We start from the raw sequence: 112,965 nt of genomic DNA on the forward strand, positions 1-112,965 counted from the left end.
CGCCACCTCATCCGGCCTTGCGCGTAGAGGCTCAAGACGGCCGTTTATGGCAAGTCGATCTGGGGAATCCGAACCAGACGCAACGTTCCGGTTTCACCGACGATACCGCCAAGGTAGGAGATGAAATCACCGTACTCGGCAACCGCACCAAAGAGCCGAACGAAGCGCATATGAAAGCTGTGCGCATTACGGTCGGCGGCAAGCAATACGATATGTATCCGGAACGCATCAAGGAATGACGACACGGCGATGACGGGCTTTCTGCAATCAATTGCCGGCTGGCCCGGTGCCGTCTTCCTGCAGGAATACTGGATCGCCTATCTGGTCGTCAATGCAACTCACATCCTTGGGATAGGGCTACTCCTAGGCGCGATCCTGCCGCTCGATTTGCTCCTTTTGCGTTCAATGCACGGACGGGATCTGCTGGTCCTTGGCCCCTTTCTAGTACGCGCAGCGGCAACGGGCACCACGCTCGCGGTGATAACGGGGCTATGGTTGTTCTCAGTGAGGCCAGCGGAGTACGCAGAGAACCCAGCCTTTCTCTGCAAGGCCGCGCTGCTAGTGCTGGCGATCTGCAACATTGCACTCCAGCATCGCAGCGAGCGCTTTGATGCCGCCCTGTGCGGCTGCCAGCCAACTGTCCGAGTTCGCGCCCTGGCCGCCGCATCCGCCATTCTTTGGCTTTCGATCCTCATAGCTGGCCGCTGGATCGGCTTTGTCTGAGGCGAGGATATCGCGGGCAGTTAGCGGCGCCACCAATTAGCGACTCTGCCAGCGCTATCAATATTCCAGCAGAAGGTTTTTCATCTACTGTCCGCATGGGCCCACTCAAGAGCAGCAGTTCGCTCGCTGCCACGCGGCTTATATCTGTCTGCAAAATCTATGCGGTTAACAAAACAGTGCATCGATACGTGAATTGGCCCGTTTGACGGCTTCGTCGAACTGATCGCCGCCGATAGCGGTGTATTCCAGGCTGACCGTCGTCACGTCGTGGATGCCCAGCATGCCCAATACTGCGGTTAAGTAGGGCTCTTGGAAGTTCATGTGTGCGTATGCTTCGCCTTTCTCATAACCATGGCCGCCCCTCACGAGCAGCAGGTACGCTTTCTTGTCGTGCAGTAGACCGGCGTAAGGGCTGCCAGGGGTGCCAGGTACCAGGCGGGTCGTGATTCCCATGCGGATAATCTGGTCGATGTAGGCTTTCAGCGTACTGGGCACCGACAGGTTGTGCATGGGGCAACCGATCACGATCTGTGTGGCTTGCTTCAACTCGCTCACCAGCTCGTCGCTGAGCGTCAGGGTGTCCTTCTGTTGGTGGTCTCGGGTCTCGGGCGGGGTGAAAGCGGCCTGGATCCAGCGTTCATCGACGTGTGGAATCGGCTGGTTACCCAGCTCTCGGTGGATGATTTCGCCGCTCGGGTATCGAAGGCGCCAGAGGTGTACGAAGCGTTCTGTCATTTTCCGACTGTACGACCCGCTGCGCTGCGGGCTGGTGTTGATGACGAGCAATTGTTCCATGAACGACCCCTTCGTATTTCGATGGTCAGAATTACCGTTGCACCAGTTCGAGTAGTGAGCCCGGTCCGAGGATCTGGGGCAGCAGCCGTGGTTCGGCTTCACCCGCTCCGTACCACAGGTACAAAGGAACACCTGAGCGACCGTGGCGTTCGAGGAATGCGGTGATGACAGGATCGCCATTGGTCCAGTCGCCCCGCATCACTACAACCCCGGCCACGGCGAAAGCCTGTGCGGTCGCGTCACGGTTGATGGCGACTTGCTCGTTCACCTTGCAGGTAATGCACCAGTCAGCGGTGAAGTAAACAAACACCGGCACCTTGTCAGCGCGTAGTTGAGCTAACTGCTGCTCGTCGAACACGTGCCGCTGCACGTCCGAAGCCGGCGCGGTTTGCCCTGATACCTGGCTCCAGCCCAGGCCGAGCGCCAGAATCAATGCAAGAGAAGTGGGCAACCAGGCGTTGCGTTTGTGTTTCTGCTGCCGCAGGCCGGTCAGCCAGAGCCCGAGTGCAAGCAGCATGGCGCAGCCCAGGGATGCGACCAGCGCATTGGCCGGGACCTGATGGCTGAGTACCCACAGCAGAGAGAGCGCGGTAAGGAACATCGGCACCGCGAGAACGCGGCGCAAGGTTCCCATCCAGGGGCCGGGTCTGGGCAAGCGTCGTTGCAGCGAGGGGATGAACCCCAGCATCAAGAACGGTAAAGCGATCCCTAGACCAAGCCCGGTGAATACCAGCATGGCTGCGGCCGTCGGTAAAACCAGCGCAGCGCCCAGGGCTGCGGCCATGAAAGGCCCGGAGCAAGGCGTAGCGATGAAAGCCGCGAGCGCGCCGGTCCAGAACGCGCCACCGGCGCCGCTTTGGTTGGTTAGCTTGGTACCAGCATCGATCGCTGCCAGCTCGAACAGCCCGGCCAGATTGAATGCGATGGCCGTGGTCAGCAACATCAGGGTCAGAATCACGGCAGCGTTCTGCAACTGGAAGGCCCAGCCCACCTGAGTGCCAGCGGCACGCCAAGCGAGCAGAACGGCGCCCAGCAAGACGCAGACCAGTAGCACACCGCTGGTGTAGGCCACGGCGTCGCGACGAGCTATAGCCGGGCTGATGCCGGAGCGCGCGAGACTCATGGCTTTAAGACTGAGGATGGGAAAGACGCACGGCATCAAATTCAGCAACAGCCCGCCGGCAATCGCCCCGGCCAGCGCAAGCAGGATGATGCTCAAGCTGCTGTTGGACGTGCTATCGGGCGCGCTTGTCGGGCCGCCGCGTTTCGCGTCTATATCCAGGCCAAGGCTGTCGCTCAGCTTCAGCGTGGCGACGAAAGTATCGGGTACTTGATCACCCACACGTGTTTCCAGAATCAGCTCATCGCCCCGTCGCTCGACGCGTTGAGGGGCGGCATTTTCAATAGCCCCCTTGATCGCGGAAAACAGATGGGGATCCTGGATCGGTACGCTGGCCGGAAGGGGCACGCGCAGGCGTAGGAGATCGCCCTCTACGTCAAAACTGGCCGACGCGGCCAGCGGCCTGGGCAGCGCTTGACGCCAACTGGCGAAGCGGGCTGCAACGTCCGGCGACTGGTGACCGTCGCCTACGTGTAAGGTTGTGTTTAATGAGGCGCGCTCGGGGACGCAGGCGTCATACCGACAGGCCAGATATTGCATATCCACACGGATCGGCAATGCGGTCCCGTCTGGCAAGTCGTCGTCGAGGGTCAGGTCTACGAGCAGCGCGTAGGGCTGCTCGTAGACATGGTTCATCAAACCTTCGATCAGCAGCGTCCGCGGCAACGGATAGGCTGGGTCGCTCACCATTACACCGTCCGGTAGGTGCCAGGTGAACGTGGCCGGGAGGCCAACATCGCCTGGTTGTTTCCAGTAGCCGTGCCACTCGCCCTGAGGCTCCATGAGGATCGCCAATGTCGTGGTCGATCCAGATGAAGGCGCTTCGGTTGAAGCGATCAGCGATGACGCGATCAATACATCATCAGGACCGGGCATCTTTGCTGCCAAGCCGGGCAGATTGATAACGCACAGGCAAAAGCAGAGCAGGAGCCTTTTTAGCGATAGCAGTGGCATGCGGTTCCTGATGAACGTATCGAGTGGATAAAAGGGAGGAGGCGTCATGGCGCCTCCTCCCGTAACCGCAGGGCGAAACGGATCAATGCAGCGCCTTGACTGCCTCTACGAGATTGCTGTCCTGCGGTTTGAGGATATTGGCGACACGACCATGCGCGTCTAGAAGGACCACTGTCGGAATGTCACGAATGGCGAAGGCGCGAAAGAGTTCGTCCTGCTCGTCGAGCGCTAGCGGCAGGGCGGTAGGCGTGGTGTTTTTGTAATCTTGCAAGTCGCTGGCCGAGACCCAAAGCCCTGAAGAAACACCCAGCCACTCCATGTCGCCCTGGCCCATCAGGCTGTCCACATCCTTGCGTACCCGTAGGCAAGCCTGGGACGTCTTGGGCCGGCTTTCCTCGAGATAGGACTCGCACCAAGGGGCGAAGAACACCAGTGCGCGCGGCTTGTCGTCCTTGCCCAGCTTCACTTGATTGCCCTCTAGAGTTTCGATGTTCAGGCCGGTCACGGTGTCGCCCACGGCAAACTGCGGTGTCTCGGGCGTTGCATTGCTCTCCGAGCGGCTGGCGGAGGTCGTTTGTTCTAATACGGCACTTTCCAGCGCGGCGTGCAAAGCCTGGTCATCAAGGTGACCGATATGGGATATCCGGCCATCTCGGCCAATCACAACATGCTGGGGTGTCACCCGTAGGTTGAGGTCCGCCGCCAGGCTGCCGTCATCGATCACGACCGGCATGGTCAGCTGGTGCTCCTTGCGGTATGCGCGGATCGAGTCAATGTCGTCACTGAAGCCCGTGTTTACCGCGATGACCTGCACCTTGTCGCCCATCGTCTGTTGCAACTGCTCGAAGCCGGGCATCTGCTGGCGGCAGGGCACGCACCATGTGGCCCAGAATTTTAGATAAACCGGCTTTTCCCCGTACAGCTCAGCTAGGTCAATCTTTGTTCCATCGATGGTGTCGAGCACGGCAACCGGCCCAGGCTGTCCGATCAGCGAAGCGCCGGCGGTGCGTGCCCGCCGCTCACCCTCATCGTTCAGACTGCCGTCGGCGTGAGCCAAGTGGAGCGCGCTACCGAGCAGGAGCAGGGCCGCGAACTGCTTGATGAATGAGAGGAGAGACGGTGATTGCAAGGGGAGCTCCTTGACCATGATGGGCTTGAGGTTCTAGCGCTTCATCATATTGGTTAAAGGTCCAATAAAAAGGCCCATGAATAGCAAATCTGACTGTACCATCGGTGCGCCTGAGGTTGATGTCGTCTCCTTCGTCAACACAAGCGAGTGAGTGAGGGCTGCATGGAAGATTTGCGCATTGAACTCAACCGGAAAGCAGGGCGTTCTCTGGTTGAGCAAATCGTTGGAGCCATCGGCAGATCGATCCGTGAGGGGCATCTGTATGCCGGTGCCCGATTGCCGTCCTGGCGAGACCTCAGCGTTCAGCTTGGCGTTGCTCGTGGTACCGTTCGGGCGGCTTATGAGCGACTGATCGACGAACAGCTGATCGTTTCCCGCGGCGCGGCGGGTACCTTTGTCGCGCAACCGTTGCCTGCGGTCCGACCGACTGAAACCAGCAGTCTGCGCTCGCCATTGCCGGACTTCTACCAACATCCATTCAGCAATTCGCCCATGGTGTTTCAGGTCGGAATTCCCGCGCAGGACGTTTTTCCCTACAAGATGTGGTCACGCATTGCCGCGGGCGCGGCCCGCCAGGCCGCAATGGCACCGGTCAGCTACCCGGACCCTCGCGGAGAGCCCGGTTTGCGAACCGAAATTGCCGCCTATCTTGCAGTGGCGCGAGGCATCATCTGTGCGCCAGAGCAGGTCGTTATCACCTCCGGGTACTCCGGTGGCCTTGGGCTGATCCTGCATGCGCTCGGTTTGCGAGGGCAAACGGCGTGGATGGAAGATCCCGGCTATCCAATGTCGCGAACGGCGCTTTCCATCGCGGGCATCGAATCAATACCGGTCAGTGTTGATGCACATGGGCTGGACGTCGAAGAAGGTATCCGGCGTGCGCCGAATGCGGCCCTGGCGGTCGTCACCGCAGGGCAGCAGGCTCCTCTGGGAATGACGTTGTCACTGCCACGGCGTCTTCGCCTGTTGGAATGGGCGGATAAGAACGGTAGCTGGATCATCGAAGATGACTACCTGAGCGAACTTCAACTTGTCGGTCGGGCGGCCCCAGCGCTTGCCTCACAGGATCGTTCAGGCCGGGTCATTCACATCGGCACTTTCAGCAAGACCATCAACCCTGGCCTGCGTCTGGGGTTCGTTGTGGCGCCAACATCCTTGGCAAACCGGGTCGCAGATACAGCGGCTGCGCTGGCACCCGCTGCGTCGATCACCAGCCAATGGGCGCTCGCAGAGTTCATGCGCAAGGGTCATTACTTGCGCCATCTGCGCAGAATGAAGCGCACCTATACCGCCCGGTTGGCTGCTCTCCAGCGTGCCTTGAGCATTCCAGCCACGGCCGAGGCGATGGCGGGGTTAGCTTTGCTGGTGCACTTGCCTCAAGGTGCGGACGACGTTGCTATCAGCCAACAGGCACTGGCAGTCGGGCTTGCGCCCTTACCGTTATCTATCTGGTATGCCGACGCCGCACAGGCCCGAAGCGGCTTGCTGCTGGGCGTCACCAACGTTCCAGACGAAGGCATCGAGGACTGCTGCAGCCGCCTGGTTCGGTTCACTGAAGCGCTTATATAGAAACGGGGGGAAACCATACCGTTGAAGGGTGCTCGGCCTGTGCGAGGCGGTTCCAATGACTGGCCGTGCTGGCTCATCGACAGCGAGGGGGAAAACGGAATGACCAGTGTGTCGGGCGGCACCTGGAGTGCCGAGCTGGGTATGTACACTCAACTTGTTTAACGTTGTTCAATACAGACGCGCAAAAGAGGCAGCTCCTGGCCGAAATAGCCCGTCATGCGGTGATGCGCCCGGAACAGCAGCTGGTGGGCTCCCGGTCGGTGTTCTAGGCGTCGCACTACAGCCCAGCACTGCAGCACATCAGTCTCGGACGACTGACCCTTCGCCCACCGGAACCCACTGCGCCACTTGGCGTCCATGAAACATGGATAGACTCGACGAAACCACTTATCCCGAAGCCCCCTGGCATCTGACCGGTACCGCCTGCGTGTCGGCCTGGCGGGTGCCGGCGCGGGAACTGCCGCCGGCGCCGAAGGGGTTGGCTTATGCCGCTTTGGGTGACAACGTCCTGGTGCTGACCATCTGGGCGGCTTATCTGCCGGGCGGCACGTTGGCCTACAACGAGCTGGCGGTGGCTGCAGTGGTGCGGGGGCACGGCATGCTGGCGCCTGCCGGTACAGTGACGCATATCTGGGTCGACGAGGAGCGCTCGGTTGCTGGCGGCCACCAGCTGTGGTCGATTCCCAAGCAAATGGGCGATTTCGTCATCGAGCCGGGTACCGGTGAGCGTGGCTTCGCTGGGCAGTTGAGCGTCGACGATCAGGCGGTGGCCTCGGTGCGCTTCGCGCCGAACATGAGCTTGCCAGGGCAGCCGAGCGCCAGTGGTTTCGTGATTCAGCAGAACGATTGCGGGCTGTTGCGTACCCGCTGTCGTGGCCGGGGACGGATAGTCACCGGGCGCGCCGAGTGGGATTTTTCAGCTACCGGCCCGCTGGCCTTTCTGCAGGGCCGCGCGCCGTTTTTCAGCCTGTATCTGCGCGATCTGCAGGCCTCGTTCGGCATCTGAACGATCAGAAATCTTCTCCGGGTTCGCCTGTTCTCAACCAGCGACCAAGGCCGCTCGGCTTGGGCGGCGGTAACGCGAGTGACCGACCTAGGCCGCGCTCGGCAAGCACTGCTTCAGCCGCCAATGCGCCGGCTCGGGTGGCGCTCTCCATGCAATACGGCAAGCCCGTATCGACCCAATCACCTGAAAGCCACAAACCCGGCTCCACCGCCGTGCTCGGCCTTGCCGTTTCGGTGCCGGGGAAGGCAGCCGGAATCGCCATGGGAATGCGGTGTACCGAGGCCGACAGCAGCGCCGCGCGTTGCACCTCGGGCGCGAACTCGGCGATCTCGCGTCGCGTAGCCTCGATGATCGCCGCGTCGGACAGGTGCTCTACCCGCTGACTCCAGATGATATTGCTGGCGATCAGCGCGCCGCCGCGGGTCGCCGGGCGGATATTGGTCAGGTTGTAGAAATCGGTGTTGAAGCGCTCCGGGTTCCACGGCAGGGCCCAGAAGCGCGAGGCGGTGATCGGCCGGTCGAACCAGAGGTAGCAACTGATATAGGGGCTCGGCTGGAACCGGCGCGCGATCTGCGTCAGCGCATGAGTTTCGGGCAGCAGCGGGGCGATGGCGGTCGGTTGCACGGCTAGCACCACTGCCGGTGCCTCGACCTTTGCGCCGTCGCTCAAGTGCACGCCGGTGACTCGACCTTGCTCGCGCAAAAATCCATCCACCCCGCAGCCGAGCCGCACCTCGCCGCCATGGCGACGGATGAATTCGATCGCCGGCCAGGCATAGAGGTCGCTTAGCCCGACCTTGGGCATGCCGAAGGCGATGTCTTTGTGGCCGAGCGCCTGAGCAGGGAGGCGCATCAGCGATGCCGCCGAGCAACGTTCCACCGGGACTGCGAGGACGGCGATGGCCGCCGAGGCCCAAAACCAGTCGATGAAGAAGTCGCTGACACCGCACCATTCCAGGTGCTCACGCCCGCTGCGATCGTCCAGTTGCATCAGTTCCGGCCCGCTGCTGCGCTGGGTGCGCCAGGCCAGTCGTGTGTTGCTCAGCAGATGACGCAAGGGCACGCTTGGCAAAATGCGCGGTAGGTTGCGGATGTAGTGCAGCGGTGCCGGCAGTCCGCCGACCTTGAAGTGCATCGAGCGGCCGCGATCGAACACGGTCAGCAGCTCTTCGGTCTGCCACAGCACTTGATCCGCCGTGCCCAGCCGCTGGAGCAGGGTGCGCATGTTGGCGTATTTGTTGAGCAGGATATGCGGGCCGATATCGACGCTGTCGCCCATTACCGGATCGGCCCAGCTCCGAGCCCGCCCGCCGGGCACGTCGGACGCCTCCAGGACGCTGACCTTCAGGCCTGCGTCGGACAGCCAGACCGCCGCGGACAACCCGGCGATACCGGCGCCGATGATGACGACGTCGGGCTTCATCCGGCGGTTGCGCCGCAGCGGGAGGGTTGATGGGGCATCGGCGGCGCTCTTCGGGAGTCGGGTCTGCTTGTGACCCCCCGCGCCGTGGAAGATGCCGAAGCGGAAGCGCTTTCGACGCTCGACGGAACCAGCTGAGCCGCCTTTCGACGGCTCGCGGACCGGTTGGCTCAGAGCGTCCAGTTCACGCTGAACATCAGGTTGCGTGGTTCGCCGTAGACGACGCTGGCGTTGTTGGTGATGCTCGAGTAGTAGGTCTTGTCGAACAGGTTGTTGAGGTTCAGGCGCGTATCGATGTGCTCGTTGACGCGATAACCCAGCATCAGGTTGACCAGGGTGTAGGCGTCCTGATCGATGCGATAGCTCGAAGCCTCGCTGTAGGTACTGTTCTGGCTGTTCAGGCTGCCGCCGATGCGCCATTTTTCGAGCGTGCCCGGCAGGTGGTAGACGGTGGAGGCTTTGAACAGGTGGCGCGGTTGTTTCGGATCGAAGAACTCGCCTTCGTTGGTCGGGTCGGCGTCCTTGCGGTACTTGGCTTCGACGTAGGTGTAACCGACGCTCGCTTGCCAGCGCTCAGTGAGCGAGCCGGCGAGTTCCAGATCGATGCCCTTGCTTTCCACTTCCCCGGCAGCCTCGTAGCAGCTGACGGCCGGAAAGCTGGGGCACGTGCTGGCCTGGTCATCGAGGAGCCTGGCGCGATTTTCCTGCAGGATGCGGAAGACCGCCGCCGAGGCGTTGAGCCTGCCGTCGAAGTACTCGCCCTTGAGGCCGATCTCGTAGTTGATGCCGGTCATGGGTTCGATGACGCTGCCGCTGACGTCGCGACTGTCTTGCGGCTTGAAGATGTCGGTGTAGCTGGCGTAGATGGAGTACGTCTCGTTGAGGTCGTAGACGATGCCGGCGTAGCGTGTGACGTTGCGTGTGACTGTGTAGCTGCCGGTGTCGGTGCCGTCATCGTAGTCGTACCAGTCCAGGCGCCCACCGAGGATGACTGTCAGCGGGTCGGTGATGCTAAGGCGGGTGGCGCTGTACAGGCCTTTCTGCTGCGCCTCGAACTTCAGGTTCCAGAGGTCCATGTCGTAACTCGGCTTGGGAACCGCGCCGCTGTCCCAGTTGCCGGGGTCGATGTCCGTGCCCGTATCGCCCCAGCCGCCGTGGCCGTCGAAGATTTCGGTTCGGGTGCTGGCACCCACCACTAATTCGTGGCGCCGGCCGAACAGCGTGAACGGGCCCGAAAGGTTGCCGTCGTAGCTGTCGTAGTCGTTGACATAGGTATAGGCGCCCGTGCCCTGGTTGAGCTCGTCGGCGTTGTACCAGAAGTATGAGCCGAGCATGTTGATGCGTCCCCACATCTTGTTGCCGGCCAGGCGCAGCTTCCAGTCGTTGTCGAAGCGGTGCTCGAGCTCGGCGAACAGATGCCGGGTATTGGTATCCCAATAGGCCCAGTCATTGCCCAGGTAGGTCGAGCGGGAAAGGTGCAGGTCGCTGCCATCCGGTGCGGTCGGCAGGCCGCCCCAGTCCGAGTCCTTGTTGTCGTTCTGGTACGACGCGCCGAGCGTGAACAGCGTTCTGTCGGTAATGTCCGCTTCGACGATGCCGTAGGCGAAGGCATGTTCGCTGCCGCCGTAATCGAGATAGGTGCCGTTGTCTTCGTAGGCCGTGACGAAGCGTCCGCGCAGGGTGCCGGTCTCGTTGAGCGCATTGGACGCGTCCACTTCGGTGCGGTAGCGATCCCAGCTGCCAGCGCTGGCGCCGATGCTCACGTAGGGATCGGAAGTTGGGCGCTTTCGGATCATGTTGATGGCCGCCGCCGGGTTGCCGGCACCCTGCATCAGCCCGGTAGCCCCGCGAACCACTTCAATGTGGTCGAACATGGCGCTGTCTGGGGCGGTGATGACGTCCTGCGAGAATCGTGACAGGCTCATCGGTAACCCGTCGTACATGATGTTGTCGACCTGAAAGCCGCGCGCGTGATAACGCTGACGTTCCGGACCGGACTGCTGGATGGTCAGCCCGGGCGTGCTCAGCACCACGTCATGCAGGTTGTTCAGCCCCTGGTCTTCGATCTGCTGACGAGTGATCACACTGACCGATTGCGGTGTCTCCCGCAGCGACATGGGCAGCTTCGTCGAGGAATTCACCACGCCGGTGGTGTAGGAGCCGGTGCCCTCGGTGGTGCCATCGACCGGCGCGCGTTCGGCGACGATATTCATCTGCCCGAGATTCAATTCGTCCTCTTCACTGGCGGCGCTGGATACCGTTGCGGTGCCGTCTCGTAGCTCGGCCTCGTATCCCGTCCCCGCCAGCAAACGCCGCAGTGCTTCGGCTGGCTCCAGCGCGCCTTGAACGGCTGAAGAGGTTCGACCCGCGAGCGCGTCGGCACCGAACACCACCTGCACGCCGCTCTGGGCCTGGAATTGCTGCAGGGCATCGGTAAGCGGCTGTGCCGGCACGTCCAGCTCGATGGGAGCCGCATATGCCCCAGCACAGGCACCAAGCCAGGCTGAAAGCGTCAGGGATTGGATAAGTCTAGGTTTCACCGTGGTCTGTCCTTGGCATGCGTGAGTGCGAGCGCGGCCGTATCGCCTGCTGCAGACGATGATGAGCGGCGCTTGAAGGCGGCATCGGTGCGGCATGGAAGCAGCGGGAACGACGCCGACAGCAAGCCTAGGCAAGGATCGAACGGTTGTAAATGAGAAATATTCGCGGATGTGTGTTGTTGCTAAATGCGTGCTTATCGCGTTTGCTGTGGTTTCACAATCACCGAGCTTGGTAGCGCACGCGCTGCGGATCGGCTCGGCACGGCGACGGTAAGCCCGCTACAGCGCCTGGGCTTCATCGGTGATTGTCCTGTTGTCGAAGCCCAACACCCCGTCTCTCCCCAGTCTTAACCTCAGAAAGTCTTTTGCCAAAAACAGCGCTCCCTGATAGCACCCAGCAGCCTCCGCTCGTATATCGTCCATCGATAACCCTCGCCCCGGAGCGTTCTGGTAGCGCGCGCTGAAGTGCGTCAGCACCAGGTTGGGTAACCCGACGGCCTGCGCAAAGGCTGCAACCTGTGCCGCAGTGCTGTGGCCGAAATCGTTTTTACCCGCGTCGGCGATGGGCTGGGTGTAGGTGGCTTCGTGAACGAGCACGTGCGCGTCCTGGCAGGCGTCATGCAGCAGCTCGGGGCGGTCATTGTCGCCGGCGATCACGACGCGGCGGGGCGGGCGTGTGGACAGGAGATAATCCTCGCTGCGCAAAAAACGGCCTTGGAATTCGATGTCATGGCCGCGCACCAGTTGCCCCCAGAGCGCGCTGCGAGGGATGCCGTCGCGGTCCAGCTTCTCGATATCGAGGCGCGGGTCGGGCCGCGCTTCGGTGAAACGGTAGCCCCAGCTCGGCACGCGATGGGAGAGGGCGATGGCTTCGACGCGCACCTGCGGGTTGCGCCAGCCTTCGAAGGTCTCGATGGCGTGAAAGCGGAGTTCATAGGGCAGGCGGCTCTGGCTCATTTCGAGCGTAGCGCGTATCCACCCTTCAATTGCCGCGGGTGCGATGATTTCCAACGGCTCCTGCCGGTGCGCCATGCCGGCGCTGGCGAGCAGACCGGGCAGGCCAAAGCAGTGATCGCCGTGCACATGCGTGATGAAAACCGCGCGCAGGCCATGCAAGGTCAAAGGTGTGCGCAGCAGCTGGTGCTGAGTGGCCTCGCCGCAGTCGATCAGGTACCAACCTTTTCCGCTGTCTTCCACCAACGCCAGCCCGCTGACATTGCGGGCCTTGGTCGGTGTGCCGGACGAGGTACCAAGAAATAGCAGATCCACACCTGTGCTCCTGTTCTGCAATGTTTGTGATTCGTGACTCAGCGTCCTGATCAATGCAAGCAGATCCACGGGCGACCGCCATTCTCGAGGCCCGACATATTTCCTCACAGTGCCCAGCGTTTCGTTTGGTGGGTTAAAGGTTGCTGAAAGCTTTGCTCCGTAGCCTACCCGGCTCACCTGTTTCAGCTGGATAAGAATAAAGAGGAGATTAGGCTTGTTGACTCTGATTGGTCTGTTGACCATTGGCAGCTTGGTAGTACTGCTGCTCGTCGGGCGCATGGCGCCGATTCTGCCGTTGATCGTAGTACCGCTGGTAGGCGCATTGCTGGCCGGCTTCGGACCGGAGGCGATCTCCGGTTTTTTCACTGACGGTCTGGAGCGTGTGATATCCATCGCCGCCATGTTCGTCTTCGCCATCACCTTTTTCGGCGTGCTTCAGGATACCGGGCTGTTCCGTCCGATCATCGGCGCCATGGTGAAGATCACTCGCGGCAACGTGATCGCCGTGGCGATGGCCACTGCTGTGATCGGCATGCTGGCGCACCTCGACGGCGCCGGCGCGACCACCTTTCTGCTGACCATTCCTGCGCTGCTGCCGCTGTATCGTCAGCTGCGGATGAGCCCGTACCTGATGCTCATGCTGCTGGCCCTCGGCGCTGGCATTTTCAACATGCTGCCCTGGGCTGGCCCGTTGGGCCGCGCGGCGGCGGTGACCGGCATTGAAGTGACTGAGCTGTGGCGGCCGCTTGTTGCCGTGCAGGGCATCGGCGTGGTGTTGCTGGTGGCACTGGCCGCCTTGCTGGGTTGGCGTGAACAGCGGCGCATCGCGTCGGGCAACGTACCGGCAGATGTTGGCGTGCTGGTCGATACCCATGCGGGTCTTCACGAACCTACCCCTGAAGAGCGTGCGTTGGAGCGTCCCGGGCGTCTCTGGGTCAATGGAGGCCTGTTCCTGCTGGTGTTGATTGCGCTGTTCGCGGGTGTGTTACCGGCTGGCTACATCTTCATGATCGGCCTGTCGCTTGCGCTGTTCATCAACTACCCAGGCGGCAAGACACAGATGCAGCGCATCGCGGCGCATGCGCCGGCGGCGTTGAGCATGGGCATGATTATTCTCGCGGCGGGCTCGATGCTTGGGATGCTGACCGGCACCGGTATGCTGACGTCCATCGCCCAGGATCTGGTGCAGGTGCTGCCTGCCTCGATGGTGTCGCAGCTGCACATCGTTCTCGGTGTATTTGGTCTGCCGATGGAGCTGATGCTGAGCACCGACGCCTATTACTTCGGTCTGCTGCCGGTCACGTTGGAAGTGGTGACCAATCACGGCGTCGAGCCAGCCAGCGTCGTTTACGCGATGACCATTGGCAACATCATCGGTACGTTCATCAGCCCATTCTCGCCAGCACTCTGGCTAGCTCTGGGGTTGGCCGGGCTGGATCTGGGCCGGCATATCCGCTACTCGCTATGGTGGATGTGGGGCTTTTCCTTGTTGTTGTTCATCGCCGCTTGGATGCTTGGTCTCTTCTGATGATCCGAGACGTAGCAATCTTCTTATATCGTTTAGCTACTAAAAAAGAACAAACTTATATTAAGGATTGCTAGTACTCGCCGTTATGCTGCTTCCCTTTGACACGGCCCAGGCGGGCCTCAACGGGAAGCGAACGATGGAATTAGGTGTTATCGGCTTTGTGGTGGCCGGCCTGCTGGTGGGGTTCATCGTTGGCATGACAGGCGTTGGCGGTGGCTCGTTGATGACGCCTATTCTCCTGTGGTTTGGCGTCAACCCGGCTGCCGCCGTGGGTACCGACCTGCTTTACGCGGCGATCACCAAGGCCGGTGGCGTCTGGGTGCATCAGAAGAATCGCAACATCGATTGGAGCATCACCGGCTGGCTGGCGCTTGGCAGCGTGCCGGCAGCAGGCCTGACGCTCTGGGTGCTGAGCGGGTTGCACTCCGATCCGGAAGTACTCAACGCGATAATCAAACAGTCGTTGGGCGTCGTTCTGGTGCTCACTGCGCTAGCGGTGCTATTCAAAATGCCGCTGCTCGCGTTCGCCGCTCGTCTGTCTGGGCCGACGCCGCGGCTTTCGCCACGTGGGCTTAACGTGCTGACCGTGGTGGTTGGCGGGGTGCTCGGTGCGATTGTGACGCTGACCTCCATCGGTGCCGGCGCGCTGGGTACCGTGGCGCTGTTCTTTCTCTACCCGTTATTGAGCACGCGCCGCCTGGTCGGAACGGAGATCGCCCATGCCGTGCCACTTACGCTGGTGGCAGGGCTGGGCCATGCCGGCATGGGGAATATGGATTGGACCATCCTGGCCTATCTGCTGGTGGGCTCGTTGCCGGGGATTTACCTGGGCAGCAACCTGGCCGGCAAGGTGCCGGATACCGTCCTGCGTCCCTGCATGGCGGTTATGCTGGCAGCCATCGGCTATAAGCTGATCTGACCCCTTTCGGCCGGATGGTCTGTTATCCGGCCTGTTCGCAATTGACCATCCAGGAGACGCCGAAGCGGTCGGTCAGCATGCCGAAGCGCTCGGCCCAGAAGGTTTTCTCCAGCGACATCACGACCTGTCCGCCTTCGGCCAGCCCGTTGAACAGGCGTTCGCACTCGGCAACGCTTTTGGGATGCAGGGATATCGAGCAACCCTTGATGCCTTCGTATGGGCCGCCGCCACAGGCTGCATCGCCGGGCATGGTGTCGGATGCCATGAGCTGGTAATCGCCCAGGTTCAAACAGACGTGCATGATTCGCTCGCGGTGCTCGGCAGGAAAGTGCTCGGCTTCGGGCGCCTGAGCGAAGGTCATCATTTCCAGCGTGCCGCCCAGTACTTGTTGATAAAGCGTAAAGGCGTCGCGTGCCTGGCCGTCGAAGGTTAGATAAGGGGTTATCTTCATGGTCATTCTCCTGTTCCGATCAGTGGGAAATCCGGGCGCGCAGGCGTTCTTCCTGCTCGCGCAATTCGGGCGTGAATTCAGCGCCGAAGTCCTCGGCTTCGAATACTTGACGGATCTCGATTTCCGAGTCGCCAATGGCTGACACGGGACAACGCTTTACCCATTCGATGGTTTCTTGCAGCGATCCGGTCTGGAACATCCAATAGCCGGCGATCAGCTCGTGGGTTTCGGCGAACGGGCCGTCTACGACCGAGCATTGCCCCTCGCTGAAGCGCACGCGTGCGCCCCGGCTGCTCGGATGCAAACCTTCGCCACCCAGCAGTACACCGGCACTGGCCAATTCTTCGTTGTACTGGCCCATGGCCGCGAGCACTTCCTCGCTGGGCATCACACCCGCTTCGGTGTCGTGGTTGGCCTTGATCATCACCATGAATCGCATCGTCTGACTCCTTTATCGGATGGGAGAAAACAGCCTAGACGGATCTGCACGAATTTCCGCTGGCTCTGATCATTGGTCGAGTGGGAGAGGTGAGAATCGACACGATGACGAAATTTTCTTTGCTACTGCAATAAACGGGCGCCTAACCCTTCAGGTGATTAGGGCGCTGGTTGGAGACTCCGAAAATATTTCTGCAAGGTCTGCATCCGATTCGGTTTCTCGCGGGTAGTACAGGTAGCGGCCAGATTTGCCGCCCACTTGATCACTATCGGAGATTCAAAATGGACGCGAAAAAGATCCTTTGCCTGACCGGACTTTCCCTGGCGCTCGGCTGTTCGGCCAATGCCTTCGCCAAAATGGACGTACCCGACGCCGTCAAGGTCCCGGATGGCCACACCGTCAGCATGGAAACCCGCGGCGTCGGCAAGATCACCTACGAATGCCAAGCCAAAGCCGATATGCCCGAAAAAATGGAGTGGGTGTTCATCGGCCCCAAAGCCGCGCTCAATGATCGCAGCGGCAAGCAGGTCGGCAGCTACTACGGCCCGCCTGCCACCTGGGAAGCGGCGGACGGTTCCGCGATAACCGGCACCCAGGTTGCGGTAGCTCCGGCAGGCGAAGGCAACATCCCGTATCAGTTGGTCAAGGCCAACCCCGCCGAAGGCGACGGTGCGATGAAGGGCGTCAGCTACATTCAGCGAGTGGCGACCAAGGGCGGCGTAGCGCCTGCGGCAACCTGCGATGCAGCCAGCAAGGGCGAGCGCCAGATCGTGGATTATCAGGCCGACTACCTGTTTTGGACCAGCAAGTGAGTCCAGCACAGCGGGCAAGTCGCTCGATATGAGCGTTAAACGCCTCTATGCTCCACAGAAGCCCCGGCCTGCGCGCCGGGGCAATCACAATCAGCCAGTGGCGGGTCAATTGTCAGCAGCGTCCTCATCACCGTTCGACTACGAAGCAGCCCTGCGCGCTTGCGCTCGCGGCGAGCGCTCGGCATTACAGAAACTGTATGAACAGGAAAGCCCGCGCCTGCTCGGCGTGGTTCAGCGCATCGTGCGAGACGCCGCGCTGGCGGAGGACATCGTGCATGACGCCTTCATCCGCATCTGGAACAAAGCGGCAACGTATGACCAGACGCGCGGCTCTGCCCGTGGTTGGATCTTCAGCGTGACCCGCCACCTCGCCCTCAACGCCGTGCGCAACGATGCCCGGCAGATGCAGATGGACCCAGACGAGGAGCGCGAAACCAGCCACGCAGCCATCGACGGTTGGCAGGAACAGACCGACGCCTTCGATTGGCGAGTCAATCCCGGCCGGATCGAAGCCTGCCTCGAACAATTGGAACCGGTGCGCCGCAACTGCGTATTTCACGCCTACGTCGACGGCTATTCCCATCAGGAAATCGCCCAGCGCCTGGGTGCTCCGCTGGGCACGGTAAAGGCCTGGATCCGCCGCAGCCTGACCGCCCTTCGCGAGTGCATCGGATGAATACCGAATTCAACGACAGCGGCGAAAGCCTGCACGAACTGGCCGGCGAATACGTACTCGGCACCTTGCCTGCGTCGCAGCGGGAGGACGTCGAGCGGCGCTTGCCCGTCGAGCCCGAGCTGCAAGCCGCCGTGGATTATTGGGAAGCCCGCCTGTTGCACCTGACCGATCTGGTCGAGTCGCAAACGCCATCGCCGCGCCTGTGGACTCGCATAGAACGTACCTTGGATGCTCACCAGGCCGCACCGGTGCCGCGTAACCGTCAAATGAAGTGGTGGGACAACCTATCGCTCTGGCGAGGCTTCGCCGCCGCTGGCATGGCCGCGACGTTGGTGTTGGGCACGTTGCTGCTTACCCGCACCACGCCGGAATCATCGCCGACCTGGCTGGTGGTGCTCGCGACTCCGCAGGGTCTTGCCCCCGGTTGGGTGATGCAGGCCAGTAACCAATCGCGGGAAATCGAACTGATCCCCCTCGGCGTGACCGAGCTGCCGCCGGACAAGGCGCTGCAGCTCTGGACCAAGGCCGAAGGCTGGCAGGCGCCGGTCTCGCTCGGATTGGTCAAACCCGGTGAGCCGGTGAAGATTCGCCTCGACGAGCTGCCGCCGTTGCAGCCCAATCAGCTGTTCGAACTCACGCTCGAACAACCAACTGGCTCGCCAACCGGCAAACCGACCGGGCCGATCCAGTTCATCGGGCGCGCGGCGAAGGTGATCTAGGGCTGGCGCGTTTCGCGCAGAACCGCGGCTTTGCTTGCAGCGACCCATTTGGAACCACTCGCAGCAACATCCGACAAATACCTGCCCCCTCTCCCTCCGGGAGAGGGTTGCTGTAATAAGCACAGAGCGCTCGGCGGAAAGTCCGTTTCACCCGCGGGGTGGAATGTTCAGACCCTTGGCCACTGCAGGCCTCGCGACAAAGGCGTCCAGCACGCGCTGCACATTGCTGAAACGCTCGAATTCCACCAACTCACGCGCTTCGTAGAAGCCCACCAGATTGCGCACCCAGGGGAAGGTGGCGATATCGGCGATGCTGTAGCGGCCGCCCATGAGCCACTCGCGGCCTTCCAGGCGCTTGTCGAGCACGCCTAGCAGGCGCTGGGTTTCCGCGAGGTAACGGTCGCGCGGGCGCTTGTCCTCGTAGTCCTTGCCAGCGAATTTGTGGAAGAAGCCGAGCTGCCCAAACATTGGCCCGATGCCGCCCATTTGGAACATCAGCCATTGAATCGTCTCGTAGCGGGCCGCCGTGTCCTCCGGCATGAGCTGACCCGTCTTGTCTGCCAGATACAACAGAATCGCCCCGGATTCGAACAGTGTCAGAGGTTTACCGTCCGGCCCGTTCGGGTCGAGAATCGCCGGGATCTTGTTGTTTGGGTTCAGTGAAAGGAATTCCTCCGATAGCTGATCGTTGCTCTCGAAGCTGACCAGGTGCGCCTCGTAGGGCAGACCGGTCTCCTCCAGCATGATCGATGCCTTTACCCCATTGGGCGTGGGCAGCGAGTAGAGCTGCAGGCGTTCCGGGTAGCTGGCTGGCCATTTCTGGGTGATCGGGAAGGCGGATAGATCGGACATACGACGAGGCTCTCCATACGATGAGGAGGTGAGGATAGCCCAGCCTTTGGCGCAGTTGGTCGACCGCCTCGACGGCTCCGAGCGCCACGGACAAGCTGCACTATGCTCAACGCAGCGCAGGTGTCGGCGCCTGTCGCATTCTGGAACCATTACACGAGGCGTTCGATCATGGTGCTGATCCTCATCTTGTTGTTGCTGATTGCCTTCATCGTGTATTCCACGGTGAGCTGGAAGCTGCATCCCTTTCTGGCACTGTTGGCAGCGGCAATTCTTGCCGGCTTCGCCTATCAAGTCCCGACTGCGGAAATCCTCAAAACGGTCGCGACTGGCTTCGGCGGCATCCTCGGTTATATCGGTATTGTCATTGCGTTAGGCACCATCATCGGCGTCATCCTCGAACGCTCCGGCGCGGCGATCACCATGGCCGAAAGCGTGATCCGGCTGCTGGGCGAACGCTTCCCGACCCTGACGCTGTCGATCATCGGCTATCTGGTGTCGATCCCGGTGTTCTGTGATTCCGGCTACGTCATCCTCAACTCGCTGAAAAATGCACTGGCGGCGCGAATGAAGGTCTCGGTGGTGGCGATGAGCGTGGCGCTGGCCACCGGCCTGTACGCCACCCACACCTTCGTGCCGCCGACACCGGGTCCAATCGCAGCCGCAGGCAACCTGGGATTGGAAGATTCGCTGGGGCTGGTGATAGCCGTCGGTCTTCTGGTCTCGGCAGTAGCTGCGCTGGCCGGGATGCTCTGGGCCAACCGCTTTCTCAAGCAGGATGATCGCGAGCTGCTGGACGAAGCCCCCAGCGAGCTGCTCGCCGAGGACGTGGATTTCGATACCTTGCGAGCCCGCTATGGCACCTTGCCCAGCGCCTGGCAAGCCTTCGCGCCTATCTTCATTCCCATCGCGCTGATCTGTATCGGCTCGGTCGTCGCGCTGCCCGGCAGGCCGCTGGGCGAGGGCGTTGTGTTCTCGGTGTTGGGTTTTCTCGGCCAGCCGGTCGCCGCCCTGCTGATCGGCCTGGGCTTCGCATGCACGTTGCTCAAGGGCGAGAACAAGCGCCAGCAGTTCCATGATCAGGTTGCGGCTGGCATCGTCTCCGCGGCGCCGATTCTGCTGATCACCGGCGCTGGTGGTGCCTTTGGCGCAATGCTGAAGATCACGCCGCTAGGCGATTACCTGGGCCAAAGTTTGTCGGCTCTGGGGATCGGCCTGTTCATGCCCTTCATCGTCTCTGCCGCGCTGAAGACCGCGCAGGGCTCCACTACCGTTGCACTGGTCACCACCTCGGCAATGGTCGCGCCGCTGCTCGGCAGTCTCGGTCTGGATAGCGAAATGGGCCGGGTGCTCACGGTCATGGCCATCGGCGCGGGCGGTATGACCGTGTCCCATGCCAACGACAGCTTCTTCTGGGTCGTCTCGCAGTTCAGCCGGATGAAAGTGTCCACAGCCTACCGCGCGCAAACCATGGCGACGCTGGTTCAAGGTGTGGTGGGTATGGCGGTGGTCTGGCTGTTGGGGCTGGTGCTGCTCTGAGGCTTCGCGTTATTCCATAGCAACAAGCCACACCGGAGGCAGGCAGCAGCTTCGGTGTGGCTCGAGCTGCCGACTAGCGGGACTCGTTCTCGCCGGACAGTGTTTTGATCATCGCCACCGTCAGATACAGGCGCGGCGCGATGCTGGCAAGTTCCAGGTATTCCTCGTCCGAATGCAGACCAGCGCCCACCACGCCCATGGTTTCCAGTACGGCTGGTTTGTCGCTGTCCGGCACGTAGGCGTAGCCGGCATCGGTGCCGAAACGCATGGCGATGGGTTCGATGGTCTTGCCGATTTCACCGTAGAGCTTCTGTGCCGTCTCGGCTAATTGATCCGAGCCGGCGTTCTTCGCCAGCGGTGGTCGGCCTTTATCGATGCGAAGTTCGACCGTCGTGTCCTCGATCAATTTGTCTTTGATGATTCGCTGGGCATCGGCCAGGACGCGGTCGTACTCACTCAGATCGGAATAGCGCATGTCGGCTTCGGCGGCGGCGCTGTCAGGAATGATGTTGCGCTTCTCGCCGCCCTTGATCATCGTCCAATTGACCGTGGTGCCCTTGCCCGGATCGCCCAGATCCTTGAGCTGCACCAGTTGATGCGCGAGCTCCATGACGGCGTTGCGGCCCTCTTCGGGTGCCGATCCAGCGTGCGAGGATTTGCCTTTTACCTCCAGCATCACCGCGTTGATACCGTTGGTTGCGGTGGTCACGGCGTCCTTGTCTGGCGGCTCGTAGGAAAAGACGTAATCGTGCTTGCGGGCGAGCTCGGCGATGATCTTCTTCGAACCGGCCGAACCCATTTCCTCATCCGGGTTGAACAGTACGGTGAGGGTGCCGAAGCCATCGAATTGCTCGTCCTGCAGCAGCTTGAGCGCATGAAGGATTATCGCCACCCCGCCCTTGGCATCGGCCACGCCGGGGCCATAGGCGCGTTTCTCATCCATGCGGAACGGCCGCTCGGCGGCGGTGCCTTCGGCAAATACCGTGTCGTAGTGGACCATCAGCAGGAAGTTCGTCGTACCCGAGCCTTTCAGCGTGCCGACGATGTTGTCCCCGGTTGATGGCGTTGCCGGCGTGGTAGTGACCTCGGCACCCAGCGCTTCGAGCCGTTCGACCAGCATCTGGCTGACCTTGGCGAGCCCCTGCTGCTGGCCGGTGCCGGTGTCCACCGCGACCAGCGCTTTCAGAGTGTCGAGATAGGCCTCCTGCTCCGTTTCGGCCTGTTTGAGCAGCGCGCTGGGCTGGAGCTCGACAGCGAGGGCGGGAAAAGCGAACAAGCCGAGCGCGAAGGCGGCGGCGATGGACGAGCGGCGAGCATGCATGGAGGGCCTCGTTCATTTTTGTGGTTATCGAGGATGAGAGGCCCGGCAAGCGCGCATGTTCCGCCAACCAGACGCCGGCAAAGCCGGTTTTGTCAGGTTTCGCTATTCGAGCCGTACAGCCGCTTGCTCCAGTCCTCCACGGTGTGCTGTTGCAGGCGGCGCTCCACTAGCTTGCGCCAGGACGGCACTAATGGCAGTTCGTTCAGTTCATGCAGGGCAGTTTGGTCCAGGGTGCGCTGATAAAGCACTTCCAGTACCCGTGTTAGCGACCAGCGCGGGAAAGGACGGTGTTCGAGGATGAGCAGCTGCCCGGCTTCGAGCGCGCCGGGTTCGAGCACTTTGTAGTACCAGCCGGTCATGCCGCTCTGTTGCACACGCAGCGCCATGTCCGGGATGCCGAAGCGATCATTTAGCTTCCAGCAGGGCTGGCGCGTCTGCACCACTTCCAGCCGTGCTTCGCCGCAGCGCAGGACATCTCCGAGGCATAGGTCCGCCTCGCTGAGCCCCCGGGTGCTGATGTTCTCGCCGAAGGCGCCTGGTTGCTCCAGCAGCGGTAGGGCACCGAGCTGCTCGCGCCAGCGGGAATAGTGTTCGTAGGCATAGTGGTGCACGGCTTTGTTCACGCCGCCATGCACCTTGCGGTCGCCCTGCTCGTCGCCTTCCAGCCCTTCGAAACCCACAGGAACCGGGCCGGCGACCGTGTGCTTGGAGATGGCGCTGCGGGTGCCGGGGCGGGTGTAGGGGACGGCCTTGCCGACCAGTAATTGCTCGATCCTTGCCAGCTGCATTGGCGCTCCGGACGTTCATCGTGAATGGCGCGATTGTGCCTCAAACGCGGCCCGGAGCGCGTCTGTCAGGCCTTCCAGACGTAGGGCGGCTCCGGCTCTTCGGCAGGGCGCATCACCCGTTCGCAGACCAGCCCCGTTTCGGCCGTCAATTGTCGGGCGGCTTCGGGATCGTCGGCGAAGGGCAGCAGGGCAGTCTGCTCCGCGTCGTGGCTGGACAGATTCGTCAGGCTCAGCGCCGCGCCAAGCAGCGCTATCACGGTGAAGAGGATCAGCATTGCCATGGTTTACCCCGCCGTGACCAGATTGGGAATCGGCGCCTGAACGGCATTGTCGCCAGCACGCACGGTGCGCCAGGTGTTGTAGGCCATCAGCAGCATGCCGAAGGCGAACAGCCCGCCGCCGATCATGCGTACCACGTAGCCGGGATGGCTGGCTTCCAAGGCTTCGACGAAGGAATAGGTGAGGGTGCCGTCTTCGTTGATCGCACGCCACATCAGACCCTGGGTGATGCCATTGACCCACATTGAGGCGATGTAAAGCACCGTGCCGATGGTACTTAGCCAGAAATGCGCGTTGATCAGACCGACGCTGTGCATCTGCTCCCGCCCCCAGAGCTTGGGAATCATGTGGTAGAGCGTGCCGATGCTGATCATCGCTACCCAGCCGAGGGCGCCGGCATGCACATGGCCGATGGTCCAGTCGGTGTAATGAGAAAGCGCGTTGACGGTCTTGATGGCCATCATCGGGCCTTCGAAGGTCGACATGCCATAGAACGCCAGCGATACCACCAGGAAGCGCAGGATCGGGTCGGTGCGCAGCTTATGCCAGGCGCCAGAGAGGGTCATCATGCCGTTGATCATGCCGCCCCAACTCGGCGCCAGCAGGATGATCGACATCACCATGCCCAGGCTTTGCGCCCAGTCCGGCAGTGCGGTGTAGTGCAGATGATGCGGGCCGGCCCAGATGTACAGGCTGATGATCGCCCAGAAGTGCACGATGGACAGCCGGTAGGAATAGATTGGCCGCTCCGCCTGTTTGGGTACGAAGTAATACATCATCCCAAGGAAACCCACCGAGAGAATGAAGCCCACCACGCTGTGCCCATACCACCACTGCACCATGGCATCGGTGGCGCCAGAATAGATCGGATAGGACTTGAGCAGCGTCACCGGCACCAGCATGTGATTGACGATGTGCACCATCGCGGTGACGACGATGAACGCACCGTAGAACCAGTTGCCGACGTAGATATGGCTGACCGTGCGCTTGGCGATAGTGCCGAAGAACAGCCATGTGTAGGCGATCCACACGAAGGTGACCAGCAAGGCGATGGGCCATTCCATCTCCGCGTATTCCTTGGAGGTGGTGTAGCCCAGCGGGTAGCTGATCAGCATCGCCACGATCGCCGTCTGCCAGCCCCAGAACACGAAGCTCGCCACGCCGTCGGAAATCACGCGTACCCGGCTGGTACGCTGCACGACGTACAGGGAAGTGGCAAACAGCGCGTTGCCACCGAAAGCGAAAATCACCAGATTGGTATGCAGCGGTCGGATGCGGCCGAAGCTGGTCCAGGGAAGGTCGAAATTCAGTTGCGGCCACACCAGTTGGGCCGCGATGAACACACCCATGCCCATGCCGAGAATGCCCCAGACCAGGGTCATCAGGGTGAACTGGCGAACGACGCTGTAGTTGTAGGTTTCGCCGGACGAGCCGGCAGGAATCACTCGGGACATGAAATTTCCAGATGCACGCAAGGAGGATTTGCAAGGTTTCGTTCAGCCTTTACGCCTCGTGGGCTTCCTCTGCGGGGCCTCGTTGCGAGTCGTGCTTGGCGCCATGCGAGCGCTGAAGGTGAACGCCCGGCAGTGTGATCCTCCTGTTTGGTCTAGGCAAAGGAATAATAATGAACGTTAAATGCATTTATTTTTATTTATCATGTAACCGGCTCCGGATGCTCTAAAGACAAGCCAGCGGCGGCGAAGCAAAAAGACTGCACCGTCACGGCAGGATTTTTCATTGTTGGTCGCTATTGACGTGCGGCTAGCATGGTTGCGGCCAGCTGCAGGCTGATCACCGAAACAAGGAAAAGAAGAAGATGACTGTGGAATCGTTAGGAATCGAGCGGGAGCGCCTGATCGAGGCGCTCGATGAGCTGTTGAGCGCTGAGCGGGCCGGGGCACAGGTTGCCCACGCCAGCCTCGCGGAAGCCAAGGGAGACCTGCAGCGCAGCGTGCTGGCGCAGGTGCATCGTGGCGAAGCCGATAGTTGCCGGCGATTACGAGATTGCCTGCTGATGCTGGATGCCGAGCCGGGGCACGAACGCGGCGCCTTCTACGAAAAATGCATGGCGATCGCCGATCTGGGTGAGCGCCTGGCGCTGGTCGACCGTGGGCAGAAATGGGTGATTCGCAAACTCGAGGCGCTGCTTCAGGACGTCACGCATCCGCAGATTCGTCAGGAGCTGGATGCCGTGCTCCGCACCCATGAAATCAACAGCGATGACTATGCCGCCAAGGCGGAAGAGTTGCGTTAGGCGTATCGCATTTTTTTGTCGAGGCGCATGAGCATGGCGGTACTGCTCCGGCGGCGCACCAGCCATTTCGAGCACACGGTGCGCGGAGCGCACCCTACAGACTTGGCGGGTGCAGATGCTTTTGTAGGGTGCGTTTTGCGCACCAAGTTGCTCAGAGTCTGGATGTTCTGCGCACGAGGTAGACGTGGCTTTGCTATCGGACATCGGTCACGATTCGGTTTACTACTTTCTGACCGATTTGGTCTGCCTTTCCATTCGTCCTGGAGAAAAATCGGTGTCCCTGATCACGCCCTACGACCCACAGAACATCTTCGCTCAGATCATTCGGGGCGATGCGCCTTGCTACAAGCTCTACGAGGATGACGACGTACTCGCCTTTCTCGATCTGTTTCCGCAATCCTTTGGCCATACGTTGGTGATTCCGAAGCGCTCCGCTGCCTGCAATATCCTCGATGTGGATACCGAGGCGTTGGGCAAGGTGATGGCGGTGGTGCAGAAGCTCACCCGCGTGATCGTCGACGAGTTGCAGCCCGATGGCGTGCAGGTGGCGCAGTTCAATGGCGCGCCGGCGGGGCAGACGGTGTTTCATATTCACGTGCACATCGTCCCGCGCTACGCGGGCGAGGGCTTGGGTATTCATGCGGCGGGCAAGGCCGAACCGGAAGCGCTGGAAAAATTGCAGACACGGCTTGTGCAGCGGTTGGCGCAGCGAGCGTAGGGTGGGCTAGGCGGCCCTTCGCTTAACACCGCTATGACCGAGGCGCTTCTGTGGTGGGCTAAAGCCCACCCTACGGCCCACCGAGAGATAGCAAGCCATCAGTGTCTCAATGCGTGACCAATGTCGTAGGGTGGGCTTCAGCCCACCATAGGTAGCCGCGTTGGTGGGCTAAAGCGGAACGCCGCCTGCCACCTAGCCGGCCACCAGCTGCGTCAGTGCATGCAGCACCAGTCCGACCAATCCACCAACCAGCGTGCCGTTGATGCGGATGTACTGCAGGTCCTTGCCCACACTCTGCTCCATCTGCTCGACCAACTCGCGGCTTTCCCAGTTCTCTACACGCTGGGCAATGTAATGGCCGATCTTGCCGCGATAGCGCTCGAGCATTGCCGGTGCGGCCGCCATCAACTGCTCGTTGATCCAGCTGCGCATGGTGGCATCTGCTGCCAGCGAGTCGCCGAGGCCCTGGGTCAGCTTGACGATACGCGTGCCGATGCGTGAGTCCGGATTGTCCAGATCGGTCTCCAGCCAATCGGTCAGCTCTTGCCAGAGCGTCCGGATGTAATCGGTGGTGGCTGGATGCTCCAGCAGTTGAGCGACGATGCGTTCGATCTCTAACCGATAGTCAGGGTCGTGCTTGAGCCGCTCGATGTATTCCCCGACATGCTCGTCGAAACGCTCACGCAAAGGATGCTCGGGATCGTTCGCCACCTCGGCGATCACTGCCGAAACCCCATCGACGAACTTATTCGCCGACCAGCCACCGACGGCCTTGCCCAGACCAAGGTAACGCAGGGTTCGAACCTCGGCGGTGATGGCGTCAGCGACCAGCGCGCGGGTGTCGTCGTCCTGCAATAGCGCGTCGAGCTTGATCAGTGCCTCGTCGAGCATCGCTTGGTGTTTGCCTTGGCGGGTGAGCATTTCCAGCACCTGTCCGCATACCGGTGCGAGGTCGATCTTGCGCACACGGTTGATCAGCTTGGCCTGGACGAAGGCCTGCACACGCTCGTCATGTAGGGACTCGACGCCGAAACGTGCCATGCCGGTGAGCTGCCGGCCGACCGCAGCGGCGTTGTCTGGATGGCGCAGCCAATTGGCCAGGCGCCCGCCAAGATCCAGCGCTTCCAGCTTGGCCAGTACCAGTGGTGTGGACAGGAAATGGGTGGTGATGAAGGTCGACAGGTTCTGCCCGATGCGCGCCTTGCTGCGCGGGATGATCGCCGTGTGCGGGATCGGCAGACCGAGCGGGTGACGGAACAGGGCGGTGACGGCGAACCAGTCGGCAATGGCACCGACCATCGCGGCTTCGGCGAACGAGGCGAGGTAGCCCCAGGCCGGATGACGTGGCTCCATGGCGGTGGCGAAGATGTAGAGCAGGGCGGCGAGCAGCAGGAGCAGGCCAGCGACCAGCTTCATGCGTGCAACCGGTGATTGCCAGCGGCTGTGCAGAGGGCTCATGCGATTCCTCTTGATGGCGGCGGATGATGAAACGAGGCGGTGTCGGCCGGCGGGCCGACGGGTCTGCCCATACAGCACAGACCCGTTTGGGCGGGAGCGGGTTCGATGAGCCCGCTTGTTGCGCGTGGTGAAAGGAGCGGCTTATTCCTCGTCGTCTTCTTCGCGTAGCAGTACGTAGGTGCCGTCAGCCAGGCGCTCGCAGATATAGAACATGGAAATCGTACCGTCCTGCTCGGTCACGGCGGCGTAATCATCCGCCTCGACGGTGAAGTAGCCCTTGGAGTCGGCGCCTGCTTCGCAGGCGAATACAGCGGTGAAGAACGCGTCTTCAGGCATGCCGTCGAAGTAGTCGGCGCGTTCCTTGGCATCCCACTCGGCCGGCGGCTCGAAGTTGCCGGTGATGATGACGCGGGCGTCGCCCATGTCCTGCTCTTCGCCGTCCGGGTCCGATTCGTGGGCGCGGTAGATGGTGCAGCTCAGGGCATTCGCGTCGGCCAGAATGCTGTCGCGCGTGTATTGATGGGTGGCAGGCATGGAGCGGCTCCGGTGCAGGTGGGATTGCGAGGCAGTGTGGTGGAGTCCTTGGGCGGCTGCAATCGCAAGTTGAGCGGGGCGGCGGATTCTTTTTGTCACGGCGTGATGAGCGACCGCCGGCAAGCGCACGGATGAACGCCCTCCAGCTGGGACGGTTCCAATTGATAGAACCCATCGGGCCATATAACGAGGTCGCCATGAACCAGAACCATCAGGATCACTCCGAGCACGAGATGCTCACCGAGGAGTCGCCGGACGTCACCATGACCGATAGCGGCGAGAAGGAGCCGGGCGAGGATCCGGACTTCGACGACAGTGAAATCGACGGCGACGAAGATCGCGGCTGACCCGATCCTTCGGGCGCAGCTGAGTCTGCGCTCGCTACTAGGAGCGTTCCATGGACAAATATCACGTAAACCCCACCCCGATGGGCTGGGAGCTGACCAACCCGCAATCCCAGGAGACGTTGCTACGTACCCTGACCAAGGATGAAATGCTGAGCGAACTGGACCAGTTCATGGCAGGCAAGACGGCTTCGGTCGAGGTTTACAGGCGCGACGGAGGGCTCGAGGAAGAGCGGCCTTATCCCGGTAGCAGCCATCCGATATCGACCCGCTAGCAGACTGTTGAAGAATTACTCCAGCGGCCTGCTAGATAGCGATCGCAGCATCTTTTACGCACGGCGAGCGAGCAAACCTGTCATACCATCACCGCTTCGCTTATCTGGAGAAACCCGTATGCGCTTGCTCCTTGTCCTCGTTCCTCTTCTGGCTCTGGCCGGCTGTTCGTCTTGGCAAGCTGACCCAGAAGACATTAAACCCGTGCCGCAAGAGCGCTTGCGCGGCTATCAGACACCCGTCGCCAATGGCGGTGAGCTGGTGGTGACGCGTGATTTCGGCCTGCGTGGGGGCGGGTGCTACGTGGCGCTGATGGTGGACCGCAAGCTCGCCGCGCGCGTGCATGTCGGCGAGCAGGTGCGGTTGCAGGTGCCGGCGGGGATGCGCATTGTCAGCATCGAGTCCGATCCGGAGGACGATACCCTGTGTGGCAAAGGCAATCTGCTGCGCGAAAAGGCGGCGCGGGTCGAGACGGGCGAGACGCTGCACTTTCGCATCAGTGCCGACAATCGTATTGGCTTCGACATCCAGCAGGTCGAGGTCAAATAGCGACTCCTCGCCAACGCGGTAAACGTCCAGGTTGCCGCGTTTCACATGGTGAAATAATCGCCCTGTACCCTCGACGAACCCTTACGCGGCTTCTGGACTCCCATCTAGTCAGACCCGTTGTGCTTGAGCCTTGCTGGCCAGCTTTTGCTGTCGCCACGGCTCCCAGCGAATCCCAATGACCTCGCGGCGCGCTGCCGCTACAAGGAGTCGATGCGTGAAGAAAGTCATGCCCTCGTTGATGTTTGCCGCCGGCCTCGCGCTGGTCCCCTCGCTGCATGCCGAGCAACGGCCGGTCTATGGACCGCAGCTGGAAGGCTTCAGCTATCCGCATCCCATCGAGCGCTACGAGTTCTCATCGCAGGAGAAGGCGCTGTCCATGGCTTATATGGATGTCGAGCCCGAGGGAAAGGCCAATGGCCGCACCGTTGTGCTGCTACACGGCAAGAATTTTTGCGCCGCGACTTGGCAAGAAACCATCGCGGTGCTTTCCCAAAATGGCTACCGGGTGATTGCGCCGGACCAGATCGGCTTTTGCAGCTCCAGCAAACCGCAGGGCTATCAGTTCAGCTTCTCTCAGCTGGCGCATAACACCCAGGCGCTGCTGCAATCACTGGACGTGGATCGGGCCACCGTTATCGGCCACTCAATGGGCGGCATGCTGGCGGCGCGGTTTGCGCTGAACTATCCGAACATGGTCGAGCAGTTGGTGCTGGTCAATCCGATCGGCCTGGAAGACTGGCAGGCCGAAGGCGTGCCTTACGCGCCGATCGATCAGCTGTACCAGGGCGAACTGAAAACCGACTTCGACAAGATCAAGGCCTATCAAAAGAAGTTCTACTACAACGGCAACTGGAAGCCCGAGTACGACCGTTGGGTGAACATGCTGGCGGGCATGTATGCCGGGGAGGGCAAGGAGATCGTTGCCTGGAACCAGGCGCAGACGTCAGAAATGCTCTTCACGCAGCCGGTTATCCATGAGTTCGAGAAGATCAGCATGCCGACGCTGTTGCTCATTGGTGGCAAGGATCGCACCGCACCCGGCGCCAACCGCGCGCCCGAGGAAGTGGCGCAACGCCTTGGCAACTACCCGGAGCTGGGCCGGCAGGCCGCCGCACTGATTCCCGATGCCACGCTGGTCCCATTCCCCGAGCTTGGCCATTCTCCGCAGGTCGAGGCGCCGCAGGTGTTTCACAAGGCGTTGCTGAATGGGCTCCGGGCGCGCTGATTGATTGTTGCGCTGGCAGCGCGTCGTGCTGCCAGCACTGGCGAACGTTGCGGCCATCGCAACTGTGCCTGGGTCAACTGCCTTAATGAGTAACCGCTACGCTGTCGTCCCGCGTCCGGCGCTCAGTAGGGAAAGCTGATGGTGACCTGCGCGCCGTTCTGGTTGCGCCGGGTGACGGTCGCCTTGAAGCTTCGCGCCAGCGCCCCGATCAGCTCCATGCCCTTGGCTCCGCCGCGTGGGACGTCGTCGGCGAGGGCTTCTTCGCTGAAACCACGGCCTTGATCGGCGACGCAGATTTCAGCCATTCCCGGCCCGGTCTGCTTGACGGTGAGAAACACGCGATCCACTCCGCCGTGCTTGATGGCATTGATCATCAGCTCATTGACGATCAGACCGAGGTTGGAAGCGGTCTGGAACGGGACCTTAACGCTCTGCGCCTCGGTCACCAGTGTGGCGCTTTCGCCGCTCTCGATGCTCAAAACATTGCGTGCCAGATTGGGCAGGTATTCGGCGAGGTCCACCGTACCGCTGCTGTATTTGTGCAACTCGTTCTGCACCGCGCCGACACCGTGAATGCGGCTGATCGCACCCTGTAGCAGGGTCTTCGCTTCATCCCCGCGGGCGCGGTTCTTGGATAACTGCAGGAAGGAAATGATCAGCTGCAGGTTGTTTTTGACCCGATGGTTGAGCTCTGCCAGCAATACCCGCTGGTGCTCCTCAAGGTCGCGCTGCTCGGTGATATCGATGCAGCTGCCGAAATAACCAGCGAATTCGCCATTGCGAAAGAAGGGCGCGCCGTTGTCCAGAAACCAGCGGTAAACGCCATCGCTACGGCGCAGCCGGTAGGGCATGGTGAAGGACTCACGGGCATCGAAGGCATTCGTATAGGTTGCCACGCAGCGGTCGAAATCCTCTGGATGGACGTCGTCCGTCCAGCCATAGCCGAACAGTTGTTCTTGAGTCTTGCCGGAAAAATCCTGCCAGGGTTTGTTGAACCAGTCGCAGAGCTTGTCTGTGCGTGATCGCCAGATCATCACAGGGGCGTTGTCCGCCAGTTCGCGAAACTCGCGCTCACCCATGCCATCGATCTGCCCGATCGCAATGCTGTCCGTTTGGTTCATGTTCCGGGTCCTTAACAATCGCTGGCGCGGCCAGGGGAAAAGATTTCCAGTGAAGCCGGCACGCGTATCGGCAACACCGGGCCGCCATTGAGCATCGCCTGCGCGATGCTTACGCTGAGCGCCAGGTCGCCTGGCTCGTACGGCTTACGCAACAAGCCTAGCGCGGCATCGGCGTTACTGCGCGCCGCCTCGAGCTGACCACTGACGAACACCGAGGCGATACCGTGCAGCTTCAGCAGGCTACGGGCGAGCGATATGCCTTCATCATGTCCTGCAAGGTTGATATCGACGAGTGCAATGTCGGCGCTCTGGGTTTCGGCGAGGGCCATGGCTTGCTCGTCGTCATAGGCAGGACCGACGATCTGGTGACCCTCGTCCTCCAACGCTGAGGCGGCTATCAGCGCGAGAATGGGATCGTCTTCAACCAACAGGATACGCATGGCTTCCTTTTCGATATCGAAGGAGAGTGGCAACCGTCCTGTGGCCTCATGTACTGGCAGACGGCAGGGCGCGAAGTGTAGCAACGACAGCGCGCCGGACGTGACCGCTGGCTGCTGCGATGATGGCCACTTAGAGGGCGGATGATGGCACCAGTTCCGTGAAGGTTCGCTAGCTGGTGATGTTTGCCGTGTGCGCGGATTTGGAAGTCCGTCGGCGTCCTTCGGCAGCCTTTATAGCCGCGTTCTGTGCCTGAGGCCCAGGCCATGCTTTGCTTGCTATGGTGGGCTGAAGCGGAGCGCCGCCCGGCCCACCCAACTGGCATCTTCACAAAGAGTAGGGTGGGCCGGACAGCGCCTTGCTTAGCCCACCAGAATCTCTATCTCGCCATCTTGTAGCGGCCGGTGCGGTGAGAGGCGGCTGTCGTCCCAACAGGTTCTACGGCTGTGCTGGCCAAAATCTGCCCGAGCGGGCAAGGTTGCATGAGGCTCACGGAGCGACGATCAGCTATGCCCAAGCACATCTTTCTGCCGTGCCGCGATGGTTATCAGCTCGCCGCGCAACTCTGGCTACCGCCGGGCGAGGCGCACGGCTCGGTGATCGTCAGTAGCGCGACCGGCGTGCTGGCGCGCTACTACGCCCGATACGCCGGCTTCCTGCGCGAGCAGGGCTACGCAGTGCTGACCTATGACTACCGCGGCATCGGTGGTTCTCGGCCGGCGAATTTGCGCGGCGCAGGCATCCGCTGGCGCGACTGGGGCGATTACGATTTCGATGCGGCCGTGCGCTGGATGCGCCAGCGCGACCCGGACGGTCTGCTGGTTGCGGTGGGGCACAGTATTGGCGGCTTCATGCCGGGTTTTGCCAGGGCCGCGACCGAGGTCGATCGCTTTCTCAGCGTCGGTGCGCAATATGCCTACTGGCGTGATTATGCTCCCGCGCAGCGCTGGCAGATGTTCGCCAGATGGCATCTGTTCATGCCAGCTGTGACCGCGCTGTACGGTTATTTTCCCGGACGGCGGCTGGGCTGGCTGGAAGACCTGCCCGCGGGTGTCGCCCACGAATGGGCGTTTCGCCGGGCCCGGTTGGAGGCCAGCTATCCATTAAACGAGCGCGACGAAGTACTGCAGCGCTTTGCGGCGATTCGTGCACCGATTCTGGCGGTCAGCGTGACTGACGACGAGTACGGAACCCCTCCGGCGCTTCGCCGTGGCCTCGATTACTACCGGAACAGCCACAGGCAGCACGTCCAACTCAACCCAGCGGCGTTGGGCATGCAGAAGGTCGGGCACTTCGATCTGTTCCGTGAGCGGCACCGCGACGGCTTCTGGCAATCGACGCTGGAGTGGATCGGCACGGGCCACAATCCCTGGCCGCTGTTCGAAGCCCTTGCGCCTGAGTCGCCTATTCCCGTCGAGCTTGTTACCGACCCCGTTGCCGATCCGGGTTGATGCATAGGAGACATAGTCCAATTGCTTCCGTGCAAACCTCTTGGTGCTCCATGAATTTATGCACGCGAACGTGCAGCTTTCGCTCACTCCGTGGTGGCAGATAGAAAGCCGACTAAGCAGGTGCCTGTTGGGTGCTTGCCATCGGCAGATTCGGATGAATGAAACGGCTCAGGGAAACCCTCGCAAGAACCTAGGGTCGCTAGACAGACGCCCTTCCTTTTGGCGGCTGTCTATCAACGCTACGGAGGTTTCGCATGTACCGTCGCTCCTTTATCTCGACCGCTGCGCTAGGCGGAATTGGGCTCGCCTTGTCGCCTATGCTGGCGTATGCCCAAGCGCGGACCGACAGCACACAGGCAAGCCAGTCGCCCAATAGCCTGCCGATGAACAGCGGCAATCATGAGCGGTACCGGCCGTTGTATCGCTTCGGTCTCGGTGGTGCGATCGGGCTGGGTGATATGCGCCGTGAGATGTCCGAGCAGCAGGCGCTGATGTTGTTGCAGGAGGCCTGGAAACTCGGGGTTCGCTACTACGACACTTCACCCTGGTATGGTCTCGGGCTCAGCGAGCGACGGCACGCCATGCTGCTCTCTGCTCGAGAGCATGACGCCTACATACTGTCGACCAAGGTAGGCCGTCTGCTGAAGCCTGAACCCGGCTATTCCCACGACGACTGGAAGGGCGTCAGCAATTTCAACTACGAGTATGACTACACCGCAGCCGGTACCCGCCGCTCCATTGAAGACAGCCTGCAGCGCATGGGCGTGCCCAGCCTGGATGTGGTGTTCATACACGACCTGTCGCCAGACAATGTCGACATGGGCGAAGGCTGGAAAGAACACTTTGAAGTGGCGGTCAAAGGTGCAATGCCAGAGCTGGTAAAAATGCGCGAAGAGGGACTGATCAAGGCGTGGGGCATGGGGGTCAACACGTTGCCGCCCGCGCTTGGTGCCATTGAACGGTCAGATCCGGACATCATTCTTTCCGCTACCCAGTATTCACTGCTCAAGCACAAGGATGCGCTGAACCAGTTATTTCCCGCGGCGGAAAAACAAGGCGTCTCGATAGTCGTCGGAGCGCCGCTCAATTCCGGGTATCTGGCTGGTAATGACTATTTCAATTACAGCCAGGACGTACCGCCCGAGATTCAGCACAAGCGTGAACGCTATCGTCAGTTGGCCCGCGAGCACCAAGTGGATCTGCGTACTGCGGCGTTACAATTTGCCAACGCACCCTCGGTGGTATCGGCGATCATTCCCGGCGCAAGTAAGCCCGAGCATGTGCGTGAGAACGTAGCATCGATGTCCGACCAGGTGACGGTCGAGTTCTGGTCGGCAGCCAAACAAGCCGGGTTGATCGAAGAGAACGCACCGACTCCCGGTTGACGATGCTGCGGCGCTTTAGCCCGCCGCGCCTGGTGCGCGCGTCGCCGTATCGCCTGGCTTATTGCCGCTGCCACTGAGCAACTCGTCCAGAGCCCTGCGATAGGACTGCCGGCCAAGCCGCATGCTGTTGTTGTGGGTGCCGCCCTCGATCAGCAGCAGGCGTTTTGGTTGCTGAGCGGCGTCATAGAGTTCTTTGCTGAAGCGTGCCGGCACGTATTGATCGGCCGTGCCGTGCACCACCAGCAGAGGCATGCCGACTTGGTCGATTTTGTCGATGGAATCGAACTTCTGCGAGAGAAGCCAACGGATTGGCCAGGACGTGTCGGCCACTTCGGTGGCGATGTCGGCCAGGTTGGTAAAGGTGGACTCGATGATCAGAGCGCGCGCGGCCGGTGCTTCCTCGCGGCCAAGCTCGGCGGCTAGGTCCACGGCTACCGCTCCGCCCAATGAATGGCCGTAGATCAGGCGCTTGTCAGCATCGGGCTGAAGCGTTTTCAAGTGATCCCAGGCGATGCGCGCATCTTGGTAAACGCTGGCTTCGGACGGAAGCTCGCCAAGGCTTTGGCCGAAGCCGCGGTAATCGATGGCCAGTATCGAAAAGCCTAGCGAACGAAGCTGCTCGAGGCGAAACAGATGGCCGGTGAGATTCCAGCGCGAGCCATGCAGATAGAGCACGGCAGGCGCGTCGACCTGCTCGGCCGGCCACCACCAAGCATGGATGTTCTGGCTGTCGCCGAACGCCGGCGTGGTCAGTTCCAGCTCCTCGACGCTGTCCGGCAGCCCGCGGTACCAACTGGCGGTGCCGGGCTCGATGCGGAACACCAGTTCGCGCTCCTTCTGTTCGAGCATGGAACAGCCGACTGGCAGCAGGGCCAGCAGTGCTGCCATGACCAACGAGGCGAACATTCGGGTTCGGGTGCGAAACAACGGGAATTGCGACATGACGGCTCAGGTTCCTCCTGCTGAGCCGGCATTGAGCGTGCGGTCTGCCGGCTGCGCAAGCGGCGGGCGACGGGAAGTCTTTACCGAAGATTACGGCGCCGTTCGGGTTGATCGCCTTGTCAGTGACTTGGCCGCTCAGTCACAGGCCGCCGCCACGCTAGCGCCATGCGCCGGTTCGTTCCGTGCCGTCCAGGCCCACCAGAACACCAGCAAACCAGCCGCTCCGGTCGCGGCGCCGATGTAGCCGGTCGAGGTCCAGCCGAGCCCGGCGCTGATAGCCAGCCCGCCAAGCCAGGGACCGAGCGCGTTGGCGATGTTGAATGCGGCGTGGTTGGAGGCCGCTGCGAGCGTTTGCGCATCGGCGGCGACGTCCATCAGATGCGTCTGCAGCGCTGGCGACAGAGAAACCATCGTGCCCACCGCGAAGGCCGCCGGCAGGATAGTCCACAGCGAGTGCGCGGCGAAGGGGAACACCAGCAGCACCGCGATACTCCAGAGCAGCAACAAGGGAATCGCCTTGAAGCGCAACCGATCGAACAGCCAGCCGCCAAACAGGTTGCCGATAATGCCGCCCAGGCCAAAGGCAGCCAGGCCCACGGGGATCCAGCGTTCGCTGACGCCGGTGACCTCCAGCAGCGTTGGCGCCAGATAGGCGAATACGCAGAACATCCCGGCAAACCCGACCGAGCTGATCGCCAGCGCCAGCCAGACCTGCTTGCGGTTGAAGTCACGCAGCTCGCGCATCGGGTTGGTGCGTGGCTCGTCGCGGTCGAGCGGCAGGAAGATTGCCACCAGCAACACCGTCAGCAGCGCGATCAGCCCCACCAGCCCGAATGCCCAGCGCCAGCTGAGCCACTGTCCGAGCCAGGTTGCGATGGGGTTGCCGATCAGCATGGCGATGGTCAGCCCGGCCAGTACACGGCTGACCGCCTTGGCGCGCTGATCCGGCGCCACCATCGAGGCGGCTACCAGCATCGCCACGCCGAAATAGGCCCCGTGGGGCAGGCCGGCGATGAAGCGGAACAGCATCAGTGAGTGATAGTCCGGCGCCATGGCGCTGGCGAAGTTGCCCAGCGCGAAGAAGCCCATCAGCAACAGCAGCAAATGCCGGCGAAACAGCCGCGCGCCGAGAATCGCCAATAGCGGCGCTCCGACCACGACGCCCAGCGCATAGGTGCTGATCACGTGGCCAACTTGCGGCTCGCTGATGCCTAGGCCCTGCGCGACGTTGGGCATCAACCCCATGATGGCGAACTCGCCGGTGCCGATGGCGAATCCGCCCATGGCCAGCGCCAGTTCGATCAACAGGATGGCGCGCGGCGAAAAGCGCTGCGTCGACGGATTGGCGTGCGCCGTCATGGTTGGCCTCGGGTGGTATTGGGGAAGCGCGGGATTATCCCGATAAGGCGCCCGGAAGGGGAGGGCCGCCGATAATCGATTCAGAACACAGAGATCGAACGGCGGCGCGATGGTTCAACGGCGCGCCACGGACCGTCGTTCCCGGCGACCCGTAGAGAGCAGAAATGCAGTTGTCGTTAGCTGCCGATCTTGCTCAGCAGCGCGTGGGTATCGGCGGCACCCATCAGCGCCGCGGCGGCGAGTGGCGTGGCGCCGTTGTTGTCGGCAGCGTTTGGGTTAGCGCCTTGGGCAATCAGGTACTCGACGATCTCGGTGCGGTTGAACATCGCGGCCATCATCAGGGCAGTCTTGCCATCGGGCGATGCGCCCTCGACGTCGGCGCCATGTTCGAGCAGCAGCTTGATCATCGCCAGATCGCCCTTGAAGGCCGCGCCTGCCAGGGGTGTCTGGCCCTTGTCGTTGCGCAATTGTGGATCGGCTCCGTTTTCCAGCAGCACGCGCGCCGCATCGCGATGCCCATGGTAGGCGGCAAGCATCAACAGACTGTCGCCGTTGTGGTTGCGAATATTCGGTGGCAGGCCCCGGCCGAGGAGGTCGGCGAGGCGCGCGGCGTCTCCTTGACGGGTGCTGTCGAACACCTGCTCGGCAAAGGCGAGGGCGGCGTCGTCCAATTGGGGCTTGGGTTTGTCGGCTTGGCTCATGCTGGCTCCTCGAATATGCGCAACCGCTGGCCTCGATTGGCCAGCGGTCGCCATTGTGCCAAGCGCTGCGCCGGTTGGCGTGCTTGCATCGGCTATCCGGCGCATAGACCGGTTTTATCGGTTGGTGTTCAAAGGGTGCGCAGGAAGGCCACCAGATCGGCCTTCTCGTCCTGATTCAGACCGCGTTGCAGCACCAGGTTGAAGAACTCCACCGTATCGTCCAGCGTCAGCAGGCGCCCATCGTGCAGGTACGGCGGCGAATCCTTGATGCCGCGTAGCGGGAAGGTCTTGATCGGTCCGTCGCCCACCGCCATCACCCCGTTGTATTCCTGCGGTTCGTAAAAGCGCTCGGTCTGCAGGTTATGCATCAGATGGTCGGTGTAGTAGGGCGGCACGTGGCAGCTGGCGCAGGCGCCCTTGCCGTGGAATATCTGCTCTCCACGCAGTTCCTGCTCGCTGGCCTTGGCCGGATCGAGACGGCCTTCGACATTGAGCTTCGGGGCCGGCGGGAAGTCGAGCAGGGCCTGGAACTCACCCATGAAATGCACCTGGCTGCCTCGATCGAGCACGTTCACGCCTTTCTTCGCGGCCATGACGATATCGCCGTCGAAGTAGGCTGCGCGCTGCTCGAATTCGGTGAAGTCCTCAACCGTCTTCAGCGCCCGCTGCGAGCCGAATATCTGCTGGACGTTAACACCGCGCAGGGTCGGGGTGTCGATGCGGTGGCGGAATTCCTGTGGCCGAACATCGCCCGCCAGGTGAGTGGAGGCGTTGGTGTGACCGTTGGCGTGGCAATCGAAGCAGGCGACGCCCGTATGCGGATGCTCGCTGCGACGGTCGTCGGTGGCGTTGAATTGCTGTTGCGGAAAAGTCGTGACCAGCAGCCGCAGGCCTTCCAGTTGCTTGGGATTGAGAATGCCGTTGAACATCTCGAAGTAGTTGCGGATGTTCACCAGTTTGCCCTGGGACACATCGCCCAGATCCGGTCGGGTGGTGAGATAGATCGGTGCCGGGAATTCCGGCAGGAAATGATCGGGCAGATCGAAATCCAGATCGAAACGGGTGAGGTCTCGGCCCTCGATTTCGTTGACCTCATCGATCTGGAACTGCGGAAAAACCATGCCGCCTTCGGGATGGTTGGGATGCGGCAGAGGCATGAAGCCGGCCGGAAAGCGTTTCTGCTGGCGAATCTGCTCGGGGCTGAGCTTGGCCAGTTCCTCCCAGCTGCCGTCCGCCAGCTTGACCCGCACGCCAGTCTGGATCGGCTTGCCGCGAGCCATGGTGACCTCATCATCGGGCGTGTCGCTGAGGTCGTAGCGCTGCTCCAGCAAGCTCATGTGGGTTTCGCGGATTGCCGGTTTTTCCGCTTTCATGCGCTGCATGATCGAGTCGAAGTGCTCGGTGATTCTCACCGGATGGTAGCTGGACGGCTTTTCGCCCTCGGCCCCATGTACTACGCAAGGCAGAACGAGGGTGGCGCCGAGCGCAATGGCCAGGCGCAAGGGAGCGCTGCAGGTCTTCATTATTGTTTTCCTCACGGGCTGGTAGGTATTGAAGGCCTAGAAGCGAATCGCAGCGTGGGAAAATAGGCTCAGGCTATTGGGGCGATAGACTCTTCACTATGTAGCGGCAATGTATGCGCGCAGCGCACGGCTGCCGTGAGCTAAGTGTGTTTGATAGCGCATTGCCTTATAGCCGGATTAGGGAACATTGCATCTTTTATGCAGAAATGATCCAAGCCAAAGGTGCCGTAACGGATCTGTCGAAGCCGGGTGGCTGTGGCAATATCCCGCTCCCGCCGAAGCGAATGCCGTACATGAAACCCGAAGATCTCGAACGTCTGGTGACCCAGACCATGCCCTACGGCAAGTACAAGGGGCGACTGATCGCCGACCTGCCGGGCAACTACCTCAACTGGTTCGCCAGGGTGGGTTTCCCGCCGGGGGAAATCGGCCAGTTGCTGGCGCTGATGCAGGAGATCGATCACAACGGCCTGTCGCCCCTGCTCGAACCGCTACGCCGACGCTAAACCTGTAGAGCCGAATTTATTCGGCCGGTTCTGCTGAGGGCCGATAGATAGAAAGCGGCATCCCGTTCCACCGAGGCCGAACAAGATCGGCCCTACGGTGTTGTGAGTTATTCGCCGAGTTCCGCCTGCAGTGCGGCCAACGCAGGCGCGGCGTAAATGCCGACTTCTACGGCCAGCGCCATCACTCGCTCGACGTCGCAGGTGTAGACCAGCACCGCCTGAAGTTCGTTATCCAGCGGTTCGCTGAAGTCCACCAGTACGTAGCCGCCCTTCTCGGGGTAGAGCGCGCCGAGTTGCGTCTGGATCCGGTTGAGCGCCTTCAAGGGCTCGGTCTTGGCCAGCTGTTTGGGTTGCAGCACGAAGTTGACGCTCTCGCCAAACGAGGCGCGGATCTGCTCGAACAATGCCTGATAGTCGTCGGCCTGGAACAGCACCGTGTCCGGCAGGCTGCCGACGACCACCCATTCGCCCAGTGGAATGGGGAAGTCATCGTCGTAATTGATATCCGGATTGGCCTGCAGAAAGCCCTGGGGATCGGCATAGGCCTGCGCGGCTTCGTCGGCGACGCGGTTGATTTCCTCATCGCTCATGCAGCCGGAGCTGATGAGGCGGATCAATTCGGCGAGTGAATCTTTCATCGGGCGGTCCTGGCTTGTTGGGCGCGCAAGAATAACGTAAGCCGGTTGCGGCCGGCAGTAACTGCCCTGATGAGCAATATGGGGCGGTACCGGGGCCGACAGCGTGGCCGGCGCTACGATTGCCGACCTGTGATCTGCTTGTCCGCTTTTCAACGCGCGGCTGCAGCTTCTGTCAGGTTTTCGTGCACAATAGCCGCCATATAAAACAGATGCGGGATGAGGCTAGCGATCGGCGCTGCCGGCATCGCTCTGTTCCGACGCCAGACAACGATCAGCCAATATTCAAGAGGAACGACTGTGCATAACGTCGTCATCAGCGGTACCGGCCTTTATACCCCTGCCCAGAGCATTTCCAACGACGAGCTGGTGGAGTCCTTCAACACTTACTCGCTCCGCTTCAATACCGAGCATGCCGCTGCCATCGAAGCTGGTGAAGTGCAGCCGATGCCCGCGTCCAGCTCAGCCTTCATCGAGAAGGCGTCCGGTATCAAGAGCCGCTTCGTGACCGACAAGGCCGGCATCCTCGATCCCGACCGCATGGTTCCGCGCATTCCTGAGCGCAGCAATGACGAGTGGTCGATTCTTTGCGAAATGTCGGTGAAAGCCGCTGAAGAGGCACTGGCCAGAGCGGGCAAAACCGCCGCGGACATCGACGGGGTGATCGTGGCGTGCTCCAACCTGCAGCGTGCCTACCCGGCGGTAGCCATCGAAGTGCAGGCGGCACTGGGCATCAAGGGCTTCGGCTTCGACATGAACGTTGCCTGTTCCTCGGCCACCTTCGGCATCCAGAACGCCGCCAACGCGGTGCAACTGGGCCAGGCGCGGGCGGTATTGATGGTCAATCCGGAAATCTGCACCGGCCATATGAACTTCCGCGATCGCGACAGCCACTTCATCTTTGGCGACGCCTGTACCGCAGTGATCGTCGAGCGCGCCGACCTGGCGACCTCCAAGCATCAGTGGGATGTCATCAGCACCAAACTGGTGACCGAGTTCTCTAACAACATCCGCAACAACTTTGGCTTCCTCAACCGCACCGCCGAAGAATACATGACCAACCCGGACAAGCTGTTCGTCCAGGAAGGCCGCAAAGTGTTCAAGGAAGTCTGCCCGATGGTGGCCGAGCTGATCGGCGAGCACCTGAAGGAAAACGATATTGAGGTCGGCTCGGTCAAGCGCTTCTGGCTGCATCAGGCCAACCTCAACATGAACCACCTGATCGTGCGCAAGTTGCTGGGTCGCGACGCCAGCGCCGAAGAGGCGCCTGTGATTCTCGATACCTACGCCAACACCAGTTCGGCCGGCTCGGTGATTGCCTTTCACAAGCACCAGGACGACCTGCCGGTTGGCAGCCTTGGTGTGCTCAGCTCTTTCGGTGCCGGTTACTCGATTGGCAGCGTGATCCTGCGTAAGCGCTGATCCCCGCGCCCGCTGCCTCTCGATCCGGGAGGCAGCGCGCAGTATTTCCCACCTTCTCGCCTGCTTCCAGCGGTCCGCTTGGACCGCTCTGCAATGCCCATTGCAGAAAGTTCCCACAACTTTGAACTGTCATATTGCGGCAAATCTTCTGTCACATCGGCTTCCCATAATCGCCTCCGTCGAACAAGACGACGTCATGTCACTCGCAGGACGACGTTTCATAACCGAAGGAGCTTTTCCGATGAAGAAGAAGTTGATTGCGATTGCTGTTGGTGCTGCGATGGCGGTGCCGGCTGTGGCAATGGCCGATATAAGCATCTACGGCCGTGCGCACGTGTCGGTGGATTTTCTGGATGACGGTGCCGACTATTCCGAAACCAACCTGTCGAGCAACTCTTCGCGCCTGGGTTTCAAGGGTGACCACCAGATCAACCCGAATCTGAACGCATTCTTCCAGATCGAGCAGGAAGTTCTGTTTGGCTCCGATAACGGCAGCAGCTTCAACACCCGTGACACCTTCGTTGGCTTGAGTGGCAACTTCGGTGCGGCGCAGATTGGTCGCTTCGACAGCCCGTTCAAGGTCGCCCGTGGTCCGGCCAACCTGTTCGGTGATCAGGTCGGTGACATGCGTAACCTGACGCGTGTCGGCGATGCCCGTTTCGATGAGCGCTACGACAACACCATCCAGTACACCACGCCTGACTTCGGTGGCTTCAACGCCAAGCTGGCCTACTCGGTCCATGAAGGTCAATCGGTACAGCTGGACGACGAAGGCGATGCGCTCGACAGCGACTCCATGAGCATGTCGCTGAACTACGCCGGTGGCCCGCTCGAGGCATCTCTGGCATACGAGCAGGCTGAAGAGGACACCAGTCGTGGCGAGCGTGATGGGATTCGTGCCGCTGCAGCCTACAAGCTGACCGACGCGTTCAAGCTGGTTGGCTTCTATCAGACCATCGAGTATGACGATGCTGATGCCTCGGATCTGGAGCGCGACCTGTGGACGTCGGACGTTTATGGCGTGGGTGGCGAATACAAGATCGCTTCCAATACCGCGCTTAAGGCCATGTGGATGACCCGCGACGCCGACGCGGATGATGCTGACGCCGATATGTGGGTCGTGGGTGTCGAGCACAAGCTGGACAAGGCAGTCCGTGTCTATGCCAACTACGCAGTGCTGGACAACGATGACGCGATTCGCATGAACCCGTGGAGCCAAGGCCGCTCCGCCAACCCATCCAGCTCCGATGACGCTTTCGGTGAGCAAGCCTCTGCCTTCACCGTGGGGCTGCGCTACGACTTCTGATCCTGCTTCGCGGGATGGGTAAACAAACCGGGCTGTTCCCATAGGGGCAGCCCGGTTTGTCATTTGGCTGACATTTTTCAGTCTTATTCTTGTTTTCCGATTGTCATCGAATCCAGACCGCCGACGTCGGCGGGCCTTTGCACTTAGGAGCTTTCATGCGCAGTTTGTTCGTTATCGCCATGGCCTGCCTGCTGGCAGCCTGTGCCCAACAGCCCCACGTCAAGTTGTACGCCGGTGAGTCTTTGCCGGAGAGCCAAGTACTGACGCTGGTCGTTCCCAGCGAGTTGGAAATTCGCAGCATCAACGGCAAACCTCACTCTGCCGCCAACTCAATGTTCGGTGCGGCGGATAAGCAGCTGCAGCTGCAGCCGGGCGCCTACCGGGTTCATGCCTTTTACAAGAACGGGTTCGATATCAACGGCGGCATGAGCCACGAAGTAGTGCGCGGACGCACGGCCATTTTCAACTTCGAGGGGCAAGCCGGTGAGGTATGGCGCCTGGAGTTCGATCGCCCGCAGAACCTGGCCGAAGCCCAGGCATTCGAGACCGAATTCGCCGCCTGGGCCCTGAACACCCGCACGGGCGAGCGTCATGAGGCGCAGGCCGGTAATCGCAATACCTCGGTATTCAACGCGATGCTGGTCTCCAGTGAAGTCGCGCCGGAGGCAACCAGCGTTGCGCCGCTAGGTGCCGCAACCGAGCCCGCTGCTCAGGCGGTGACGCTGCGCCAGTCGCCCGCTGCGACAGCTACCCTGCCACACACCGACGCCACTCTGACCACCCTGCAGCAGATGTGGAATCTGCTGACGCCGGAAAGCCGCACGGCCTTCCTCAAATGGGCTCAGCAGTAAGCGTTTGGTGAAAGGCTGAGCCTCGACCGTAGGGGCCAGCTTGCTGGCGAAGCTTCGGTCCGGTTACGGATCGCCAGCAAGCGGGCTCCTGGTTGCATCACTCGCTTTAAGAACCTTTTATTCCTGCGCGCGACGGGCCAGACTGCGCGGCATGCCTATCCAGACCCTTTCCCGCCTTGCCGAGATTGCGCCGCAACAGTGGGATGCACTGCTGACGGAGCCCCAGCCGTTCCTGCGTCACGCCTTTCTTTCCAGCTTCGAAGACAGCGCCAGCATTGGCGGGCGTACGGGCTGGCAGCCGGAACACCGGTTGCTGCTCGATGCGACGGGTGCCGTGCAGGCTGCGTTGCCGCTGTATCGAAAGAGCCATTCATATGGCGAATATGTTTTCGACTGGGCCTGGGCCGATGCCTGCCATCGGGCCGGAATCGAGTATTACCCCAAGCTGCTCTGTGCCGTGCCGTTCTCACCTGTAACGGGCGCACGCTTGCTAGGCGATCGCGATGCAGCCGTGCAATTGCTCGATCAGCTCACCGGGGGGCTTGAGGAGCAGGGACAGTCCAGCCTGCATGTGAATTTCACCGAGCCGCATGCCGATGCGGTGTTACGCGGCCGCGACGGCTGGCTGGAACGCATCGGCTGCCAGTTCCACTGGCACAACCGCGGCTATCGGGATTTTCAGGATTTTCTCGACGGCCTCACCTCGCGCAAGCGCAAGCAGTTGCGCAAGGAGCGTGAGCAAGTGGCGGGGCAGGGGATCGAATTCGACTGGCGAGAAGGGCATCAGCTTGACGAGGCGGAATGGGATTTCGTCTACGCCTGCTACGCCAACACCTACCATGTGCGCGGTCAGGCGCCCTACCTGACGCGCAGCTTTTTCAGCCTGGTGGCTGAGCGCATGCCGGAGGCGATCCGCGTGGTGTTGGCCAGGCAGGGTACGCGCCCGGTGGCCATGGCCTTCAGCCTGATCGACGCGGGTGGGCTCTATGGCCGTTACTGGGGAGGCCTGGCCGAATTCGATCGGCTGCACTTCGAGACCTGTTTCTATCAGGGCATCGATCAGGCGATCGCCGCCGGGCTGTCTCGTTTCGATGCCGGTGCGCAGGGTGAGCACAAGCTCATTCGTGGTTTCGAGCCGGTGATCACCCAGTCCTGGCACTACCTCGCGCATCCCGGCCTGCGCGCGGCGGTGAGCGATTTTCTCGCGCAGGAGCGCCTGGGCGTTTTACGCTATGCCGAGGCGGCACGTGATGCGCTGCCCTATCGACAAGATACGGCGTAGTTGTAGCCTGGATTAGCCGAAGGCGTAATCCGGGTGTCAGAGGCGGTAGTCCGGGCGCCCGAAGGCGCAATTCTTCGCCATGAATTCGCGGCAAGCGAAGGAAGCGCCTTCGGCGATTCCTTCCTCCGGGAGCTATCGGCACGTCACGGCGGGCGCTATTTCGCCTTCGGCGCCGCGCTCACGCCTTCGAGGGTGGCGAAGGAGGTGTCCTTGGCCGTAAGCAGGAAATCACGCATGAACGGCGAATCCAGCATGTCGGCGCGGATACCGGCGTAGAGCGTGGCAAACAGGCCTTTCTCACCCAGCCGCTTGGCGGTGACGTAGCCGCGTGTGCTGTATTCGTGCAACGCCCAGTTCGGCACGCTGCAGACGCCACGCCCGGAGGCGACCAGCTGCATCATCATTACCGTCAGTTCTGAAGTGCGGACTTGGGCCGGCTCGATATCGGCTGGCTCCAGAAAGCGCGAGAAGATATCCAGCCGGTCGCGCTCCACCGGGTAGGTAATCAGGGTTTCGCTGCTCAGATCTTCGGCACGCACATAAGGCCGTGTCGCCAGCGGATGCTGGTTTGCGACCGCCAGCAGGGCTTCGTAGGTGAACAGCGGGACATAGCTGATGCCGGGCAGCTCGACCGGGTCCGACGTCACCACCAAGTCCAGATCGCCCCGGGCCAGCGCTGGCAGCGGCGCGAAGGAAAACCCCGAAGCCAGATCCAGTTCCACTTCCGGCCAGGCATCACGGAACTGGTCGATGGTCGGCATCAACCACTGGAAACAGCTGTGGCATTCGATGGCCATATGCAGACGCCCGGCGGTGCCGCCGGCCAGGCGCGCCAGATCGCGTTCGGCGCTGCGCAGCTGCGGCAACAAGCTATCCGCCAGTTGCAACAGGCGCAAACCGGCGCTGGTGAAACGCACAGGGCGGGTCTTACGCACGAAGAGCTGTAGGCCCAGGCGCTCTTCCAGCTCTTTGAACTGATGCGACAGAGCCGATTGGGTCAGGTGCAGGCGCTCGGCTGCTTCGACGAGGCTGTCCGTCTCGCGCAATGCATGAAGCGTTTTCAGGTGGCGGATTTCCAGCATGTCGCGAGTTCCTTGCTGTTTGCAGCCCACGCCGGCGCTCGCGATGTGGGCGAGCATATGACGTGAGCATTGCTCATCGTGATGGCGAAGTGTGTATTAGCGGGAAAACACTGTCGAGCCGGAATTAGCGAAGCGAGCCCAGTGGTTTGGTCAGTTTATAAGTGAATTATCCTAATCTTTAACTTTAAGTACTTGAGTTTGTTTCATGAATTCAGCATGGCCACAATCTCCTCATCGAAAAACGAGACGAATTGGAGATTGTTATGGCTGTGGCGCATTCCCTGGGCTTTCCCCGCATCGGCGCGGACCGCGAACTGAAAAAGGCCCTTGAAGCCTATTGGAAAGGCGATCTGGATGAGGGCGAGCTGCGCCGAGTGGGTCGCGAGATGCGCGCCGCGCATTGGCGGCTGCAGGCGGAGGCCGGCATCGAGTTGTTACCGGTCGGCGATTTCGCCTGGTACGACCAGGTGCTGACGCATTCGCTGATGTTTGGCGTGGTGCCGGAGCGGTTTCGTCCGGCTGATGGCGCGCCGACGCTGGATACGCTGTTCGCCATGGCAAGGGGCGTCACCAAATCTTGCTGCGGCGCGGGACAGGCACAGGAAATGACCAAGTGGTTCGATACCAACTACCACTACCTAGTGCCTGAATTCACGGCGGATCAACAGTTCAGCCTGTCCTGGACGCAGTTGTTCGAGGAAGTCGAAGAAGCTAAAGCGCTGGGGCATGCGATCAAGCCGGTGCTGATCGGTCCGCTGACCTATCTCTGGTTGGGCAAGGCCAAGGGCGAGCCGTTCGACAAGCTGGACCTGCTGGAGCGCCTACTGCCGGTGTATGGCGAAGTGCTCGATCGGCTGGCCGAGCAGGGCGCCGAGTGGGTGCAGATCGACGAGCCGATTCTGGTGCTGGACCTGCCGCAGGACTGGAAGAATGCGTTCGAGCGCGCTTATAACCTGTTGCAGCGGGCTCCGCTGAAAAAGCTGGTCGCCACCTATTTTGGTGGTTTGGAAGACAATCTGGGCCTAGCCGCTGCGCTGCCGGTGGACGGTCTGCATATCGATCTGGTGCGCGCACCGGATCAGTACCCGGTGATCCTCGATCGGCTGCCGGCCTACAAGGTTCTTTCCCTCGGGCTGGTCAATGGGCGCAACGTTTGGCGCTGCGATCTGGACAAGGCGCTGAGTGTGTTGCAGCACGCCACCGAGCGGCTCGGCGAGCGCTTGTGGGTTGCGCCGTCCTGCTCGCTGCTGCACGCGCCGGTCGATCTGGCGCGAGAGGATCAGTTGGACGCCGAACTGAAAAGCTGGCTCGCCTTCGCGGTGCAGAAGTGCGCCGAAGTGGCGGTACTGTCACGTGCTGTGAGCGCTCCTGAAGATGCTCAGGTACAGGCCGCGCTGCAACATAGCCGCGCGGTCCAGGCCAGCCGCGCACTATCGCCGCGTATTCACAAGCCAGAGGTGCAGGCGCGCCTGGCTGCAATCGAACCACAGGATAGCCAGCGCTCGGCGCCGTTTGCCGAGCGGATCGAAAAGCAGCGTGCACGACTGAATCTACCGACGTTTCCGACCACTACCATCGGCTCGTTTCCGCAAACGCCAGCCATCCGTCTTGCGCGTCAGGCGTTCAAGCAGGGCAAATTGGCACTGACTGACTATACCGAGGCGATGCAGGCCGAAATTCGTCATGCAGTAGCGGTGCAGGAGCAGCTGGGCCTGGACGTGCTGGTGCATGGCGAGGCCGAGCGTAACGACATGGTCGAGTACTTTGCCGAGCAGCTCGACGGCTACGCCTTTACCCGTTTCGGCTGGGTGCAAAGCTATGGCTCGCGTTGCGTCAAACCGGCTGTGATCTATGGCGATCTGAGCCGTCCGGCGCCAATGACGGTGGAGTGGATTCGCTACGCGCAACAGCAGACCAGCAAGATCATGAAAGGCATGTTGACCGGCCCCGTGACGATGTTGATGTGGTCCTTCACTCGCGACGATATCAGTCGCGAACAACAGGCAAGGCAGCTTGCGTTGGCGATTCGCGATGAAGTCTGCGACCTGGAGGCGGCGGGTATCAGGATCGTGCAGATCGACGAGGCCGCGTTTCGCGAGGGCCTGCCGTTGCGCCGTGCGCAGTGGCAAGGGTATCTGGACTGGGCGGTGGAGGCCTTCCGCCTGTGCGCCAGCGGCGTACGCGATGAAACGCAGATCCATACGCACATGTGCTACAGCGAATTCAACGATGTGATCGAGTCGATCGCCGCGATGGATGCCGACGTCATCACCATCGAGACCTCGCGCTCGCACATGGAACTGCTCGAAGCCTTCCGCGCCTTCGACTATCCCAACGACATCGGTCCAGGCGTCTATGACATTCACTCGCCACGGGTGCCGGATACCCAGGAAATAGTGCAGTTGCTCCAGAAGGCCAGTGAGCGGATTCCGGTCGAGCGGCTCTGGGTCAATCCTGATTGCGGCCTGAAGACCCGCGGCTGGCCTGAAACCGAGGCGGCGTTGGTGAATATGGTCGCGGCGGCGCGGCAATTACGCGCCGCCCAGCAGGGCAGGGCGGCCTAAGACCGTCTCCGCGGCACGTGCGGGCCGTTGCGTTTTTCGGCTAAGGTAGCGGCTTCCATCCGACTCGCTCGCCATCATGACTCCCGCCATCGATATGCTGAAAAAGGCCAAAGCCGAATACTGTGTTCACAGCTATGAACACGATCCTAAGTCCGCGTCCTATGGGCTCGAAGCGGCCGAGAAGCTCGGCCTCGAACCCGCACGCGTGTTCAAGACGCTGCTGGCCTGCAGCGAGAAGAACGAACTGCTGGTCGCGGTGGTGCCGGTCGCCGGTACGCTTGATCTGAAAGCGCTGGCGCAAGCGGCTAAAGTGAAGAAGGTCGAGATGGCTGATCCCATGGCTGCGCAACGTGCGACGGGTTATCTGATCGGAGGGATCAGCCCGCTGGGTCAGAAGAAGCGGTTGCGCACCTTTATTGACGGTTCGGCTCAGACGCAGCCAAGCATCTACGTCAGCGCCGGGCGTCGGGGATTAGAGGTCGAGCTGACGGCGCAGGTGTTGGCCGATCACACCGCCGGCAGCTTCGCGCCGATCGGCCGAGCCTAAGTCGGGTTACAGCGGCGGCAGAATCTCGCCGAACTCGGTGGCATTGATGCCGGGGATGTGAATCTCGTTCTGCACCAGTTGCTGGCCTTCCATCTGCGGCTGGGTCACCCAGGTCAGGATGTCGTAATAGCGGCGGATGTTGGCGACGAAATGCACGGGCTCGCCTCCGCGCGCATAACCGTAGCGCGTCTTGGTGTACCACTGTTTCTGAGATAGGCGTGGCAGCATCTGCTTCACGTCCAGCCATTTGTTCGGGTCCAGCCCTTCGCCCTCGGCCAGCTTTCGAGCGTCTTCCAGATGGCCGCCGCCGACGTTGTAGGCGGCGAGGGCGAACCAGGTGCGGTCCGGCTCCTTGATGCTGTCAGGCAGATTGGCATGGACCAGCGCGATGTATTTGCCGCCGCCCTGAATGCTCTGTACCGGGTCGAGGCGATTGGTAACGCCCATGGCTTTTGCGGTATTGAGCGTCAGCATCATCAGGCCGCGCACGCCGGTTTTCGACGTGGCTTCCGGTTGCCAATGGGATTCCTGATAGCCAATCGCGGCGAGCAGACGCCAGTCGACGCCATGCGTCTTGGCCGTTTCGCGGAAGTGCTTTTCATAGCGCGGCAGGCGCTGTTGGAGATGTTTGGCGAAGGCATAGGCACCGACATAACCGAGCACGTCGACATGGCCGTAATAACGTTCGCGCAGCCGCTGCAGCGTGCCGTTCTCCTTGGCCTGGTCGAGAAATTGGTTGGCCGCTACGAGCAGGCTGTCGTCTTCGCCTTTGCCGACGATCCACGACAGGCTGTTCTGCTCGCCCAGATCGAACGCAACGCGAGCATTGGTGAAATACACCTGGTTGAGCGCTAGTTCGTTCGACTCCACCAGCGTCAGATCGACCTGGCCTTCATCCACCATGCGCAGCAAATCGACGACTTCCACCGCGTCGGATTCCTCGTAGCGCAGTTCGGGCAACTCGGTCTGCAGCGCCTTGAGTTTTTCCGCCTGGCTGCTGCCCTTGAGTACCAGGATGCGCTTGCCGATCAGGTCTTCGGGTTGCGTCGGGCGGCGTTGCCCTCTGCGATAGACCACCTGAGTCGTGACGTCCAGGTAGGCGTTGGTGAAGCGCGCCAGGTTCTGGCGTCCTTCGCTGGCAACTAGCCCGGCTGCGGCGAGGTCAGGGCCGCCGGGACGATTCAGACGGGTGAAAATCTCATCGATGCTGTCGGCGGTTTCAAGCTGAAGCTCGACGCCCAAGTGGCTGGCGAAGCGTTTGACCAGTTCGTATTCGAAGCCGGCCTCACCATTGCGATCCTGAAAATACGTGGAGGGGCTGTTGCGGGTGATCACGCGCAGTACACCTTCCTCCTTAATACGCTCGAGTGCGCTGGGCGGTTCAGCGCAGCTGCTGAGCATCAGGAAGAGTCCGGTCGCCAGCAACCAGGCGGTGCAGCGCTTGCGGAACGCGGTTTGGGCAAACATCGGCGCAGTATACGCAAAGGCGAACCGCCACCATATCTCGACAGGATCGACGGACTTTGCTAAGCGAAGCGGCTAGCGCATGACTTACCGGGATGCCGTGGGTCTGTCCGATCAAGCGTCGGAGGCCATCACTATCTCGACGCAGCTCCGCGCCGAGCGGCGGTGCGAGCTTGCCCTGATGATGGCTGACCGGGACAATCCGACGCTTATTTTCGGGCGCGTTTCTGCATGCCACATTCCATCTTGCCGCGAGATTTGGTCGCATGAGCACCGCTGCTTCAAAGCCCTGGTTCGTCTATCTGGTAAGGGCAGCGAACGGCTCGCTGTATTGCGGAATCAGTGACGATGCGCAGCGCCGCTTTGCTGCGCACCAGAGCGGGCGAGGGGCGCGCTTCTTTCATTCGAGCCCGGCGGTGGCGCTGGTTTATGTCGAAGCCTGCGAGAGCAAGGGGGACGCATTGCGCCGCGAGCGTGCCATCAAATCGCTGAAAAAGCCGGCCAAGGAGGCGCTGGTCGCCACGTATCGTATCAGTGACCCGTGAATGCCTCGGCAATCAGCTGAACGGGTAGGCTGCCTTCTCCGTCGCGAGTAAGCTGCCGGTCTACCTACAAGACTGGCGGAGCCTGCAATGCACGACATCATCCTGCACCACTATCCCACCTCGCCGTTTGCCGAAAAGGCGCGGCTGATGCTGGGTTTCAAGCAACTTTCCTGGCGCTCGGTGACGATTCCGCCGGTGATGCCCAAGCCGGATCTCACCGCGCTGACCGGTGGCTACCGGCGTACGCCGGTGCTGCAGATCGGCGCCGATGTGTATTGCGATACCGCATTGATGGCCCGCCGCCTGGACGCCGAGAAAAACACGCCGGCGCTGTTTCCGGAAGGGCGGGAGTTCGTGGCGGCGACCTTGGCGCAGTGGGCGGATTCGGTGCTGTTCCTGCATGCGGTGAGCCTGGTATTCCAACCCGAATCCATGGCGCTGCGCTTCGCTCAGGTGCCCAAGGAGTTCGTGCAGATTTTCAGCAAGGATCGCGCCGAGCTGTTCAGCAGCGGCTCCGTGACACGCATTCCGCTAGAACAGGCCAAGAGCCACTGGCCGGTGCTGATGGCGCGTCTGCAGCAACAGTTGTCGCGCGAAAGCGGCGGGTTTTTGCTGGGCAGCGCGCCTTGCGTGGCCGATATTGCAGTTGCGCATTGTCTGTGGTTTCTCAAGGGCACGCCGGTCACTGCGCCACTGGTGGACGATTATCCGGATGTTGCCGCCTGGCTTGGTAGGGTACTGGCTGTCGGTCATGGCTCGCTTTCCGAGCTGTCTGCCGAAGAGGCCGTATCCATTGCCCGCAGCTCCACTCCGGCTGCGTTGCCAGACGAGGCCTTCTTCGAGCCTAACGGCTTCCAGGCCGGCCAGTCGGTGACCATTTCCGCGGTGGACTACGGCACGGATCCGGTTGCTGGCGAGCTGGTATTCGTCGGTGTCGAGGAGTTGATTCTGCGCCGTGAAGATGAGCGCGCCGGCGTGGTCCATGTGCATTTCCCGCGCATCGGCTACCGCATCGACGCCCGTTGATGCCTCAGGCCCGCGAACTGCGCAACGCCGTTCCGCGGGCCTTTCGTGTTCCGAGCGTCAGAGCGCGATGAACAGCAGCGCGACGCCCAACAGCAAGCGATAGATCACGAAGGGCAGCATGCCCAGCGCATCCAGGGCCTTGAGGAACAGCTTGATGCAGAGGAATGCGGCTACGAAGGACAGGGCCGCGCCGATGAAAATGTCGTTCCATTGCGCAGCTTCGCCGGACTGGGCCAGTTCGACCGCTTTCAGCCCACCCGCGGCAAGGATCAGCGGTATCGACAGCAGGAAGGAGAAGCGCGCGGCGGTCTGCCGGGTAAAACCGAGCAGCAGGGCGGCGGTCATGGTAATGCCCGAGCGGGATGTGCCTGGAATCAACGCCAGCGCCTGGGCGAATCCGATAATCAGCGCGCTTTTCCAGGTCAGGTGATCGATTTCAGCGACCCGCCGGCCCTTGATGTCGGCGTACCACAGCAGCAAACCGAAGATGATAGTGGTGGCGGCAATCAACAGCATCGAACGGGTGTACTGCTCGATGAAGTCCTCCAGCAATAGCCCGATGACTGCCGCTGGCAGGGTACCAATGATGATTGCCCAGCCCAGACGGCTCTCAGCGCTGACCTGCCGTCTGAATACGTGAGCCAGCCAGCCGCGGCTGGTAGCAATCACTTCGTGACGGAAACAGATCAATACGGCTAGCAGCGTGCCGACATGCACCGCGACGTCGAACGCCTGGCCCTGGTCCGGCCAGCCGAGCACCTGGGACGGTAGGATCAAGTGAGCGGACGAGGAAATCGGGAGAAATTCGGTGATGCCTTGCACCAGGGACAGAATAATCAGGTGAAACCAATCCATTGCGAATCCTTACCAGAGCGGGTCGTACAAAGTTGCGGCTCCAATCGAGCAGCCCATGTGACTGACAAACGGGAATTTCATTCAGCGACAGTCGGATTCGTTCCGCTCATGACCAGCGGGCGACCTCAGCCGGGCGGAGCAAGCCGCCCGGATCGAATATGCGCTGAGTTGATGAACGTCCGATACCTTCAGCGCAGCGCTACGGCCGCTAAGGCGAAGACGCTGTCGTTAGCTGCGTCGGGCCAGCCGGTGATCAATCCTTGCGGCGCTTGAGCTGATCGGTCAGCTGTGTCGGGAGTTGGCGGATGATCAGAATGTTGCGGGCTTCGTCATATTCGATCTTCGAGCCCAGCAGGTGCGATTCGAAGCTGATCGACAGCCCTTCGGCGCGGCCGGTGAAGCGCTGAAACTGGTTAAGGGTGCGCTTGTCCGCCGGGATCTCCGGCGAAAGGCCGTAATCCTTGTTGCGGATGTGCTCGTAGAAGGCTCGTGGGTGCTCCTCGTCGATCACGCCGGACAGCTCTTCCAGCGACATGGGTTCGCCGATCTTCGCCTGGCTGCTGGCGTAACCGACCAGCGCACTGGTTTTCTCGCGGGCCTTTTCTTCCGGCAGGTCTTCACTTTCGACGTAGTCGCTGAACGCTTTGAGCAACGTACGGGTTTCGCCGGGCCCGTCGACGCCTTCCTGGCAGCCGATGAAGTCGCGAAAATACTCCGAGACCTTCTTGCCGTTCTTGCCCTTGATGAAGGAAATGTACTGTTTCGACTGCCGGTTATTTTTCCATTCGGACAGATTGATCCGGGTGGCCAGGTGCAATTGGCCGAGGTCCAAGTGTTTGGCTGGCGCGACGTCCAGCGAGTCGGTGACGGTCACGCCGTTGCTGTGGTGGAGCAGGGCGATGGCCAAGTAATCGGTCATGCCCTGCTGGTAATGAGCGAACAGCACATGGCCACCGGTGGAGAGATTGGATTCCTCCATCAACTTCTGCAAATGCTCGACGGCTTGGCGGCTGAAGGAGGTGAAATCCTGGTTGTCTTCCATGTACTGACCCAGCCAGCCACTGAAAGGGTAGGCCCCCGACTCTTCGTGGAAATAGCCCCAGGCCTTGCCCTGCTTGGCGTTGTAGCTTTCGTTGAGATCGGCCAGCAGATTCTCGATGGCCTGTGACTCGCCAAGCTCCGAATCGCGGGCGTGAAGCACGGCAGGCGTGCCGTCGGGCTTTTTCTCAATCAGATGAACGATGCAGTGGCGAATCGGCATGGGTTACTCGCGGACGGGTGAGGCGGACAGGCGGCAGTTTACCCGAGCAACCGTGCTCGTCGCAGGGCAAAAAAGTGGATGCGGTTAAAAGGGGGGATGAGGGTAAGATGGCTTCCCCTTGTTTTACTAAGTGTGTCGGCGATGAATGCGATATGGCGCAACAGTACCTGGATCCTGCTGGGTGGTTCCCTGATCCTGGCCGTTTCCCTGGGCGTGCGGCACGGCTTCGGCCTGTTCCTGCCGCCGATGAGCGCGGAGTTCGGCTGGGGACGTGAGGTCTTCGCCTTCGCCATTGCTTTGCAGAATCTGATCTGGGGGTTGGCGCAGCCGATCACTGGCGCGCTGGCGGATCGCTTTGGCGTTGCCCGAGCGGTATTGCTGGGCGGAGTGTTGTACGCGGTCGGCCTTCTCTTGATGGCCGGCGCGGATTCGCCGATGTCACTGTCGCTGAGCGCCGGCCTGCTGATCGGGTTAGGACTGTCCGGTACCTCGTTTTCGGTGATTCTGGGCGCGGTCGGTCGCGCCGTGCCAGCTGAGAAGCGCAGCATGGCCATGGGCATCGCCAGTGCCGCGGGCTCTTTCGGTCAGTTCGCGATGCTTCCCGGCACGCTCGGTCTGATTGGCTGGCTGGGTTGGTCGTCGGCGTTGCTGGCGCTGGGGCTACTGGTCGCGCTGATCATGCCGCTGGCGTTGATGTTGCGCAGCGGACCGCCGGCACCCGTGACCGGCCCGCAGCAGTCGCTGGTCGAGGCGCTGCGTGAGGCGGTCAGTCACTCCGGCTTCCGCCTGTTAGCGCTGGGCTTCTTCGTCTGCGGTTTCCAGGTGGTATTCATTGGCGTGCATCTGCCGGCGTATCTGGTGGATCAGCAACTGCCGGCGATGGCGGGCACCACGGTGCTGGCGCTGGTCGGGCTGTTCAATGTGGTGGGTACTTATACCGCCGGTTGGTTGGGCGGCTGTTACTCGAAACCCAAATTGCTGACGGCGCTCTATCTGCTTCGGGCTGTTGTAATCAGCGCGTTCTTTTTCGCCCCGCTGACGCTCTGGACAGCCTATGCCTTCGGCATCGCGATGGGCCTGCTATGGCTGTCCACGGTGCCGCTGACCAACGGAACGGTGGCGACGCTGTTCGGTGTGCGGAACCTGTCGATGCTTGGCGGCATCGTCTTTCTGTTTCATCAGATCGGCTCATTCTTCGGCGGCTGGCTGGGCGGGTGGGTTTACGACCAGACCGGCAGCTATGACCTGGTCTGGCAAATATCCATCGCTCTCAGTCTGATGGCCGCCGCGCTGAACTGGCCAATTCGCGAACAACCGGTCGAGCGGGTGCGTCTGGCCGGGGGCGTTGCGTAATGCGCAGGGGCTTGTTGTGGGCAGGCAGCGTTGTTCTGGCGCTGCTTCTGGCCATGGCTTGGTGGGGCTGGCAGCAGGGCGGGCTGGCCCTGCTGCAACTGGGCGTTGGCATTTGCTGATCGAGCGTTCTGGTAGTTTTTACGGGTGTTACGGAATCAATTCGCAGTAGATGGCTCCAACAAGCGAGACGATTGAAAGCTGTCGCAGAACCGTAACCAAAGCCCTGTAAAAAGCTGCGGCATGCAGTTATTGGAGCTACCGAACATGTCCACTCTTACCGAACTCGCCCAACAGATCGCCCAACTCTATCCTTTGCAGGACAAGCGCGTCGGCAAGCGCTACCGCGTAGTCGGCGAGCTCGCTGGCATGACTGAGCTGGAAGAGATCAATGGCGAGCCGCGTTACATTCAGACCATGGTCTTGAAAAACAAGCAGCTGTGGGACGTGGCGGTCTGAGCCATGCCTTGCGTGCGCAAGGCGCGCCGCGACGACGCTGTAACGATAGCTCGCCTGCTGGGCCAGCTTGGCTACCCGGCAAGCGATGAGCTCATCGACAGTCGTCTTCAGCAACAAATCGATCATGACGATGCCTGCCTGCTCGTGGCCGAGGGGGATGATGGCCAACTGCTCGGCTTCATCTCCCTGCACTTCATCGCGCAGTTAGCCCTTGAGGGCGATTTCTGCCGGATCAGCTATCTCTGCGTCGACTCGACGGCACGCAGCCGGGGGATCGGTGAGCTGCTGGTGCAGGCTGCTGAGCTGCGTGCCCGAGGTCGCGGTTGTGATCGCATGGAACTTCATTGCGATGTTCGACGCGACGCGGCTCACCGTTTCTATGCACGACTGGGTTATGAGGATGCGCCCAAGTACTTTCGTCGTTCGCTGAATTGACTCAGCCTGGCTGGCGCTTCCAACGTGTCGAGCGCCACTCGTTCTGCTGCGCTTCGTTCAGGAAGGTCCAGGCGACAAAGCGGCTGCGCTTCTGCCCTTGAGACATGTCCGAGACCTGTATCTGATGGGCGCCGAGTTTTTTCAGCCGTGCCAGCAGCGGTTGCACATTGCCCGCCTTGGATACCAGCGTACTGAACCAGCAGACCTGCTCCGCCACGCCACGGCTTTCGTCCGCCAATCGAGCAATGAATGCCGCTTCCCCACCTTCACACCAGAGTTCCGCCGCCTGGCCGCCGAAGTTCAGTGCCGGAAGCTTGCGTTTCGGGTCGAGCTTGCCGAGGTTGCGCCATTTGCGCTGGCTGCCGCTGTTGGCTTCGGCCTGGGAGGCATGGAAAGGCGGGTTGCAGAGCGTGATGTCGAATCGGTCGTCAGGCTGCACGATCTTTTCGAAGATGTGTCGCGAGTCCGTCTGTTGGCGCAACGTGATGTTCTTGCCGAGCCCGTTCGCCGCGACGATGGTGCGCGCCGAAGCCAGGGCTATCGCGTCGATATCCGAGCCGGTGAAGCGCCAGCCGTATTCGCGTAGACCGATCAGCGGATAGATGCAGCTGGCGCCGGTGCCGATGTCCAGTGCGTGGATCCTGGCGCCGCGGGGGATTTCACCGGCGTTCTGGGTGGCCAGAAGATCGGCCAGGCCATGCAGGTAGTCGGCTCGCCCGGGAATCGGCGGGCACAGGTAGCCCGCTGGAATATCCCAGTGGGCGATACCGTAGAACTGCTTGAGCAATGCCCGGTTGAACACGCGCACCGCATCCGGGTTGGCGAAGTCGATGCTCTCCTTGCCGTATGGGTTGAGAATCACGTACTCGGCCAGCTCCGGACTGGCGGCAATCAGCGCAGGGAAATCGTAGCGCCCGGTGTGGCGATTGCGCGGATGCAGCGTGGCCGTGCCGCTGGCCGGCTTGGCGGCGCGTGATTGGCTATTGGCTTTTGGGACGTTCATGTTCGGCTGCTGTAACGATGAAGTCGGCATTGTCCCACAGCTTTCAAGCGCGGCGTGGGACCAGCAGCATCCAGATCAGCCCCCATAGCAGCGCGCCGGCGCCAAGCCAAAAGGCGCTGTGCAGGCTGCCGCCCATGCCCATCCAGACGCTGGTCAGCCAGGGAGCGGCGAGTTGCGTCAGGCCGTAAAAGGCGATCAGCGCGGCTGACAGGCGCGGCCCCTGATGCGGATGCAGCGTGCGCGCCAGCCGCTGGGTCAGCAGCACCGTGCCGAGGAAGGTACTGCCGACCAGCACGGCGCAGAGCAGGATGCCCGGCGCACCCGGCAGCAACAGGGCAGCCAGCACGCCGATCAGTTGAGTGACATAGCTCAAACGCAGTGCCCGGACATCGCCAAGCAGGGCGCCCAACCGATTCCACAGCCAAGGCGAGGGAAGCGTCGCGAGCGCCACTACCAGCCAACTGCTTTCGATCAGGAAATCACCGGGCTCCACCTGCAGCCGCGCTACCATCGGCAGAAAGGTCATCGGCAGGATGTAGCCCATGCCAGCGCCGGCATAGGCCAGAAACAGCGGTGTGCTGGCGCGATCCAGCAGCCGTCCGCTGCGGATATGCTCGGCATCTTCCGTCGTTGTGTCCTCGGGTATGTCCAGCCGCGCCAGTTGGCGCCAGCCCCACCAAGCCAGCGGGATTGAAAGCAACGCCGCCGGCCACCAACGATCGGCGCCTGCCAGCACGCCGTTGCTCAGGCTCACCAGGAGGCTGGAGAGGATCAGCCCAACGCAAACGCCCAGGTAAACCAGACCGCTGGATGACACGCGCCGATGCCGCGCAAGCCATTCCAGAACCAGCGAAGGGGCCTGAACGAACACCAACCCGTTGCTGATGCCATTGAGCAGACGCAGCGCCGAAAGCGACTCCGCAGACTCGGCCTGGGTCTGTGCCAGGGTGGTCAACACGTGCACTATCAGCGCCCAAGGCAGGCTTCGGCGGATCTGCGAGACCCGATGCCAGCGCAACGCCAGCAGCGCGCCGATCAGGTAGCCGAGGTAGTTCCAACTGGCGATGCTCGCGCCTTGTTGCACGGTTAACTGCCCGTCTTCCACTAGCCAGGGCAGTAACGGCGTATAGACGAAACGACCGAGCCCGTGAACGACGAGCAGCAGCGTGGCTCCGGCCAGCAGGACAGGGAACAGGGCGGGGCGTTGGGTCATTGGTTCGGACCAGGCGAGCGTGGAGGGCATCAGCTTAACGGCAGCAATGGTCAGGCGACCACGCTACGGATGGCTGATAGAAATTTCAAAGAGGGAAGAGCAGCGGCACCATTAACACCGATGTCAGCATGACCAACAAGGTGAAGGGCACACCGATGCGCACGAAATCCGCGAAACGATAGTTGCCTGGCCCAATCACCAAGGTATTCACGGGCGAAGAAATCGGCGTCATGAACGCGGCTGAGGCGGCCAGCGCGATGATCATGGCGAAGGGATAGGGCGATGCGCCAATTTGCTCGGCTGTGGAAATCGCCACCGGCGCCATCAATACCGCGGTTGCGGTGTTGGAGATGAACAGGCCGATGATGGCCGTGAGCAGAAACAGGCAGGCCAGCAACGCCTGCGGGCCGGAGTCGCCAAACAGGCCGATCAGCGCCGATACCGCCAGTGCTATCCCGCCGGTCTTTTCCAGCGCCAGGGCGAACGGCAGCATGCCGACGATCAGCACCAGGCTTTGCCAGTGGATGGCTCTGTAGGCACTGTCCATGTCGATGCAGCGGAACAGCCCCATGATCAGGCAGCCGATCAGCGCGGCGAGCACGTTAGGGACCACGCCGCTGACCATCAGCACCACCATCACGGCCAGCCCGAACAACGCGAAGGGCGCCTGATTGGCGGCGGGCGCTACGTCATCAATCTCGGCGGGCAGGCTCAAGACCAGGAAGTCACGGCGCATGCCTTGCAGGCGATGTATGTGTTTCCAGCCGCCGGCTACCAGCAGGGTGTCGGCGGGTTTGAGTTTTTCATCGACCAGCAAGCCTTGCAGCGCCTCGTGGTTGCGCCGCAGACCGACTACGTTGAGCTTGTGGTTGGAGCGGAAGCCCAGCTCCTGAATGGTCTTGCCGGGCAAACGCGAATCCGGTGGTAGCGCCACCTCCGCCAGGCCCAGCTCGCGGGAGTGATCGCCATAGTAGGAAGTGTCGAGCTGCAGCGGCTCGAGCCCCAGTTCGTCGTACGCGCCAAGCAGTCCGATCGCCGGGCTCGCCAGGTCGACCAGCAATACGTCTCCCGCAAGCAATTGCGTATTGCCGGTGGCGATCAATAACAGACGGCGGAAACGCTGCTGGCGCTCGATGCCGATGACATTGATGCCGTATTGAGTACGAAGCCGCAGCTCGTCGAGCGCTTGGTTGGCCAGCGGTGATGCGGGCAGTACGCGCAGACGGCGTTCGCGTTCGGGTAGCCGGTACCGTTGAGCCAGAACCGCGAGCGTGTCGCGGGGTTCTGCGGTGCTGTCCTGATCGCTCGACTGCCCAAGCCAGCGCCGCGCCAGCAGCATGTAGGCGATGCCTAGCAGCAGGATGGTCAGCCCGATGGGCGCAAAACTGAAGAAGGCGAAGCCGTCCAGGCCGGCGCGTCGTAGCTCGCTGTGTACCACCATGTTCGGCGGTGTGGCGACCAGTGTGAGCATGCCGCTCATCAAGCCGGCGAACGCCAGCGGCATCATCAGGCGGCGCGGCGATACATTCATCTTTGCGGCGATGCTCAGCACCACCGGAATGAAGATGGCGACCACGCCGGTCGAGCTCATCACCGAGCCCAGTCCGGCAACGGCAAGCATCAGCAGTACCAGCAGGCGTGTCTCGCTGCTGCCGGCCGAGCGCATCAACCACTCGCCCATGCGATAAGCGATGCCGGTACGCACCAGGCCGTTGCCGATCACGAAAAGCGCGGCGATCAGTACGACGCTGGGATCGCTGAAACCGGCCAGTGATTCGGCAACGCTAAGGACCCCAGTCAGCGGAAGGGCGACCATGGCCAGCAGCGCGACGACATCCATCCGCGGCCGGTTGAGGATGAACAACCCGACGCAGGTGGCCAGCAATGCCAAGACCAGCAACAGATCGACGTTCATGCTGAACGGAGGTCAGGGGTAGCCGAGAACGGATTTGAGCTGGGGTAGGTTGCGCTCGATCCAATGGCGGTCGATCGCGCCCCAGTCGTGGATGCGGTATTGACCGGCGTTATGCCGTTCGCCGTCCTCCTGGGCGAAGCGGCAGTCGATATCGAGATCGGCCAGTGCGGTCAGGGTGTCTTGGGCTGTGCGCCTTGGCATCCCGGTCGCGGCGACCAGCGCGGGCACGCTGGTGGCTGCACCGCTGTCGATCAGCCAGGCGACGTAGAGTCGACGGTAGAAACTGCTTCTGGTTTTGCTGACAGTCATCACGGTTCCATGACAGTGGTTCTGTGCCGTTGAGCCTATGCGAGGCTTCAACGGCACAGAACGAGGCGTATCGATTAACGCAGCGCGAGCATGCCGATGTAAGTGACCGCGCCGGCTGTGTAGCCGAGGAAAGCTAGCAGGCTGACCCGCTTGATATACCAAGTGAAGCTGATCTTCTCCATGCCCATTGCTGCAACGCCCGCCGCCGAGCCGATGATCAGCGTGCTACCGCCGGTGCCGGCGCAGTAGGCGAGCATTTCCCAGAAATTGCCATCGACGACAAATTGCGAGAGCCATACGGTTTCGTCAGCCGCGGCTTCGGCAAGCATAGCCGGGCTCACCAGCGGGTACATTTTCATCGAACCGGCAACCAGCGGCACGTTGTCGACTACAGCCGATAGCAGGCCGATGGCGTAGTTGATGGGATAGATGTGGCCCATCGTCTCGCGTAGCGCCGTAGCGACCTGCGTCAGGTGACCGGCAGTGGCCAGTGCCGCGACGGCCAGCAGGATGCCGAGAAAGAACAGCACGCTGGGGGTATCGACCTTGCGCAGCACGCCGACGACCGAAAGCGGATGTTTGTCCTCGTCATTCTTATGGCGGTGGATGAATTCAGTGGTGATCCAAAGCACTCCGAGGCCGAAGAGGATGCCCATGTAAGGCGGCAGGTGTGTCACGGTTTTAAAGATCGGCACGAACAGCAGGGCCCCGAGACCGAGCGCCAGAACCAGGTTGCGCTCGAACGGAGTGGTAGCCGATGAGCTGTGTTCGGCAAGGTGCGCCCGCACGCGTGGCCGCGGCGCCTCGCCACGCAAGCGGAAGCTGAGGATGATCAATGGCACCAACAGGCAGACCAGGCTCGGCAGGAACAGGCCAGTGATAACGCCGGAGGCGGTGATCTGGCCACCGATCCAGAGCATGGTAGTGGTCACGTCGCCAATCGGCGACCAGGCACCACCGGCGTTGGCGGCGATCACCACGATGCCCACGTACAGCCAGCGTTCCGGACGCCCGCGGATCAGTTTGCGTAGCAGCGAAACCATAACGATCGTAGTGGTCAGGTTGTCCAGCGCGGCTGACAGGAAGAAGGTCAGGAAGCCGATGATCCATAGCAGATGAACGCGCTTGCGTGTCTGAATGCGGTCGGTGATGGCCTTGAAGCCCTCGTGGGAGTCGATCAGCTCGACGATGGTCATCGCGCCAAGCAGAAAGAACAGGATTTCAGATATCTCGCCGAGGTGGTGGCGCAACGATTCGACCACTACGGCCGATGAGTCGCCTGGATCATGACTGCCTGGTTGCAGCAGCGGCAGAATGCTGTCCGCACCTAATATCAGTACGGTCCAGGTCAGCACTGCGGTGAGCAGCGCGGCGGCGGCTTTGTCGATCTTGAGTGGGTGTTCGAAGGCTATACAGAGATAGCCCAGAACAAACACAACAGCCATGAGTGCATACATCGGAGGGGCTCCATCTTGAGAAACCGGACCGGCGGTTCGGAATGCCGAATGGCTCGGTCGTTGGCAGGCTCAAAATGGCGATGGGCTTTAGCGAGTGAAGTAAGTTAGAAAACCGTATACGGAAAGGTAGCTACCTGCGTGTGACGGTCGCGTACGGCTGCCCGGTCGGGCTCGCTGTGCTGCGGGCTTAGTTCATGTCGTAGAGCTTCTGCGTTGGCTCGGCCTGCCAGTTGTTATTCGGGATTTTGTTGTGAGTCATATTGTACCGGCGGTGCCGGTTATAACTTGTCACTGATCAAGCGCGATTCAAACAGGCTGGCGTTCGGTTTACGGTAAGGCTGGAAATGACCGTGGCGCTCAAGACGAAGAGCGCCAGCAGGTGCCAGCGCACTCCGTTCTGCTATTGATCGCAACGGCGAGCCGCTGCGATCAGCTATCCATCACAGCCCGGCGATGCGCTCGCGCTGTTCCACCAGTCGGGCTTTTGCCTGTTCGGCTTCGGCCAGTTTGGCGCGTTCCTTGTCGATCACCTCGGCCGGCGCCTTGTCGACGAAGCCGGCGTTGGAGAGCTTGCCGCCGACGCGCTTGACTTCGCCGTCGAGGCGGCCGATTTCCTTGTCCAGGCGCGCCAGTTCGGCGTCCTTGTCGATCAGGCCAGCCATGGGCACCAGTACCTGCAGGTCGCCGACCAGGGCGGTGGCGGACAGCGGTGCCTCTTCGCCTTCGCTAAGCACACGGACGCTTTCGAGCTTGGCCAGCTTCTTCAACAGCGGCTCGTTCTCACCGAGGCGGCGCAGGTCCGTTTCCGAGGCATTGCCTAGCACCACGTCGATGCGCTTGGCCATGGAGATATTCATCTCGCCACGGATCTGGCGAATGCCCAGCATGAACGCCTTGACCCACTCGATATCGCCCTCTGCTGCCTCGTCGAGGCGCTCGGGGTTGTATTCCGGCCAGGGTTGCAGCATCAGGGTCGGACCGGTCTTGCCCGCCAGCGGCGCGATGCGCTGCCAGATTTCCTCGGTGATGAAGGGCATGAACGGATGCGCCAGGCGCAGCGCGGTTTCCAGTACGCGCACCAGGGTGCGGCGGGTGCCGCGCTGGCGTTCGGCGCTTGCGGTTTCGTCCCAGAGCACTGGCTTGACCAGTTCCAGATACCAGGCGCAGTACTCGTCCCAAACGAATTCGTAGAGGGCTTGCGCGGCCAGGTCGAAGCGGAAATTTTCCAACTGGCGGGTCACTTCGGCTTCGGTGCGTTGCAGCGCGGAGATGATCCAGCGATCCACGGAGGACAGTTCAACGGGCTCACCATTGATTCCCGTGTCCTTGCCTTCGGTGTTCTCGAAGACGAAGTTGGCAGCGTTCCACAGCTTGTTGCAGAAGTTGCGGTAGCCCTCGACGCGGCCCATGTCGAACTTCACATCGCGACCGGTGGAGGCCAGCGAGCAGAAAGTGAAGCGCAGCGCGTCGGTACCGTAGCTGGCGATGCCTTCGGGGAATTCAGCGCGGGTCTGTTTGGCGATCTTCTCGGCGAGCTTGGGTTGCATCATGCCGCTGGTGCGTTTTTGCAGCAGTTCGTCCAGGGTGATGCCGTCGACAATGTCCAGTGGGTCGAGCACGTTGCCCTTGGATTTGGACATCTTCTGGCCTTGGCCATCGCGCACCAGACCGTGGACGTAGACGGTCTTGAACGGGATCTGCCCGGTCAGGTGGGTCGAGAGCATGATCATTCGGGCGACCCAGAAGAAGATGATGTCGAAGCCGGTGACCAGCACGTCGGTGGGGTGGAAGGTCTTGAGGAAGTCGGTCTGCTCGGGCCAGCCGAGGGTGGAGAAAGTCCACAGGCCGGAGCTGAACCAGGTGTCCAGCACGTCCTCGTCCTGACGCAGCTCAACTTCGTTGCCGAGGTTGTGCTTGCGGCGTACTTCCATCTCGTCGCGGCCGACGTAGACGTGGCCGGCTTCGTCGTACCAGGCCGGAATGCGGTGGCCCCACCACAGCTGGCGGCTGATGCACCAATCCTGGATGTCGCGCATCCAGCTGAAGTACATGTTCTCGTACTGCTTGGGCACGAACTGGATCTCGCCACTTTCCACCGCAGCGATGGCTTTCTCGGCCAGCGGCTTGGTGGAGACGTACCACTGGTCGGTCAGCCAGGGCTCGATGATGGTGCCGGAGCGATCGCCACGCGGGACTTTCAGTGCGTGGTCGTCGATCTTCTCCAACAGGCTCATGGCCTCGAATTCGGCGACGATGGCCTTGCGCGCGTCGAAGCGATCCATGCGCGCATAGCCGTCGGGCAGGCTCGGGTCGACCTTGTCGTTCAGCGTGCCGTCGATATGGAACACCTGGGCGCGGGCTAGGATCGCTGCGTTCTGATCGAAGATATTGATCAACGGCAGCCTGTGGCGCTTGCCAACTTCATAGTCGTTGAAGTCGTGCGCCGGAGTGATCTTCACGCAGCCGGTACCGAACTCGAGGTCGACGTAATCGTCGGCGACGATGGGAATCAGGCGATTGACCAGCGGCAGCATGATGTGGCGACCGATCAGGTCCTTGTAGCGCTCGTCCTCGGGATGCACGGCGACGGCGGCGTCACCGAGCATGGTTTCCGGGCGGGTGGTGGCGACCACCAAATAATCCTTGCCATCGGCGGTGCGCGCACCGTCAGCCAGCGGATAGCGCAGATGCCAGAGATGGCCCTTCTCGTCGTGGTTTTCCACTTCCAGGTCGGAAATAGCGGTGTGCAGCTTGGTGTCCCAGTTGACCAGGCGCTTGCCGCGATAGATCAGGCCGTCCTCGTGCAGGTGCACGAAGGCTTCCTTGACCGCTTCGGACAGGCCCTCGTCCATGGTGAAGCGCTCGCGCGACCAGTCCACCGAGGAGCCCAGGCGGCGAATCTGCCGGGTGATGTTGCCACCAGACTCGTGCTTCCACTCCCAGACCTTCTCGAGAAACTTGGCACGGCCCAGATCGTGGCGATTGACGCCTTGGGCGCCCAGCTGGCGCTCGACTACCATCTGCGTGGCGATGCCCGCGTGGTCGGTGCCCGGTTGCCACAGGGTGTTGCGGCCCTGCATGCGGCGGAAGCGGATCAGCGCGTCCATGATGGCGTTGTTGAAGCCATGACCCATGTGCAGGCTGCCGGTAACGTTCGGCGGCGGGATCATGATGGTGTAGGGCTCGCCCGAACCCTGGGGTGCGAAATAGTTGTTCGATTCCCAGGTCTGGTACCAGGAAGTCTCGATGGCGTGCGGCTGGTAGGTCTTGTCCATTCGGCGGGACCCTTAGAACGGCTGGTCGGAAAAACCGGAGAGTATAAAGGTAAGTACGCGAGCGGCAGAACCGCAATGGCGCTTTTATCGCGCCGCGATCGAGGCGACAGCTGGTCTGGACTGGGTTGGAAGGGTGTTATCGAAAAGCGGCTGAGTTGCCGTATCGGCAGCTCAGGTGCGATGGGTCTTGATCAGTTGCTCGGCTCGGGCTTCCAGTCGATGCCGCAGCTCGGCTTCGATCTGCGGAACGAAGTCGTCGATCACTTCTTGCAGGATCAATTGCGCGGCGGTGCGCAATTCGAGATCGAGATGGCGCTCGGCCAAGGTACGAAAAGCCGTACGGACGGCGGGTTCGCGGGGCTCCGGCTCTGGCTGGCTTGTTGCGGAAGGTGCGGGTTGGACGATTTCCGAGAGCACAGGGATGCTGTCCGGATCCAGCGTCTCGCTCAACACGGGCGGGTCCTGATCTCCTAGCAGCGCACGGATGGACTCCAGGTCGTCGAGTAGATGGGTGGGTTTTGGCGTTTGCGTCATGTACGGTGGTTTCCGGAGATTAAGCGTCCAGGTGGTCGTGGCGCTCGTTAAACGGGATGAGCCCGATGCCTATCGTTGTTGACTCGTCGATAAGGCGATGAGTTCGCCGAACCCAGCGGCACTGGCGCTACAGTTCGACTCGCTTCGGTTCATACCCACGTTGCCGATAGAGGCGGAAATTGTCCCGGCAAAGGTTTAGTAGCTCCGGTTGTTGGTTGACGAGCTCGATCACGCGGCTGAACTGATCGGTATGTGGCGATAGCGTTGGCGCCAGATTGATCAGCAGACCTTGCGCAGTGGCGGGTGGTTGCTCCGTGCCGATCACCACCGGCGCATGCGGATCGTCGTCGTGCAGTTCGTGCGGTATGAAGCGTTCGGCGCGAAAGCTCCACAGCAGCTCGTCCAGCTGACCGCACTGTTGGCTGTCGTCGCAGCGAATGAACACCGGCATCCCGTGCTGCCAGCCCTTGCTCGCCAGCAGGCAGGCCGCTTTGGCTCGGCCTGCCGGTTCGCTATCGGGCAACACATAGAACTCGACCCGTGTCATGTCCGGTTCCCGCTCGCCTGTCTCATGCCTGCTCGGCTCGATCCAGCAGGTACTGGGTCAGCAGGGGCACAGGACGGCCGCTGGCGCCTTTTTCCTTGCCGCCACTGATCCAGGCGGTGCCGGCGACGTCCAGATGAGCCCAGGGATAGGCCTTGGTGAAGCGCGAGAGGAAGCACGCGGCGGTGATCGTGCCGGCCTTGGGTCCGCCGATGTTGGCGATGTCAGCGAAGGGGCTGTCCAGTTGCTCCTGGTATTCGTCGAACAGGGGCAGTTGCCAGGCGCGGTCATCGGCTTTCTGGCCGGCGCCCAGCACCTGCTGCAGCAGCGCATCGTCATTGCCCAGCAGGCCCGAGGTGTTGCTGCCCAGGGCAACGATGCAGGCGCCGGTCAGCGTGGCGACGTCGATCACGGCGCGCGGCTTGAAGCGCTCGGCATACGTCAGGGTGTCGCAAAGGACCAGACGGCCTTCGGCATCGGTGTTGAGGATCTCGACCGTCTGGCCGCTCATGGTGGTGACGATGTCGCCCGGGCGCGTGGCCTTGCCGCTGGGCATGTTCTCCGCGCATGCCAGCAGGCCGACCAAGTTGATAGGCAACTGCAGTTCCAATGCCGCGCGGAAGGTGCCGAGCACGCTGGCCGCGCCGCACATGTCGTATTTCATTTCGTCCATGCCCAGGCCGGGCTTGAGGCTGATGCCGCCTGTGTCAAAGGTGATGCCTTTGCCGACGAGCGCGTAAGGCTGCTCGCCTTTCTTGCCACCGTTGTACTGCATGACCACGATGCAGCCTGGCTGGTCGCTGCCCTGGGAGACGGCGAGGAAGGCGCCGGCGCCGAGTTCGCGCAGCTTGTTCTCATCCAGCACCTCGACTTTAAGCCCCTTGAATGCCTTGCCGAGCTGCCTGGCCTGTTCGGCCATATAGCTGGGGTGGCATATGTTCGGCGGCAGGTTGCCCAGGTCGCGGGCGAAGCTCATTCCGGCGGCGATTGCGGTGGCGTGGTGTGCGGCTTGCTCGGCCTGAGTCTGGTTTGCCTTGTCGACGAGCAGAGTGATCTTGTCGAGCGCCGATGCGTCGCTCTTCTTACTCTTGAATTGATCGAACCGGTACTGACCATCAGCCAGCACTTCGACCAGCATGCGAGTGCGCGCGTAGAGGTCGCGATCCTTCACTTGAATGTCTTGCAGGGCGAAGGTCGCGTCGTTGCCACCGAGGCCCTTGAGAACGCCGAATGCGGCGCCGGCGGCTTTGCGCCACTGACGAGCGTCGAGTTCGTCCTCCTTGCCGATGCCAACCAGCAGCACGCGCTCAGCCTTGAGGCCCGGCACGCTGTGCAGCAAAAGGGTCTGGCCCGGCTTGCCTTGCAGGTCGCCGCGCTTGAGTACGGTGCTGATGGCTCCGCCGCTGGCCTGGTCCACGCTCTGCGCAGTAGCCCCGAGCAGTTGCCCCTCGGCAACTGGCAGAACCAGGGTGGCTGTTTTGGCCGCAGCGGCTTTGGTTGTTTTTACAACGAATTCCATGGCGTCGAGTCCCCAAGACAAAGAGTCGGGTTTGCAGGATAATGCCGGGCCTATTTTCCGGTGGTTCGTCCACCGGGGCGTTGAGAGTGCTGCGTGAATTCAACGTCCTGTTGCGGGCGGACCGGCTATTGGCGGCTAGTTTGAGCGTAGCCGCCGGAGCCTGACAACCCTGGAGTGTCCGGTTTGATCGTCTTTCGTTACCTGTCCCGTGAGCTTCTGGTCACCTTGAGCGCCGTCAGCGCCGTGCTGTTAGTGATCATTATGAGTGGACGCTTCATCAAATACCTGGCGCAGGCTGCGCAGGGGCTTCTCGATCCGGGCGTGCTTCTGATGATCATGGGCTTCCGTCTGCCCGGATTCCTGCAGCTGATTCTACCGCTGGGTCTGTTTCTCGGCATTCTGCTTGCCTACGGCCGGCTCTACCTCGATAGCGAGATGACCGTCCTCTCGGCCACCGGCATGAGCCAGCGACGCCTGCTGGTATACAGCCTGGCGCCGGCCGCGCTGATCGCTGCGCTGGTTGGCTGGCTGAGCCTCGGCCTGGCGCCGCAAGGTGTTGCCGAAGTCGATCGAATCCTCAATGAGCAAGACTCGCTGACCGAGTTCGATACGCTGGTGCCCGGACGCTTCCAAACCCTGCGCGACGGAACTCGGGTGACTTATACCCGTGAGCTGACCGACGACCGCACGGAGCTGGCAGGCGTATTTATCTCCGAAACCAACTTGTCCGAGGCGACCGGAGAGAAGCGTGGTCTATCCGTGCTGGTGGCCGAAAGCGGTCGGCAGGAGATTCAGCCCGATGGAAGCCGCTACCTGATTCTGGAAAACGGTTACCGCTACGACGGCAATCCGGGGCAGGCCAATTACCGCGCGATCCAGTACGACACCTACGGCGTACTGTTACCCAAGCCTGAGGTCAGTGTCGAACTGAGCGAGCGCGAGGCGATGCCTACCAGTGAGCTGTTCGGCAGTGACGACATTCGCTTGCAGTCCGAACTGCAATGGCGCCTGTCGCTGCCGTTACTGGTCTTCATCGTGACCCTGCTTGCGGTGCCGCTGTCGAAGGTCAATCCGCGTCAGGGGCGCTTCCTCAAGCTGTTGCCTGCGATTCTTCTGTACATGACCTACCTGGCGCTGCTGATCGCTGCGCGTGGTTCCCTTGATAAGGGGCGGATCCCCGCTGCATTGGGGCTCTGGTGGGTGCATGCAATCTTCTTTGCGATAGGAATGTTGATGCTTTACTGGGAACCGCTGAGGCTCGCCATCAGCAAACGTCGGAGCAGGTCGGGGGTCGCTCATGCGTAAGCTCGATCGCTATATCGGCAGCCATGTATTGCTGGCGATTCTCACTGTGCTCGGGATCATCGTCGGGCTGGCGTTGCTGTTCGCTTTCATCGACGAGCTGGGGGACGTAAAGGGGAGTTACGGCACGTTGAATGCCGCTGTTTACGTCCTGCTCACAACGCCGTCGCGAATCTACGAAATGCTGCCGATGGCGGCACTGATCGGTTGTCTCATCGGCCTCGGCACGCTTGCCAGCAGCAGCGAGCTGACCATCATGCGTGCCGCTGGCGTATCGCTCGGGCGTATCGTGGTTGCCGTGATGAAGCCGATGCTGCTGCTGATGCTAGTAGGTATTCTGATTGGCGAATATCTGGCGCCGTGGAGCGAGAATATTGCTCAGGCCAACCGGGCGGCGGCGCAGGGGGCAGGTGAGGCGCAAAGCAGCAAGCGCGGCCTCTGGCATCGTCAGGGCGACGAATTCGTACACATCAATGCGGTGCAGCCAAGCGGTCTGCTGCTGGGTGTCACGCGCTACCGCTTCGATGAGCAGCGGCAGCTTCTCTCGGCAAGTTTTGCCCGCCGGGCGCGCTACGAAGGCGATCACTGGCAGCTCAGCGGCGTCGCTACCACGCATTTCCGCGGTGATCATACCGAAGTGGTCAAGGTCGCCGAGGAGCGTTGGGACGTGCTCTTGACGCCGCAGTTGGTCGGTACGGTGGTCATGGAGCCTGATGCCTTGTCCGTCACCGGGTTGTGGCGCTATATCCATTACCTCGGCGACCAAGGGTTGAATAACGGGCGCTACTGGTTGGCGTTCTGGACCAAGGTGCTGCAACCGGTGGTGACGGTGGCGCTGGTGCTGCTGGCCATCTCGTTCATCTTCGGGCCGTTGCGCTCGGTGACCCTCGGACAGCGCATCTTCACCGGTGTGATCGTCGGCTTCGTGTTCCGCATTCTGCAAGACCTGCTAGGTCCGGCGAGCCAGGTGTTCGGCTTCTCGCCGCTGCTGGCGGTGGCGGTGCCCGCAGGCATCTGTGCGCTAGCGGGCGTTTGGTTGTTGCGGCGGGCGGGCTAATGCAAGAGCGCTCGACTAGGCGGCGAGCAGTGCCGAGCCTGAAGCTATTTCTTATGAATATTCTTCGGTAGCTGAACGACCTGGCTTTCCGAATAGATGTCATGCCAGGTGCGGTGCTGCTTGTCCCAAAGCATCCACCAATAGCCCAGCCCCAGCGCCAGCAAGGACATGATTGCAATCAGAAAGCGCAGCAGCGCCTGCCACAGGTCGATGGCGCTGCCGTCGGCGTTCTGGATGCGCACGCCCCAGACCTGCATGCCAAGCGTCTGGCCATTGTGGGTCCAGAACTTGGCGAAAAAGCCGAACAGGCTGAACAGCAACAGCGTGGACAGGATCGGATCGATGTCCAGCCCGCCAGCTTCTGCCAATGCCTGCAGGCCTTCGCTGCCGTAAATCAGGCGCAGCACGCCCTGCTGGTAGAGCAGCGTGACCACCATCATCAGTGCGATGGAAAGAAACGAATCGTAGAAGATTGCGGCGAGCCGGCGAAATAGGCCGGCTGCAGGAAACTGGCCCTGCGGGCTGAGCAGATGGTTGCGCATGGGTGTCTCGCTAAAAATGGCAGTGCGCATTCTACGGAATCACGCGCATAAAAAAGCCCCTGATGTTGCCATCAGGGGCTTTTCGGAGCGAGGGCTTATTCCTGGATTTGAACCTGGTCAGCCTGCATGCCCTTTTGACCTTGCACGGCGATGAAGCTGACTTTCTGGCCTTCTTTCAGGCTCTTGAAGCCGTTGCCTTCGATCGCGCGGAAGTGCACGAACAGATCCGGACCGCTCTCGGGAGTGATGAAACCAAAACCTTTCTCGTCGTTAAACCACTTGACGGTACCGTTCTGACGATTCGACATGTCTTTGTATCCTTGAAACTCAATAGTAGAAGCGCCCCTGCAGAGAGCAGGAAGCGGAGACTGGTTGCAAGGAGTAAAGAGTCGAACGGGATGTAGCGGATCTGAAGATCTACTGCACCAGGTCACGATTCAACAGCGACCCATGCAAACACAGTGGGCACACTCTACGATAACTCGCCGGCCAATGCCAAGCCCTCGGAGTCATAGAGTTTGCCCACTACAGAGGCGCCATTTCGGCGCGCTTTAGCGTTGCTTGCGTTCTTTATGATGTCGCCATGGAGCGAGATGCGCTGCGCCGTTACGAAGCTGTCGCTCGATGAGCGCTTCCAGAGCGTGCTGCGATATAGCCCGATGAAGCATGTCGCGCTTGCTGATGCGCGTGGCGCATCGATACTGCTGGGGTGATGCCGCTACTGCTGCGCGGTTCCCCTGTTCCAAAGGCAATCGGTTGCCTGTGGCTTCTGATTCATGGTGCCTCGAGAGAGACTCGAACTCTCACGTTGTTACCAACGGCGGATTTTGAATCCGCTGCGTCTACCGATTCCGCCATCGAGGCACAGTGGCGGCGCAGTATAGGGATGCAATGCGAGTCGGTCAATCGTCTGGCGTGGTCAGATTGAGGCGTTTCCGCTAAGCTTTGCGCCCCCCAAAGCCTCGTGCTGATCATTTTCAATGCAAGTTTCCGATTTCTCCTTTCAGCTCCCCGATTCGCTGATCGCTCGCCACCCGCTGGCCGAGCGCCGGGCCAGCCGGCTGCTGGTGCTCGATGGAATGACCGGGCGGCTGGAACATCGTGGGTTCGCCGAGCTGCTCGACTACCTGTTGCCTGGCGATCTGATGGTTTTCAACGACACGCGGGTGATTCCGGCGCGTCTGTTCGGCCAGAAGGAAACGGGCGGCAAAGTCGAGGTGCTTGTCGAGCGCGTGCTCGATGGTCGTCGCGTGCTAGCACATATCCGCTCCAGCAAGTCACCGAAGCCGGGAACAAAAATTCATATCGAGGGCGGTGGTGAGGCGCTGATGCTGGCGCGCCATGACGCCCTGTTCGAACTGGAATTGGCGGAAGACGTGCTGCCCTTGCTCGATCGCGTCGGGCACATGCCGCTGCCTCCTTATATAGATCGACCGGACGAAACCGCTGATCGCGAACGCTATCAGACGGTTTATGCGCAGCGGGCCGGCGCTGTCGCCGCGCCAACGGCGGGGTTGCACTTCGATACGCCGCTACTGGCGGCACTGCAAGAGAAAGGCGTAGAGCGCGCTTTCGTCACGCTGCACGTGGGCGCTGGCACCTTTCAACCGGTGCGCGTCGAGCACATCGAAGATCATCATATGCATCGCGAGTGGCTCGAGGTCGGCCAGGATGTGGTCGATGCCGTTGCAGCCTGTCGTCAGCGCGGTGGACGTGTCATCGCGGTAGGTACCACCAGCGTGCGTTCGCTGGAGAGCGCGGCGCGCGACGGCACGCTTAAGGCTTTCAGTGGCGATACCGACATTTTCATCTATCCAGGCCGGCCCTTTCATGTGGTGGATGCTCTGGTGACCAACTTCCATCTGCCTGAATCGACCCTACTGATGCTGGTCTCGGCGTTTGCCGGCTACCCGGAAACCATGGCTGCCTACGCTGAAGCCGTCGCCGAGGGTTATCGCTTCTTCAGTTACGGCGACGCCATGTTCATCACGCGCAACCCGGCCCCGCGCGGCCCCGAGGAAACCCCATGAGTCGTACCTGCCATATGTCCTTCGAACTGCTTGCTACCGACGGCAGGGCGCGCCGCGGACGCCTGACCTTTCCGCGCGGCACGGTGGAGACGCCGGCGTTCATGCCGGTGGGTACCTACGGCACGGTCAAGGGCATGTTGCCGCGCGATGTCGAGGAAATCGGTGCCGAGATCATTCTCGGTAATACCTTCCACCTGTGGCTGCGTCCCGGCACCGAAGTGATCAAGGCCCACGGTGATCTGCATGATTTCATGCAATGGAAGGGACCGATCCTGACCGATTCGGGTGGTTTCCAGGTGTTCAGCCTGGGTGCGATGCGCAAGATCAAGGAGGAGGGTGTCTACTTCGCTTCTCCGGTCGATGGTGCAAAAGTATTCATGGGGCCGGAAGAGTCGATGCAGGTCCAGCGCGACCTAGGCTCCGATATCGTGATGATCTTCGATGAATGCACGCCCTATCCGGCCGACGAGGAGGTGGCGCGGCGTTCCATGGAGTTGTCGCTGCGCTGGGCCAAGCGCTCCAAGGAGGCGCACGGCGATAGCGTCGCGGCGCTGTTCGGCATCGTCCAGGGCGGTATGCACGAATCGCTGCGCATGCGCTCGCTGGAAGGGCTGTGCGAGATTGGCTTCGACGGTCTGGCGATCGGCGGGCTGTCGGTGGGAGAGCCGAAGGAAGAGATGATCCGGGTGCTGGATTTCCTGCCGTCGCGGATGCCGGCCGACAAGCCCCGCTATCTCATGGGGGTCGGCAAGCCCGAGGACTTAGTTGAGGGTGTGCGTCGCGGCGTGGACATGTTCGACTGCGTAATGCCGACCCGCAATGCCCGCAACGGCCATCTGTTTACCGACACTGGCGTGATCAAGATTCGCAATGCGGTGCATCGGCACGATGATTCACCGCTGGATGCCGGCTGCGATTGTTACACCTGCAAACACTTCTCCCGCGCCTATCTGCACCATTTGGACAAGTGCGGCGAAATGCTGGGCAGCATGTTGAATACAATCCACAACCTGCGTCACTACCAGCGTCTGATGGCCGGTTTACGCGATGCTATCCAGCAGGGTACATTGGCGACCTTTGTCGACGCCTTCTATGCCAAGCGCGGTCTGCCAACCCCGCCGCTTGCGTGACGAATTCATACCAACTATCTCTGCAACAGGAGTGCTACATGAGCTTTCTGATTCCCGCCGCCTACGCACAAGAGGCTGCCGCTGGTCCCGCTGGTAGTGGTTTCGAGTGGTTGTTCCTGGTCGGCTTCCTGGTCATCTTCTACCTGATGATCTGGCGTCCCCAGGCCAAGCGCGCCAAGGACCACAAGAACCTGATCGGTGGCCTGCAGAAGGGCGATGAAGTGGTTACTTCCGGTGGCATTGCCGGCAAGGTCACCAAGGTGGCTGACGATTTTGTCGTTATCGAGGTTTCCGACAACGTTGAGCTTAAGTTCCAGAAGGTCGCGATTGCCGCGACGCTGCCCAAGGGCACTCTGAAAGCCATCTGAGCCGAGTTCAATTCAATACCACGACGGGGCGCGCAAGGCGCCCCGCGTCATTAGACGGGCTGCGTCATGCTCAATAGATTCCCCCTCTGGAAATACCTGCTGATACTGGTGGTGCTGGCGGTTGCTTGCATTTATTCGGCCCCCAATCTTTATCCCGACGATCCAGCTGTACAGATCACCGGCGCAACCACTTCGCTGAACGTGACCGAGGCTGATCTTAGCCGAGCCAGTACAGCGCTCGAAGAGGCTGGAATTGAAGTCAAGGACGTCTCGCTGGACGAACAGGGTCGCGGTGGTCTGCTGCGTCTGCTGCACCAGGACGATCAGCTGCCGGCCAAAGACGTGATCCGCCGCGCTCTAGGTGATGCCTATGTTGTTGCTCTCAACCTGGCACCGACCACGCCCGACTGGTTGCGCAGTCTCGGCGCGAGCCCGATGAAGCTCGGCCTGGACCTGTCCGGTGGCGTGCACTTCCTGCTCGAAGTGGATATGGACAAGGCTATCGAGACTCGCTTGAACGTCTATGAGGGGGAGGTCAAGAGCCTGCTACGCAAGGAGCGTGTCCGCTATCGTAGCCTGCCCATGCAGGACAACGCGGTGCAGCTGGGCTTTGCAGACCAGGCGACGCTATCCACCGCTCAGGCTCTGATCCGCAAGAACTTCAACGATTTTGAGATTACTTCCAGCGAACGCAACGGCCAACAGGTGCTGCGTCTGGCTATTACCGAGGCGAAGCTGGCGGAGATCCGCGAGTACTCCATCAAGCAGAACCTCACAACGGTTCGCAACCGGGTCAACGAACTGGGCGTTTCCGAGCCGCTGGTACAGCGCCAGGGCGCCAACCGCATCGTGGTCGAATTGCCGGGCGTACAGGACACTGCGGAAGCCAAGCGAATCCTTGGCAAGACTGCCAATCTGGAATTCCGCCTGGCAGCCGAGATGGATGCCCCGCGTGCGACCACCGAGACCTTCGAGTTCCGCCAGGAGGGCCGTCCGCCGGCACAGCTGGAGCGCTCGCTGATCATCACCGGCGATCAGGTGACCGATGCCCAGGCCAGCTACGACGAGAATGGTCGTCCGCAGGTCAATATCCGTCTGGATGGGCATGGTGGTGAGTTGATGAACCGGGCCACGCGCAACAGCGTCGGGCGCAGCATGGCGGTGATCTTCATCGAGCAGCGGCCGCAGACCCGTTATGTGAAGCAAATGGTCGATGGCGTCGAGCAGGAAGTGCGCGTCGAAACCTTCCAGGAAGAGAAAAGAATCATCAGCCTGGCGACCATCCAGTCGCCGCTGGGTAGCCAGTTCCGCATCACCGGCCTCGATGGGCAGGGTGAGTCTTCGGAACTCGCGCTGCTACTGCGCGCAGGTGGTCTGGCGGCACCGATGTACTTCGCCGAAGAACGTACCATCGGCCCAAGCCTGGGTGCCGAGAATATCAAGCTGGGCGTCGAGGCGGCTCTGTGGGGCTTCCTGTTCGTCGCGATCTTCATGGTGTTGATCTACAAGTTCTTCGGTGTGCTGGCGACCGTCGCGCTGCTATTCAACATGGTGCTGCTGACCGCGCTGATGTCGATGCTGGGTGCGACCCTGACGCTGCCGGGTATCGCCGGTATCGTGCTGACCATGGGTATGGCGGTGGATGCCAACGTGCTGATTTTCTCGCGGATTCGCGAGGAGATTCAGAACGGGATGTCAGTGCAGCGCGCCATCCACGAAGGTTTCGATCGGGCTTTTTCGGCGATCATCGACGGCAACCTGACTACATTGCTGGTTGGCGGAATCCTGTTTGCGATGGGGACTGGTCCGATCAAGGGCTTCGCCGTCACGCTCTCGCTCGGAATCCTGACGTCAATGTTCACGGCAATACTCGTGACCCGCGCCATGGTCAACGTGATCTACGGCGGCCGCGATCTCAAGAAGTTGTGGATTTAAGGGGCTAGCACGATGAAACGCGTAATCAATTTCATGGGTGTGCGTCATGTGGCTTTCGCCCTGACGGTAATACTCACGCTTGCTTCCCTCGGCAGTCTGGCGGTGAAGGGGCTGAACTTCGGCCTGGACTTTACCGGTGGCACGTTGATCGAGCTGTCTTACGAGCAACCGGTCGCGCTGGATGAAGTGCGGGCGCAGCTTTCCCGCTCCGATTTCGGTGAGGCCGTGGTTCAGAGTTTTGGTGCCACGACCGACGTGCTGGTGAGAATGCCGGGCGACGATCCTATGCTGGGCGAGCGTATCGCCGAGGCGCTGCGTGGCCATGAGGCTGCCAGCGCCGTCACCGTCAAACGCGTCGAGTTCGTTGGGCCGGCGGTAGGTGAGGAGCTGCGCGACCAGGGTGGGTTGGGCATGCTGCTTGCCCTTGGTGGCATCCTGGTCTACGTCGCGTTCCGCTTTCAATGGAAGTTCGGTTTGGGTGCAGTGCTGTCACTTTTCCACGACGTGATTGTGGTGCTGGGTGTCTTTTCATTCTTTCAGATTTCCTTCGACCTGACCGTGTTGGCTGCGGTGCTCGCGGTGATCGGCTATTCGCTCAACGATACCATCGTGATCTTCGATAGGATCCGCGAGAACTTTCGCATGTTGCGCAAGGCGGAGCTGCTCGAGAACATCAATATATCTACCACCCAAACGCTGCTGCGGACCTTGGCCACCTCGGTGTCCACCCTGCTTGCGGTAGGCGCGTTGATGTTCTTCGGTGGGGAAAACCTCTGGGGCTTCTCGCTGGCGTTGCTCATCGGGGTTGGTGCCGGAACCTATTCGTCCGTCTACATTGCCGGTGTCTTCCTTATCGCGTTGAAGTTGACCCGCGATGATCTGATTCCGCCAGTGGTGGAAGAGGTCGACGAGCGACCCTGAGGCGAACTTCTGACGGGCTCGGCTGCCTAAGCCGCCGCAACGGGGCCTTGCCCGTCGGAAGAAGGAAAACGCAGTGAATAAATCGATGCTGGTGGGTGCGGTACTAGGAGCGGTAGTGGTGACCGCGGGTGGCGCATTTGCCACTTACACGCTGGTTGACCGCGGGCCGAAGTTCGCTGAGGTCCTTAAGGTGGAGCCTGTCACGGAAACGATCAAGATGCCTCGGGAAGTCTGTAAGGAAGTGACGGTTACACGGCAGAAGCCGGTACAGGACCAGCATCGCATCGCTGGCACAGCGGTAGGAGCTGTGGTCGGCGGGTTGCTCGGCAATCAGGTCGGCGGTGGCACCGGCAAGAAGATCGCGACGGTCGCCGGGGCGGTGGGCGGTGGTTACGCCGGTAATCAGGTGCAAGAGCGGATGCAGGCCAACGATACTTACACCACCACCGAGACCCGCTGCAATACGGTCACCGACACTCATGACAAGGTGGTTGGCTATGAGGTCCAGTACGATCTGGATGGGAAGGTCGGTACGGTGCGGATGGATCGCGATCCCGGTAATCGCATCCCCGTGCAGGACGGTCAGCTCATGCTGACGCAGCAGTGAGTAGTTTTTGGTCTGAATAAAAAACGCCCCGCGGGGCGTTTTTTTGTGCTGCCGCTAGCTCAGCGTTTCAGTGACGGCGTGAGGTGCGGCTGGATAGCAGTCAGTACCGCTTTGAAGCATTTGGTGTTGCCCGCGACGATCTGGCCCTTCTCAAGGAAATCGTGACTACCACTGAAATCACTGACAAGGCCGCCGGCTTCCTGGATCAGCAGTGCGCCAGCGGCCATATCCCATTCGGAAAGCCCGAACTCCCAGAAGGCGTCATAGCGGCCGGCGGCGACATAGGCCAGGTCCAGACTGGCGGCGCCGGCGCGACGTAGCCCGGCGGTTTGTCCCACTAGGCTGCGGAACATGTTCAGGTAACTGTCCATGTTGTCCATTTGCCCGTCGCGGAACGGAAATCCGGTACCCAGCAGGGCGCCGTCCAGGCTCTTGCGCGTACTGACGCGCAAGCGGCGGCCGTTGAGCGCGGCGCCACGACCACGGCTCGCGGTGAATTCTTCCTGGCGAACCGGATCGAGAACGACGGCATGCTCAAGACGGCCACGGTATTTGCAGGCGATGCTGACGGCATAGTGTGGGACGCCCCGCAGGAAGTTTGTCGTGCCATCCAGCGGGTCGATCACCCAGAGATAATCCTTGCCGTCACCGCTGCCTTCCAGCAGTCCGCCTTCCTCGCCCAGAATGCCGTGATTCGGATAAGCCTTGCGCAGCGCGGCAACGATCAGCTGTTCGGCTGTTCGGTCGATCTCCGAGACGTAATCGCGCGCGTCCTTTTCGCTAACCGAGATCACGTCCAGGCGCTCGGTGGAACGGACAATCATTTCGCCGGCGCTACGGGCGGCGCGCAGCGCGATATTCAGCATGGGCTGCATCGATCAAATACCTGGTCGTTTAAAGAAAGCCGGCAATTCTATCAGAAAGCTGGCTCGGGTGTATGAGGATGGAGAGCGTCGGGACGGTAATGGCGAAGGCGTAATTCCTTCCTGTAAGCTTTCGGTTCGCTTTTTGGGTCGAGAATAACTGTGTCGCTTCAGAACATTCGTGTGGTGCTGGTCAATACGAGTCATGCCGGCAATATCGGTGGCGCGGCCAGGGCTATGAAAAATATGGGTTTGTCCCGTCTGGTTCTGGTGGATCCGGAGGATTTTCCCAGTCCGAACGCTATTGCCCGGGCGTCGGGTGCAACGGATATTCTCGATTCGGCGCAGGTCGTGACAACGCTCGAAGAGGCGTTGGTGGGCTGCAGCCTGGTGCTGGGGACCAGTGCGCGTGATCGCCGAATACCCTGGCCGCTGTTGGATCCGCGCGAGACCGGTTCAGTTTGCCTGGAGCAAATCGAGCGCGGCGGTGAGGTCGCATTGGTATTCGGGCGCGAATATGCCGGCCTCACCAACGAAGAGCTTCAGCGCTGTCAGTACCATGTGCATATCCCGTCCGATCCTGATTTCAGTTCGCTGAACTTGGCCGCGGCGGTGCAGGTGCTGGCTTACGAGGTGCGTATGGCCTGGCTTGCGGCGAACGGCCAGCCAAGCAAGCAGGAGAAGCTCGAAACCACATCGATGCTCAATGCGCAGCCCGTGACCGCTGACGAGCTTGAACACTATTACGGGCATCTCGAGCAGACCTTGATCGATATCGGCTTTCTCGACCCGCAGAAGCCTCGTCACCTTATGCCGCGTCTGCGCAGGCTTTACGGGCGTAGCGGCATCAGCAAGCTCGAAATGAACATCCTGCGCGGAATTCTGACCGAAACCCAGAAGGCCGTCCGCGGCGAACCCCACAAGCGGAGATCTGATTGATGTTCGAACGCATGCGCGAAGATATCCAGAGCGTTTTTCATCGCGATCCGGCGGCGCGTAACGCATTCGAGGTCATCACTTGTTATCCGGGGCTGCACGCTGTCTGGTTTCATCGGGTTTCGCATTGGTTGTGGATGAAGGATTGCAAGTGGCTGGCGCGAGTGAACTCGAACCTGGCGCGGTGGCTGACGGGTATCGAGATCCATCCGGGGGCGCATATCGGTCGGCGTTTTTTTATCGACCATGGGATGGGTATCGTGATTGGCGAGACTGCGCAGATCGGTAATGACGTGACGCTTTATCATGGTGTCACGTTGGGTGGGACTAGCTGGAACAAGGGCAAGCGCCACCCTACGCTCGAAGACGGTGTGATTGTTGGAGCAGGGGCGAAGATTCTCGGCCCGTTTACAGTAGGTGCTGGCGCCAAGGTCGGCTCCAACGCGGTGGTCACCCGCGCGGTTCCGGCGGGTGCTACCGCGGTCGGCATTCCGGGGCGCGTGATCGTCAAGTCGGATGAAGAGCAAGAAGCCAAGCGCAAGGCGATTGCCGAGAAGATCGGCTTCGATGCTTACGGCGTGACCGAAGATATGCCAGACCCGGTGGCGCGTGCCATTGGCCAGTTGCTCGATCACGTTCAGGCTGTCGAAGAGCGCATGGAGGGTATGTGTCAGGCGCTGACTGCGCTAGGCAGCGACTATTGCGCCAAGCAGATGCCCGAGCTGCGTGAAGAGGATTTCGCTGAGGTGAAGGATGCTGGCGATGAGGCTCGCCCCTGAGGGTTGGGTGCGATAGGCGGGGTGCGCTGTTATGATGGGCGCCTTTTGCTGATGGGGTGCTGCGTTCCGGCCGTCGCTTCTGCTCAGCAGCTAAAGTCCGAGTGGTTTAATAGGTCTTATAGTTGATCTAAATAGTCGGGTATTGCATACTTGCGCCAAACCATGATGCTTGGTGCAAACCGATGCGATTGACTACCAAAGGCCGTTACGCCGTCACTGCGATGCTCGATCTGGCGCTGCATGCGCAGCATGGGCCGGTGTCTCTTGCCGATATATCCGAGCGGCAGGGCATCTCGCTCTCCTACCTTGAACAGCTATTCGCCAAACTGCGCCGTGGCAGTCTAGTTACCAGCGTTCGGGGGCCGGGTGGCGGTTATCAACTTTCCCGTGAAATGGCCGGTATTCAGGTTGCGCAAGTCATCGACGCAGTCAACGAGTCGGTCGATGCCACGCGCTGCCAGGGGCTGGGTGACTGTCATTCGGGTGATACCTGTCTGACCCACCATCTGTGGTGCGATTTGAGTCAGCAGATCCACGAGTTTCTAAGCGGTATCAGTCTGGCGGATCTGGTAATGCGTCGCGAGGTTCAGGAAGTGGCTCTGCGCCAGGATATGCGGCGCGCCAAAGGCCAGATTTCGCAACTGGATAAGATTGAAGCGTCCGCCGTCGATTGAGCAGGACGACTGCCTGATAGGAGATACCTGATGAAGTTGCCGATTTACCTTGATTATTCCGCTACCACACCGGTCGATCCTCGCGTTGCCGAGAAAATGGTCGAGTGCCTCACTGCTGAAGGTAACTTCGGCAACCCGGCGTCACGCTCCCATGCCTTTGGCTGGAAAGCCGAGGAGGCTGTGGAGAACGCTCGCCGCCAAGTCGCCGAGCTAGTCAATGCGGACCCTCGCGAAATCGTCTGGACCTCGGGTGCCACCGAATCTGACAACCTGGCGATCAAAGGCGTCGCGCATTTCTATGCATCCAAAGGCAAGCACATCATCACCAGTAAGATCGAGCACAAGGCCGTTTTGGATACGACCCGCCAGCTTGAGCGTGAAGGCTTCGAAGTGACCTACATCGAGCCAGGCGAAGACGGTGTGATCACCCCGGCAATGGTCGAGGCAGCCCTGCGTGATGACACCGTGCTGGTTTCCATCATGCACGTGAACAACGAGATCGGAACGATCAACGACATTGCTGCGATCGGTGAACTCACCCGCTCGCGCGGTGTGCTGTTCCATGTGGACGCCGCTCAGTCCACCGGCAAGGTGGAAATCGACCTAGAGAAGATGAAGGTCGACCTGATGTCCTTCTCCGCACACAAGACCTACGGCCCCAAAGGCGTCGGCGCGCTCTATGTTCGCCGCAAGCCACGTGTGCGCCTCGAAGCGCAGATGCATGGTGGTGGCCATGAGCGCGGCATGCGCTCGGGCACGCTGGCAGCGCATCAGTCGGTGGGCATGGGCGAGGCGTTCCGCATTGCTAAAGAGGAAATGGCTGCCGAGAACGAGCGCATCACTCAGTTGCGTGACCGCTTCTTCAAGCAGGTCGAACACCTGGAAGAGCTGTATGTAAACGGCAGCATGACGGCGCGGGTTCCGCACAACCTGAATCTGAGTTTCAACTATGTCGAGGGCGAGTCGCTGATCATGGCGCTCAAGGATCTGGCGGTTTCCTCCGGCTCTGCCTGTACCTCTGCCTCACTGGAGCCGTCTTATGTGCTCCGCGCGCTGGGCCGCAACGACGAACTTGCGCACAGCTCGATCCGTTTTACTTTCGGCCGCTTCACTACTGAAGAAGAAGTCGACTACGCCGCGCGGAAAGTCAGCGAGGCGGTTATCAAGTTGCGTGAGCTTTCGCCCCTGTGGGACATGTTCAAAGACGGCGTCGATATCTCGAAAGTCGAGTGGGCTGCCCACTGATTCACCGAGCTCCGCATAGCCTGATCAAAGAGGATTGCACCATGGCATACAGTGACAAGGTCATCGACCATTATGAAAACCCTCGCAATGTCGGCAAATTCGACGCTGAGGATCCATCCATCGGTACCGGCATGGTCGGTGCGCCGGCATGCGGCGACGTGATGCGCCTGCAGATCAAGGTCAACGAGCAGGGCGTCATTGAAGATGCCAAGTTCAAGACCTATGGCTGTGGTTCGGCCATCGCTTCCAGCTCGCTGGCTACCGAGTGGATGAAGGGCAAAACCCTGGAAGAAGCTGAAACCATCAAGAACACTCAGCTGGCCGAAGAGCTGGCGCTGCCGCCGGTGAAAATCCACTGCTCGGTCCTGGCGGAAGATGCCATCAAGGCTGCCGTTCGCGACTATCGCGCGAAAAAAGGGTTGCCACAGGCCTAAGGAGGTATCGATGGCTATCAGCATGACAGCCGCTGCTGCCAATCACGTACGTCGCTCCCTCGAGGGGCGCGGCAAAGGGCTGGGCGTCCGATTGGGTGTGCGCACCACCGGGTGTTCCGGTCTGGCCTACGTGCTTGAGTTCGTTGACGAGGCGGCGGTAGAGGACTCGGTGTTCGACAGCCACGGCGTGAAGGTCATCATCGATCCGAAAAGCCTCGTGTACCTCGATGGCACTGAACTCGACTTCGTTCGGGAAGGCCTGAACGAGGGCTTCAAGTTCAATAACCCCAACGTGCGCGGCGAATGCGGCTGCGGCGAGAGCTTCAACATCTGAGGACGCTGTGGGAACTCCCTGTCACTACGCGCTGTTTGAGCTGCAGCCGGCTTTCGATATTGATATCGAGGCGCTCTCGTCCCGCTATCGCGAGCTTGCACGCAAGGTTCATCCGGATCGGTTCGCTGACGCTGGCGAGAGAGAGCAGCGTCACGCCATAGAGCGCTCGGCGAATCTCAACGAGGCTTTTCAAACGTTGAAAAGCCCGCCCCGGCGGGCCCGTTATCTGCTAACGCTGCAGGGGCGGGATATGCCGCTTGAGGCTACCGTCCAGGATCCTGCCTTTCTGATGCAGCAGATGCAGTGGCGTGAAGAGCTCGAAGAGTTGTATGACGATGGGAATCTCGACGGCGTCGTTTCCTTCAAGGCTCGCCTGAAAGCCGTTCAGCAGGAACTCAATGATTCGTTCGCCCATATATGGCGGGATGAATCGCAGCGCGAGGAGGCGGAACGGCTGGTGCGCCGAATGCAGTTTCTCGACAAGCTGGCACATGAAGTGCGCCAGTTGGAAGAGCGCCTCGACGATTAACCCCGCGTAGCGCCAGGCGCTGCGCCCGATATCAGACAGACATGGCCTTACTTCAGATAGCTGAACCCGGACAAAGCCCGCAGCCTCACCAGCGCCGCCTGGCGGTTGGTATCGATCTCGGAACTACCAATTCACTCGTCGCGGCCCTGCGTAGTGGCGTTACGGCGCCGCTGGCCGATGCCGACGGTGAGGTGATTCTTCCGTCCGCGGTGCGTTATCACGCTGACCACGTTGAGGTGGGACGTGCTGCCAAGAGCGCAGCCGCCAGTGACCCATTGAATACCGTTGTGTCGGTCAAACGTCTGTTGGGTCGCGGTATCGGCGATGTGAAGCAGCTGGGTGAGCAACTGCCTTATCAGTTCAGCGAAGGGCAATCGCAAATGCCTTTTATCGAGACGGTACAGGGCGCCAAGAGTCCGGTTGAGGTATCTGCCGAAATTCTTCGCACCTTGCGCGAGCGCGCTGAGGCCGTGCTGGGTGGTGAGCTAGTTGGTGCTGTGGTCACTGTTCCTGCGTATTTCGATGATGCGCAACGGCAAGCCACCAAGGACGCTGCGCGGCTGGCCAATCTCAATGTGCTGCGTCTACTCAACGAGCCGACCGCCGCAGCCGTTGCTTATGGTCTTGATCGCGAGGCCGAGGGCGTCGTGGCTATCTATGATCTGGGTGGCGGAACCTTCGATATCTCAATTCTGCGCCTAACGAAAGGTGTGTTCGAGGTGCTGGCGACCGGGGGCGATACCGCCCTTGGCGGTGATGACTTCGACCATGCGATCGCCGGCTGGATTCTCGCCCAGGCGGGGGCATCCGAGGATCTCGATCCAGGCGCGCAGCGCGCAGTATTGAAAATCGCCTGTGATACCAAGGAGCGGCTCAGCGATGCCGAGTCCGTCGAGGTGTGTTATGGCGGTTGGCAGGGCGTTCTGACGCGCGCGACCTTCAACGAGCTCATCGATCCGATGATTGCTCGCAGCCTCAAGTCCTGCCGGCGCGCGCTACGGGATTCGGCTGTCGAGTTGGAAGATGTTCATGCGGTGGTAATGGTCGGCGGCTCCACTCGGGTGCCGAGAGTTCGTGAACGGGTTGGCGAGATGTTCGGTCGAGATCCTCTGACCGATATCGATCCCGATCAGGTCGTTGCCATCGGCGCGGCGATCCAGGCCGAAACCCTTGCAGGCAACAATCGTGATGGAGAGGAGCTTCTGCTGCTCGACGTGATCCCGTTGTCTCTGGGGCTGGAGACCATGGGCGGTCTGATGGAGAAGATCATCCCGCGCAACACCACGATTCCGGTTGCACGTGCGCAGGAGTTCACCACCTACAAGGATGGTCAGTCGGCCATGATGATCCACGTGCTGCAAGGCGAGCGCGAGCTTATCGCCGACTGCCGCTCGCTGGCTCGCTTCGAGTTGCGTGGCATACCTTCGATGGTGGCGGGCGCGGCGAAGATTCGCGTTACCTTTCAGGTCGATGCCGACGGGTTGCTCAGCGTATCGGCTCGTGAATTGGCATCCGGCGTCGAGTCGAGCATTCAGGTGAAGCCCTCGTATGGGCTGACCGATGGCGAAATCACCCGCATGCTGGAAGATTCTTTTAACAAGGCCGGCGAAGACAAGGCTGCTCGGGCGCTACGTGAACAGCTGGTCGATGCGCAGCGGCTGCTCGAGGCGGTCGACTCTGCCTTGGCTGTAGATGGCGAGCGTTTGCTCAGCGATGAGGAACGCGTCGCGATCGAATCGCAGATGCATGCGCTGCGTGAGCTGCTTGATGGTCACGACGGCGTTGCCATCGAGCGTCAAATCAAGCGCCTGAGCCAGATTACCGATGCCTTTGCCGCGCGCAGGCTAGATTCCACCGTCAAGGCTGCACTGGCTGGACGGCGGCTTAACGATATCGAGGAATGACCCAGATGCCGCAGATTGTTTTCCTGCCCCATGCTGACCACTGTCCGGAAGGGGCTGTAGTGGATGCGCAGCCCGGTGAAACGGTGCTCGATGCCGCGCTGCGAAACGGTATCGATATTGAGCATGCCTGTGAAAAATCCTGTGCATGTACCACCTGCCACGTTGTGATCCGTGAAGGATTTGCCTCGCTGGAAGCTTCCGATGAGCTGGAAGACGACATGCTGGACAAGGCCTGGGGGCTCGAGCCCAACTCCCGGCTGTCCTGTCAGGCGGCCGTTACGGATGCCGATCTGGTGGTCGAGATTCCGAAGTACACCATCAATCAAGTTTCCGAAGGCCATTGAGGGCGAGGTGAACCATGGCGCTTAAATGGGCCGATGTGCTGGACATCGCAATCGAACTGGCCGAATGCAAGCCGGATGTAGATCCTCGCTATGTGAATTTCGTCGAGCTGCATCGTTGGGTGGTTGAGCTGCCAGATTTCTCGGACGATCCGAATCGCGGTGGCGAGAAAGTGCTCGAAGCCATCCAGGCTGCCTGGATCGAAGAAATCTAGATCAGCGGCGAGCTGCAAGTTTTGGGTAAGGTAGGCTCAACCCGCCGGCATCGACGTCGGGAGGGCTCTGCTGGGCTGAAGCCCACCCTGCGGTGCTTGAGACGCCCGTTTGGCATTAAGCTTCCCGCGCTATTATCGTCTTCAGCTCCCCGGCTGCTCTTATATTTTCCTTCCCGACCCGCGTATAATTCGCGGGTTTACTCGTTTGCTTTAACCTGTCGATTTCTGGAGTTTTCAAATGGCCCTGCAACGCACTTTTTCCATCATCAAGCCTGACGCTGTCGCCAAGAACGTAATCGGTGAAATCACCTCCCGTTTTGAGAAGGCTGGTCTGCGCGTCGTCGCTTCGAAGATGGTCCAACTGTCCGAGCGTGAAGCTGGCGGTTTCTATGCCGAGCACAGTGAGCGTGGCTTCTTCAAGGATCTGGTCGCTTTCATGGTTTCCGGTCCGGTCATCGTTCAGGTGCTGGAAGGTAAAGACGCCATCGCCAAGAACCGTGAGCTGATGGGTGCCACCAACCCGAAGGAAGCCGCTCCGGGCACTATTCGCGCCGATTTCGCTGTTTCCATCGACGAAAATGCTGTTCACGGTTCCGATTCCGAAGCCTCTGCTGCGCGCGAAATCGCTTACTTCTTCTCCGCCACCGAAGTGTGCGCCCGCATTCGCTGATCAGGCGAAGGTGAATTCAATGACTGTTACGACCGGTAAAGTAAACCTGCTGGGGCTAACCCAGCCTCAGTTGGAAAGCTTCTTCGATTCAATAGGGGAGAAGCGCTTTCGTGCCGGTCAGGTCATGAAGTGGATTCACCACTTTGGCGTCGATGATTTCGACGCCATGAGCAATATCGGCAAGGCCTTGCGCGAAAAGCTCAAGGCCTCTGCCGAGATACGCGGCCCGGAAATCGTCAGCGAGGACATTTCCAGCGATGGCACCCGCAAATGGGTGGTTCGCGTCGCCTCGGGCAGTTGTGTCGAAACCGTATACATTCCGCAGAACGGGCGGGGCACGCTGTGCGTTTCTTCGCAGGCTGGTTGCGCGCTGGACTGCAGTTTCTGCTCTACCGGCAAACAAGGTTTCAACAGCAACCTCACGGCAGCCGAGGTGATCGGTCAGGTGTGGATTGCTAACAAGTCGTTCGGCACCATACCGGCGAAAGTCGATCGCGCCATCACTAACGTGGTGATGATGGGCATGGGCGAGCCTTTGCTGAACTTCGACAACGTCGTCGCCGCCATGCAGATCATGATGGATGACCTGGGATATGGCATTTCCAAGCGCAAGGTGACGCTCTCGACATCCGGTGTCGTACCGATGATCGATGAACTCTCCAAAGTCATCGACGTGTCGCTGGCACTGTCGCTGCATGCGCCGAACGACGCGCTGCGTGACCAGTTGGTGCCTATCAACAAGAAGTACCCATTGGAGATGCTGCTTGCTGCTTGCCAGCGCTATATCTCGAATCTGGGCGAGAAGCGCGTGCTCACCATCGAGTACACGCTTTTGCAAGGTGTCAACGATCAGCCCGAGCATGCCGAGCAAATGATCGCGTTGCTGGCGAAAATCCCCTGCAAGATCAATTTGATCCCTTTCAACCCCTTCCCGCATTCCGGATATGAGAGGCCGAGCAACAACGCCATCCGCCGTTTCCAGGACATCCTGCATAAAGCTGGGCACAATGTAACGGTGCGTACCACTCGCGGCGAGGATATCGATGCAGCCTGCGGCCAGCTGGTGGGTCAGGTGATGGATCGGACGCGTCGTAGCGAGCGCTATATCGCGGTGCGTGAGTTGCAATCCGAGCCAGTGACGGCGTCCGTTGCTTCCAACCGTTCCTGAGGAGGGGATATTGCTGATGACCGTGCGCGTTGCGCTGCTGCTTGTCTTTGCCGGCTTCATGGCTGGCTGTGTATCTTCCGGGACGGGTAATCCGTTGCAAACCTCTGAAGGGCGTAACGAAGCGCGAGATGCCTATATTCAGCTTGGCATCGGCTATTTGCAGCAAGGTGAGGGCTCGCGTGCCAAGACGCCGCTGCGCAAGGCGCTCGAGCTGGATCCAGGTAGTGCGGACGCCCATGCGGCGCTGGCTCTCGTATTTCAGAACGAGATGGAATACCAGTTGGCCGACGAGCATTACCGTAAGGCACTATCCAGCCGCAACGATGCACGTATCTTGAACAACTACGGCAGTTTCCTGTTCGAGCAGAAACGTTATCAAGAAGCCATGGAGCGTTTTGCGAAAGCGTCCGAGGATAACCTCTATCCCGAGCGCTCGCATGTCTTTCAGAACATGGGCATGACTGCGCTGAAACTCGGCCAGCGCGAGCAGGCCGAAGCCTATTTCACTCGCGCTCTTCGCCTCGACAGCCGTCAGCCACGGGCTCTTCTCGAACTTGCACTATTGGCCTACGAGGCCCAGCAGTACGTGCCGGCAAAACGTTATTACGACGGATTCAGTAGTCTTTCCGAGCAGAACGCCCGCAGTTTGCTGCTGGGTATTCGTCTGGCAAGGATTCATCAGGACCGGGATCAAGCAGCAAGCCTCGGCCTGCAACTCAAGCGCCTGTACCCAGGTACGCCTGAATATCAACAGTTTCTTTCGGAGCAACGATGATAGCGCCACATTCAGAAGCCGCTGCCCCGACACTGGCCAACCCAGGCGAGACGCTCCGCGCCGCGCGGGAAAGCAAGGACTGGTCGATTTCTTCGGTGGCGAAACAGCTCAATCTGTCGGAGCGCTCGCTCATCCAGATCGAGGCCGGTGACTTCAGTCAGCTGCCTGGCCATACGTTTGCGCGCGGCTACGTTCGGGCATATGCCAAGCTCCTGGGGCTGGATCAGGCTCTGTTAGTGCAGCAGTTCGATCAGCATACTGGTACGGATGCGAGTGGTAGCAGCGTCAACAGCCTGGGTCATATTGATCAGCCCGTGCGCTTGTCGCGCAGCATGGTGCGCTTCTTCACGTTTCTTCTGACGCTTGTTATTGGCGCCGGCGCTTTTTTTTGGTGGCAGGACCGATCGGCTCGTAACGAGTCGGGCCCATCGGTCACGGCACTGGAGCGGATCGAGGTCGAGGCGGCCGACGGTACCACTGAGATTCATATGCTGGATCGAGCCGAGGATCCGGCTGAGCTTGCTATCGACGAGCCGACTGATTCAGTGCCGCCTACGGTGAGTGACCAAGGACAGAGCTCTGAAACTGTAACCCTGTCGTCGGACGAACAGCCGGCAGCCGAGATGCCTATTGAAGCGCCTGCGGAGCAGGGCGAGCCGGTTTCTTCCGCTGAGGTATCCGCCGCGCCCGCCCCACCCGATGTTGCAGTGGCTCCAGGGGCCGAAGCGGAGCCGATCGTGCCGGGAGAAGGTCGCCTGACGCTTGAGTACACCGCTGACTGCTGGACCCGAGTAACCGATGCGAACGGCAAGGTGCTTTACAGCGGGTTGGAAAAGGCTGGCAGCAGTCGCACTTTGGTTGGCCAGACCCCGCTGGACCTGCACCTGGGCTTTGCCTCCGGTGTGCAAGTCAGCTTCAACGGGGAAGCCGTCAATCTTTCTGGCAAAACGCGTGGCGAGACCGCGCGACTCAAGCTCGGACAGTAATTATGCACAGTGAATCCCCCATCAAGCGCCGCCACACCCGAAAGATTTGGGTTGGCAGCGTACCGGTCGGTGGCGATGCGCCTATCGCCGTGCAGAGCATGACCAATACCGAAACCTGCGACGTCGACGCGACTGTCGCGCAGATCCAGCGGCTGCAGAATGCAGGTGCGGACATCGTTCGGGTCTCGGTGCCCTCGATGGATGCGGCTGAGGCGTTCGGCAAGATCAAGCAGCGCGTCGGTTTGCCGCTGGTGGCCGACATCCATTTCGACTATCAGATTGCCCTGCGTGTGGCTGAGCTTGGCGTCGATTGTCTGCGCATCAACCCCGGCAACATCGGTCGGGAAGATCGTGTGCGGGCCGTGGTCGAAGCCGCACGCGACCGCGGAATCCCGATCCGCATTGGCGTTAATGCCGGGTCGCTGGAAAAAGATCTGCAGAAAAAATACGGCGAGCCGACACCCGAGGCGTTGGTGGAATCGGCTTTGCGCCATGTCGAGCACCTCGACCGGCTGAACTTCCCAGACTTCAAGGTCAGCGTAAAGGCCTCCGATGTGTTCATGGCCGTTGCCGCGTACCGGCTGCTGGCAGACAAGATCGAGCAGCCGCTGCATCTGGGCATCACCGAAGCTGGCGGCTTGCGCTCCGGGACGGTGAAGTCTGCGGTAGGGCTGGGCATGCTGCTGGCCGAAGGTATCGGCGACACCATCCGTATTTCGCTTGCGGCCGACCCGGTGGAAGAAATCAAGGTCGGTTTCGATATCCTCAAATCGTTACGTCTGCGCTCGCGTGGCATCAACTTCATCGCCTGCCCGAGCTGCTCGCGGCAGAACTTCGATGTGGTCAAGACCATGAACGAACTCGAAGGGCGGTTGGACGATTTGCTGGTGCCGATGGATGTGGCGGTGATCGGTTGCGTCGTGAACGGTCCCGGAGAAGCAAAGGAAGCGCATATCGGTCTGACCGGCGGCACGCCCAACAACCTCATCTACATCGACGGCAAGCCGGCGCAGAAGCTGAACAACGAAAATCTGGTCGACGAATTGGAACAGCTGATTCGTCGCAAGGCCAGCGAGAAGGCCGAGGCTGACGCCGCGCTGATTGTGCGTGGCTGATTAAGGAACCGAATTGAGCAAGTCCCTGCAAGCCATTCGTGGCATGAACGATATTCTGCCGGCGCAGACGCCGGTGTGGCGCTATCTGGAATCGGCTTTTGCGCGTCTGCTGGACAGCTATGGTTACAGCGAGATCCGCCTGCCCATCCTCGAGTTCACCGACCTGTTCGCCCGCGGCATTGGCGAGGGAACCGATGTGGTCGATAAGGAGATGTACACCTTCCTCGATCGTAACGAGGAGTCGCTGACCCTGCGCCCCGAGGGCACGGCCGGCTGCGTCCGCGCCGTGCTCGAACATGGCATGACCGGTGGCGGTCAGGTGCAGAAACTCTGGTATGCCGGTCCGATGTTCCGTTATGAGAAGCCGCAGAAGGGTCGCTATCGTCAGTTCCACCAGATTGGCGTGGAGGTGTTCAATCAGCCCGGCCCCGACGTCGATGCCGAATTGATCGTACTCACGGCCCGACTGTGGAAGAAGCTCGGCATGTCCGACGCGGTCACGCTGCAGCTGAACAGCCTAGGCTCCAGCGAGGCGCGCGCGACCTATCGTGATGCTTTGGTCGGCTACCTGCAGCAGAATTTCGAACAGCTTGACGAAGATAGCCAGCGCCGCTTGACCAGTAATCCCTTGCGCATTCTGGATAGCAAGAATGCTCAGACTCAGGCTTTGCTGGCTGATGCGCCGACATTGCATGACTACCTGGACGATGAGTCTCGTGTTCATTTCGAAGGGCTCAAGGCCCGTCTCGAAGCAGCAGGCATCGCTTATCAGATCAACCCAAAGCTTGTGCGTGGCCTGGATTACTACGGCCGCACCGTATTCGAGTGGGTAACCGACAAACTGGGATCACAAGGCACGGTGTGTGCGGGTGGCCGTTACGACGGCCTGGTCAGCCAGTTTGGCGGTAAACCAACGCCGGGCGTGGGCTTTGCAATGGGCATCGAACGCCTGGTGCTGCTGCTGGAAACGCTTGAGCTGGTCCCGGAAGAGCTCAACCAGCCAGCGCACGCATTCATCTGCGCGTTCGGCGAGCCTGCTGAGCTTGCCGCGCTGGCTCTGGCCGAGCGCCTTCGTGACGCCTTGCCTGGTCTTCGCCTGCTGGTCAACGCCGGCGGCGGCAGCTTCAAAAGTCAGTTCAAGAAGGCTGACAAGAGCGGGGCACGTTTCGCGCTGATTCTGGGTGACGACGAACTGGCCGCGCGCGTGGTAGGTTGCAAGCCGCTGCGCGACGACAGCGAACAACAAAGCATTGCCTGGGATGCTCTACCCGAGCGTCTGGCTGCCTGTCTGGATTGATCGGACAGGTCTGAATTCAGCGATTGAAAGGAGTGACGGTGTGACCTCGGGTACCGAAGAAGAACAGCTGGCGCAAATCAAGGACTGGTGGCAGCGTAACGGCAAGCCTTTGCTACTGGGAGGCATACTCGCGCTGGTGCTGGTGTTTGGTTGGCAGTTCTGGCAAAAGCATCAACTCAATCAGGCGCATAACGCCTCGGCCGTCTATCAACAGCTGCTCAATGCCGCGCTGAATGAGGGGGCGGTGGATACCGCCGAAGTTTCGCGCCTGGGCAATCTGCTGCAGAAAGAATTTGCCGGCACGCAGTACGCGCAGTACGGCAGCCTCTTCGTAGCCAAAGTGGCGGTAGAGTCCGGCCGTCTCGATGAAGCCGCAACAGAGTTGCGGAGTGTGTTAGACAAGCCCGCCGACAAGACGCTCGAAGAACTGGCCCGCCAGCGCCTCGCTCGCATTCTGGCCGCACAGGATAAGGCCGAAGAGGGGCTCGCGTTGCTGCAAGGCGAGGCTCTGAAAGCATTTGCTGCCAGTCGTGAAGAGTTGCGAGGCGATCTTCTGGTCAGGCTGGGGCGATATGACGAAGCCCATGCTGCCTATACCAAGGCCAAAGAAGTGCTGTCACAAGATGCCGCAATCGGCGGTCTGCAGCTGAAACTGGACGACCTGGCTCGTGGAGAGGCATGAATTGATGCGTTGGAAAACTGCCGCACTGCTGACCTTGGCCGTCCTGGCTGCTGGTTGCAGCAGCAATGACAAGAAAGAACCCGAACCCGCCGAGCTGGTCAAGTTCGATGCCGAGATCGAGCTGAGCAAACAGTGGGATCGTTCGATCGGTGAAGGCCAGGGTGAGACCTACAATCTGCTAACACCTGTCGTCTACGGTGACGAGATATTCGCCGCTGACGTCGAAGGGCTCGTCGTAGCGATGGATCGCATGACCGGTAAGGTCAACTGGAAAAGTGATCTGGAAATGCCGATCTCCGGCGCGGTGGGTGCTGGTTACGGCTTGGTACTGGTAGGCACCCTGCGCGGCGAAGTCCTGGCGCTCGATGTCTCGACCGGTGAAGAGCGTTGGCGCAGTCGGGTTAGCAGCGAGATTCTCGCCGCACCGGCAGTCAATGGAGACGTGGTGGTCGTTCAGACTCAGGATGACCGCGTCATCGCGTTGGATATCGACACCGGCGAGCAGCGTTGGAGTTATGAAAGCACCCCGGCGGTGCTGACTCTTCGCGGTACCGGTGCTCCGCTACTAACCAATCAACTGGCCATTGCCGGGCTTTCCAGCGGCAAAGTCGTGGCGCTGGATACTCGTCGTGGTCTGCCGGTCTGGGAGCAGCGCGTAGCTATTCCGCAAGGCCGTTCCGAACTCGAACGCGTCGTGGATATCGATGGCGGTCTGCTGCTTTCAGGCGAAACCTTGTATGTCGCCTCCTTCCAGGGACGCGTCGCTGCGCTGGATCTGCAAAGCGGCCGCATACTCTGGCAGCGGGATGCCTCCACCTCGTCCGGTGTGGCGATGGGCTACGGTAGTGTCTATCTCAGTCAGGCCGATGGCTCGGTTATCGGAATCGATGAACGTTCGACTACGGTGCTCTGGACGAACGACGAGCTCGCTCGCCGCCAGCTATCCGCGCCAGCCGTATTTTCCAGCTATGTGGCGGTCGGCGACAAGGAAGGTTATTTGCATTTCCTGAGTCAGGTCGATGGTCGCTTCGTGGCGCGTACTCGCATCGATAGCGATGGTGTGCGTGCGCGGCCTGTTGTCGAGGGTGACTGGCTGTATGCCTACGGCAATGGCGGGAAGCTGGTCGCGTTGACCATTCGCCAGGCGGATTGACCGCCCCGTCATAGCCTGCTGTTCCGCTGGGCGGAACGCTTAATATTCGGCCGCTGCCTTGCAGCGGCCTTCGTGTTTTCTGAAATATCGCAGTGGAGAGCCGTATGGTTCCCGTAATCGCCCTGGTGGGCCGCCCGAACGTCGGTAAATCCACCCTTTTCAATCGCCTGACCAAAAGCCGTGACGCCATCGTCGCGGAGTACGCCGGTCTGACCCGAGATCGCCAGTACGGCGAGGCCAAATGGCAGGGCCGCACCTATATCGTTATCGATACCGGTGGTCTGACCGGGGACGAAGAAGGCATCGATGCCAAGATGGCCGAGCAGTCGTTGCAAGCCATGGAGGAAGCCGATGCGGTGATGTTCATGGTCGACGCGCGCGCCGGCATGACGCCGGGCGACCAGATGATCGCTGAGCATCTGCGCCGGATGAACAAGCGCCACTTCCTGGTGGTGAACAAGGTCGACAGCATCGATCCCGACATCGCACGGGCCGAGTTCAGCCCGCTGGGTCTCGGCGATGCGCTGCCGATCGCAGCAGCCCATGGCCGCGGTATCAGTCATATGCTGGAACAGGCACTCGGCGCGTTTCCGAAGGACAACGCAGAAGAAACCGAGGGCGACGAGGGTGAGGGCGAGACGGTTGCCGAGGGCGAGGAGCTCAAGCGTATTCCCGGGCCGAGCGAAAAGGACGGCATCAAGATCGCCATCATCGGGCGCCCCAATGTCGGCAAATCAACGCTGGTCAACCGCATGCTTGGCGAAGAGCGGGTCATCGTCTATGACCAGGCCGGCACCACCCGCGACAGCATCTACATTCCCTTCGAGCGTGGCGAGGAGAAGTACACCCTGATCGACACCGCAGGCGTGCGGCGTCGTGGCAAGATCTTCGAGGCGGTGGAAAAATTCTCCGTGGTCAAGACACTGCAGGCGATCCAGGATGCCAACGTGGTGATCTTCGTCATGGATGCGCGCGAAGGCGTGGTCGAGCATGACCTCAACCTGCTCGGCTTCGTGCTGGACAGCGGGCGTGCCCTGGTCATCGCGCTGAACAAGTGGGACGGCATGGAGCTCGGTGAAAAGGATTACGTGAAGAAGGAGTTGGAGCGCCGGCTATTTTTCGTCGAATTCGCCGACATCCACTTCATTTCAGCCAAGCACGGCACCGGCGTTGGCAATCTATATAAGTCTGTGCAGGCCTCGTTCACCTCGGCCGTTACTCGCTGGCCCACCAGCCGTCTGACCCAGATCCTTGAGGATGCCGTGCGCGAGCATGCGCCGCCCATGGTCGCTGGCCGTCGAATCAAGCTGCGCTATGCACACTTGGGGGGCGCCAACCCGCCGCTGATCGTTATTCACGGCAACCAGGTCGACGCGATTCCCAAGTCTTACACGCGCTACCTGGAAAATACCTACAGGCGCGTTCTGAAGCTGGTCGGCACGCCGATCCGCATCGAATACAAGGGCGGTGAAAACCCGTTCGAGGGCAAGAAAAACACCCTCACCGATCGTCAGGTAAACAAGAAGCGCCGCCTCATGTCGCACCACAAGAAGGCCGAGAAGAAGCGTCGGGACAAGAAGCGCTGATTCCATAGGCTCCGGCGCGGTCGCGCACGAAATGGCAACAGACCCTAGCTCTCGTCGAACGTCTGGTCCATATCCAGGGCTGGTCGTGCGTGCCTCGGCTTGCCAACCTGGCGAGCCGGGTTGCCCACCACGGTTGTGTGGGGCGCAACGGGGTGCAGCACGATGCTGCCCGCACCGATCTTGGCGCCTTCGCCAATTTCTATATTGCCCAGGATCTTAGCGCCCGCGCCGATCAGCACTCCGCTGCGCACCTTCGGATGACGGTCGCCGCTTTCCTTGCCGGTACCGCCCAGCGTCACGCCTTGCAGGATTGAAACGTCGTCGCCCACCTCGGCCGTTTCGCCGATGACGATTCCCGTACCGTGGTCGAGCATGATTCCGCTGCCCAGCCGGCTGGCCGGATTGATGTCGATGCCCAGACGTTCATTGCAGCGTGCCTGGATGAACATTGCCAGCAATCGCTCATCCTGTTGATGCAGCCGATGCCCGATACGGTAGGCCTGTAGGGAAAGGAATCCCTTGGAAAACAGGAGCACTTCCAGCGCGGTGTCGAAAGCAGGATCGCGACTGACGATCGCCTGCAGGTCGCGCCAGGCCATTTCGCCTAGCAGCGGGGCCATGCGATGCTCGCTGGCGAAGCGGTCGAACAGCGCATTCGCTTGTTCCGACGTATCTGCCAGCGTGCGGCTGACGCGATAGGCGAGTGCGCAGCCGAAATCCGGATGGTCGAGCACGACCTGCTGAACAATGCTTTCCAGGATCGGCTCCTTCCTAAGCGCCCGTTCGGCCTGGTCGCGCAGGTCGTTCCAGGAATGGCTGGCAGGTTGGATAGGCATAGCGAACTCCTTGGTGAGTATCAGCAGGCAACGGGCTGTGGGGCTGGCGTTGCGCGCGGTCGCACCAACTGTACAGCCGAGGTTGTCATTCTGGACACCCTCGTCTCGAGCGGCCTTGATCGGCTATGCTGTTTGCCCCTGTCGAAGACCCGTACGGCAGGCCTGTTGGAAGCCCGTCATGCTCATCAGTAAATTGCCCGATGTCGGCACTACCATCTTCACCACCATGTCGCAGCTTGCGGCTCAGACCGGTGCGCTGAATCTGTCTCAAGGTTTCCCGGATTTCGACGGGCCCGATGCACTGCGCGCGGCGGTGGCTCGTCATGTCATGGCCGGACATAACCAGTACGCACCGATGACCGGTTTGCCGGCATTACGCGAGCAGGTGGCGTTGAAAGTCGCACGTCTGTATGGACGGCAGGTGAGCGCCGATAGCGAAGTCACCATTACGCCAGGCGCGACCCAGGCGATCTTTTGCGCCATTCACGCGGTGGTGCGCCCGGGCGACGAAGTCATCGTCTTCGATCCCTGCTACGACAGCTATGAGCCGGCGGTGGAACTGGCCGGTGGCATCTGCATTCATCAGCCGCTGAGCCTGCCGGAGTTCACCATCGATTGGCAGAAGTTGGCCGATGCGATCACGCCACGTACCCGCATGATCGTGCTGAATACGCCGCACAATCCGAGCGGCGCGCTGATCGAGGCCGCAGATCTGGACCGTCTGGCCGAGTTGATGCGCGACAGGAACATCTTTCTGCTCAGCGATGAGGTCTATGAACATCTGATCTTCGATGGCCGCGAGCACGCCAGCGTGCTGCGCCATGACGAGTTGTATCAGCGGGCGTTCGTCGTCAGCTCCTTCGGCAAGACCTACCACGTCACCGGCTGGAAGACTGGTTACGTAGTGGCGCCAGCCGGATTGAGCGCCGAACTACGCAAAGTGCATCAGTACGTCAGCTTTACCGGCGTTACGCCGTTGCAATGGGCATTGGCGGATTTCATGGCCGCCCATCCCGAGCACCTGAGTGAGCTGCCAGCGTTTTATCAGGCAAAGCGCGATCTGTTCTGCGATCTGCTGGCCGGCTCGCGGTTCAGCTTCACCCGCGCGGCGGGCACTTATTTCCAGCTTGCCGACTATTCGGCGATCCGTCCGGATCTCGACGACGTGGCCATGGCCGAATGGCTCACGCGTGAACACGGTGTGGCGAGCATCCCGATTTCGGTTTTTTATCAGACGCCTCCAGCCCAATCGCGGCTGGTCCGCTTCTGCTTCGCCAAACGAGAGGAGACGCTGCGCCAGGCAGCCGAACGACTATGCGCGATCTGAACGACTTGCCTGATCTCGAACTGGCGCTGATCCAGACCACACTCGTCTGGCAGGACGCCAGCGCCAATCATGCGCGCTTCGATGAGTTGCTGGAGCAGGCTCGCGGTGCCGATCTGATCGTGTTGCCGGAAATGTTCACCACGGCCTTCTCGATGAATTCGTCGGAGCTGGCCGAGCCGGAAGAAGGTCCGACCTACAGCTGGCTGCGAGAGCAGGCGGCACGTATGGACGCGGTGATCACCGGTAGCGTCATCATCGAGGCCGCGGACGGCAGTCACCGCAATCGTCTGCTCTGGGTGCGGCCGAACGGCGAGATATCGCACTACGACAAACGCCATCTGTTCCGCATGGCTGGCGAGCACAAGCACTACACCGCTGGCGACCAGCAGGCGCTATTCGAGCTCAAGGGTTGGCGTGTGCGGCCCTTGATCTGCTACGACCTGCGCTTCCCCGTGTGGAGCCGCGATCCTCGCGACACCGATCTGCTGCTGTACACGGCCAACTGGCCCGCCGCACGCCGCAATGCCTGGAATCGGCTGCTTCCGGCGCGCGCCATCGAAAACCTCTGCTACGTCGCGGCGGTGAATCGCGTTGGAAAAGACGGCAATGGCTATCCGTATAGCGGCGACAGCCAAGTGCTGGATTATCTAGGCGATCCGTTGTTGGAAGCGGGTGATTCCGATGGCGTATTCCGTACGACATTACGCGCCCGTGACCTGGCGGCGTTCCGAGAGAAATTCCCTGCATACCACGACGGCGACGTGTTCGAATTGAAGTTCTAGCAGCGCGGGCCCGGCGTATTCGTGGTGCTGCGCCGCCAGCGCGCCACCAACCAGCCATAGATCAGCACATTGGCCAGCAGTACCACGGCAGCCAGCAGGTATTGCACGGGTACGCTCAACCAATCCGGGTAGATCAACGGCAGCAAATAATGCTCTACGAAGCTCGCCTCATACCCGGCACTGCCCGCTAGCCGCCGCAGCAGATTCTCCCAATGGGTCAAAGGGCAGTAGCCGCCCGTCAGCTCTACGAAAATGCCCCATGCTACCGCCGGCAAATGCAGCACCAGGAAGCCGCGCTTCCAGGCTACCAGCAGGCCTCCTAACAACACGAAGATGATGAAGCCCAGGTGCAGAAGCAACACTGCATCGGCGCCGAATCGATAAAGCATGACGTTTATCCAGCCGTTTCCGGATGTTTGAGGCACGCAATCTCATGGTTGTAGAGGCGAGCACGGAACCGGTAGCAGCGCACCGAGCAGCGCCAGTCGAACAAGGCCAGAGAATGCAGTGCCCGCGTGGCGGCGCGCAATATGCGTACTGTTCGCTCCAGCGAACATAACGCTTGCTTCCAAGCTCCGGCTAACACACGCCGCGCTGATCTAGCCTCGTTTGCCGCTTACCGTTGGCGAGCGAGAAATCGACTTCGCACAGCGACGTAGGTCGACGGTGCCGACATAGCGATTAGCATTGCCCTGTACACACGCGACGCTGTTGTTACGCCACCGCTCCCACTCGCTCACCGGGTACTGGCGATTCCATATGTCGAAGAGGCGCCGGTCTTGTTTCGACAGACGCAATCCGTAGCGTTCGCTCATATAGAGATAGGTCCTGGCGATGGTGCCACGGCTATAGTCCGGCGGCATCGCGGTGCGTTGCTTGAAATTAACCACGAACCGGCACGCGCCGTACTGGCTCGGCTTCTCGCTGAGCATGCCGAAGCCGTAGTTGCTGCGGTCTCCGTTGACCTCGCCGACCACCGGAACCAGATTGTGCAAATCGGCCTCGGCCTTGCTGAAAACCGGATCGGTCGAGGTGCAGCGCTTGCGACCGCCTTGTTGCCAGCATTGACGTTGATGGCCGATCACCCAAGCGGGAACGATGTGTTCCCATTCGACGCGTGCGGCGCGCTTGGGCTGCTTGCGAGGAATGTAGCCACAGCTCGCCAGGTCGATCTGCTTGCCCTTGAAGGCGCAGCGGCAATAGAAATCCACTGGTCGCTCAGCATAGATGGTCCAAGCGATCTTCTTCGCCGCGTAGAAGGTTCGCGGCGCTTCGGCATGAACGACAGTGGATAAAAGAAGGGCAAGCAGAAGCAGGCTGTAACGACGCATGGGAATCTCGACGACTGGCTGAGAGTCGCATCCATGCGGGGCGCGTCATATTACCTGCAATCTATTAAAAATCTATATAGAACAATAAGTTACATGATGGCATTAAGCCTTCGTCGACCCAGCCGATTAATCCACAGAGAGGAGAGGATGATCAGCCCGCCGATGGCTAGTAGCAGCAGATTTGTATCCGTACCCCAGATCAACAGATTCAGAATCAGCCCCACCGGTACCGCCAGATTGTTCATCACTGCCAACGTGCCGGCGTCCACCAGGGTTGCGCCCTTGTTCCAGCAGAATTGACCTAACGCCGTGGCCAGTACACCCATCCATACCAGTACGCCCCATTGGTTTGCCGTTCCAGGCAATTTGTCGGCATCGCCGAACAGCAGCCAGGCCGGCAGCACGATTACCAATGCACCGAGGAAGAAATAGCCAAAGCGCCGATAGAGCGGGACATCCGATGGATAGCGTTGCGCCAGGTGCTTATAGCCAACCTGCCCGGCGGCGAAGGTGAAATTGGCCAATTGCATCAATAGGAAACCGCCGAGAAAATCGCTGGAAATCCCGTCATAGCGGATCAGGCCCGCACCGAGTACCGCGACCGCCGCGGCCAGCAGCGCCCAAGGATTGAAGCGTCGATTGAGCGCGTCGTCGATCAGCGTGACGTGCAGCGGTGTGAGGACCGTGAACAGCAATACCTCGGCTACCGTCAGGACGTTGAAGCTCAGATACAGGCACAGGTAGGTCACGCCGAACTGCAGCGCACCGACCAGCGTTACGCCTGCGATGAAGCCCGGCGCAACGCCGCGCCAGCGGGTGAGCGGAAGAAACACGAGCCCGGCGATAACCACGCGGGTGAGAACCGCGAAATAGCTGTCCACCTGGCCGGCCAGATAAGCGCCGATCAGGTTGAAAGAAAACGCCCAGAGCAGGGTTACGAAGATCAGGTAAAGCATGCCGGCTCCTCAGCAGAAGGCCGGCGACCTTAGCGGCTCGGCTGCAAAGAGGGAAGACCCGGCGTGCGTTCGGTGGCGGTGGCTGGCGCGCTCGGGTCCGGCGCGCCAGCGGTGGGCTCAGGCGGACTTGAGCGAGGCCATGTCGATGACAAAGCGGTATTTCACATCGCTCTTGAGCATGCGCTCGTAGGCTTCGTTGATGTCCTGCATGCGGATCATCTCGATATCCGAAACGATGCTGTGCTCTGCGCAGAAATCCAGCATCTCCTGAGTCTCGGCGATACCGCCGATCAACGAGCCGGCCAGTCGGCGGCGCTTGAAGATCAGCCCGAAGACGTTTGGCGACGGGTGGGGAGAAGCCGGTGCACCCACCAGGGTCATGGTGGCATCGCGCTTGAGCAGCGCCATGAAGGCATCGAGGTTGTGCGGTGCGGCCACGGTGTTGAGGATGAAGTCGAAGCTGTTCAGATGCGCAGCCATCTCGTCCTTGTTCTTCGATACCACGACTTCCGAGGCACCCAGGCGCAGGGCGTCTTCCCGCTTGTCCGGCGATGTGGTGAACAGCACAACCTTTGCGCCCATGGCGTTAGCGATTTTCACCGCCATGTGGCCGAGGCCGCCGAGGCCGACCACGCCGACCTTCTGCCCCGGGCCGACCTTCCACTGGCGTAGCGGTGAATAGGTGGTGATGCCGGCACATAACAGCGGCGCGACGGCGGCAAGATTATCGGTGTGGCTAATGCGCAGTACGTACTTTTCGTCCACCACGATGACGTCTGAGTAACCACCAAAAGTGTTCTCGCTGCCGCCGAAGGCCGACCCGTTGTAGGTGCCGGTGAAACCGTTCTCACAGTACTGCTCCAGCCCTTCGGCGCAGGACGAGCAGCTACGGCAGCTGTCGACCAGGCAGCCGACGCCGGCCAGATCACCGGCTTTGAAGCGCGATACGGCCGAGCCGACCGCGACAACGCGGCCAACGATCTCGTGGCCTGGTACGGATGGATAAAGGGTGTTGTTCCATTCGTTGCGTGCGGTGTGCAGGTCGGAGTGGCAGACACCGCAGTAAAGGATGTCGATCTGCACGTCGTTCGGCCCGACTGCGCGGCGCGAAAACGAATGAGGGGCGAGCGGTGTGCTCGGGTCAAGGGCGGCGTAACCGTTGGCGTTGCTCATGGCAGCTCCTGTGTTTGCATGTCCGGGCTAGAGGCCAAGCTTATACCGATGGCGGCGGCGTCGTTTGCACGATTCTCGCGATGAATGACAGATTACTGTCGAAAGGATTGAAGCAACGAAGCGACACGTTTCATAAGGTGCGCTCTGCGCCCCCTACGAGCAGCTGGATACACGGAAGCGGGTTGCCGCACGGTTATGGTTCGTTGGAAGGCGGGAAGATCCAGACGAAACCTTCTCGCACCATTTTGATAGCGACGCCGCCCATGCCCCCGCGTCTCGTAGGGTGCGCTCTGCGCACCACTGGGCTCGGATAAATGCGATGCGCGGAGCGCACTCCGTGGGCAGTGGCGAGCCCGCTGGGGCTCGCGGCGTTGGTTCAGGCTGCCTTCGCCTCGGCCTCACGCACCGCGCGGTTCAATGCGCTGAACAGGGCGCGGATGCTCGCCGTGGTGATGTTCTCGTCGATGCCTATGCCATGCAACGGGCGCTCACCATCCAGGCGCACTTCGATATAGGCCGCGGCCTTGGCATTGCTGCCGGCACCTATGGCGTGCTCGTGGTAGTCCATGATTTCCAGCTTGACCGGCAGTGCCGCGACCAGCGCTTCCAGCGGGCCCTTGCCGATGCCGCGTAGGTTCAGGGTTGCGCCTTCGTTGATCACCTCCACTTCAAGCGCGCTGGTGCCATTCTCTTCCTGCAGGCGATGACCCTTGAGCGCGTAGGGCGTGACGGCTTGCAAGTATTCGGCTTCCAGCAGTGCATAGATCTGCGCGGCGCTCATCTCCAGGCCGAGGCGGTCGGTTTCCTTCTGCACCACCTGGCTGAACTCGATCTGCATGCGCCGTGGCAGGCTGATGCCGTATTCCTGCTCAAGCAGATAGGTGATGCCGCCCTTGCCGGACTGGCTGTTGACGCGGATCACCGCTTCGTAGCTGCGGCCGATGTCCGCCGGGTCGATCGGCAGGTAGGGCACTTCCCACAGCTCGTCGGCCTTCTGCACGGCGAAGCCCTTGCGGATCGCATCCTGGTGCGAGCCGGAGAAGGCGGTGTGTACCAGATCGCCGACGTAAGGATGGCGCGGGTGCACCGGCAACTGGTTGCATTCCTCGACCACCTTGCGCACGGCGTCGATGTCGGAGAAATCCAGCTGCGGATCGACACCCTGGGTGTACATGTTCAGCGCCACGGTCACCAGATCGACGTTGCCGGTGCGCTCGCCATTGCCGAACAGGCAGCCTTCGACGCGATCGGCGCCGGCCATCAGGCCCAGTTCGGTGGCCGCCACGCCGGTGCCGCGGTCGTTGTGGGTGTGCAGGCTGATCAGCACGCTGTCACGCTTGGCAATACGGCGACCGAAGTATTCGATCTGATCGGCATAGATATTCGGGGTGGCCGCCTCGATGGTGGCCGGCAGGTTGAGGATCAGCTTCTGCGCGGGCGTCGGCTGGAAGACCTCGATCACCGCGTTACACACCTCGATGGCGAAATCGGTCTCGGTGGAACTGAATACCTCCGGCGAATACTCGAAGCGCCAGTTGGTCTCTGGCGCCGCGGCGGCCAGGCGCTTGATGACTTGCGCCGCACTGACCGCGATGTTCACCACGCCGGCCTTGTCCTGATTGAAGACGATGCGGCGGAAGCTCGGTGCGGTGGCGTTGTAGTAGTGGACGATGGCCTGCTTGGCGCCCTTGAGCGATTCGAAGGTGCGGGTGATCAGGTCTTCGCGTGCCTGGGTCAGCACCTGAATGGTCACGTCATTGGGAATGTGGCCGCCTTCGATCAGTTCACGCACAAAATCAAAATCGGTTTGCGAGGCGGAGGGGAAGCCCACCTCGATTTCCTTGACCCCCACGGCGACCAGCGTCTTGAAAAAACGCATCTTCTTCGCCGCATCCATCGGCTCGATCAGTGACTGATTGCCGTCGCGCAAGTCGGAGCTGAGCCAGATCGGCGCCTGGGTGATGGTCTTCGACGGCCAGGTGCGATCAGGGATATCAATAGGGGCGAAGGCGCGATATTTTTTCGACGGATCTTTGAGCATGGTCATGGCGTTTCCTTGGGGCTCGCTCGTGGCGACAGCAATCGGGACCGGTTTTGCCGGCTGGTTATGGTGAAAACTTAGTCCTTTCTGGTTGAGTCGTGCAACAGTTGCCAGAAAATTGGTATGAACTGCTCTGCTTGGTAAGTTGTGCGAGATTTACTGCCGATAATTTCGTTCTTGCTTGCGCTTGCTTGCTCGAAACTTTTGCGGCTTCATGTCGCAGCCGCTTCGGCAAACCGAGCGTGCGATCATCAGGTACCGGTTCAGCAGAGCCAGGCACTGTTAACCAAGGATTTTCCGGTGACACGCAAACGGCTTTCGACATCAAGTATCTGGCTTGGCCTGTTCGCCATGCTCATGATTCATGTCGGCCCGTTGTACTCGGCGATACAGACGGCGCAAACCGCCGCTGCGCCGATGGGCGAGCACCATCAGCATGCCGGCCATGAGTCCTCGCCGGCACACGGTCATCACCGGCAGGCATCGGGCACTGAACCCGCCTGGTTGGCGGCGCTGGAGCTCTGCGGTTATTGCGAACTGCTGACGCTCAACCCGCCGCTGACGCTTGCCCTCGATCTGGCCTTGCCTCGGCATGAGCCCGAGCATTTTCTCTCCCTGCCCGACGCGCCGCTGATCCCGGCGCTGCGTCGCAGCAGCGGCTACGCACGCGCTCCCCCGTTTTTCCACAGCTGATGCCTGGAGCCGTGTCGCCACGGCTATACCCAAACATTGAAGTGGGAATTCACATGACCCGTAATACTCGTGGCCGTCAGGCCCGTGCTTGCCTGTCCTATAGCTTTTCGATCAGATCATCCCGCCTGCGTTGGCAGACCGCCCATGCCGCTCTGCTGGGAGTGCTGGCCAGTGGTGCGCTGGCGGCCGAGCAGGGCGATCACGCTCATCATCATAACTCCGTCGAACTCACGCCGATGGTCATCACAGGCGTCGCCCAGCAGTCGCCGCTGACGGTGGTTACCGATCCGAAGATTCCGCGCCAGCCGGTGCCGGCCAGCGACGCGGGGGATTACCTGCAGACCATCCCCGGCTTCTCCGCCGTGCGTGGCGGCGGCTCCAACAGCGATCCGGTGTTTCGCGGCATGTTCGGCTCGCGCCTGAAGCTGCTGGCCAATGGCGCCGAGATGCTCGGTGCCTGTCCGAGCCGGATGGACTCGCCCAGCTCCTACATAACGCCGGAGAACTACGATTCGCTGACTGTCATCAAGGGGCCGCAGACCGTGCTCTGGGGCGCTGGCAACTCGGCGGCGACGATTCTCTTCGAGCGCGAACCTGAAAGCTTCAGCGAGCTGGGCGGGCGCATCGATGCCAGCTTTCTAGTGGGCTCCGATGGTCGTTTCGATCGCACTATCGATGCCGCCACGGGCAGCGAGCGGGGCTATATCCGCCTACTGGCCAATCGTTCGGATTCGGACGATTACCAGGACGGTAATGGCGACCGGGTTCATTCGCGCTGGGACAAGTGGAGTACCGACCTGGTGCTTGGCTGGACGCCGGACGAAGACACGTTGCTGGAGCTGACGGTCGGTCGCGGCGACGGCGAAGCTCGCTACGCGGGGCGCGGTATGGATGGCAGCCAGTTCGAGCGCGAGAGCATCGCCCTGCGTTTCGAGCGGGACAACATCGGCGAGGTGCTGCAGAAGATCGAGGCACGGGTCTACTACAACTACGCCGATCACGTGATGGACAACTACAGCCTGCGCACGCCTTCAGGCATGGGCATGATGGCCAATCCCATGGCCAGCAACGTCGACCGCCGTACCCTGGGCGGGCGGCTCGCCGCGACCTGGCAGTGGAGCGACTTCGAGCTGGTGGCGGGTGTGGATGCCCAGCGCAACGAGCACCGCAAGCGCAACTCCAGCTACGACATGATGACCGGCACGCTCACCGAGCATGACCGCTTCGCCTGGGACAAGGATGCCGATTTCCACAACTACGGCTTGTTCGGCGAACTCACCCGTGAGCTGGGTGACGACCGCCGGGTGATCGGCGGCGCACGCCTGGATCATGCCGCCGCCAGGGATTACCGCAGCACAGGCCCGTCGGCAGGCGACAGCCGTAGCGACAACCTGCCGAGCGGCTTCCTGCGCTACGAGCATGATCTGCAATCGCTTCCCGCAACGGCCTATATTGGCCTTGGTCATACCCAGCGCTTCCCTGATTACTGGGAACTGTTCTCGGGCGGTGCCGATGCCTTCGCCAATGTGCAGCCCGAAAAGACCACCCAGCTGGACTTTGGTCTGCAGTACAGCCAGGGCCCGCTCGATGCTTGGGCGTCGGCCTATGTCGGCCAGGTTCGCGACTACATCCTGTTCAGCTACCAGACCAACATGATGGGCATGTCCACATCGAGCGCCGACAACATCGACGCGCGCATCATGGGCGGCGAACTGGGCGCCAGCTATCGCCTGAATTCCAATTGGAAAACCGATGCCAGCCTGGCCTACGCCTGGGGCAAGAACAGCTCCGATGGCGAGGCGTTACCACAGATGCCGCCACTGGAAGGGCGGCTGGGCCTGACCTACGAGCAGGGCGACTGGAGCGCTGCCGGTCTCTGGCGTGTGGTGGCGGCGCAGAATCGCGTAGCCGAGAACAAGGGTAACGTGACCAGCAAGGACTTCGACGAAAGCTCGGGCTTCGGCGTGTTCTCGCTCAACGGCGCCTATCGCCTGAACCAGAACTTCAAGCTCAGCACCGGTATCGACAACCTGTTCGACAAGGCCTACAGCGAGCACCTCAACCAGGCTGGCAATGCCGGTATCGGCCTGTCGGCGGATGAGCGCATCAACGAGCCGGGCCGCACCTGGTGGGCGCGGGTCGATATGAGCTTCTGATTGGTCGCTTGGAGGAGGGCGGAGCTTTTCCGCCTTGGACGTAGGCTGGGGTTGTGAAGCGGATTGTTGCCCATGTATCAGGGATGATGCATGGGCAGCGCCTGAGTCTTCGCGACGCTACAGCTAGCCGGCCGCTTCAGCCGGATGCCTTTCTGGCTGCGGCAGCGCCGGTGCGCCACCCTGCGTCAGCGACTCGCTCCAACCCCTCATGTCCGCCCCGCTCGGGTGCTGGAACACCCGCAGGCCGAACTCCGGCAGGATCGATAGCAGATGATCGAAAATATCCGACTGAATCGCCTCGTAAGGCACCCAGCTCACGGTGTTGGTGAAGCAGTAGATCTCCAACGGTAGCCCATCGGCCGTGGGTGCCATCTGACGCACGATGAATGTCATGTTCTGATGAATGCCCGGGTGGCTGCGTACATAACGTTCGACGTAGGCGCGGAATGTGCCGATATTGGTGATGCGCCGGGTATTCACCGGCTCCTGCCCACGCTCGGCCAGTCTGGCGTTCCAGGCGTCGATATCGCGCTGCTTCTCGCCCAGATAGTCTTCGAGCAAGCTGAAACGATGCAGGTGTTTGCATTCCTCCTCACTGAGAAAATGCACGCTTTGCTGGTCAAGAAAAAGGCTGCGCTTGATCCGGCGGCCACCACTCTCCTGCATGCCTCGCCAGTTCTTGAACGAATCGGAAATGAAGCGCTTGGTCGGAATGCTGGTGATGGTCTTGTCCCAGTTCTGCACCTTGACCGTGTGCAGCGCAATGTCGATCACGTCGCCATCGGCATTGAGTTGTGGCATTTCGATCCAGTCGCCGACGCGGATCAGGTCGTTGGAGCTGATCTGCACGCTGGCCACCAGCGACAGCAAGGTGTCCTGGAAGATCAACATGAGCACCGCAGCCATGGCACCGAGACCGGAAAGCAGGATCAGCGGCGAGCGGTCGATCAGGGTGGCGATGATCAGGATGGTGGCGATGGCGTAGAGCACGATCTTGACGACCTGCAGGTAGCCCTTGATCGGGTGCAGATGGGCGTCGGAGCGGCGCTGGTAGAGCAGGTTGATGATGTCCATCACCGCGCCCAGGGCGAGGGCGATGGTCAGCACGATAAAGCCGCCACAGACGTTGCGCACCACGGTCACTGCCGCTTCCGGAAGCCCCGGCACGGCATTGATACCGACCGATAGCACCAGTGCCGGGACGATATTGGACAGCCGTTTGATGATGCCAAAATCCTGCAATTCGGCATCGCGCGCATGGCGCAGCAGGCCATAGAGCCCGCGTACCAGGATCCGCTTGACGATCCAGTTGGACAGCCAGGCGGCAAAGATCAGTGCGGCACAGGCGACCAGCGTTTGCAGTTCGGGGTGGGCTCTGAGCCAGTCCAGCCAGCCGGCAAACTCGTCAGTCATTCAATACTCCATCGGTACTTGATACAGCGGGACGTGCTGTAAGGAGGCGGACCTTATCAAAATCCGCCAGTGCAGTCCCTGCAGTGGACGGGTACTGGCTGCCGTTCGGCTCAGCGAATGAATTCACGGCTGATGGACTTGAACAGGTCGGTGCCGGCGCGCTCCATCCATTCGAAGGCAACCATTTCGCGCGAGACAATCTGTGCGCCGGCCTGACGCATGCGCTGCAACGCCAGCTCCTTGTCGGAGGCGCGGCGGGAGCTGACCGCTTCCTCGACCACGAATACCTGGGAGCCGTGTTCCAGCAGGTCGAGCACGGTCTGCATGACGCAGACATGGGTTTCGCAGCCGCAGATCACGAACTGCTTGCGATCCCCGCCGGGAAGCTTGAACAGTTCGCCGTCGGCAGCCGAGGAGAATTCCATCTTTTCCAGGATGGACTCGGCCTCCACGCCTTCGCGAAGTACGGCTGCGGTCGGCCCCAACCCCTTGCTGTACTGCTCGGTGATCAGCACCGGCACGCCGACATGCCGCGCGATCTGCTGCAGCCAGGCGGTGTGTTCGATCATGCTGGCGCCGTCGAGAATAGCCGGCAGCAGGCGCTCCTGAATGTCGACAATCAGCAGGGTGGATTGCGGGGCTCTGATACGCATGGTTGTTTTCCTTATTGTTGGTCAGGGTTTGAATGCACCGATGAAAATGGCCGGGTCGACACGTGCGTCGTTGAGGCTGACGTTCCAGTGCAGGTGCGGCCCGGTTGCACGACCGGTCGCGCCAACTTTTCCGAGTACTTCGCCCCGCGCGAGCTGATTGCCTACTTTCACGTCGATCTCGGACAGGTGGCAGAACATGCTGATCAGCCCTTGGCCGTGGTCGATGAACACCGTCTTGCCGTTAAAGAAGTAATTGCCGATGAGAATCACCCTACCGGCAGCCGGTGCCTTGATAGGGGTGCCGGTTTTGGCAGCGAAATCCAGTCCCGAATGCGGGTTGCGTTCCTCGCCGTTGAAGAAGCGGCGCAGGCCGAACGGCGAAGACAGCGGGCCGTCGACGGGCTTGTCGAACAATAGGTTGCTGGGCTGGTTGGGGCTGAACTGGCGATAGGCTTCGGTCTGCTCGGCCAGTTCCTGCTGGATGCGCTTGAGGTCGTCGGGGTTCGGGTTGACCTGGCGCTTGTTCTTCAGGGTGATGTGTTGGGCGCGGTATTCGCGTTGCTCGATCTTAAAACTGCGTTGGTTGCCATCGATCTCAACCTGCTGTACGCCGGGCGCGGCTGTGAGTGGGATGCCGAGGATGGCGATCCAGTGCTGGCCGTCTTCCCGGATCACCAGCGCGGGTTTGTCCTGATAGCGCACCTGTGGCGCGGTGGCGCCGTCGCCTAGGTCAACCACCGCCACACCGCCCGGCACGGGCTTGTTCAACAGGCGGGTGATGAAGCCCTCGGCGTGGGCGGGATGAGTGAGCACGAGCGTAAGCAGGAAAACGATGACGCGTGGCATGGGCGGATCCGCTGGGAGAAATGGCCATCCTCGCGTAAACGCCTGGCGGGGGGAAGGGTATACGGCGTAGGGCTCTACGGCGCGGTCGTCTGAAAACACTCGTAACCAATCGGTCGTGACGCGCTCCTCGCTGCTGACTATTCTCTCGGTCCCGTATCTACCCCAAGGGCTCCATGAACATTCCCTGTACCCAGCCGCGATCGTCGGCCATGACGATCGCGGCGCTCTCCAGCTGCTATTTTTCGATCATTCCAACCTCCGATGTCGCGTTATCCCACGCGTGCACCGCTTGCGCCGTAGTGCGCCACCTGTCCACCACAGGAGACCGCAAACATGGAATGGATCGCTGATCCTACGGCCTGGCTGGGCCTTCTCACGCTTATCGTCCTGGAAATCGTCCTGGGCATCGACAACCTGGTCTTCATCGCCATCCTCGCGGACAAGTTGCCGCCCGAGCAGCGCGACCGTGCGCGCGTCATCGGCTTGAGCCTGGCGCTGGTGATGCGCCTGGGCCTGCTGGCAAGCATCGCCTGGCTGGTGACGCTCACCGAGCCGTTGGTCGAACTCTTCGGCAAAAGTTTCTCCGGGCGCGACCTGATCATGCTCGGCGGTGGCCTGTTCCTGTTGTTCAAGGCGACTATGGAACTGCACGAGCGGCTGGAAGGCCGTATGCACCAGCACACTGGCAGCAAGGCCTACGCCCGCTTCTGGCCGGTGGTAGCGCAGATCATCGTGCTCGACGCGGTGTTCTCCCTCGATGCGGTGATCACCGCTGTGGGCATGGTCGAGCATCTGCAGGTGATGATGATCGCCGTGGTCATCTCCATGACGCTGATGCTGCTGGCGAGCAAGCCGCTGACCGCCTTCGTCAATGCGCGGCCGACGGTGATCATGCTCTGCTTGGGCTTTTTGATGATGATCGGCTTCAGCCTCACTGCCGAAGGCCTGGGCTATCACATTCCGAAGGGCTACCTGTACGCGGCCATCGGCTTCTCCATCGCCATCGAGTTCTTCAACCAGCTGGCCCGTTCGCGTCGCAAGCGCAGCCTGCAGGGCGCCCGCCCGCTACGCGAACGCACCGCCCACGCCGTGCTGCGTATGCTCGGCGGCAAACTGGAAGCCGACGAAGTGGATGACGAGATCGCCGACATGGTGGATCGGAGCGGTCAGACGGAGCCGGGTTCGCTGTTCAACCGCCGCGAGCGGGTGATGATCAGCAGCGTGCTCAATCTTGCCGAGCAGTCCATCCGCACAGTGATGACCGATCGCATGGAAGTGGACCGCATCAACCTCGACGGCGAGCCCGCGACTATCCAGACGGCGCTGCTCAACTCGCCGCACTCGCGTCTTGTGGTGGCCCGTGGCGATTCGCCGGACGAGCCGCTGGGCTATGTGCACAAGAAGGAGCTGCTCAAGACGCTGCTCAATGGCGAGGCGCCAGAGATCGAGCCGCTGGTGCGTGCGCCCATCAACCTGCCCGACAGCTGTACGGTGCTTAGCGCCCTGGAACAGATGCGCCATGCCTCGACCCACATTGCCTTCGTGGTCAACGAATTCGGTGGCTTCGAAGGCCTGCTGACCTTGACCGATATTCTCGAAGCGATCGCCGGCGAGCTGCCGGATGCCAGCGAGGTGGAGGGACCGGATATCGAGCCGGTGGAGGGTGGCTACCGCATCAACGGCGCGGTCAATCTCGCCGTGCTGCGCGAGCGCCTCGGTTTTCGCGCGGTGGCGACCGACGACTACCAGACCCTGTCCGGGCTGGTGATGAGCCTGCTCGATCGCCTACCGGTGATCGGCGACCAGGTGGAGCACGCCGACTGGCGATTGCACGTCACCGAGGTCAAGGACCGGCGCGTCACGGGGCTATTGCTCAAGCGGATCGAGGAGCAAGGCGCGGCGAGGTAAGGGACTAAAGCCCGGCAGGTATTTCCCCCCGGGCTTGCTCGTTCAAAGCAGCGGCAGTGTCACCGGCTCGAGGTGGTTATCTTCCACTCGCACATCCAGCTCACCCTCACCGAGACGGGCCTTGAGGCGCTGGCCGGGCTGCGTCTGGCTGGCGCGGCGGACGGCATGGCCGTGCTCGTCCAGCAGAATGCTGTAACCGCGTGACAGGGTTGCTAGCGGGCTGACGATATTGAGCGTCTGCGCCAGGCTCTGCAGCTGGCGGCGGCGGGTCTTCAACCTTTCCTGCATGGCACGCGGCATGCGCTCGGACAGATGCTCAAGACGCTGGCGCAGCAGCTTCAGGGTGCGCCCCGGATGCTGTGCGCCCAGGCGGGTATCAAGGCGGGCAAAGCGCTCCTGGCCCGCACAGAGGCGACGGTCGATACCGCGCAGCAGGCGTTGTTCGAGGTCGTCGATGCGCTGGGCTTGCTGTTGCAGTCGCTCGCCGGGATGGCGCAGACGCTTGGTCAGGTTCTCGAGCCGTGAGCTGTCGCGATGAAGCCGGTCCTGCATGCGCAGCAACAGACGCTGGCGCAGGCTTGCCAGGCGCTGGGAAATATCTGTGCTGCTGGGTGCCAGCAATTCGGCCGCGGCAGAAGGCGTTGGTGCACGCACATCGGCGACGAAGTCGGCGATGGACACGTCGGTTTCGTGGCCCACGGCGCTGACGATCGGCGTCTGGCAGGCGGCTACGGCGCGGGCGATGATCTCTTCGTTGAAGCACCAGAGATCTTCCAGCGAGCCGCCACCGCGG

111 protein-coding genes and 1 tRNA gene (2 of these 112 cut by a window edge) are annotated in these 112,965 nt (G+C 61.0%); 63 read left to right on the forward strand and 49 right to left on the reverse strand.

Annotated elements, in window-relative coordinates; genetic code table 11:
- Positions 1-239 carry the 3' portion of a DUF6152 family protein gene (locus V6943_RS07880; RefSeq protein WP_219853053.1) on the forward strand. 205 nt of this gene lie to the left of the window's left edge, so the window shows 239 of its 444 coding nt (coding positions 206-444); its start codon lies beyond the left edge, outside the window; it ends in the stop codon at positions 237-239.
- A 10-nt stretch (positions 240-249) separates the two neighbouring features.
- Positions 250-723 carry a DUF2214 domain-containing protein gene (locus V6943_RS07885; protein WP_340553136.1) on the forward strand — a complete coding sequence of 158 codons (474 nt, stop codon included), beginning with the start codon at positions 250-252 and terminating at the stop codon, positions 721-723.
- Positions 724-888: 165 nt separating this feature from the next.
- On the opposite strand, the gene V6943_RS07890 is transcribed toward V6943_RS07885, so the two are convergent.
- Both V6943_RS07890 and V6943_RS07895 read right to left on the reverse strand, forming a co-directional pair.
- Positions 889-1,518 (reverse strand): FMN-dependent NADH-azoreductase, encoded by a 630-nt coding sequence (locus V6943_RS07890; RefSeq protein WP_340553137.1) that lies wholly within the window; start codon positions 1,516-1,518, stop codon positions 889-891.
- A gap of 31 nt (positions 1,519-1,549) precedes the next feature.
- A complete protein-coding gene (locus V6943_RS07895) occupies positions 1,550-3,421 on the reverse strand; it encodes a protein-disulfide reductase DsbD family protein (RefSeq protein WP_340553138.1) in 1,872 nt (623 codons plus the stop codon).
- Here V6943_RS07895 and V6943_RS07900 point away from each other — a divergent pair.
- The gene (locus V6943_RS07900) at positions 3,420-3,623 is read left to right on the forward strand and encodes a hypothetical protein (RefSeq protein WP_340553139.1); all 204 of its coding nucleotides are present in this window, start codon (positions 3,420-3,422) and stop codon (positions 3,621-3,623) included. The genes V6943_RS07895 and V6943_RS07900 overlap by 2 nt on opposite strands.
- A 51-nt stretch (positions 3,624-3,674) precedes the next feature.
- Here V6943_RS07900 and V6943_RS07905 read toward each other — a convergent pair whose 3' ends face one another.
- On the reverse strand, positions 3,675-4,721 hold the full coding sequence (locus tag V6943_RS07905; RefSeq protein ID WP_258189903.1) for a TlpA family protein disulfide reductase: 1,047 nt from the start codon (positions 4,719-4,721) through the stop codon (positions 3,675-3,677).
- 162 nt (positions 4,722-4,883) lie between these two features.
- Between V6943_RS07905 and pdxR the strand changes: the two genes are divergently transcribed.
- Positions 4,884-6,290, forward strand: coding sequence for a MocR-like pyridoxine biosynthesis transcription factor PdxR (pdxR, locus tag V6943_RS07910; RefSeq protein WP_340553140.1), 1,407 nt, complete (start codon positions 4,884-4,886; stop codon positions 6,288-6,290).
- Between the two features lie 364 nt (positions 6,291-6,654).
- Positions 6,655-7,296 carry an acetoacetate decarboxylase family protein gene (locus V6943_RS07915; protein WP_181101825.1) on the forward strand — a complete coding sequence of 214 codons (642 nt, stop codon included), beginning with the start codon at positions 6,655-6,657 and terminating at the stop codon, positions 7,294-7,296.
- A 4-nt stretch (positions 7,297-7,300) separates the two neighbouring features.
- On the opposite strand, the gene V6943_RS07920 is transcribed toward V6943_RS07915, so the two are convergent.
- The 3 genes from V6943_RS07920 to V6943_RS07930 form a co-directional block, all read right to left on the reverse strand.
- Positions 7,301-8,719 carry a hydroxysqualene dehydroxylase gene (locus V6943_RS07920; protein WP_340553141.1) on the reverse strand — a complete coding sequence of 473 codons (1,419 nt, stop codon included), beginning with the start codon at positions 8,717-8,719 and terminating at the stop codon, positions 7,301-7,303.
- 167 nt (positions 8,720-8,886) lie between these two features.
- Positions 8,887-11,256 carry a TonB-dependent siderophore receptor gene (locus tag V6943_RS07925; protein ID WP_340553142.1) on the reverse strand — a complete coding sequence of 790 codons (2,370 nt, stop codon included), beginning with the start codon at positions 11,254-11,256 and terminating at the stop codon, positions 8,887-8,889.
- A gap of 279 nt (positions 11,257-11,535) precedes the next feature.
- Positions 11,536-12,525: a ribonuclease Z gene (locus V6943_RS07930; RefSeq protein WP_340553679.1), complete on the reverse strand. Its 990-nt coding sequence runs from the start codon at positions 12,523-12,525 to the stop codon at positions 11,536-11,538.
- A 214-nt stretch (positions 12,526-12,739) separates the two neighbouring features.
- On the opposite strand from V6943_RS07930, the gene V6943_RS07935 reads away from it, so the two are divergent.
- On the forward strand, positions 12,740-14,053 hold the full coding sequence (locus tag V6943_RS07935; RefSeq protein WP_131651130.1) for a CitMHS family transporter: 1,314 nt from the start codon (positions 12,740-12,742) through the stop codon (positions 14,051-14,053).
- Positions 14,054-14,189: 136 nt separating this feature from the next.
- Entirely contained in the window at positions 14,190-14,972 is a 783-nt protein-coding gene (locus V6943_RS07940; protein WP_340553143.1) for a sulfite exporter TauE/SafE family protein, read from the forward strand.
- Between the two features lie 22 nt (positions 14,973-14,994).
- Here V6943_RS07940 and V6943_RS07945 read toward each other — a convergent pair whose 3' ends face one another.
- Complete coding sequence (locus V6943_RS07945) at positions 14,995-15,423, reverse strand: VOC family protein (protein ID WP_340553144.1); 429 nt, start codon at positions 15,421-15,423, stop codon at positions 14,995-14,997.
- A gap of 19 nt (positions 15,424-15,442) precedes the next feature.
- Positions 15,443-15,862, reverse strand: a complete 420-nt coding sequence (locus V6943_RS07950) for a YciI family protein (protein WP_340553145.1) — start codon at positions 15,860-15,862, stop codon at positions 15,443-15,445.
- 281 nt (positions 15,863-16,143) lie between these two features.
- Here V6943_RS07950 and V6943_RS07955 point away from each other — a divergent pair, with 281 nt between their 5' ends.
- The 3 genes from V6943_RS07955 to V6943_RS07965 all read left to right on the forward strand — a co-directional run bounded on the left by V6943_RS07955 (position 16,144) and on the right by V6943_RS07965 (position 18,069).
- Positions 16,144-16,674 carry a DUF3455 domain-containing protein gene (locus tag V6943_RS07955; protein ID WP_181101809.1) on the forward strand — a complete coding sequence of 177 codons (531 nt, stop codon included), beginning with the start codon at positions 16,144-16,146 and terminating at the stop codon, positions 16,672-16,674.
- A gap of 109 nt (positions 16,675-16,783) precedes the next feature.
- A complete protein-coding gene (locus V6943_RS07960) occupies positions 16,784-17,350 on the forward strand; it encodes a sigma-70 family RNA polymerase sigma factor (protein WP_340553681.1) in 567 nt (188 codons plus the stop codon).
- Entirely contained in the window at positions 17,347-18,069 is a 723-nt protein-coding gene (locus V6943_RS07965; protein WP_340553146.1) for an anti-sigma factor, read from the forward strand. The genes V6943_RS07960 and V6943_RS07965 overlap by 4 nt, the downstream gene beginning before the upstream one ends.
- Positions 18,070-18,216: 147 nt before the next feature.
- On the opposite strand, the gene V6943_RS07970 is transcribed toward V6943_RS07965, so the two are convergent.
- Positions 18,217-18,921: a glutathione S-transferase N-terminal domain-containing protein gene (locus tag V6943_RS07970; RefSeq protein WP_340553147.1), complete on the reverse strand. Its 705-nt coding sequence runs from the start codon at positions 18,919-18,921 to the stop codon at positions 18,217-18,219.
- Positions 18,922-19,089: 168 nt separating this feature from the next.
- Between V6943_RS07970 and V6943_RS07975 the strand changes: the two genes are divergently transcribed.
- Positions 19,090-20,457: a GntP family permease gene (locus V6943_RS07975; protein WP_131651137.1), complete on the forward strand. Its 1,368-nt coding sequence runs from the start codon at positions 19,090-19,092 to the stop codon at positions 20,455-20,457.
- 73 nt (positions 20,458-20,530) lie between these two features.
- On the opposite strand, the gene V6943_RS07980 is transcribed toward V6943_RS07975, so the two are convergent.
- From V6943_RS07980 to ccoN, 4 genes are all read right to left on the reverse strand, one after another.
- Positions 20,531-21,778, reverse strand: coding sequence for a M20/M25/M40 family metallo-hydrolase (locus V6943_RS07980; RefSeq protein ID WP_340553148.1), 1,248 nt, complete (start codon positions 21,776-21,778; stop codon positions 20,531-20,533).
- Between the two features lie 92 nt (positions 21,779-21,870).
- Positions 21,871-22,566 (reverse strand): MOSC domain-containing protein, encoded by a 696-nt coding sequence (locus V6943_RS07985; RefSeq protein ID WP_340553149.1) that lies wholly within the window; start codon positions 22,564-22,566, stop codon positions 21,871-21,873.
- 65 nt (positions 22,567-22,631) lie between these two features.
- Positions 22,632-22,847: a hypothetical protein gene (locus V6943_RS07990; protein ID WP_340553150.1), complete on the reverse strand. Its 216-nt coding sequence runs from the start codon at positions 22,845-22,847 to the stop codon at positions 22,632-22,634.
- Between the two features lie 3 nt (positions 22,848-22,850).
- Positions 22,851-24,299, reverse strand: a complete 1,449-nt coding sequence (gene ccoN / locus V6943_RS07995) for a cytochrome-c oxidase, cbb3-type subunit I (RefSeq protein WP_340553151.1) — start codon at positions 24,297-24,299, stop codon at positions 22,851-22,853.
- A 362-nt stretch (positions 24,300-24,661) separates the two neighbouring features.
- Here ccoN and V6943_RS08000 point away from each other — a divergent pair, with 362 nt between their 5' ends.
- Together V6943_RS08000 and V6943_RS08005 are read left to right on the forward strand one after the other, a co-directional pair.
- Positions 24,662-25,099: a DUF6306 domain-containing protein gene (locus V6943_RS08000; protein WP_340553152.1), complete on the forward strand. Its 438-nt coding sequence runs from the start codon at positions 24,662-24,664 to the stop codon at positions 25,097-25,099.
- 274 nt (positions 25,100-25,373) lie between these two features.
- Positions 25,374-25,817, forward strand: a complete 444-nt coding sequence (locus V6943_RS08005) for an HIT family protein (RefSeq protein ID WP_181102032.1) — start codon at positions 25,374-25,376, stop codon at positions 25,815-25,817.
- 192 nt (positions 25,818-26,009) lie between these two features.
- Here V6943_RS08005 and V6943_RS08010 read toward each other — a convergent pair whose 3' ends face one another.
- Both V6943_RS08010 and V6943_RS08015 read right to left on the reverse strand, forming a co-directional pair.
- Positions 26,010-27,275: a DUF445 domain-containing protein gene (locus V6943_RS08010; protein WP_340553153.1), complete on the reverse strand. Its 1,266-nt coding sequence runs from the start codon at positions 27,273-27,275 to the stop codon at positions 26,010-26,012.
- Positions 27,276-27,416: 141 nt separating this feature from the next.
- On the reverse strand, positions 27,417-27,809 hold the full coding sequence (locus V6943_RS08015) for a hypothetical protein (protein ID WP_340553154.1): 393 nt from the start codon (positions 27,807-27,809) through the stop codon (positions 27,417-27,419).
- 197 nt (positions 27,810-28,006) lie between these two features.
- On the opposite strand from V6943_RS08015, the gene V6943_RS08020 reads away from it, so the two are divergent.
- The 4 genes from V6943_RS08020 (at position 28,007) to V6943_RS08035 (ending at position 30,200) form a co-directional block, all read left to right on the forward strand.
- Positions 28,007-28,156: a hypothetical protein gene (locus V6943_RS08020; protein ID WP_340553155.1), complete on the forward strand. Its 150-nt coding sequence runs from the start codon at positions 28,007-28,009 to the stop codon at positions 28,154-28,156.
- Positions 28,157-28,206: 50 nt separating this feature from the next.
- Positions 28,207-28,428, forward strand: a complete 222-nt coding sequence (locus tag V6943_RS08025) for a hypothetical protein (protein ID WP_340553156.1) — start codon at positions 28,207-28,209, stop codon at positions 28,426-28,428.
- A gap of 118 nt (positions 28,429-28,546) precedes the next feature.
- Positions 28,547-28,975 carry a 3-isopropylmalate dehydratase gene (locus V6943_RS08030; protein ID WP_181101790.1) on the forward strand — a complete coding sequence of 143 codons (429 nt, stop codon included), beginning with the start codon at positions 28,547-28,549 and terminating at the stop codon, positions 28,973-28,975.
- Between the two features lie 238 nt (positions 28,976-29,213).
- The gene (locus tag V6943_RS08035; protein ID WP_258189919.1) at positions 29,214-30,200 is read left to right on the forward strand and encodes an alpha/beta fold hydrolase; all 987 of its coding nucleotides are present in this window, start codon (positions 29,214-29,216) and stop codon (positions 30,198-30,200) included.
- Between the two features lie 122 nt (positions 30,201-30,322).
- On the opposite strand, the gene V6943_RS08040 is transcribed toward V6943_RS08035, so the two are convergent.
- Both V6943_RS08040 and V6943_RS08045 read right to left on the reverse strand, forming a co-directional pair.
- Positions 30,323-31,321 carry a sensor histidine kinase gene (locus V6943_RS08040; RefSeq protein WP_340553157.1) on the reverse strand — a complete coding sequence of 333 codons (999 nt, stop codon included), beginning with the start codon at positions 31,319-31,321 and terminating at the stop codon, positions 30,323-30,325.
- A gap of 11 nt (positions 31,322-31,332) precedes the next feature.
- A complete protein-coding gene (locus V6943_RS08045; RefSeq protein ID WP_181101784.1) occupies positions 31,333-31,761 on the reverse strand; it encodes a response regulator in 429 nt (142 codons plus the stop codon).
- A 507-nt stretch (positions 31,762-32,268) separates the two neighbouring features.
- On the opposite strand from V6943_RS08045, the gene V6943_RS08050 reads away from it, so the two are divergent.
- Both V6943_RS08050 and V6943_RS08055 read left to right on the forward strand, forming a co-directional pair.
- Positions 32,269-33,210: an alpha/beta hydrolase family protein gene (locus tag V6943_RS08050; RefSeq protein WP_340553158.1), complete on the forward strand. Its 942-nt coding sequence runs from the start codon at positions 32,269-32,271 to the stop codon at positions 33,208-33,210.
- Between the two features lie 254 nt (positions 33,211-33,464).
- Positions 33,465-34,595, forward strand: a complete 1,131-nt coding sequence (locus tag V6943_RS08055; RefSeq protein ID WP_340553159.1) for an aldo/keto reductase — start codon at positions 33,465-33,467, stop codon at positions 34,593-34,595.
- A 15-nt stretch (positions 34,596-34,610) separates the two neighbouring features.
- Here V6943_RS08055 and V6943_RS08060 read toward each other — a convergent pair whose 3' ends face one another.
- The 4 genes from V6943_RS08060 to V6943_RS08075 all read right to left on the reverse strand — a co-directional run bounded on the left by V6943_RS08060 (position 34,611) and on the right by V6943_RS08075 (position 39,120).
- On the reverse strand, positions 34,611-35,537 hold the full coding sequence (locus tag V6943_RS08060; protein WP_340553160.1) for an alpha/beta hydrolase: 927 nt from the start codon (positions 35,535-35,537) through the stop codon (positions 34,611-34,613).
- A gap of 135 nt (positions 35,538-35,672) precedes the next feature.
- Positions 35,673-36,896 (reverse strand): MFS transporter, encoded by a 1,224-nt coding sequence (locus V6943_RS08065; RefSeq protein WP_131651152.1) that lies wholly within the window; start codon positions 36,894-36,896, stop codon positions 35,673-35,675.
- A 176-nt stretch (positions 36,897-37,072) separates the two neighbouring features.
- Positions 37,073-37,597, reverse strand: coding sequence for an ankyrin repeat domain-containing protein (locus tag V6943_RS08070; protein WP_340553161.1), 525 nt, complete (start codon positions 37,595-37,597; stop codon positions 37,073-37,075).
- Between the two features lie 128 nt (positions 37,598-37,725).
- Entirely contained in the window at positions 37,726-39,120 is a 1,395-nt protein-coding gene (locus tag V6943_RS08075; protein ID WP_340553162.1) for a cytochrome B6, read from the reverse strand.
- Between the two features lie 293 nt (positions 39,121-39,413).
- Here V6943_RS08075 and V6943_RS08080 point away from each other — a divergent pair, with 293 nt between their 5' ends.
- On the forward strand, positions 39,414-39,626 hold the full coding sequence (locus V6943_RS08080; RefSeq protein WP_181101775.1) for a DUF3820 family protein: 213 nt from the start codon (positions 39,414-39,416) through the stop codon (positions 39,624-39,626).
- A 107-nt stretch (positions 39,627-39,733) separates the two neighbouring features.
- Here the strand turns inward: V6943_RS08080 and V6943_RS08085 are convergent, their stop codons facing one another.
- Positions 39,734-40,264 (reverse strand): hypothetical protein, encoded by a 531-nt coding sequence (locus tag V6943_RS08085; RefSeq protein ID WP_181101773.1) that lies wholly within the window; start codon positions 40,262-40,264, stop codon positions 39,734-39,736.
- A gap of 297 nt (positions 40,265-40,561) precedes the next feature.
- On the opposite strand from V6943_RS08085, the gene V6943_RS08090 reads away from it, so the two are divergent.
- The 4 genes from V6943_RS08090 (at position 40,562) to V6943_RS08105 (ending at position 45,122) form a co-directional block, all read left to right on the forward strand.
- Positions 40,562-41,683, forward strand: coding sequence for a beta-ketoacyl-ACP synthase III (locus V6943_RS08090; protein ID WP_340553163.1), 1,122 nt, complete (start codon positions 40,562-40,564; stop codon positions 41,681-41,683).
- A 241-nt stretch (positions 41,684-41,924) separates the two neighbouring features.
- Positions 41,925-42,989: a porin gene (locus V6943_RS08095; RefSeq protein ID WP_131651158.1), complete on the forward strand. Its 1,065-nt coding sequence runs from the start codon at positions 41,925-41,927 to the stop codon at positions 42,987-42,989.
- Positions 42,990-43,144: 155 nt separating this feature from the next.
- The gene (locus V6943_RS08100; RefSeq protein WP_340553164.1) at positions 43,145-43,840 is read left to right on the forward strand and encodes a DUF2057 family protein; all 696 of its coding nucleotides are present in this window, start codon (positions 43,145-43,147) and stop codon (positions 43,838-43,840) included.
- 151 nt (positions 43,841-43,991) lie between these two features.
- Positions 43,992-45,122 (forward strand): GNAT family N-acetyltransferase, encoded by a 1,131-nt coding sequence (locus tag V6943_RS08105; RefSeq protein ID WP_340553165.1) that lies wholly within the window; start codon positions 43,992-43,994, stop codon positions 45,120-45,122.
- A gap of 155 nt (positions 45,123-45,277) precedes the next feature.
- On the opposite strand, the gene metR is transcribed toward V6943_RS08105, so the two are convergent.
- Complete coding sequence (gene metR, locus V6943_RS08110; protein WP_340553166.1) at positions 45,278-46,204, reverse strand: transcriptional regulator MetR; 927 nt, start codon at positions 46,202-46,204, stop codon at positions 45,278-45,280.
- A gap of 263 nt (positions 46,205-46,467) precedes the next feature.
- On the opposite strand from metR, the gene metE reads away from it, so the two are divergent.
- Together metE and ybaK are read left to right on the forward strand one after the other, a co-directional pair.
- Positions 46,468-48,768 carry a 5-methyltetrahydropteroyltriglutamate--homocysteine S-methyltransferase gene (metE, locus tag V6943_RS08115; RefSeq protein WP_340553167.1) on the forward strand — a complete coding sequence of 767 codons (2,301 nt, stop codon included), beginning with the start codon at positions 46,468-46,470 and terminating at the stop codon, positions 48,766-48,768.
- A gap of 76 nt (positions 48,769-48,844) precedes the next feature.
- Positions 48,845-49,315, forward strand: a complete 471-nt coding sequence (gene ybaK / locus V6943_RS08120; RefSeq protein ID WP_181101764.1) for a Cys-tRNA(Pro) deacylase — start codon at positions 48,845-48,847, stop codon at positions 49,313-49,315.
- Positions 49,316-49,321: 6 nt separating this feature from the next.
- On the opposite strand, the gene mltF is transcribed toward ybaK, so the two are convergent.
- Positions 49,322-50,782 (reverse strand): membrane-bound lytic murein transglycosylase MltF, encoded by a 1,461-nt coding sequence (mltF, locus tag V6943_RS08125; RefSeq protein WP_131651164.1) that lies wholly within the window; start codon positions 50,780-50,782, stop codon positions 49,322-49,324.
- Positions 50,783-51,045: 263 nt separating this feature from the next.
- Here mltF and V6943_RS08130 point away from each other — a divergent pair, with 263 nt between their 5' ends.
- Together V6943_RS08130 and V6943_RS08135 are read left to right on the forward strand one after the other, a co-directional pair.
- Positions 51,046-51,324 carry a GIY-YIG nuclease family protein gene (locus V6943_RS08130; RefSeq protein ID WP_340553168.1) on the forward strand — a complete coding sequence of 93 codons (279 nt, stop codon included), beginning with the start codon at positions 51,046-51,048 and terminating at the stop codon, positions 51,322-51,324.
- Positions 51,325-51,411: 87 nt separating this feature from the next.
- Complete coding sequence (locus V6943_RS08135; RefSeq protein ID WP_340553169.1) at positions 51,412-52,350, forward strand: glutathione S-transferase family protein; 939 nt, start codon at positions 51,412-51,414, stop codon at positions 52,348-52,350.
- Between the two features lie 57 nt (positions 52,351-52,407).
- On the opposite strand, the gene V6943_RS08140 is transcribed toward V6943_RS08135, so the two are convergent.
- Both V6943_RS08140 and yejK read right to left on the reverse strand, forming a co-directional pair.
- Positions 52,408-53,205, reverse strand: coding sequence for an undecaprenyl-diphosphate phosphatase (locus V6943_RS08140; protein ID WP_131651167.1), 798 nt, complete (start codon positions 53,203-53,205; stop codon positions 52,408-52,410).
- 253 nt (positions 53,206-53,458) lie between these two features.
- The gene (yejK, locus tag V6943_RS08145; protein WP_340553170.1) at positions 53,459-54,466 is read right to left on the reverse strand and encodes a nucleoid-associated protein YejK; all 1,008 of its coding nucleotides are present in this window, start codon (positions 54,464-54,466) and stop codon (positions 53,459-53,461) included.
- A 141-nt stretch (positions 54,467-54,607) separates the two neighbouring features.
- On the opposite strand from yejK, the gene V6943_RS08150 reads away from it, so the two are divergent.
- The 3 genes from V6943_RS08150 to V6943_RS08160 all read left to right on the forward strand — a co-directional run bounded on the left by V6943_RS08150 (position 54,608) and on the right by V6943_RS08160 (position 56,710).
- Entirely contained in the window at positions 54,608-55,819 is a 1,212-nt protein-coding gene (locus tag V6943_RS08150) for an MFS transporter (protein WP_131651169.1), read from the forward strand.
- Positions 55,820-56,083: 264 nt separating this feature from the next.
- The gene (locus V6943_RS08155) at positions 56,084-56,275 is read left to right on the forward strand and encodes a hypothetical protein (RefSeq protein WP_131651170.1); all 192 of its coding nucleotides are present in this window, start codon (positions 56,084-56,086) and stop codon (positions 56,273-56,275) included.
- A gap of 3 nt (positions 56,276-56,278) precedes the next feature.
- Entirely contained in the window at positions 56,279-56,710 is a 432-nt protein-coding gene (locus V6943_RS08160) for a GNAT family N-acetyltransferase (protein WP_131651171.1), read from the forward strand.
- A gap of 1 nt (position 56,711) precedes the next feature.
- Here V6943_RS08160 and rlmF read toward each other — a convergent pair whose 3' ends face one another.
- The 9 genes from rlmF to V6943_RS08205 all read right to left on the reverse strand — a co-directional run bounded on the left by rlmF (position 56,712) and on the right by V6943_RS08205 (position 68,479).
- A complete protein-coding gene (gene rlmF / locus V6943_RS08165) occupies positions 56,712-57,713 on the reverse strand; it encodes a 23S rRNA (adenine(1618)-N(6))-methyltransferase RlmF (RefSeq protein ID WP_340553171.1) in 1,002 nt (333 codons plus the stop codon).
- 43 nt (positions 57,714-57,756) lie between these two features.
- Entirely contained in the window at positions 57,757-58,926 is a 1,170-nt protein-coding gene (locus tag V6943_RS08170) for a YbfB/YjiJ family MFS transporter (RefSeq protein ID WP_340553172.1), read from the reverse strand.
- 85 nt (positions 58,927-59,011) lie between these two features.
- Entirely contained in the window at positions 59,012-60,841 is a 1,830-nt protein-coding gene (locus V6943_RS08175; protein WP_340553173.1) for an SLC13 family permease, read from the reverse strand.
- 12 nt (positions 60,842-60,853) lie between these two features.
- A complete protein-coding gene (locus V6943_RS08180) occupies positions 60,854-61,150 on the reverse strand; it encodes a winged helix-turn-helix domain-containing protein (RefSeq protein WP_131651175.1) in 297 nt (98 codons plus the stop codon).
- A 74-nt stretch (positions 61,151-61,224) separates the two neighbouring features.
- Positions 61,225-62,607 (reverse strand): sodium:proton antiporter NhaD, encoded by a 1,383-nt coding sequence (nhaD, locus tag V6943_RS08185; protein WP_131651176.1) that lies wholly within the window; start codon positions 62,605-62,607, stop codon positions 61,225-61,227.
- Positions 62,608-63,047: 440 nt separating this feature from the next.
- Complete coding sequence (locus V6943_RS08190) at positions 63,048-65,882, reverse strand: valine--tRNA ligase (RefSeq protein ID WP_340553174.1); 2,835 nt, start codon at positions 65,880-65,882, stop codon at positions 63,048-63,050.
- A gap of 171 nt (positions 65,883-66,053) precedes the next feature.
- Positions 66,054-66,416: a DNA polymerase III subunit chi gene (locus V6943_RS08195; protein ID WP_181101742.1), complete on the reverse strand. Its 363-nt coding sequence runs from the start codon at positions 66,414-66,416 to the stop codon at positions 66,054-66,056.
- A 127-nt stretch (positions 66,417-66,543) separates the two neighbouring features.
- A complete protein-coding gene (locus V6943_RS08200; RefSeq protein ID WP_340553175.1) occupies positions 66,544-66,963 on the reverse strand; it encodes a DNA polymerase III subunit chi in 420 nt (139 codons plus the stop codon).
- Positions 66,964-66,985: 22 nt separating this feature from the next.
- Entirely contained in the window at positions 66,986-68,479 is a 1,494-nt protein-coding gene (locus tag V6943_RS08205; protein WP_340553176.1) for a leucyl aminopeptidase, read from the reverse strand.
- A 183-nt stretch (positions 68,480-68,662) separates the two neighbouring features.
- Between V6943_RS08205 and lptF the strand changes: the two genes are divergently transcribed.
- On the forward strand, positions 68,663-69,784 hold the full coding sequence (gene lptF, locus V6943_RS08210) for an LPS export ABC transporter permease LptF (RefSeq protein WP_131651181.1): 1,122 nt from the start codon (positions 68,663-68,665) through the stop codon (positions 69,782-69,784).
- Positions 69,777-70,838 (forward strand): LPS export ABC transporter permease LptG, encoded by a 1,062-nt coding sequence (gene lptG / locus V6943_RS08215; protein WP_340553177.1) that lies wholly within the window; start codon positions 69,777-69,779, stop codon positions 70,836-70,838. The genes lptF and lptG overlap by 8 nt, the downstream gene beginning before the upstream one ends.
- Positions 70,839-70,882: 44 nt before the next feature.
- On the opposite strand, the gene V6943_RS08220 is transcribed toward lptG, so the two are convergent.
- From V6943_RS08220 to V6943_RS08230, 3 genes are all read right to left on the reverse strand, one after another.
- Positions 70,883-71,380: an RDD family protein gene (locus V6943_RS08220; protein ID WP_131651183.1), complete on the reverse strand. Its 498-nt coding sequence runs from the start codon at positions 71,378-71,380 to the stop codon at positions 70,883-70,885.
- Positions 71,381-71,475: 95 nt separating this feature from the next.
- On the reverse strand, positions 71,476-71,688 hold the full coding sequence (locus tag V6943_RS08225; protein WP_014853413.1) for a cold-shock protein: 213 nt from the start codon (positions 71,686-71,688) through the stop codon (positions 71,476-71,478).
- A gap of 469 nt (positions 71,689-72,157) precedes the next feature.
- Positions 72,158-72,244 (reverse strand) — tRNA-Leu (locus V6943_RS08230).
- 116 nt (positions 72,245-72,360) lie between these two features.
- On the opposite strand from V6943_RS08230, the gene queA reads away from it, so the two are divergent.
- The 6 genes from queA (at position 72,361) to V6943_RS08260 (ending at position 78,371) form a co-directional block, all read left to right on the forward strand.
- Positions 72,361-73,410, forward strand: coding sequence for a tRNA preQ1(34) S-adenosylmethionine ribosyltransferase-isomerase QueA (gene queA, locus V6943_RS08235; protein ID WP_340553178.1), 1,050 nt, complete (start codon positions 72,361-72,363; stop codon positions 73,408-73,410).
- Positions 73,411-73,424: 14 nt separating this feature from the next.
- A complete protein-coding gene (tgt, locus tag V6943_RS08240) occupies positions 73,425-74,540 on the forward strand; it encodes a tRNA guanosine(34) transglycosylase Tgt (RefSeq protein ID WP_165914257.1) in 1,116 nt (371 codons plus the stop codon).
- Between the two features lie 38 nt (positions 74,541-74,578).
- Positions 74,579-74,908: a preprotein translocase subunit YajC gene (yajC, locus tag V6943_RS08245; protein WP_131651186.1), complete on the forward strand. Its 330-nt coding sequence runs from the start codon at positions 74,579-74,581 to the stop codon at positions 74,906-74,908.
- Between the two features lie 66 nt (positions 74,909-74,974).
- Complete coding sequence (secD, locus tag V6943_RS08250; RefSeq protein ID WP_340553179.1) at positions 74,975-76,843, forward strand: protein translocase subunit SecD; 1,869 nt, start codon at positions 74,975-74,977, stop codon at positions 76,841-76,843.
- 12 nt (positions 76,844-76,855) lie between these two features.
- Entirely contained in the window at positions 76,856-77,764 is a 909-nt protein-coding gene (gene secF, locus V6943_RS08255; protein ID WP_197445459.1) for a protein translocase subunit SecF, read from the forward strand.
- Positions 77,765-77,837: 73 nt separating this feature from the next.
- The gene (locus tag V6943_RS08260; RefSeq protein ID WP_340553180.1) at positions 77,838-78,371 is read left to right on the forward strand and encodes a glycine zipper 2TM domain-containing protein; all 534 of its coding nucleotides are present in this window, start codon (positions 77,838-77,840) and stop codon (positions 78,369-78,371) included.
- Between the two features lie 59 nt (positions 78,372-78,430).
- On the opposite strand, the gene suhB is transcribed toward V6943_RS08260, so the two are convergent.
- The gene (gene suhB / locus V6943_RS08265; protein ID WP_131651190.1) at positions 78,431-79,246 is read right to left on the reverse strand and encodes a type III secretion system regulator SuhB; all 816 of its coding nucleotides are present in this window, start codon (positions 79,244-79,246) and stop codon (positions 78,431-78,433) included.
- Between the two features lie 150 nt (positions 79,247-79,396).
- Between suhB and trmJ the strand changes: the two genes are divergently transcribed.
- From trmJ to der, 19 genes are all read left to right on the forward strand, one after another.
- On the forward strand, positions 79,397-80,173 hold the full coding sequence (gene trmJ, locus V6943_RS08270; RefSeq protein WP_340553181.1) for a tRNA (cytosine(32)/uridine(32)-2'-O)-methyltransferase TrmJ: 777 nt from the start codon (positions 79,397-79,399) through the stop codon (positions 80,171-80,173).
- Positions 80,173-80,949 carry a serine O-acetyltransferase gene (gene cysE, locus V6943_RS08275; protein WP_131651192.1) on the forward strand — a complete coding sequence of 259 codons (777 nt, stop codon included), beginning with the start codon at positions 80,173-80,175 and terminating at the stop codon, positions 80,947-80,949. The genes trmJ and cysE (V6943_RS08275) overlap by 1 nt, the downstream gene beginning before the upstream one ends.
- A gap of 182 nt (positions 80,950-81,131) precedes the next feature.
- Positions 81,132-81,623: a Fe-S cluster assembly transcriptional regulator IscR gene (gene iscR, locus V6943_RS08280; protein ID WP_197445458.1), complete on the forward strand. Its 492-nt coding sequence runs from the start codon at positions 81,132-81,134 to the stop codon at positions 81,621-81,623.
- Positions 81,624-81,653: 30 nt separating this feature from the next.
- Positions 81,654-82,868 (forward strand): IscS subfamily cysteine desulfurase, encoded by a 1,215-nt coding sequence (locus tag V6943_RS08285; RefSeq protein WP_340553182.1) that lies wholly within the window; start codon positions 81,654-81,656, stop codon positions 82,866-82,868.
- A gap of 41 nt (positions 82,869-82,909) precedes the next feature.
- The gene (gene iscU / locus V6943_RS08290) at positions 82,910-83,302 is read left to right on the forward strand and encodes a Fe-S cluster assembly scaffold IscU (RefSeq protein WP_340553183.1); all 393 of its coding nucleotides are present in this window, start codon (positions 82,910-82,912) and stop codon (positions 83,300-83,302) included.
- A gap of 10 nt (positions 83,303-83,312) precedes the next feature.
- On the forward strand, positions 83,313-83,636 hold the full coding sequence (gene iscA, locus V6943_RS08295; protein ID WP_131651195.1) for an iron-sulfur cluster assembly protein IscA: 324 nt from the start codon (positions 83,313-83,315) through the stop codon (positions 83,634-83,636).
- Positions 83,637-83,643: 7 nt separating this feature from the next.
- A complete protein-coding gene (gene hscB, locus V6943_RS08300; protein WP_340553184.1) occupies positions 83,644-84,165 on the forward strand; it encodes a co-chaperone HscB in 522 nt (173 codons plus the stop codon).
- A 41-nt stretch (positions 84,166-84,206) separates the two neighbouring features.
- On the forward strand, positions 84,207-86,069 hold the full coding sequence (hscA, locus tag V6943_RS08305; protein WP_340553185.1) for a Fe-S protein assembly chaperone HscA: 1,863 nt from the start codon (positions 84,207-84,209) through the stop codon (positions 86,067-86,069).
- A gap of 5 nt (positions 86,070-86,074) precedes the next feature.
- Complete coding sequence (fdx, locus tag V6943_RS08310) at positions 86,075-86,413, forward strand: ISC system 2Fe-2S type ferredoxin (RefSeq protein ID WP_131651268.1); 339 nt, start codon at positions 86,075-86,077, stop codon at positions 86,411-86,413.
- Between the two features lie 14 nt (positions 86,414-86,427).
- Positions 86,428-86,625, forward strand: a complete 198-nt coding sequence (gene iscX / locus V6943_RS08315; RefSeq protein WP_131651198.1) for a Fe-S cluster assembly protein IscX — start codon at positions 86,428-86,430, stop codon at positions 86,623-86,625.
- A gap of 238 nt (positions 86,626-86,863) precedes the next feature.
- The gene (gene ndk, locus V6943_RS08320; protein WP_340553186.1) at positions 86,864-87,295 is read left to right on the forward strand and encodes a nucleoside-diphosphate kinase; all 432 of its coding nucleotides are present in this window, start codon (positions 86,864-86,866) and stop codon (positions 87,293-87,295) included.
- Positions 87,296-87,314: 19 nt separating this feature from the next.
- The gene (gene rlmN / locus V6943_RS08325; protein WP_131651199.1) at positions 87,315-88,463 is read left to right on the forward strand and encodes a 23S rRNA (adenine(2503)-C(2))-methyltransferase RlmN; all 1,149 of its coding nucleotides are present in this window, start codon (positions 87,315-87,317) and stop codon (positions 88,461-88,463) included.
- A 16-nt stretch (positions 88,464-88,479) separates the two neighbouring features.
- Positions 88,480-89,238, forward strand: a complete 759-nt coding sequence (gene pilW / locus V6943_RS08330) for a type IV pilus biogenesis/stability protein PilW (RefSeq protein WP_181101690.1) — start codon at positions 88,480-88,482, stop codon at positions 89,236-89,238.
- Positions 89,235-90,224: a RodZ family helix-turn-helix domain-containing protein gene (locus V6943_RS08335; RefSeq protein WP_340553187.1), complete on the forward strand. Its 990-nt coding sequence runs from the start codon at positions 89,235-89,237 to the stop codon at positions 90,222-90,224. Before pilW ends, V6943_RS08335 begins: the two co-directional genes overlap by 4 nt.
- A 2-nt stretch (positions 90,225-90,226) precedes the next feature.
- Entirely contained in the window at positions 90,227-91,339 is a 1,113-nt protein-coding gene (gene ispG, locus V6943_RS08340; RefSeq protein ID WP_340553188.1) for a flavodoxin-dependent (E)-4-hydroxy-3-methylbut-2-enyl-diphosphate synthase, read from the forward strand.
- A 13-nt stretch (positions 91,340-91,352) separates the two neighbouring features.
- Complete coding sequence (gene hisS, locus V6943_RS08345) at positions 91,353-92,636, forward strand: histidine--tRNA ligase (RefSeq protein WP_340553189.1); 1,284 nt, start codon at positions 91,353-91,355, stop codon at positions 92,634-92,636.
- A gap of 40 nt (positions 92,637-92,676) precedes the next feature.
- Entirely contained in the window at positions 92,677-93,318 is a 642-nt protein-coding gene (locus V6943_RS08350; protein ID WP_181101682.1) for a YfgM family protein, read from the forward strand.
- A 4-nt stretch (positions 93,319-93,322) separates the two neighbouring features.
- Entirely contained in the window at positions 93,323-94,471 is a 1,149-nt protein-coding gene (gene bamB / locus V6943_RS08355; protein ID WP_340553190.1) for an outer membrane protein assembly factor BamB, read from the forward strand.
- Positions 94,472-94,575: 104 nt separating this feature from the next.
- Entirely contained in the window at positions 94,576-96,057 is a 1,482-nt protein-coding gene (gene der, locus V6943_RS08360) for a ribosome biogenesis GTPase Der (RefSeq protein WP_181101678.1), read from the forward strand.
- A gap of 44 nt (positions 96,058-96,101) precedes the next feature.
- Here the strand turns inward: der and cysE (V6943_RS08365) are convergent, their stop codons facing one another.
- Complete coding sequence (cysE, locus tag V6943_RS08365; protein ID WP_340553191.1) at positions 96,102-96,893, reverse strand: serine O-acetyltransferase; 792 nt, start codon at positions 96,891-96,893, stop codon at positions 96,102-96,104.
- A gap of 178 nt (positions 96,894-97,071) precedes the next feature.
- Between cysE (V6943_RS08365) and V6943_RS08370 the strand changes: the two genes are divergently transcribed.
- Together V6943_RS08370 and V6943_RS08375 are read left to right on the forward strand one after the other, a co-directional pair.
- Positions 97,072-98,220: a pyridoxal phosphate-dependent aminotransferase gene (locus V6943_RS08370; RefSeq protein ID WP_340553192.1), complete on the forward strand. Its 1,149-nt coding sequence runs from the start codon at positions 97,072-97,074 to the stop codon at positions 98,218-98,220.
- Positions 98,208-99,002, forward strand: coding sequence for an amidohydrolase (locus V6943_RS08375; RefSeq protein ID WP_181101672.1), 795 nt, complete (start codon positions 98,208-98,210; stop codon positions 99,000-99,002). Before V6943_RS08370 ends, V6943_RS08375 begins: the two co-directional genes overlap by 13 nt.
- Here the strand turns inward: V6943_RS08375 and V6943_RS08380 are convergent.
- From V6943_RS08380 to leuA, 5 genes are all read right to left on the reverse strand, one after another.
- Positions 98,999-99,391 (reverse strand): DUF2784 domain-containing protein, encoded by a 393-nt coding sequence (locus V6943_RS08380; protein ID WP_340553193.1) that lies wholly within the window; start codon positions 99,389-99,391, stop codon positions 98,999-99,001. The two genes, V6943_RS08375 and V6943_RS08380, sit on opposite strands and share 4 nt — an antisense overlap.
- A gap of 210 nt (positions 99,392-99,601) precedes the next feature.
- Positions 99,602-100,333, reverse strand: a complete 732-nt coding sequence (locus V6943_RS08385) for an endonuclease (RefSeq protein WP_340553194.1) — start codon at positions 100,331-100,333, stop codon at positions 99,602-99,604.
- 89 nt (positions 100,334-100,422) lie between these two features.
- Positions 100,423-101,289: a carboxylate/amino acid/amine transporter gene (locus V6943_RS08390; protein ID WP_340553195.1), complete on the reverse strand. Its 867-nt coding sequence runs from the start codon at positions 101,287-101,289 to the stop codon at positions 100,423-100,425.
- A 117-nt stretch (positions 101,290-101,406) separates the two neighbouring features.
- Positions 101,407-102,462 carry an NAD(P)-dependent alcohol dehydrogenase gene (locus V6943_RS08395; protein WP_131651212.1) on the reverse strand — a complete coding sequence of 352 codons (1,056 nt, stop codon included), beginning with the start codon at positions 102,460-102,462 and terminating at the stop codon, positions 101,407-101,409.
- Between the two features lie 376 nt (positions 102,463-102,838).
- Entirely contained in the window at positions 102,839-104,509 is a 1,671-nt protein-coding gene (gene leuA, locus V6943_RS08400) for a 2-isopropylmalate synthase (protein ID WP_131651213.1), read from the reverse strand.
- Positions 104,510-104,803: 294 nt separating this feature from the next.
- Here leuA and V6943_RS08405 point away from each other — a divergent pair, with 294 nt between their 5' ends.
- Together V6943_RS08405 and V6943_RS08410 are read left to right on the forward strand one after the other, a co-directional pair.
- Positions 104,804-105,196 carry a DUF2946 domain-containing protein gene (locus V6943_RS08405; RefSeq protein ID WP_340553196.1) on the forward strand — a complete coding sequence of 131 codons (393 nt, stop codon included), beginning with the start codon at positions 104,804-104,806 and terminating at the stop codon, positions 105,194-105,196.
- A gap of 53 nt (positions 105,197-105,249) precedes the next feature.
- Positions 105,250-107,352: a TonB-dependent copper receptor gene (locus tag V6943_RS08410; RefSeq protein WP_340553197.1), complete on the forward strand. Its 2,103-nt coding sequence runs from the start codon at positions 105,250-105,252 to the stop codon at positions 107,350-107,352.
- A gap of 123 nt (positions 107,353-107,475) precedes the next feature.
- On the opposite strand, the gene V6943_RS08415 is transcribed toward V6943_RS08410, so the two are convergent.
- From V6943_RS08415 to V6943_RS08425, 3 genes are all read right to left on the reverse strand, one after another.
- The gene (locus V6943_RS08415) at positions 107,476-108,765 is read right to left on the reverse strand and encodes a mechanosensitive ion channel family protein (RefSeq protein WP_340553198.1); all 1,290 of its coding nucleotides are present in this window, start codon (positions 108,763-108,765) and stop codon (positions 107,476-107,478) included.
- A gap of 110 nt (positions 108,766-108,875) precedes the next feature.
- Positions 108,876-109,418: a hydrolase gene (locus tag V6943_RS08420; protein ID WP_340553199.1), complete on the reverse strand. Its 543-nt coding sequence runs from the start codon at positions 109,416-109,418 to the stop codon at positions 108,876-108,878.
- 21 nt (positions 109,419-109,439) lie between these two features.
- Complete coding sequence (locus V6943_RS08425; RefSeq protein ID WP_340553200.1) at positions 109,440-110,264, reverse strand: peptidoglycan DD-metalloendopeptidase family protein; 825 nt, start codon at positions 110,262-110,264, stop codon at positions 109,440-109,442.
- A gap of 333 nt (positions 110,265-110,597) precedes the next feature.
- On the opposite strand from V6943_RS08425, the gene V6943_RS08430 reads away from it, so the two are divergent.
- Positions 110,598-112,172, forward strand: coding sequence for a TerC family protein (locus V6943_RS08430; protein ID WP_340553201.1), 1,575 nt, complete (start codon positions 110,598-110,600; stop codon positions 112,170-112,172).
- Between the two features lie 42 nt (positions 112,173-112,214).
- Here V6943_RS08430 and xseA read toward each other — a convergent pair whose 3' ends face one another.
- Positions 112,215-112,965: the 3' portion of an exodeoxyribonuclease VII large subunit gene (xseA, locus tag V6943_RS08435; RefSeq protein WP_340553202.1), read on the reverse strand. Its footprint extends 626 nt past the window's final position; only the last 751 of its 1,377 coding nucleotides appear in the window; its start codon lies off the right edge, out of view; its stop codon occupies positions 112,215-112,217.

This window comes from Pseudomonas sp. CBC3, from assembly GCF_037967085.1.
GTDB lineage: Bacteria > Pseudomonadota > Gammaproteobacteria > Pseudomonadales > Pseudomonadaceae > Stutzerimonas.

Bases quoted from the DNA above. Each gene is read 5' to 3' on its own strand.
- V6943_RS07885 (WP_340553136.1), top strand. From the start codon at position 250: ATGACGGGCTTTCTGCAATCAATTGCCGGCTGGCCCGGTGCCGTCTTC.
- V6943_RS07890 (WP_340553137.1), bottom strand. From the start codon at position 1,518: ATGGAACAATTGCTCGTCATCAACACCAGCCCGCAGCGCAGCGGGTCG.
- V6943_RS07900 (WP_340553139.1), top strand. From the start codon at position 3,420: ATGAGGATCGCCAATGTCGTGGTCGATCCAGATGAAGGCGCTTCGGTT.
- V6943_RS07895 (WP_340553138.1), bottom strand. From the start codon at position 3,421: ATGGAGCCTCAGGGCGAGTGGCACGGCTACTGGAAACAACCAGGCGAT.
- pdxR (WP_340553140.1), top strand. From the start codon at position 4,884: ATGGAAGATTTGCGCATTGAACTCAACCGGAAAGCAGGGCGTTCTCTG.
- V6943_RS07915 (WP_181101825.1), top strand. From the start codon at position 6,655: ATGGATAGACTCGACGAAACCACTTATCCCGAAGCCCCCTGGCATCTG.
- V6943_RS07920 (WP_340553141.1), bottom strand. From the start codon at position 8,719: ATGAAGCCCGACGTCGTCATCATCGGCGCCGGTATCGCCGGGTTGTCC.
- V6943_RS07940 (WP_340553143.1), top strand. From the start codon at position 14,190: ATGGAATTAGGTGTTATCGGCTTTGTGGTGGCCGGCCTGCTGGTGGGG.
- V6943_RS07945 (WP_340553144.1), bottom strand. From the start codon at position 15,423: ATGAAGATAACCCCTTATCTAACCTTCGACGGCCAGGCACGCGACGCC.
- V6943_RS07950 (WP_340553145.1), bottom strand. From the start codon at position 15,862: ATGCGATTCATGGTGATGATCAAGGCCAACCACGACACCGAAGCGGGT.
- V6943_RS07955 (WP_181101809.1), top strand. From the start codon at position 16,144: ATGGACGCGAAAAAGATCCTTTGCCTGACCGGACTTTCCCTGGCGCTC.
- V6943_RS07965 (WP_340553146.1), top strand. From the start codon at position 17,347: ATGAATACCGAATTCAACGACAGCGGCGAAAGCCTGCACGAACTGGCC.
- V6943_RS07970 (WP_340553147.1), bottom strand. From the start codon at position 18,921: ATGTCCGATCTATCCGCCTTCCCGATCACCCAGAAATGGCCAGCCAGC.
- V6943_RS07975 (WP_131651137.1), top strand. From the start codon at position 19,090: ATGGTGCTGATCCTCATCTTGTTGTTGCTGATTGCCTTCATCGTGTAT.
- V6943_RS07980 (WP_340553148.1), bottom strand. From the start codon at position 21,778: ATGCATGCTCGCCGCTCGTCCATCGCCGCCGCCTTCGCGCTCGGCTTG.
- V6943_RS07985 (WP_340553149.1), bottom strand. From the start codon at position 22,566: ATGCAGCTGGCAAGGATCGAGCAATTACTGGTCGGCAAGGCCGTCCCC.
- V6943_RS07990 (WP_340553150.1), bottom strand. From the start codon at position 22,847: ATGGCAATGCTGATCCTCTTCACCGTGATAGCGCTGCTTGGCGCGGCG.
- ccoN (WP_340553151.1), bottom strand. From the start codon at position 24,299: ATGTCCCGAGTGATTCCTGCCGGCTCGTCCGGCGAAACCTACAACTAC.
- V6943_RS08000 (WP_340553152.1), top strand. From the start codon at position 24,662: ATGACTGTGGAATCGTTAGGAATCGAGCGGGAGCGCCTGATCGAGGCG.
- V6943_RS08010 (WP_340553153.1), bottom strand. From the start codon at position 27,275: ATGAGCCCTCTGCACAGCCGCTGGCAATCACCGGTTGCACGCATGAAG.
- V6943_RS08015 (WP_340553154.1), bottom strand. From the start codon at position 27,809: ATGCCTGCCACCCATCAATACACGCGCGACAGCATTCTGGCCGACGCG.
- V6943_RS08020 (WP_340553155.1), top strand. From the start codon at position 28,007: ATGAACCAGAACCATCAGGATCACTCCGAGCACGAGATGCTCACCGAG.
- V6943_RS08025 (WP_340553156.1), top strand. From the start codon at position 28,207: ATGGACAAATATCACGTAAACCCCACCCCGATGGGCTGGGAGCTGACC.
- V6943_RS08030 (WP_181101790.1), top strand. From the start codon at position 28,547: ATGCGCTTGCTCCTTGTCCTCGTTCCTCTTCTGGCTCTGGCCGGCTGT.
- V6943_RS08035 (WP_258189919.1), top strand. From the start codon at position 29,214: ATGTTTGCCGCCGGCCTCGCGCTGGTCCCCTCGCTGCATGCCGAGCAA.
- V6943_RS08040 (WP_340553157.1), bottom strand. From the start codon at position 31,321: ATGAACCAAACGGACAGCATTGCGATCGGGCAGATCGATGGCATGGGT.
- V6943_RS08045 (WP_181101784.1), bottom strand. From the start codon at position 31,761: ATGCGTATCCTGTTGGTTGAAGACGATCCCATTCTCGCGCTGATAGCC.
- V6943_RS08050 (WP_340553158.1), top strand. From the start codon at position 32,269: ATGCCCAAGCACATCTTTCTGCCGTGCCGCGATGGTTATCAGCTCGCC.
- V6943_RS08055 (WP_340553159.1), top strand. From the start codon at position 33,465: ATGTACCGTCGCTCCTTTATCTCGACCGCTGCGCTAGGCGGAATTGGG.
- V6943_RS08060 (WP_340553160.1), bottom strand. From the start codon at position 35,537: ATGTCGCAATTCCCGTTGTTTCGCACCCGAACCCGAATGTTCGCCTCG.
- V6943_RS08065 (WP_131651152.1), bottom strand. From the start codon at position 36,896: ATGACGGCGCACGCCAATCCGTCGACGCAGCGCTTTTCGCCGCGCGCC.
- V6943_RS08070 (WP_340553161.1), bottom strand. From the start codon at position 37,597: ATGAGCCAAGCCGACAAACCCAAGCCCCAATTGGACGACGCCGCCCTC.
- V6943_RS08075 (WP_340553162.1), bottom strand. From the start codon at position 39,120: ATGAAGACCTGCAGCGCTCCCTTGCGCCTGGCCATTGCGCTCGGCGCC.
- V6943_RS08080 (WP_181101775.1), top strand. From the start codon at position 39,414: ATGAAACCCGAAGATCTCGAACGTCTGGTGACCCAGACCATGCCCTAC.
- V6943_RS08085 (WP_181101773.1), bottom strand. From the start codon at position 40,264: ATGAAAGATTCACTCGCCGAATTGATCCGCCTCATCAGCTCCGGCTGC.
- V6943_RS08095 (WP_131651158.1), top strand. From the start codon at position 41,925: ATGAAGAAGAAGTTGATTGCGATTGCTGTTGGTGCTGCGATGGCGGTG.
- V6943_RS08100 (WP_340553164.1), top strand. From the start codon at position 43,145: ATGCGCAGTTTGTTCGTTATCGCCATGGCCTGCCTGCTGGCAGCCTGT.
- V6943_RS08105 (WP_340553165.1), top strand. From the start codon at position 43,992: ATGCCTATCCAGACCCTTTCCCGCCTTGCCGAGATTGCGCCGCAACAG.
- metR (WP_340553166.1), bottom strand. From the start codon at position 46,204: ATGCTGGAAATCCGCCACCTGAAAACGCTTCATGCATTGCGCGAGACG.
- metE (WP_340553167.1), top strand. From the start codon at position 46,468: ATGGCTGTGGCGCATTCCCTGGGCTTTCCCCGCATCGGCGCGGACCGC.
- ybaK (WP_181101764.1), top strand. From the start codon at position 48,845: ATGACTCCCGCCATCGATATGCTGAAAAAGGCCAAAGCCGAATACTGT.
- mltF (WP_131651164.1), bottom strand. From the start codon at position 50,782: ATGTTTGCCCAAACCGCGTTCCGCAAGCGCTGCACCGCCTGGTTGCTG.
- V6943_RS08130 (WP_340553168.1), top strand. From the start codon at position 51,046: ATGAGCACCGCTGCTTCAAAGCCCTGGTTCGTCTATCTGGTAAGGGCA.
- V6943_RS08135 (WP_340553169.1), top strand. From the start codon at position 51,412: ATGCACGACATCATCCTGCACCACTATCCCACCTCGCCGTTTGCCGAA.
- V6943_RS08140 (WP_131651167.1), bottom strand. From the start codon at position 53,205: ATGGATTGGTTTCACCTGATTATTCTGTCCCTGGTGCAAGGCATCACC.
- yejK (WP_340553170.1), bottom strand. From the start codon at position 54,466: ATGCCGATTCGCCACTGCATCGTTCATCTGATTGAGAAAAAGCCCGAC.
- V6943_RS08150 (WP_131651169.1), top strand. From the start codon at position 54,608: ATGAATGCGATATGGCGCAACAGTACCTGGATCCTGCTGGGTGGTTCC.
- V6943_RS08155 (WP_131651170.1), top strand. From the start codon at position 56,084: ATGTCCACTCTTACCGAACTCGCCCAACAGATCGCCCAACTCTATCCT.
- V6943_RS08160 (WP_131651171.1), top strand. From the start codon at position 56,279: ATGCCTTGCGTGCGCAAGGCGCGCCGCGACGACGCTGTAACGATAGCT.
- rlmF (WP_340553171.1), bottom strand. From the start codon at position 57,713: ATGAACGTCCCAAAAGCCAATAGCCAATCACGCGCCGCCAAGCCGGCC.
- V6943_RS08170 (WP_340553172.1), bottom strand. From the start codon at position 58,926: ATGACCCAACGCCCCGCCCTGTTCCCTGTCCTGCTGGCCGGAGCCACG.
- V6943_RS08175 (WP_340553173.1), bottom strand. From the start codon at position 60,841: ATGAACGTCGATCTGTTGCTGGTCTTGGCATTGCTGGCCACCTGCGTC.
- V6943_RS08180 (WP_131651175.1), bottom strand. From the start codon at position 61,150: ATGACTGTCAGCAAAACCAGAAGCAGTTTCTACCGTCGACTCTACGTC.
- nhaD (WP_131651176.1), bottom strand. From the start codon at position 62,607: ATGTATGCACTCATGGCTGTTGTGTTTGTTCTGGGCTATCTCTGTATA.
- V6943_RS08190 (WP_340553174.1), bottom strand. From the start codon at position 65,882: ATGGACAAGACCTACCAGCCGCACGCCATCGAGACTTCCTGGTACCAG.
- V6943_RS08195 (WP_181101742.1), bottom strand. From the start codon at position 66,416: ATGACGCAAACGCCAAAACCCACCCATCTACTCGACGACCTGGAGTCC.
- V6943_RS08200 (WP_340553175.1), bottom strand. From the start codon at position 66,963: ATGACACGGGTCGAGTTCTATGTGTTGCCCGATAGCGAACCGGCAGGC.
- V6943_RS08205 (WP_340553176.1), bottom strand. From the start codon at position 68,479: ATGGAATTCGTTGTAAAAACAACCAAAGCCGCTGCGGCCAAAACAGCC.
- lptG (WP_340553177.1), top strand. From the start codon at position 69,777: ATGCGTAAGCTCGATCGCTATATCGGCAGCCATGTATTGCTGGCGATT.
- V6943_RS08220 (WP_131651183.1), bottom strand. From the start codon at position 71,380: ATGCGCAACCATCTGCTCAGCCCGCAGGGCCAGTTTCCTGCAGCCGGC.
- V6943_RS08225 (WP_014853413.1), bottom strand. From the start codon at position 71,688: ATGTCGAATCGTCAGAACGGTACCGTCAAGTGGTTTAACGACGAGAAA.
- queA (WP_340553178.1), top strand. From the start codon at position 72,361: ATGCAAGTTTCCGATTTCTCCTTTCAGCTCCCCGATTCGCTGATCGCT.
- tgt (WP_165914257.1), top strand. From the start codon at position 73,425: ATGTCCTTCGAACTGCTTGCTACCGACGGCAGGGCGCGCCGCGGACGC.
- yajC (WP_131651186.1), top strand. From the start codon at position 74,579: ATGAGCTTTCTGATTCCCGCCGCCTACGCACAAGAGGCTGCCGCTGGT.
- secD (WP_340553179.1), top strand. From the start codon at position 74,975: ATGCTCAATAGATTCCCCCTCTGGAAATACCTGCTGATACTGGTGGTG.
- secF (WP_197445459.1), top strand. From the start codon at position 76,856: ATGAAACGCGTAATCAATTTCATGGGTGTGCGTCATGTGGCTTTCGCC.
- suhB (WP_131651190.1), bottom strand. From the start codon at position 79,246: ATGCAGCCCATGCTGAATATCGCGCTGCGCGCCGCCCGTAGCGCCGGC.
- cysE (WP_131651192.1), top strand. From the start codon at position 80,173: ATGTTCGAACGCATGCGCGAAGATATCCAGAGCGTTTTTCATCGCGAT.
- iscR (WP_197445458.1), top strand. From the start codon at position 81,132: ATGCGATTGACTACCAAAGGCCGTTACGCCGTCACTGCGATGCTCGAT.
- V6943_RS08285 (WP_340553182.1), top strand. From the start codon at position 81,654: ATGAAGTTGCCGATTTACCTTGATTATTCCGCTACCACACCGGTCGAT.
- iscU (WP_340553183.1), top strand. From the start codon at position 82,910: ATGGCATACAGTGACAAGGTCATCGACCATTATGAAAACCCTCGCAAT.
- iscA (WP_131651195.1), top strand. From the start codon at position 83,313: ATGGCTATCAGCATGACAGCCGCTGCTGCCAATCACGTACGTCGCTCC.
- hscA (WP_340553185.1), top strand. From the start codon at position 84,207: ATGGCCTTACTTCAGATAGCTGAACCCGGACAAAGCCCGCAGCCTCAC.
- fdx (WP_131651268.1), top strand. From the start codon at position 86,075: ATGCCGCAGATTGTTTTCCTGCCCCATGCTGACCACTGTCCGGAAGGG.
- iscX (WP_131651198.1), top strand. From the start codon at position 86,428: ATGGCGCTTAAATGGGCCGATGTGCTGGACATCGCAATCGAACTGGCC.
- ndk (WP_340553186.1), top strand. From the start codon at position 86,864: ATGGCCCTGCAACGCACTTTTTCCATCATCAAGCCTGACGCTGTCGCC.
- rlmN (WP_131651199.1), top strand. From the start codon at position 87,315: ATGACTGTTACGACCGGTAAAGTAAACCTGCTGGGGCTAACCCAGCCT.
- pilW (WP_181101690.1), top strand. From the start codon at position 88,480: ATGACCGTGCGCGTTGCGCTGCTGCTTGTCTTTGCCGGCTTCATGGCT.
- V6943_RS08335 (WP_340553187.1), top strand. From the start codon at position 89,235: ATGATAGCGCCACATTCAGAAGCCGCTGCCCCGACACTGGCCAACCCA.
- ispG (WP_340553188.1), top strand. From the start codon at position 90,227: ATGCACAGTGAATCCCCCATCAAGCGCCGCCACACCCGAAAGATTTGG.
- bamB (WP_340553190.1), top strand. From the start codon at position 93,323: ATGCGTTGGAAAACTGCCGCACTGCTGACCTTGGCCGTCCTGGCTGCT.
- der (WP_181101678.1), top strand. From the start codon at position 94,576: ATGGTTCCCGTAATCGCCCTGGTGGGCCGCCCGAACGTCGGTAAATCC.
- cysE (WP_340553191.1), bottom strand. From the start codon at position 96,893: ATGCCTATCCAACCTGCCAGCCATTCCTGGAACGACCTGCGCGACCAG.
- V6943_RS08370 (WP_340553192.1), top strand. From the start codon at position 97,072: ATGCTCATCAGTAAATTGCCCGATGTCGGCACTACCATCTTCACCACC.
- V6943_RS08375 (WP_181101672.1), top strand. From the start codon at position 98,208: ATGCGCGATCTGAACGACTTGCCTGATCTCGAACTGGCGCTGATCCAG.
- V6943_RS08380 (WP_340553193.1), bottom strand. From the start codon at position 99,391: ATGCTTTATCGATTCGGCGCCGATGCAGTGTTGCTTCTGCACCTGGGC.
- V6943_RS08385 (WP_340553194.1), bottom strand. From the start codon at position 100,333: ATGCGTCGTTACAGCCTGCTTCTGCTTGCCCTTCTTTTATCCACTGTC.
- V6943_RS08390 (WP_340553195.1), bottom strand. From the start codon at position 101,289: ATGCTTTACCTGATCTTCGTAACCCTGCTCTGGGCGTTTTCTTTCAAC.
- V6943_RS08395 (WP_131651212.1), bottom strand. From the start codon at position 102,462: ATGAGCAACGCCAACGGTTACGCCGCCCTTGACCCGAGCACACCGCTC.
- leuA (WP_131651213.1), bottom strand. From the start codon at position 104,509: ATGACCATGCTCAAAGATCCGTCGAAAAAATATCGCGCCTTCGCCCCT.
- V6943_RS08410 (WP_340553197.1), top strand. From the start codon at position 105,250: ATGACCCGTAATACTCGTGGCCGTCAGGCCCGTGCTTGCCTGTCCTAT.
- V6943_RS08415 (WP_340553198.1), bottom strand. From the start codon at position 108,765: ATGACTGACGAGTTTGCCGGCTGGCTGGACTGGCTCAGAGCCCACCCC.
- V6943_RS08420 (WP_340553199.1), bottom strand. From the start codon at position 109,418: ATGCGTATCAGAGCCCCGCAATCCACCCTGCTGATTGTCGACATTCAG.
- V6943_RS08425 (WP_340553200.1), bottom strand. From the start codon at position 110,264: ATGCCACGCGTCATCGTTTTCCTGCTTACGCTCGTGCTCACTCATCCC.
- V6943_RS08430 (WP_340553201.1), top strand. From the start codon at position 110,598: ATGGAATGGATCGCTGATCCTACGGCCTGGCTGGGCCTTCTCACGCTT.